At 48.4% G+C, this 115,343-nt stretch carries 97 protein-coding genes, 2 tRNA genes and 1 other annotated feature (2 of these 100 cut by a window edge); of the genes, 18 read left to right on the top strand and 81 right to left on the bottom strand.

Annotated features, from left to right (window positions below; genetic code table 11):
• From AC0LWN_RS19420 to AC0LWN_RS19255, 34 genes are all read right to left on the bottom strand, one after another.
• Window positions 1-691 carry the 5' portion of an acyltransferase family protein gene (locus AC0LWN_RS19420; RefSeq protein ID WP_474668162.1) on the bottom strand. Its footprint begins 353 nt before the window's first position, so only the first 691 of its 1,044 coding nucleotides appear in the window; its start codon is at window positions 689-691; its stop codon lies beyond the left edge, outside the window.
• Window positions 663-1,778 (bottom strand): hypothetical protein, encoded by a 1,116-nt coding sequence (locus AC0LWN_RS19415; protein ID WP_474668160.1) that lies wholly within the window; start codon window positions 1,776-1,778, stop codon window positions 663-665. Before AC0LWN_RS19415 ends, AC0LWN_RS19420 begins: the two co-directional genes overlap by 29 nt.
• A 408-nt stretch (window positions 1,779-2,186) precedes the next feature.
• A complete protein-coding gene (locus AC0LWN_RS19410; RefSeq protein ID WP_474668158.1) occupies window positions 2,187-4,352 on the bottom strand; it encodes an S-layer homology domain-containing protein in 2,166 nt (721 codons plus the stop codon).
• A 253-nt stretch (window positions 4,353-4,605) separates the two neighbouring features.
• Window positions 4,606-4,773 (bottom strand): hypothetical protein, encoded by a 168-nt coding sequence (locus AC0LWN_RS19405; RefSeq protein WP_474668156.1) that lies wholly within the window; start codon window positions 4,771-4,773, stop codon window positions 4,606-4,608.
• A gap of 145 nt (window positions 4,774-4,918) precedes the next feature.
• A complete protein-coding gene (locus AC0LWN_RS19400) occupies window positions 4,919-5,563 on the bottom strand; it encodes a YdcF family protein (RefSeq protein WP_474668154.1) in 645 nt (214 codons plus the stop codon).
• 208 nt (window positions 5,564-5,771) lie between these two features.
• Complete coding sequence (locus AC0LWN_RS19395; RefSeq protein ID WP_474668152.1) at window positions 5,772-6,998, bottom strand: nucleotide sugar dehydrogenase; 1,227 nt, start codon at window positions 6,996-6,998, stop codon at window positions 5,772-5,774.
• Window positions 6,999-7,010: 12 nt separating this feature from the next.
• The gene (locus AC0LWN_RS19390) at window positions 7,011-8,444 is read right to left on the bottom strand and encodes a polysaccharide biosynthesis protein (RefSeq protein ID WP_474668150.1); all 1,434 of its coding nucleotides are present in this window, start codon (window positions 8,442-8,444) and stop codon (window positions 7,011-7,013) included.
• Between the two features lie 110 nt (window positions 8,445-8,554).
• Window positions 8,555-9,616, bottom strand: a complete 1,062-nt coding sequence (locus AC0LWN_RS19385; RefSeq protein WP_474668148.1) for a glycosyltransferase family 2 protein — start codon at window positions 9,614-9,616, stop codon at window positions 8,555-8,557.
• Between the two features lie 10 nt (window positions 9,617-9,626).
• A complete protein-coding gene (locus AC0LWN_RS19380; RefSeq protein ID WP_474668146.1) occupies window positions 9,627-10,814 on the bottom strand; it encodes a glycosyltransferase family 4 protein in 1,188 nt (395 codons plus the stop codon).
• 14 nt (window positions 10,815-10,828) lie between these two features.
• Window positions 10,829-11,722: a glycosyltransferase gene (locus tag AC0LWN_RS19375; RefSeq protein WP_474668144.1), complete on the bottom strand. Its 894-nt coding sequence runs from the start codon at window positions 11,720-11,722 to the stop codon at window positions 10,829-10,831.
• 29 nt (window positions 11,723-11,751) lie between these two features.
• Window positions 11,752-13,005, bottom strand: a complete 1,254-nt coding sequence (locus AC0LWN_RS19370) for an O-antigen ligase family protein (protein ID WP_474668142.1) — start codon at window positions 13,003-13,005, stop codon at window positions 11,752-11,754.
• Window positions 13,006-13,015: 10 nt separating this feature from the next.
• Complete coding sequence (locus AC0LWN_RS19365; protein WP_474668140.1) at window positions 13,016-14,179, bottom strand: glycosyltransferase family 4 protein; 1,164 nt, start codon at window positions 14,177-14,179, stop codon at window positions 13,016-13,018.
• Window positions 14,180-14,220: 41 nt separating this feature from the next.
• Complete coding sequence (locus tag AC0LWN_RS19360; RefSeq protein WP_474668138.1) at window positions 14,221-15,303, bottom strand: glycosyltransferase family protein; 1,083 nt, start codon at window positions 15,301-15,303, stop codon at window positions 14,221-14,223.
• A complete protein-coding gene (wecB, locus tag AC0LWN_RS19355) occupies window positions 15,304-16,428 on the bottom strand; it encodes a non-hydrolyzing UDP-N-acetylglucosamine 2-epimerase (protein ID WP_474668136.1) in 1,125 nt (374 codons plus the stop codon).
• A gap of 1 nt (window position 16,429) precedes the next feature.
• A complete protein-coding gene (locus tag AC0LWN_RS19350) occupies window positions 16,430-17,545 on the bottom strand; it encodes a polysaccharide biosynthesis C-terminal domain-containing protein (protein WP_474668134.1) in 1,116 nt (371 codons plus the stop codon).
• A gap of 2 nt (window positions 17,546-17,547) precedes the next feature.
• Entirely contained in the window at window positions 17,548-18,567 is a 1,020-nt protein-coding gene (locus tag AC0LWN_RS19345; RefSeq protein WP_474668132.1) for a polysaccharide biosynthesis protein, read from the bottom strand.
• Window positions 18,568-19,788 (bottom strand): glycosyltransferase family 4 protein, encoded by a 1,221-nt coding sequence (locus AC0LWN_RS19340; protein WP_474668130.1) that lies wholly within the window; start codon window positions 19,786-19,788, stop codon window positions 18,568-18,570.
• 51 nt (window positions 19,789-19,839) lie between these two features.
• Window positions 19,840-20,445, bottom strand: coding sequence for a sugar transferase (locus tag AC0LWN_RS19335; RefSeq protein ID WP_474668128.1), 606 nt, complete (start codon window positions 20,443-20,445; stop codon window positions 19,840-19,842).
• A gap of 81 nt (window positions 20,446-20,526) precedes the next feature.
• Window positions 20,527-21,534, bottom strand: coding sequence for a copper amine oxidase N-terminal domain-containing protein (locus AC0LWN_RS19330; RefSeq protein WP_474668126.1), 1,008 nt, complete (start codon window positions 21,532-21,534; stop codon window positions 20,527-20,529).
• Between the two features lie 2 nt (window positions 21,535-21,536).
• Window positions 21,537-22,250, bottom strand: coding sequence for a hypothetical protein (locus AC0LWN_RS19325; RefSeq protein ID WP_474668124.1), 714 nt, complete (start codon window positions 22,248-22,250; stop codon window positions 21,537-21,539).
• 25 nt (window positions 22,251-22,275) lie between these two features.
• Complete coding sequence (locus AC0LWN_RS19320) at window positions 22,276-24,108, bottom strand: polysaccharide biosynthesis protein (protein WP_474668122.1); 1,833 nt, start codon at window positions 24,106-24,108, stop codon at window positions 22,276-22,278.
• Window positions 24,109-24,150: 42 nt separating this feature from the next.
• Entirely contained in the window at window positions 24,151-24,837 is a 687-nt protein-coding gene (locus AC0LWN_RS19315; RefSeq protein ID WP_458966921.1) for a CpsD/CapB family tyrosine-protein kinase, read from the bottom strand.
• Window positions 24,818-25,594, bottom strand: a complete 777-nt coding sequence (locus AC0LWN_RS19310) for a YveK family protein (RefSeq protein WP_474668120.1) — start codon at window positions 25,592-25,594, stop codon at window positions 24,818-24,820. Before AC0LWN_RS19310 ends, AC0LWN_RS19315 begins: the two co-directional genes overlap by 20 nt.
• Before the next feature lie 117 nt (window positions 25,595-25,711).
• Window positions 25,712-27,712 carry an S-layer homology domain-containing protein gene (locus AC0LWN_RS19305; protein WP_474668118.1) on the bottom strand — a complete coding sequence of 667 codons (2,001 nt, stop codon included), beginning with the start codon at window positions 27,710-27,712 and terminating at the stop codon, window positions 25,712-25,714.
• A 132-nt stretch (window positions 27,713-27,844) separates the two neighbouring features.
• A complete protein-coding gene (locus tag AC0LWN_RS19300) occupies window positions 27,845-28,636 on the bottom strand; it encodes a tyrosine-protein phosphatase (RefSeq protein WP_474668116.1) in 792 nt (263 codons plus the stop codon).
• 103 nt (window positions 28,637-28,739) lie between these two features.
• Window positions 28,740-29,327 carry a non-ribosomal peptide synthetase module gene (locus tag AC0LWN_RS19295; protein ID WP_474668114.1) on the bottom strand — a complete coding sequence of 196 codons (588 nt, stop codon included), beginning with the start codon at window positions 29,325-29,327 and terminating at the stop codon, window positions 28,740-28,742.
• 152 nt (window positions 29,328-29,479) lie between these two features.
• Window positions 29,480-30,121 (bottom strand): ribosome biogenesis GTP-binding protein YihA/YsxC, encoded by a 642-nt coding sequence (yihA, locus tag AC0LWN_RS19290; protein WP_474668112.1) that lies wholly within the window; start codon window positions 30,119-30,121, stop codon window positions 29,480-29,482.
• Window positions 30,122-30,133: 12 nt separating this feature from the next.
• Window positions 30,134-32,512 carry an endopeptidase La gene (gene lon, locus AC0LWN_RS19285; protein ID WP_474668110.1) on the bottom strand — a complete coding sequence of 793 codons (2,379 nt, stop codon included), beginning with the start codon at window positions 32,510-32,512 and terminating at the stop codon, window positions 30,134-30,136.
• Between the two features lie 241 nt (window positions 32,513-32,753).
• The gene (lonB, locus tag AC0LWN_RS19280; protein WP_474668108.1) at window positions 32,754-34,463 is read right to left on the bottom strand and encodes an ATP-dependent protease LonB; all 1,710 of its coding nucleotides are present in this window, start codon (window positions 34,461-34,463) and stop codon (window positions 32,754-32,756) included.
• Window positions 34,464-34,698: 235 nt separating this feature from the next.
• Window positions 34,699-35,841, bottom strand: coding sequence for a flavodoxin-dependent (E)-4-hydroxy-3-methylbut-2-enyl-diphosphate synthase (gene ispG, locus AC0LWN_RS19275; RefSeq protein ID WP_474668248.1), 1,143 nt, complete (start codon window positions 35,839-35,841; stop codon window positions 34,699-34,701).
• A 112-nt stretch (window positions 35,842-35,953) separates the two neighbouring features.
• Window positions 35,954-37,210, bottom strand: coding sequence for an ATP-dependent protease ATP-binding subunit ClpX (gene clpX, locus AC0LWN_RS19270; protein ID WP_019908900.1), 1,257 nt, complete (start codon window positions 37,208-37,210; stop codon window positions 35,954-35,956).
• 11 nt (window positions 37,211-37,221) lie between these two features.
• Window positions 37,222-37,812 (bottom strand): ATP-dependent Clp endopeptidase proteolytic subunit ClpP, encoded by a 591-nt coding sequence (gene clpP / locus AC0LWN_RS19265; protein ID WP_019908899.1) that lies wholly within the window; start codon window positions 37,810-37,812, stop codon window positions 37,222-37,224.
• Window positions 37,813-38,096: 284 nt separating this feature from the next.
• Window positions 38,097-39,422, bottom strand: a complete 1,326-nt coding sequence (tig, locus tag AC0LWN_RS19260; RefSeq protein ID WP_474668106.1) for a trigger factor — start codon at window positions 39,420-39,422, stop codon at window positions 38,097-38,099.
• Window positions 39,423-39,518: 96 nt separating this feature from the next.
• Complete coding sequence (locus AC0LWN_RS19255) at window positions 39,519-40,412, bottom strand: hypothetical protein (protein WP_474668104.1); 894 nt, start codon at window positions 40,410-40,412, stop codon at window positions 39,519-39,521.
• A gap of 172 nt (window positions 40,413-40,584) precedes the next feature.
• Between AC0LWN_RS19255 and AC0LWN_RS19250 the strand changes: the two genes are divergently transcribed.
• Window positions 40,585-40,658 (top strand) — tRNA-Arg (locus AC0LWN_RS19250).
• 537 nt (window positions 40,659-41,195) lie between these two features.
• On the opposite strand, the gene AC0LWN_RS19245 is transcribed toward AC0LWN_RS19250, so the two are convergent.
• The 9 genes from AC0LWN_RS19245 to AC0LWN_RS19205 form a co-directional block, all read right to left on the bottom strand.
• On the bottom strand, window positions 41,196-42,383 hold the full coding sequence (locus tag AC0LWN_RS19245; RefSeq protein ID WP_474668102.1) for an anhydro-N-acetylmuramic acid kinase: 1,188 nt from the start codon (window positions 42,381-42,383) through the stop codon (window positions 41,196-41,198).
• A complete protein-coding gene (nagZ, locus tag AC0LWN_RS19240; protein WP_474668100.1) occupies window positions 42,380-44,188 on the bottom strand; it encodes a beta-N-acetylhexosaminidase in 1,809 nt (602 codons plus the stop codon). The genes AC0LWN_RS19245 and nagZ overlap by 4 nt, the downstream gene beginning before the upstream one ends.
• 18 nt (window positions 44,189-44,206) lie before the next feature.
• Complete coding sequence (locus tag AC0LWN_RS19235) at window positions 44,207-45,400, bottom strand: exo-beta-N-acetylmuramidase NamZ family protein (RefSeq protein ID WP_474668098.1); 1,194 nt, start codon at window positions 45,398-45,400, stop codon at window positions 44,207-44,209.
• A complete protein-coding gene (locus AC0LWN_RS19230; protein ID WP_474668096.1) occupies window positions 45,397-46,098 on the bottom strand; it encodes a DUF2189 domain-containing protein in 702 nt (233 codons plus the stop codon). The genes AC0LWN_RS19235 and AC0LWN_RS19230 overlap by 4 nt, the downstream gene beginning before the upstream one ends.
• Window positions 46,099-46,139: 41 nt before the next feature.
• Complete coding sequence (locus AC0LWN_RS19225) at window positions 46,140-47,246, bottom strand: ABC transporter ATP-binding protein (RefSeq protein ID WP_474668094.1); 1,107 nt, start codon at window positions 47,244-47,246, stop codon at window positions 46,140-46,142.
• Between the two features lie 29 nt (window positions 47,247-47,275).
• Window positions 47,276-48,109 (bottom strand): carbohydrate ABC transporter permease, encoded by an 834-nt coding sequence (locus tag AC0LWN_RS19220; protein ID WP_474668092.1) that lies wholly within the window; start codon window positions 48,107-48,109, stop codon window positions 47,276-47,278.
• 22 nt (window positions 48,110-48,131) lie between these two features.
• The gene (locus tag AC0LWN_RS19215; protein ID WP_474668090.1) at window positions 48,132-49,043 is read right to left on the bottom strand and encodes a carbohydrate ABC transporter permease; all 912 of its coding nucleotides are present in this window, start codon (window positions 49,041-49,043) and stop codon (window positions 48,132-48,134) included.
• Between the two features lie 69 nt (window positions 49,044-49,112).
• Window positions 49,113-50,465 carry an ABC transporter substrate-binding protein gene (locus AC0LWN_RS19210; RefSeq protein WP_458966939.1) on the bottom strand — a complete coding sequence of 451 codons (1,353 nt, stop codon included), beginning with the start codon at window positions 50,463-50,465 and terminating at the stop codon, window positions 49,113-49,115.
• Window positions 50,466-50,494: 29 nt separating this feature from the next.
• On the bottom strand, window positions 50,495-51,337 hold the full coding sequence (locus AC0LWN_RS19205) for a MurR/RpiR family transcriptional regulator (RefSeq protein WP_458966940.1): 843 nt from the start codon (window positions 51,335-51,337) through the stop codon (window positions 50,495-50,497).
• A gap of 228 nt (window positions 51,338-51,565) precedes the next feature.
• On the opposite strand from AC0LWN_RS19205, the gene AC0LWN_RS19200 reads away from it, so the two are divergent.
• Both AC0LWN_RS19200 and murQ read left to right on the top strand, forming a co-directional pair.
• Window positions 51,566-52,522 carry an N-acetylglucosamine kinase gene (locus tag AC0LWN_RS19200; protein WP_474668087.1) on the top strand — a complete coding sequence of 319 codons (957 nt, stop codon included), beginning with the start codon at window positions 51,566-51,568 and terminating at the stop codon, window positions 52,520-52,522.
• 57 nt (window positions 52,523-52,579) lie between these two features.
• On the top strand, window positions 52,580-53,476 hold the full coding sequence (gene murQ / locus AC0LWN_RS19195) for an N-acetylmuramic acid 6-phosphate etherase (protein WP_474668085.1): 897 nt from the start codon (window positions 52,580-52,582) through the stop codon (window positions 53,474-53,476).
• A 93-nt stretch (window positions 53,477-53,569) separates the two neighbouring features.
• On the opposite strand, the gene pstA is transcribed toward murQ, so the two are convergent.
• The 5 genes from pstA to AC0LWN_RS19170 all read right to left on the bottom strand — a co-directional run bounded on the left by pstA (window position 53,570) and on the right by AC0LWN_RS19170 (window position 58,469).
• On the bottom strand, window positions 53,570-54,445 hold the full coding sequence (gene pstA, locus AC0LWN_RS19190) for a phosphate ABC transporter permease PstA (protein WP_458966943.1): 876 nt from the start codon (window positions 54,443-54,445) through the stop codon (window positions 53,570-53,572).
• Window positions 54,442-55,389, bottom strand: a complete 948-nt coding sequence (pstC, locus tag AC0LWN_RS19185) for a phosphate ABC transporter permease subunit PstC (protein WP_474668083.1) — start codon at window positions 55,387-55,389, stop codon at window positions 54,442-54,444. Before pstC ends, pstA begins: the two co-directional genes overlap by 4 nt.
• Before the next feature lie 94 nt (window positions 55,390-55,483).
• Window positions 55,484-56,347 (bottom strand): phosphate ABC transporter substrate-binding protein, encoded by an 864-nt coding sequence (locus tag AC0LWN_RS19180; protein ID WP_458966945.1) that lies wholly within the window; start codon window positions 56,345-56,347, stop codon window positions 55,484-55,486.
• Between the two features lie 63 nt (window positions 56,348-56,410).
• On the bottom strand, window positions 56,411-57,829 hold the full coding sequence (locus tag AC0LWN_RS19175; RefSeq protein ID WP_474668080.1) for a stalk domain-containing protein: 1,419 nt from the start codon (window positions 57,827-57,829) through the stop codon (window positions 56,411-56,413).
• A gap of 193 nt (window positions 57,830-58,022) precedes the next feature.
• Window positions 58,023-58,469 (bottom strand): hypothetical protein, encoded by a 447-nt coding sequence (locus tag AC0LWN_RS19170; protein WP_474668078.1) that lies wholly within the window; start codon window positions 58,467-58,469, stop codon window positions 58,023-58,025.
• A 217-nt stretch (window positions 58,470-58,686) separates the two neighbouring features.
• Here AC0LWN_RS19170 and AC0LWN_RS19165 point away from each other — a divergent pair, with 217 nt between their 5' ends.
• From AC0LWN_RS19165 to AC0LWN_RS19135, 7 genes are all read left to right on the top strand, one after another.
• Window positions 58,687-59,418: an ABC transporter ATP-binding protein gene (locus tag AC0LWN_RS19165; protein ID WP_474668076.1), complete on the top strand. Its 732-nt coding sequence runs from the start codon at window positions 58,687-58,689 to the stop codon at window positions 59,416-59,418.
• The gene (locus AC0LWN_RS19160; RefSeq protein WP_474668074.1) at window positions 59,415-60,452 is read left to right on the top strand and encodes an ABC transporter permease; all 1,038 of its coding nucleotides are present in this window, start codon (window positions 59,415-59,417) and stop codon (window positions 60,450-60,452) included. The genes AC0LWN_RS19165 and AC0LWN_RS19160 overlap by 4 nt, the downstream gene beginning before the upstream one ends.
• A gap of 58 nt (window positions 60,453-60,510) precedes the next feature.
• On the top strand, window positions 60,511-61,215 hold the full coding sequence (locus AC0LWN_RS19155; RefSeq protein ID WP_474668072.1) for a TetR/AcrR family transcriptional regulator: 705 nt from the start codon (window positions 60,511-60,513) through the stop codon (window positions 61,213-61,215).
• 118 nt (window positions 61,216-61,333) lie between these two features.
• On the top strand, window positions 61,334-65,347 hold the full coding sequence (locus AC0LWN_RS19150; protein WP_474668070.1) for a cadherin-like beta sandwich domain-containing protein: 4,014 nt from the start codon (window positions 61,334-61,336) through the stop codon (window positions 65,345-65,347).
• A gap of 140 nt (window positions 65,348-65,487) precedes the next feature.
• Window positions 65,488-68,793, top strand: a complete 3,306-nt coding sequence (locus AC0LWN_RS19145) for a DEAD/DEAH box helicase (RefSeq protein ID WP_474668068.1) — start codon at window positions 65,488-65,490, stop codon at window positions 68,791-68,793.
• 106 nt (window positions 68,794-68,899) lie between these two features.
• A complete protein-coding gene (locus AC0LWN_RS19140) occupies window positions 68,900-69,205 on the top strand; it encodes a hypothetical protein (protein ID WP_458966953.1) in 306 nt (101 codons plus the stop codon).
• A 251-nt stretch (window positions 69,206-69,456) separates the two neighbouring features.
• Window positions 69,457-69,675 (top strand) — a binding site (T-box leader).
• 87 nt (window positions 69,676-69,762) lie between these two features.
• The gene (locus AC0LWN_RS19135; RefSeq protein ID WP_474668065.1) at window positions 69,763-71,640 is read left to right on the top strand and encodes an arginine--tRNA ligase; all 1,878 of its coding nucleotides are present in this window, start codon (window positions 69,763-69,765) and stop codon (window positions 71,638-71,640) included.
• Window positions 71,641-72,391: 751 nt separating this feature from the next.
• On the opposite strand, the gene AC0LWN_RS19130 is transcribed toward AC0LWN_RS19135, so the two are convergent.
• Together AC0LWN_RS19130 and AC0LWN_RS19125 are read right to left on the bottom strand one after the other, a co-directional pair.
• Window positions 72,392-72,465: transfer RNA gene (locus AC0LWN_RS19130), tRNA-Arg, on the bottom strand.
• Window positions 72,466-72,687: 222 nt separating this feature from the next.
• Window positions 72,688-73,044, bottom strand: a complete 357-nt coding sequence (locus tag AC0LWN_RS19125; protein ID WP_458966955.1) for a hypothetical protein — start codon at window positions 73,042-73,044, stop codon at window positions 72,688-72,690.
• Window positions 73,045-73,187: 143 nt separating this feature from the next.
• Between AC0LWN_RS19125 and asnB the strand changes: the two genes are divergently transcribed.
• Both asnB and AC0LWN_RS19115 read left to right on the top strand, forming a co-directional pair.
• The gene (asnB, locus tag AC0LWN_RS19120) at window positions 73,188-75,035 is read left to right on the top strand and encodes an asparagine synthase (glutamine-hydrolyzing) (protein WP_474668063.1); all 1,848 of its coding nucleotides are present in this window, start codon (window positions 73,188-73,190) and stop codon (window positions 75,033-75,035) included.
• Between the two features lie 185 nt (window positions 75,036-75,220).
• On the top strand, window positions 75,221-76,048 hold the full coding sequence (locus AC0LWN_RS19115; protein ID WP_474668061.1) for a CPBP family intramembrane glutamic endopeptidase: 828 nt from the start codon (window positions 75,221-75,223) through the stop codon (window positions 76,046-76,048).
• Between the two features lie 246 nt (window positions 76,049-76,294).
• Here AC0LWN_RS19115 and AC0LWN_RS19110 read toward each other — a convergent pair whose 3' ends face one another.
• Window positions 76,295-77,131: an aldo/keto reductase gene (locus AC0LWN_RS19110; RefSeq protein WP_474668059.1), complete on the bottom strand. Its 837-nt coding sequence runs from the start codon at window positions 77,129-77,131 to the stop codon at window positions 76,295-76,297.
• A 135-nt stretch (window positions 77,132-77,266) separates the two neighbouring features.
• On the opposite strand from AC0LWN_RS19110, the gene AC0LWN_RS19105 reads away from it, so the two are divergent.
• Window positions 77,267-77,686 (top strand): hypothetical protein, encoded by a 420-nt coding sequence (locus AC0LWN_RS19105; protein ID WP_474668057.1) that lies wholly within the window; start codon window positions 77,267-77,269, stop codon window positions 77,684-77,686.
• A gap of 41 nt (window positions 77,687-77,727) precedes the next feature.
• Here the strand turns inward: AC0LWN_RS19105 and AC0LWN_RS19100 are convergent, their stop codons facing one another.
• From AC0LWN_RS19100 to AC0LWN_RS19070, 7 genes are all read right to left on the bottom strand, one after another.
• Window positions 77,728-78,183 carry a cupin domain-containing protein gene (locus AC0LWN_RS19100; RefSeq protein ID WP_458966972.1) on the bottom strand — a complete coding sequence of 152 codons (456 nt, stop codon included), beginning with the start codon at window positions 78,181-78,183 and terminating at the stop codon, window positions 77,728-77,730.
• Between the two features lie 105 nt (window positions 78,184-78,288).
• The gene (locus tag AC0LWN_RS19095) at window positions 78,289-79,224 is read right to left on the bottom strand and encodes an SPFH domain-containing protein (RefSeq protein ID WP_458966960.1); all 936 of its coding nucleotides are present in this window, start codon (window positions 79,222-79,224) and stop codon (window positions 78,289-78,291) included.
• The gene (locus AC0LWN_RS19090; protein ID WP_474668055.1) at window positions 79,224-79,658 is read right to left on the bottom strand and encodes an NfeD family protein; all 435 of its coding nucleotides are present in this window, start codon (window positions 79,656-79,658) and stop codon (window positions 79,224-79,226) included. Before AC0LWN_RS19090 ends, AC0LWN_RS19095 begins: the two co-directional genes overlap by 1 nt.
• Before the next feature lie 251 nt (window positions 79,659-79,909).
• Window positions 79,910-81,559 carry a glycosyl hydrolase family 18 protein gene (locus AC0LWN_RS19085; RefSeq protein ID WP_474668053.1) on the bottom strand — a complete coding sequence of 550 codons (1,650 nt, stop codon included), beginning with the start codon at window positions 81,557-81,559 and terminating at the stop codon, window positions 79,910-79,912.
• A gap of 383 nt (window positions 81,560-81,942) precedes the next feature.
• Window positions 81,943-82,584, bottom strand: coding sequence for an XTP/dITP diphosphatase (locus tag AC0LWN_RS19080; protein ID WP_474668051.1), 642 nt, complete (start codon window positions 82,582-82,584; stop codon window positions 81,943-81,945).
• A 1-nt stretch (window position 82,585) separates the two neighbouring features.
• On the bottom strand, window positions 82,586-83,344 hold the full coding sequence (gene rph, locus AC0LWN_RS19075; protein WP_458966964.1) for a ribonuclease PH: 759 nt from the start codon (window positions 83,342-83,344) through the stop codon (window positions 82,586-82,588).
• A gap of 111 nt (window positions 83,345-83,455) precedes the next feature.
• Window positions 83,456-84,583: a GerMN domain-containing protein gene (locus tag AC0LWN_RS19070; RefSeq protein ID WP_474668049.1), complete on the bottom strand. Its 1,128-nt coding sequence runs from the start codon at window positions 84,581-84,583 to the stop codon at window positions 83,456-83,458.
• 187 nt (window positions 84,584-84,770) lie between these two features.
• Between AC0LWN_RS19070 and AC0LWN_RS19065 the strand changes: the two genes are divergently transcribed.
• Window positions 84,771-85,361: a phosphatidylglycerophosphatase A family protein gene (locus AC0LWN_RS19065; RefSeq protein ID WP_474668047.1), complete on the top strand. Its 591-nt coding sequence runs from the start codon at window positions 84,771-84,773 to the stop codon at window positions 85,359-85,361.
• Between the two features lie 485 nt (window positions 85,362-85,846).
• On the top strand, window positions 85,847-86,647 hold the full coding sequence (locus tag AC0LWN_RS19060; RefSeq protein ID WP_474668045.1) for a hypothetical protein: 801 nt from the start codon (window positions 85,847-85,849) through the stop codon (window positions 86,645-86,647).
• A gap of 198 nt (window positions 86,648-86,845) precedes the next feature.
• Here the strand turns inward: AC0LWN_RS19060 and AC0LWN_RS19055 are convergent, their stop codons facing one another.
• From AC0LWN_RS19055 to nifB, 14 genes are all read right to left on the bottom strand, one after another.
• A complete protein-coding gene (locus AC0LWN_RS19055; protein WP_474668043.1) occupies window positions 86,846-87,877 on the bottom strand; it encodes an MBL fold metallo-hydrolase in 1,032 nt (343 codons plus the stop codon).
• 43 nt (window positions 87,878-87,920) lie between these two features.
• The gene (locus AC0LWN_RS19050) at window positions 87,921-88,655 is read right to left on the bottom strand and encodes a class I SAM-dependent methyltransferase (protein WP_474668041.1); all 735 of its coding nucleotides are present in this window, start codon (window positions 88,653-88,655) and stop codon (window positions 87,921-87,923) included.
• 198 nt (window positions 88,656-88,853) lie between these two features.
• The gene (locus AC0LWN_RS19045; RefSeq protein ID WP_474668039.1) at window positions 88,854-90,545 is read right to left on the bottom strand and encodes a glycoside hydrolase family 13 protein; all 1,692 of its coding nucleotides are present in this window, start codon (window positions 90,543-90,545) and stop codon (window positions 88,854-88,856) included.
• Between the two features lie 333 nt (window positions 90,546-90,878).
• Entirely contained in the window at window positions 90,879-91,652 is a 774-nt protein-coding gene (locus AC0LWN_RS19040; protein WP_474668037.1) for a Cof-type HAD-IIB family hydrolase, read from the bottom strand.
• A 175-nt stretch (window positions 91,653-91,827) separates the two neighbouring features.
• Window positions 91,828-92,970, bottom strand: coding sequence for a homocitrate synthase/isopropylmalate synthase family protein (locus tag AC0LWN_RS19035; RefSeq protein ID WP_474668035.1), 1,143 nt, complete (start codon window positions 92,968-92,970; stop codon window positions 91,828-91,830).
• Window positions 92,967-93,719: a HesA/MoeB/ThiF family protein gene (locus AC0LWN_RS19030; RefSeq protein WP_474668033.1), complete on the bottom strand. Its 753-nt coding sequence runs from the start codon at window positions 93,717-93,719 to the stop codon at window positions 92,967-92,969. Before AC0LWN_RS19030 ends, AC0LWN_RS19035 begins: the two co-directional genes overlap by 4 nt.
• 40 nt (window positions 93,720-93,759) lie before the next feature.
• Window positions 93,760-94,326: a DUF269 domain-containing protein gene (locus AC0LWN_RS19025; RefSeq protein ID WP_474668031.1), complete on the bottom strand. Its 567-nt coding sequence runs from the start codon at window positions 94,324-94,326 to the stop codon at window positions 93,760-93,762.
• Complete coding sequence (nifX, locus tag AC0LWN_RS19020) at window positions 94,310-94,720, bottom strand: nitrogen fixation protein NifX (RefSeq protein ID WP_474668029.1); 411 nt, start codon at window positions 94,718-94,720, stop codon at window positions 94,310-94,312. Before nifX ends, AC0LWN_RS19025 begins: the two co-directional genes overlap by 17 nt.
• On the bottom strand, window positions 94,695-96,023 hold the full coding sequence (nifN, locus tag AC0LWN_RS19015) for a nitrogenase iron-molybdenum cofactor biosynthesis protein NifN (RefSeq protein WP_474668027.1): 1,329 nt from the start codon (window positions 96,021-96,023) through the stop codon (window positions 94,695-94,697). The genes nifX and nifN overlap by 26 nt, the downstream gene beginning before the upstream one ends.
• On the bottom strand, window positions 96,013-97,377 hold the full coding sequence (nifE, locus tag AC0LWN_RS19010; protein ID WP_474668025.1) for a nitrogenase iron-molybdenum cofactor biosynthesis protein NifE: 1,365 nt from the start codon (window positions 97,375-97,377) through the stop codon (window positions 96,013-96,015). Before nifE ends, nifN begins: the two co-directional genes overlap by 11 nt.
• Before the next feature lie 34 nt (window positions 97,378-97,411).
• Window positions 97,412-98,971: a nitrogenase molybdenum-iron protein subunit beta gene (gene nifK, locus AC0LWN_RS19005; protein ID WP_474668023.1), complete on the bottom strand. Its 1,560-nt coding sequence runs from the start codon at window positions 98,969-98,971 to the stop codon at window positions 97,412-97,414.
• Window positions 98,968-100,425 (bottom strand): nitrogenase molybdenum-iron protein alpha chain, encoded by a 1,458-nt coding sequence (gene nifD / locus AC0LWN_RS19000; protein WP_474668021.1) that lies wholly within the window; start codon window positions 100,423-100,425, stop codon window positions 98,968-98,970. The genes nifK and nifD overlap by 4 nt, the downstream gene beginning before the upstream one ends.
• A gap of 61 nt (window positions 100,426-100,486) precedes the next feature.
• Complete coding sequence (gene nifH, locus AC0LWN_RS18995; protein WP_458967917.1) at window positions 100,487-101,353, bottom strand: nitrogenase iron protein; 867 nt, start codon at window positions 101,351-101,353, stop codon at window positions 100,487-100,489.
• 6 nt (window positions 101,354-101,359) lie between these two features.
• On the bottom strand, window positions 101,360-102,730 hold the full coding sequence (nifB, locus tag AC0LWN_RS18990; RefSeq protein ID WP_474668019.1) for a nitrogenase cofactor biosynthesis protein NifB: 1,371 nt from the start codon (window positions 102,728-102,730) through the stop codon (window positions 101,360-101,362).
• A gap of 725 nt (window positions 102,731-103,455) precedes the next feature.
• Between nifB and AC0LWN_RS18985 the strand changes: the two genes are divergently transcribed.
• A complete protein-coding gene (locus AC0LWN_RS18985) occupies window positions 103,456-104,283 on the top strand; it encodes a TerC family protein (RefSeq protein WP_474668015.1) in 828 nt (275 codons plus the stop codon).
• A 128-nt stretch (window positions 104,284-104,411) separates the two neighbouring features.
• Here AC0LWN_RS18985 and AC0LWN_RS18980 read toward each other — a convergent pair whose 3' ends face one another.
• The 8 genes from AC0LWN_RS18980 to AC0LWN_RS18945 form a co-directional block, all read right to left on the bottom strand.
• The gene (locus AC0LWN_RS18980; RefSeq protein ID WP_474668013.1) at window positions 104,412-106,766 is read right to left on the bottom strand and encodes an S-layer homology domain-containing protein; all 2,355 of its coding nucleotides are present in this window, start codon (window positions 106,764-106,766) and stop codon (window positions 104,412-104,414) included.
• Window positions 106,767-106,956: 190 nt separating this feature from the next.
• Window positions 106,957-108,303, bottom strand: coding sequence for a sensor histidine kinase (locus AC0LWN_RS18975; RefSeq protein WP_474668011.1), 1,347 nt, complete (start codon window positions 108,301-108,303; stop codon window positions 106,957-106,959).
• The gene (locus AC0LWN_RS18970; RefSeq protein WP_474668009.1) at window positions 108,296-109,012 is read right to left on the bottom strand and encodes a response regulator transcription factor; all 717 of its coding nucleotides are present in this window, start codon (window positions 109,010-109,012) and stop codon (window positions 108,296-108,298) included. Before AC0LWN_RS18970 ends, AC0LWN_RS18975 begins: the two co-directional genes overlap by 8 nt.
• Before the next feature lie 20 nt (window positions 109,013-109,032).
• Complete coding sequence (locus AC0LWN_RS18965; protein ID WP_474668007.1) at window positions 109,033-109,317, bottom strand: FAD/FMN-containing dehydrogenase; 285 nt, start codon at window positions 109,315-109,317, stop codon at window positions 109,033-109,035.
• A 171-nt stretch (window positions 109,318-109,488) separates the two neighbouring features.
• The gene (locus tag AC0LWN_RS18960) at window positions 109,489-110,241 is read right to left on the bottom strand and encodes an ABC transporter permease (RefSeq protein ID WP_458967924.1); all 753 of its coding nucleotides are present in this window, start codon (window positions 110,239-110,241) and stop codon (window positions 109,489-109,491) included.
• Entirely contained in the window at window positions 110,235-111,011 is a 777-nt protein-coding gene (locus AC0LWN_RS18955) for an ABC transporter ATP-binding protein (protein WP_474668005.1), read from the bottom strand. The genes AC0LWN_RS18960 and AC0LWN_RS18955 overlap by 7 nt, the downstream gene beginning before the upstream one ends.
• Window positions 110,992-112,008 carry an ABC transporter substrate-binding protein gene (locus tag AC0LWN_RS18950; RefSeq protein WP_474668003.1) on the bottom strand — a complete coding sequence of 339 codons (1,017 nt, stop codon included), beginning with the start codon at window positions 112,006-112,008 and terminating at the stop codon, window positions 110,992-110,994. Before AC0LWN_RS18950 ends, AC0LWN_RS18955 begins: the two co-directional genes overlap by 20 nt.
• A gap of 297 nt (window positions 112,009-112,305) precedes the next feature.
• A complete protein-coding gene (locus AC0LWN_RS18945; protein ID WP_474668001.1) occupies window positions 112,306-114,024 on the bottom strand; it encodes a cellulase family glycosylhydrolase in 1,719 nt (572 codons plus the stop codon).
• A gap of 298 nt (window positions 114,025-114,322) precedes the next feature.
• On the opposite strand from AC0LWN_RS18945, the gene AC0LWN_RS18940 reads away from it, so the two are divergent.
• Both AC0LWN_RS18940 and AC0LWN_RS18935 read left to right on the top strand, forming a co-directional pair.
• Window positions 114,323-114,847, top strand: a complete 525-nt coding sequence (locus tag AC0LWN_RS18940) for a hypothetical protein (protein WP_474667999.1) — start codon at window positions 114,323-114,325, stop codon at window positions 114,845-114,847.
• 179 nt (window positions 114,848-115,026) lie between these two features.
• Window positions 115,027-115,221: a hypothetical protein gene (locus AC0LWN_RS18935; protein ID WP_458967932.1), complete on the top strand. Its 195-nt coding sequence runs from the start codon at window positions 115,027-115,029 to the stop codon at window positions 115,219-115,221.
• A gap of 90 nt (window positions 115,222-115,311) precedes the next feature.
• Here AC0LWN_RS18935 and AC0LWN_RS18930 read toward each other — a convergent pair whose 3' ends face one another.
• Window positions 115,312-115,343 carry the final stretch of an extracellular solute-binding protein gene (locus AC0LWN_RS18930; RefSeq protein WP_474667997.1) on the bottom strand. 1,561 nt of this gene lie beyond the right edge of the window, so only the last 32 of its 1,593 coding nucleotides appear in the window; its start codon lies off the right edge, out of view; it ends in the stop codon at window positions 115,312-115,314.

Here is a 115,343-nt window from a genome sequence, read left to right as displayed (position 1 = left end):
CACTTAAATATTTTTGGGCCGCTACGAGAGACAGCGCACCTATCAGCAGCATTCCAAAGTACACAATCAAATTCAGCCGCGAAATCTCCGGTTTCTTTTCGATAAAATAACCAACAAGCACCCCAACAAAAAATATAGGTATTCTTATCGTAAAAATCAGCAAATAGGAAAACGGGGTTCCCGAAAGAACCACGCTAAGCAGTAATCCAATGAGGCCCGCAGCAGCAACGGTTATATACTTATTTTTGGCTCCGAAAAATTTCATGAACACAGGTGTAAGCAAATATAGAATGAGCAGCGCCGGGACATACCAATCGAACCTGCTCTCCAGACCAAGCCAAAAGCTAAGTGTAGTCAAATTCAAAATGAGATCCGTAAAGGACATTTTCCCTATTCCCCAGTACAGGAGACAAAAGATAAGCACCACCGGAAGATACGTTGGAAGAATCCGCCGCAGCCGCCGCTTGTAAAAGGTGAGACTATCAATATTTTTCCGGTACGCATAGTACAAGCCTAAACCCGACAGTAACAGAAAGATATCTACACCCCCGTATCCATAAGCTTTCAATGTGCCCAGAACTGGAACAGAGGATAGATTAATCGTCGAGTGATACAATACAACCCACAGCATGGCTAGTCCCATGAGCTCGGTACGATACGTACTAATCAGCTTGTAATTCAGCTTTTTCATGGATACTCTCCTTATGTGCCAGCTTGTCGTAAGAGGATGGGCTTGGAGTTGTCAGCCTGGACAGTTTTTTGTAATTCAGGGAAAAGAGAATGCCGATTGCAGCTTCCGAAAGAATGACTAAGTCCCGATTGGAGATCACTAAAGGAACCGCTACAGTTGCAATTACTATAAGAACCCAGGGCACCGGGTGTTCCAGGTAGCGTTCTATGTATCGGTTAAGCCACAGCAGAATTCGCATTGATACATACGTGCAAGCAAAGACCAGACACCACATGAGCACAATATATAAACTACCGAACCCAAGCCGGTCAAAAGCCAATATAAAGAACAAATGGGTGAAAAGGAATAAAAACGAGTGCTTTCCGAGATATAAAATCAGGTTCGATGAGGAATAGCTTGTTTTCCTTCTGAAGACATAAAAGGTCCCAAATAAGATTACCAAGGACAGCAGCAGATATTTCATCGACATATTGTATTTAATGAAATCCTCTTCATGCACCCCTCCGGACAAAGTAATGGACAAGAACAGCGCAGCCGCCAGAGCGACAATGAGGTTCATGATGTTTTTGCATCTGTAAGCGAATATCCCTGCTGCAAAAGCAAACATCCAAGGGAAATAGGTAAACCCAATCGTTTCTGTAAACAGTATGGATTTCAGTGGAAAGTCCGGCAGCTCACTCCCAATGAAATAATGCACTGCAAAAACTACTAGCGCCAGCAGGAGATACAGGTAGAACGGAGGCTTAACATATTTTTCAAGCAGAAAAACACTGAGAACACCAAGCGTAATAATCTGGGGAACGTCCATTACAGAAAAGGCCTGCACATCCGGTCTCCACATGAGATTATAAGAGAATCCAATGACAGCGAAGAGCACATAAAAGGCTGCAAGCGATCTGAAGCTCTTCCTTTGCACCTGAAAGGTGGTAGTAACTCCCGAGACAGCAAAGAAAAGGACAGGAGCCAGACTGGCAATAATCTGAAACAGACGCTCATTACCGTTAAAATAAATAGGAATATGGGCAATAATCATCAAAATACAGCTAATGCCTTTGATCGCATCTAGTGAATTGTCGTATTCCTTCATTTTCTTCACTTTCCTTTCATTAAGTTTAAAAATTCTCTTAAAGTATAGAGGTTTGCCGCCTACTTTCCATCCCTCAATAGTGTAAGATTCCTAGGGCAACGGCAGGTGCGGGGTCAAAAAAAACGGCGGAACAGAGAGTTTCTCTGTTCCGCCGTTTCGGCGTTCTATTTTGTGCAGATGTGTGCGGTGTTACTCTTTGCTATATTAGTTGAACTATAGATTTTCATATTAGGTCTGGTCGTAACTGCGGGGAATGTTTGGACTTCCGGCCGCTGTTGTCTGCAGATTTCTTGATTTATACCGCTCTTCGCGGTGGAAATCCGCAGACAAAGGCGGTCGCTATCGCTCCTCCAGTTCCAAACTTCCCCTCCGTCACTTCTGCCCTTTTTATATTTTCTTTAGTTTAACTTATATAGGTGCAGGTGTGTAGACTACCGTCTTTTCAATCGTAGTCACCTTACCGAAGCTGTTGGTGACTTTGAATACAAAGGTATTGCTGCCTTCTTTCAGTGTGACCGATTTACTGAAGCTGCCAAAGCTGCCCACCGATTCGTCGTTCAAATAAATCTTAGGATAGCTGTCGTTTGCATCCTTGGCATTACCGCTAAGCGTGATCTGCTTACTGGTTGTAGTTTCCGGGATGTAGTCCAGCGTCAGCTCCGGTCCGCCCACTGTAAAGGTAATCGTCTTCGTAATGACCTCTGAGCTTTTGCCCAAATTATTGGTTGCCTTGAAAGTGAAGACATTCTCGCCTTCCTTAAGGGTTACCGTTTTATTGAAGGAACCGTAGCTGCCCACCAGTTCATCATTCATATAGATTTTCGGATAGCTGTCATTCTTATCGGTAGCTGTTCCGCTTAAGCTTACGGATTTGCTGCTGCTCGTTGCCGGAACTTGGTCCAGTGTCAGCACAGGCCCGCCCACATTGAAGGTTATGGTCTTGGTGATCACTGCCGAGCTTTTACCCAGGTTATTCGTTGCCTTGAAGGTGAACACATTGGCGCCTTCCTTAAGGGTTACCGTTTTATTGAAGGAACCATAGCTGCTTACCAATTCATCATTCATATAGATTTTCGGATAGCTATCATTCTTATCGGTAGCAGTTCCGCTTAGGGTCACGCTCTTGCTGCTGCTCGTTTCCGGGATCAGATCCAGCGTCAGCACCGGGCCGCCCACACTGAAGTTAATCGTTTTGGTGATCACGGCCGAGGTTTTACCCAGGCTGTTCGTTGCCTTGAAGGTGAATACATTATCGCCTTCCTTAAGGATTACTGTTTTATTGAAGGAACCAAAGCTGCTCACCAATTCATCATTCATATAGATTTTCGGGTAGCTGTCGTTTTTGTCGGTAGCTTTCCCGCTAAGCGTTACGGTCTTGCTGCTGCTCGTGTCGGGAATCGGATCCAGCGTCAGCACAGGCCCGCCCAAGCTGACCATAATCTGCTTCTCTACTACCGCCTTCTTATCATATTTATTGACTGCAGTTACCACAATTTTGTTCAGGCCTTCCTTCAAGGTCAGTTCTTCGCTGAACTCCCCATTGTAAGAAATATAGGCCGACTCGTCATTGATCGTAACTTCAGGATTGTTATCGCCGCTGTCCGTAACCTTCCCGGTGATCTTAACCGTAAGCTGATTCGCCGTTTCCGGAGCCTGCACCGTCAGCTTGGGTCCTGAAGTCTGATAAGTTACCTGCTTCGTGACCGTCTTGGAGCGTCCATTCGGCAGAACGGCCTTGAACACAAATTCGTAAACCTTCTCTCCCCCATCCAGATCATAGGCCTCGGCAAAAGTTCCGTCCGTATTCTCTACTTCTTCATCATTGATATAGACCTTCGCGTCTGCGTTCACTTTGCCCGTAACCTTAACCGTTTTGTCAGATACCTGCTGCGGAACCTGTACGTCCAGCTTCACATCCTGTGTCGCTGTGGTATACGACGATTTCAACACCCGGTACAAAAGGGTAGCGACAGAAGCACGATTAATCGCACTATTCGGTCTGAAGGTGCCATCCGGAAATCCCTGGATCAGCTTCTTGTCCACCGCTACAGCCACTTCATTAGCAAGCTGCGGCGTAACAACCTCATAATCACTGAATTTATAGCCCAGCACACTGTCGGCATCCACATTTTCAGTGTCCAGCCCCATCGCGCGCACCAGCGCTACCGCAACATCTTCACGGGTAGCATTCGCCTGCGGATCAAAAAAAGGTTTCCCCTTCACAGGGAAATACCCCGTAAGATACTCCTTCGCGGTCTCCACATATTTGTAAGCCCAGGAGGAAGGAGTCACATCCGAGAAGGTCTGTGTTCCGTCCGATACCAGGTCCAGTCCAAAAGTAAGTGTAATCAGCTTAGCAAGCTGTTCACGCGTAATCGCCGCTTCCGGCTTAAAGGAGCCGTCTGGATTACCAGTAATAATGCCCTGATTCGCCATGCTCTGAATGGCTTCATTGGCCCAATAGGTTGTCTTAACATCCACAAATACATAAGATGAGGTCTGCTGCACCACTGTAGCCGCGTTAGCAACTCCCCCAAACAGCAAACTCAGCAGCATCAGCCACACTGCCAGCATCTTAAACCCTCTTCCCTGCACTATCAATCGCCCCCAGAAAAATATTAAGCATTCCTCGCCGCCACTCTCGATATTTCCAAGTATAGGAGCACAGCCTGCTAGACTTTCAGGAATAATTATACATCAACTATGTAAAAGGTAATAGTTCCCGGAATAGAATCAACGACACCGAGCACCACCGTTATGATATAAAAACATAGAGAAACCCAAGTCCTCTAAATGACCTGGGTTTCTCTACAATCTGACACGACCATTAGGCATCCGTTTCCGTCTCTCTTTCCGCTTCAGCTCCCTGCTTACCCACCAGCCTCCGCCGCTTCGCTCCCACCTTCACCCACAGCCGATCCTGATCATCCCGATAGAACCAGATATGTATCCACCGCAAAGGTGTCCACACTTCCTTAAAATAATAGTTTGGCAAGGGACTTCTCTCCTACACACAAAAATAGATTTGTCCCTAATTATAGACCGGGATGCCTATTTTGTATGTCGGTTTGTGTAAGTTGGAGGAAAATAATTGAATAGATTAGGAAGAATAAACGATATTGTTTCACATTAGCTTGGCTTCAGCGAAACCAGCGCTTAATTTGATCCAGGGCATCTTTGGCTTCGGGGCCGTTATAACCGAAAAAGTTGCCAATCATTTTAGTATACTCGTTGAACGTTGTTTCCCGGCTGTAGCGGTCACTCCACCAATACTTAGCGTTGTAACCTGAATCTGCACCGATATACGTCAGCTCAATGCCTGATTTCTTATAGACATGATCAAAAAGCAACTTAACCCGCCGCATATGAAATTCAGAAGAAACCACAATAGCAGAAGTAAAGCCGTGCTGCTTCATGATCGGAAGCGTCAGCTCGGCGTTCTGGTAGGTGCTTAGCGCAGCATTTTCGGTCAGGATGGCATCCTTGGGGATGCCAAGAGCAAGGGCAGTTTGGAGCATGTCGCCTGTGGCGCTGGTTGATTCCTTCGCGTTAGAGAGAAGAATATAAGGGGCATAACCTTCCTTATATAACTCTACTCCCTTCTCGACCCTTCCCGCTCCACCGCTAAGGACGATGATTACGTCGGCTTGCCTTGGGGCTTGATTATAGAGGAGAAAGCGTCCTGCACCGAAGAGAATTGAAATTATTAATAGAACAGGCAAGTATAGAAAGAGAACTCTCTTTCTATACTTGCCTGACTTTATTCTGAAATCTCTGATATTCATAAGCCACTTCCTGTATTAAGGATTGAGTCTTCTGCCACCGCCATGCCACATGCTCCATAATACCACTGAAATTTCTAAATATCACAAGGCTGACGCGTTCATTTTAACTTACTACACTCTATTTCACTGCCAAGACTTCATTACACAAATTCATCACAGTTCTGAGAAATTTAGGATTTTCGGTTACTCAATTTGGCAGAAATCCAAACTATAATTTATACGTAGTTTCTAAAGTACATACATTTTTTGTGTCAAGAACAAACTTCCCCTTAATTAAATCCATATTCTCCTTAATATGATCATGAGCAACCATAATTACAAGGATTTCAATTTCATCTAAAAATTCTTCAAATACTAAATATTGATTATCTAAAATTTCCTCAGAAATAAATGGATCAAATACTTTGACACCAAAAGCTAAATGCTCATCCATTCTTTGGAGCAATTGAAGAGTCGGACTTTCTCTAGTATCATCAACATTCTCTTTATAAGTTATTCCGTATATTCCAACCTTAGAAATTTCTTTAATGGACTTTTCTCTCATTATGTCCCTTATACGGCCTAAAACATGACTTGGCATAGAATCATTAATTTTTCGGGCTGTTAAGATAAGATTGGTCAAATCGGGATAATCACCTACTAAAAACCACGGATCGACTGAAATACAATGTCCTCCAACCCCAGGACCAGGCTGAAGAATATTCACGCGAGGGTGCTTATTGGCTATTTTTATTATTTCATATACATCCATGTTATCTGTACGACAAATTTTAGCTAATTCATTTGCAAAAGCAATATTTATATCTCTATATGTATTTTCAACTACTTTTGACATTTCTGCAGATCTGATGTCAGTAATCACAATTTCTGATTTACAAAAAGATGAATATAGTTCTTTTACCTCAAGGCCAATATCAAAATTATCTACTCCAATTGTTCTTGAGTTGTGTTCTAATTCATAGATCATGTTACCAGGAATAATTCTTTCAGGAGCATGAACAAGATGGACATCTTGCCCAATAATAAAATCTCTACCTTCAATTTCAGGGCGGATGTACCTATCAATTGTACCTGGTGATATCGTTGATTCAATGATAATTATAGTTCCTTTTTCACAAACATCTAATACAGCATTCACCGCTGCTAAGACATATTTTGGATCAAGTTTTTTGCTAGTATTTATAAACGGGGTTGGAACTGCAATAATATAAGTTTTTGTTTTTTGATACTCAGTTGTGAATTGAATGTTATTAGCGACGGCATCTTTAAAAAGAGATTCTAAACCATTCTCTTCGAATGTTAGTTTCCCCTCTACTAATGTTTCTATCAAATGCGAGTTATAATCTGTACCTACAACTTTAACACCGCACTTGGCAAAAATTAAAGCTGTAGGTAAACCAATATAGCCTAGTCCGATTATATTTATGGTTGGCATAACATAAATCCCTCAATTCTTTTTCAAATATTTAATTACGTATTCTCCAAAACCTTTGTTAAACATAAAATTTGAAACTATTATTAATAAAAATGATGTTATTACAAGTAGAATTCCTGCAACAACAAAATCAAAATAATTGTGTATTAGAATATTCTGATAGAAGTATAAACCTATTATTAGAAACATAGGAATAATATTTATTAATAATTTATTTAAATATACTCTATAGCTTCTATTCAATATCTCTCTGTTCACAAAAATTGAAAGCTGCAAGACTCTATAGATAAGTGCAATAATAGAACCTATCACTACACCTCTAATCCCCAAATAATTTACTAAAATCAATGAAAATAAAAAATTTATGGAAGCCTCAATAATTGAGGATTTTTTAGTTTCAAGAAACATTCCAGCAACATGAATTGGTAAATAATTTGATGTTCTTAAGGCATTTAGCAACGACATAATATAAAACAACAATGGGAGCCATTTATCGATGTAATTAGCATCTGTTATATTTTTCGTGTAAAGGACTAAAAATGGAGTTATTAACAACAATGCTACGGTCAAAAAAACAAAAGATAAAAGTAAGAAAATATTTTCATATAAATAATAGAGCCGTCTAAAGTACTGCTTATTTTCTGCAAATGCATGCCCTAAACTTCCTGTCACAGCATCAGTCAATGCTTGTGGTAAGAAAAGCAATTGCGAAAAAATAACATTGTTGTAAACTACATAAATACTAACTAGTTTAAGATCGCCGAAAAATGATAACAGTAATACATCAGTACTATTCAAAATTATTGTAGCTATTTGTTGAACCATAACTGCTGATTTCTGAGATATTGCAACGTAATCTGGTACAGTATTGGTATCTAAATTTAAATATTTTCTTTTAACATAGAATCTTATAAAAACCGCTTGTAATATGCTTATCAATGAAAATACTAACTGCACAGTCACTACATTATAATCCAGTGAAATAAGTACAATTTTAGCTATATTAGAAATTACTTGAAAAAAAGTAAACGTATTTGACAGTACATAAGCTCGATTGTCAGCATTCAGTAAAACAACATATTTTCCTTGAATAAAAAACTTTGTCAGAAAAGAAATAGCTGTTATTAAAAATAGCTTTACAATCAACCAATAATCCAGTTCTGAATTTATCGAAAAAGGATATAGAAATGTTACAAATGAAATAACTGCTAAACTATAAACTCCAGCCTTTGCATAATATTTTTTTGTTGCCGTAAGTATTGAATTTATAGAACTTTGATCTTTAACAGCAAATGGTTTAAATAGTGCTTGTGTGGAGGCACTGCCAATACCAGCTTCTAGTAGATTAATATAAATAAAGATCCCGTTAATTGAAGAAATCAAACCATTAATTTCAGAACCAAAATTATCAATATATAATTTAGGAAGAATGATCCCAAAAATCATTGTTATTACTTTTCCAATTACACTAGCACTTATATTTTGAGTTATACGTTTAAACTTTAAATTTATAACTTCCACCTTCTCAATTTTGTAAAATTAATAAAATACCCCTTTTACTTTTTCCTTCTTTTTAGTCTCGGTAAATAACTTAAGCGAATGAACAATATAAAATTAGCGACAAAAAAAGTATTACGTTTTGAAAAAAAACAGTATATTCTTCTTAAAAAATATATATTAGTACTCTCATTATTGATTTTTGGAATCAATGAGTTCTTTCTCATGAGATAGACGTATAAAGTATTATGCTTATAGTTTTTAATTTCATTCTTGAACCAAGCATATCCGTTATATTTCCAATTAGAGAAAATAAAAGTAGTCATATAGTAAGCAAGCCAAGCTAAAATTTTTTCATTTTCATTTTTGCTTTTGTTATTAGGGATTTTCTCATAAATCCTTTCAAATAATTGCAAGTATCTATCCCCAATTTTTTCTGGTATACGGTGCAAAGAAGATTTTTCATGTTGTATGTAATTGTATAAGGGCTCATTGATAAATACTAAATAAGGGTGAGAAAAAAGTAACTGATAAGATACATAAAGATCCTCTGCTTGAGTTTGCCTATCCTGTTCAAAAGAAATACGATTTTCATCTAAAAATTTTTTTCTAATAAGTTTATTAGATACACCATGACCATATAAGCTTAAAAAATCTCCCAACAATTCCGTAGATTTATTTTCTGTTAGTTGAAATTTAGTGCATGCAATTTTCTTCTTTTTTGTTTCGTCTATTACTTCTCCTCCTGGTAATATTCTATGATACCCAAAACAAACAATATCAGCGTTATTTTCCTCTGCACTTTTGAATAACAAATTCAACGATTCACTAGAAATCCAATCATCAGCATCAATAAACAAAATATATTTCCCTATTGCATTTTCTACTCCAATATTTCTGGCAATTCCGGGACCATGATTTTTAGTTTGAATGATTTTTATTCGTTCATCCTTTTTTTGATACTCCTTAGCGATAGTGTATGTGTCATCTGTAGAACCATCAATAACAATGACAATTTCAATTTCCCTTAATCCTTGATTTATAATTGATAATATACATTTATCAAAATATTGCTCAACATTGTATGCTGGAATAATAATACTGATTTTTGGTAATATCATTTTACTCCCCTTATAATGTTATTATTTCCAAGAAATCATTGTAATATTTTTCAATTGTATATCTTTCGCTCATCTCTTTAGCCTTTATGCCCATACTAATTCTTTTATTAGGATTGTTTATCATATTTTCCATTGCGTTTGTTAAGGAGCTTATTAAATTTTTTTCTTTATCAACTAGTATAGCTATTTCCTCATTGACAACTTCTGGAATTCCACCTGAGTTAGTAACAATTAGCGGTAATCCTGAAGACATTGCTTCTAATACAACAAGACCCGCAGGTTCTTCCCAAACTGAAGGAATTACAGCCACATCAGATATTGCATGATATAAAGGCACTTCATCTCTATCAATAAATCCAGTAAATATTATTCTACTTGATTCTTCTTGAATAATTTGCTCTAATTCTCTAACATATTTATCTTTATTATTATTACCATACCAAGCACTTCCGATTATTAACAATTTCACGTTTTCATTTTCTAAATTATGCAATGCTAAACATAATTCTTTAATTCCTTTTGTCTTTGATAATCGACCACTGAATATGAAAACAATATCTTTTTGGGAAATCCCTAATCTTCCCCTTAATTCATCTCTACGTTTATAATATTTTTTTGCGTTAAATATCTCAGTATTTGTACAATTCCGTAAAACTTTCACTTTTTCTATACTTGTTCCTGGGATAGTAAGTACTCTCTGTTGTATATATTCACTAACCGTTATAATTTTGTAGCATTCTTTATACAGATCCTTACATTTTTTCGTATTCTTATTAAGATAATCATTATGTAAATGTAAATAGATTTCACCACTATGGTGTTTTCTCGCAAGTTTTAAATTGGAAATATCATTTTCCAGAAAAACCTTATCATACTTATCTTTTTTTAAAATTTTAACCAGTTTAATTGAGTAATCTATTCTACTTGACAAGTTAACCCTAAAGAGTTTGTATAAAATCGCACTGAAATATTCTAAAAATTTAACAACCTGTTTATTTCTTTTCAGATATAAGAATTTAGTAAATTGATAATTCCTAGATTCGATTTTTGACTTTTCATTGTAAATAGAAATTACAGTAGCATTAAAGTTATGTTGTTGTTCATTTTGACTAAGCAAATATTCTATTAATGTCTCAACAGCTCCTCCCATTGTTACAGGCAGCGGCTGTACCCCTGCAGATATAATTAATATTTTCATTCCATACACACCCACTATATCCAAATGTTTTTTAAATCGGGGTAATTATCAATTATCTTCTTTAACTGTTCATCATTTCTATTTTGTCCTATATTCTCCTTACTTAAGGAGCTACGCTTAGAACTTATTAAGTTTGCATATGTTATTGATTTAGTATTACTTTTGACTGCCATTATACCATTGAGAGTTGCCATAGCTTTTAACCATAAATCATCTGCTGTTGGACAAAGTTCTTCAATTTTACTTTTATTGAATACCTCCTCATTTAAACACTTGGGTGGATACAATATTCCTTCACAGCCAATAGGAACCAAAAAATGGGAAGGTTGGTCGCATCCATCCGCTCCAGATTTCCAATTACTATATGGCTCTATTTTTCCTTCAGTTACTGAAATAAGATGACCTAAATTACAACAGATAGCCTTAGGATACCTTTTATGTGTCTCCAAAAGTATTTCTACAAGATTTTCCGGATAATAAGTATCATCGTCAATTGTGATAATTATAGAATCAGGATAATTTTTCATTGTATAATAGTATTTTTTATGAGATAACAGATCATCACAAAATTTAATTTCTAATCCACGATTCAATTGTTTCAATAAATTTTTAGGCAGGTTATTAATTGATTCAAATTGTGAATTTGCAAGCCATAAGATGATTTTTTCAGGGCGATAAGTCTGTCTGAATATTGTTTCAATAGTAATCCAAACTAAATCAATACGAGCAGGAAATGTAGTTAATGATACAATAACATTTTCTGCAATACGCCTAGACTCTTTATTCTTGTTTACTTTGATGTAAAGCGGATAAAAAATATTGAGGTAAAGTTTAATAAACTTATATAAAATTATATATATCTTTTTACCTTTAGTTTTATACAATAACTTGTATAAAGATGATATCATATTTCCCCCTTAATCAATATTCAATAAAACTATAGAATATTGCTTCGTTCTCTCTTATTGTATTTAATTAAAACAAGAATTATACCGAATAATACCCATATTACTTTACGTTGTTCATTACCTGATGACATTGAGGATAACATAGGAAATGTTAATAATATTGACAATACAATTTTATTCAAGTCATATCCAAGAATCTTAAAATCTCTATATTTATATAATGAAAAAAAACCTGTTAATAAATAAATTATAAAACCAATAGCAAAACAAATTCCTAAATCAGCGAAAATAAATAGAAAAATATTGTGTGGAGGTATAGAGGCAACTGTATAGCTACCTCCTAAGCCTGCACCAAATATAAAATTATTGAGCCCCAAATTAAAAACTTGATGATAGATTGTTTCTCTTACCAAAAAATATGCCTCTGAAGAGTTAACGCTTAAAAAATTTTCAAAGATATTGAATCTACCAATACTAATCCCCAAAGAATTAAATACAATAATCATTATAAATGTAAAAAACATTAACAACCACACATTTACTTTATTGTTTTTGGTATTCACCACCAAAAAAAACAAGTGAGTGGTAATAATTACAACCGTACAAATAATTGAAAGTCTAGAAGAGGTATTAATCAGCACAAAGAATGTTATACATAGTAGAGCTAATGAAGATATTATTGATCTTCTTTTTTCAAAGTTTCTAAATATAAGCAAGGGAAAACCCACAACTAAATATTGAGCTAGATCATTAGGATTCGCGAAAACTACTCCAGGATAATAGTAGCTAAAGTTATTCTTCCGGTAGATAAAATCATTATTATTGAAAAACAAATAATTACCAGTAAATATTTCATATGTAGCAACAATTAAAACAATAATTGTAAAAATTTCAAGTGACTTTAAAAGTAATCTCAGTTCCCTTCCATTTAAAGAAGCTATAAAAGACATTGCCACAAACCCAGTCATTAAGGGAACTACAATAGTTATTCCTACATCACTATACTGTCCCCATATTAATGATAAAAATGCATACAAAATCAGTAAAAGAAAGAATATTATATATCCAATAATCTCTTTATATCTAGCTTTCATTAAGCCCTGTATAAGAAAAGCAAGTAACACAACACTATACACATTACTCATGTTAAGTCCTAATACATTAATATAAGCACCTAAAAAGGTTGCAAAAGAAAATAAAGATATTGTTATCTTTTTAAACTTGGACATTTGTATTTCTTCAAGAAGAATATCATTAGCTAGTATCATTCGAGTTTTTAACATAACTTATCCTCTAATTCCCCTGTAAAATTCTTTTTCTTAATTTTCCAATTTGATTTTTATATTCTCTTTCTTCTAACTCTTGTATATTTTGATTTTCTTTTAAGTATTCTTTAGTATCTATAATCCTCTTCAATATATCCACAGCTTCTACTAAATCATCCACTTTATATAAATTAAGTTTATTTATAACTCTTTCTTTATTAGATTTATAATCTTCCATAATAACTTGACACTTGCAAACTTGTGCGTGAATGGAGCTAAGAGATGTTTCTTTGGGAAATATACAAATATCACTTGCAGAATAATACTTTCTTAATTCATCAAAGCCTTTTGAGCCATCAATAATAATTTTCATTTCACTTTTGTTCTGCAAGCAATCTAATTTCCCATTAAAAATTCCTGATAAATAGATATCATCTTTTGGACCTATGAATAACAAAGCTATTTTTTTAGAAAAAATGTACTCCTCGCCCAACATTTCAATCAAATCCAATAATATATCTGGACGTTTAGAATTATTGAATTTTCCAATATATGAAATCACAATATCATCATCTTTGAAATTATATAATTTTCTTATCTCTGTTCGCTCATTACTATCAAAATACATGTTTGAATCGTTATAGCCATGTAGTAGATAGTCAATTTTCCCACTATTTATGCCTAATTTTCTTAAATATTCATATTCCTCTTCACCTAAAGCGTATATCAAATCGTATTTATTGGTTCGATTGATTATACTTGCAAAAAACAAACTATAAACAAAATAGTATATATGTCTGAGTTTATTCTTTGAGGCTACCCAAGACATGTGACAGTCACGATATATCTTAAAATCAGCTTTTTTGTTCCATAGAAAAAAAATATCTTTAAAGTCACCAATCCCATGCAGAAATACTACATCGGGTTTTAAATCAAAAATCGTTTTTTTGAAATTTTTTAACACAAGTCTAGTAGATAGTTTGATAATGGTATCTAATCTTAATATTTTCACACCTGTATTGATTTCAAACTCTCTATCTCTATCTAAATCCAATTTTTTATGGAAGGGAGACATATCTTTAGAAGTTATCAAAAGCACATCATCTCCACATCCTTTACTTGCAATTAATAATTCATTTATTTGGTAACCAGCTGTTGGATCAAAGTAATCCTCAATATGAATAATCCTCATAATTACACCTGCATCTCAAATTTAATATTATCTCCCAAAACTCAGTCTTGATTTATAAAGTTCTGCAACATGTTATTGAAAACTAAATTATCTTTTTCAACGTCTGCAAGAAAATCATCACAGTTAATAGCAAATATTCTCCAATCTATAGATTGGAAATAATTAAATAGATCATCGCAAGCTTGTGGATCATTAATATTGAATACAAAGCCGAAATTATGATCAGCGATAGTTTTCTGCATATAAGTATTTGGGCAAACAATTATTGGGATTTTTAATTTGGCTGCATAATATAATTTATTGGACAGAGCAAAGTCCAATTGTGGAGAACCCTGCCCATAAAGATTATAAATAATATCAGTGTCCATATAATACTCTAATGTTTTTTCAGGGGGAAACCAATCAATTAATTCAACATTGGTAACATCATTAGCAATGCAAAAATCCCTTAATGCATAAGCATCTTTACCAATAAATCTCAGTAAATATCTACTATCATTTTTAAACTTCAATATATTTTTTTTATTTTGATCATGGAATCTTATTAACCCTATATACGATATAACTATTTTCTTATTGGTTCTCTTTCGTAATTTAAAATTCTCTTGAACTCTCTTGTCTATATTCGTATCATTATGCGCTATAATATACTCATGTTCAGGTAAAAAACTTTCATACCCTTTTGAGGAAATAACTGTATACGCCGATCTATTAATTAGAGCTTTTTCAATTGTAAAAAAAATTAAATTATTCTCAAAAGTATAATCTCTTACATCAAGTATGAATTTATTACAATATCGTTTTTTCAAAAAAGAACTCATCATAATACCAATGCTAGTTTGAAGAAGAATCACTCCATCATATCCGTTTTTTTTAATAATTTTTTTCGCAAATTTCTGAAATTCAAAATATCCTTTTGCTTTTTTTATTTTCCCATTACCTTCATGCATTTCATATCGAAAAGGAATGATTTCATTTGCGTCTATATATTCTTCCACTCCATGTCTGTCCCAGTAGATCACATCATAATCACAGTTTATTTGTTGTGTATACTTATATATATATGGACAAAGATAAATGTTACTTAAAGAAACAAAACATATTTTTTTCTTGTTTTTTATCATTTATTTTCCCCAGACTACCTTATTAACATAATCAGTATAAGACAATATTATCCTCAGCACTTTATCTGATACATTTGGCATAGTATAGTCAACAACATTTCTTAAATTATTTTCGTCTTGATTTTCAAGTATTTCTAAACCTTGTAATATACGTTCCTTTTGTAAACCAACCATCATTACCGCTGCTTCTTCCATTGCTTCTGGTCTCTCGTGGGCTTCCCTAATATTCAGAGCTTTAAATTTTAGAATTGATGATTCTTCACTGATTGTACCACTATCACTTAATACAACTTTAGCATTCATTTGAAGTTTAACATAATCATTAAACCCAAGAGGCTTCATTAGTTTTATATAGGAGTTAAATGCTATTCCTTTAGCTTCTATCATATTACGAGTTCTAGGATGAGTGCTCATAATTATCGGTAAGTTATATTTTTCAGCCACAGCATTCAAACTTTCAACTAAATCAAAGAAATTCGAATTTGAACTTATATTTTCTTCTCTATGTGCCGATACTACAAAATACTCTCCTTCTCTTAGGACTAGTCTAGTAAGAACATCTGAAAATTCAATGTCTGCTTTTCTCGTATTTATCACTTCAAACATAGGGCTTCCAGTTTTGATTATTCTGTCTGCCGGAACCCCCTCCCTTAAGAGGTACTCTCTCGCAATATCACTATAAGTTAGATTTATATCCGAAATATGGTCAACTATTTTCCGATTGGTTTCTTCTGGTACTCTTTGATCAAAGCATCTATTACCGGCTTCCATATGAAAGATAGGAATATGCCTCTTTTTGGCAGCTATAGCACATAAACAGCTATTTGTATCCCCAAGAATAAGTAATGCATGAGGCTGTATTTCCTTCATAATAGGGTCTATTTTTATAAGAATGTTCCCAATTGTTTCTACAGCTCCACCGTTTGCTGCATCAAGGAAGTAATCAGGTTTCTTTAAATTGAACTCTTTGAAAAAAACTTCATTTAACTCATAATCGTAATTTTGCCCCGTGTGTACCAAAACATGATCTATTGCATTTGATTCTTCAAGTTTCCTAATTACAGCTGATAGCCTGATGATTTCAGGTCTTGTACCTACTACTGTCATAACTTTAAGTTTGTTCATCTTACACCTCCAAATAATATGTATCTGGTTTATTAGGGTTAAACAATTCATTTGCCCAGAAAAGAGTGATTACATCAGTACTTCCTGTATTTGTGATGGAGTGGGTATAGCCAGGTGGAATATCTATCACTCTTAAAGCTGATCCATTTACCGGATACTCTATGATTTGGTCGCCTTCAATCTGACGGAATTTCACAACAGCTTCTCCTTCAATAACAAGGAATTTCTCCACCTTTGTATGATGCCAATGGTTACCTCTGGTGATGCCTGGTTTAGTACGAGATATAAATACTTGGCCTGAATATTCAGTTTTAATGAATTCCGCTAACCATCCTCTATTATCGTGCTTCATTTCCAGATCATATCCAAAATCGTCTTCTGGTAAATAGGAGAGATAGGTACTGTAAAGAAAACGTTCAAAATCACTTTTCAAATCCGAAATAACAAGTGTATTCCGGCTCGCTTTAAATGATACTAAGCTGGCTTCCAGGTCCTTAAGCTTAACGTTGAAAGAGCGTGAAATATCATGATAATCACCTGCGGTCGATACTTCAGAAGTATCCATGGCAGCTATGAAGGATTCAACAACATCATCAATATATACTAGCTTAACTTCCGCTTCCGGATTATTTACCTGAATAGGTATTTCTCTGCTAATATTGTAACACCAAGTTGCGACTACAGAATTATAGTTAGGTCTACTCCATTTACCGAAAACGTTCGGCAGTCTATAGATAAATGTTCGAACTCCCTGTCCACTCCCATAATCAACAATAGCTTTCTCGGCTGCACGCTTGCTGTTTCCATATGGATTATCTTGTTCAGCTTGGATAGATGAAGATAGCACTATTGGAGTCTTCTTTTTATTCGAATTCAATATATTGATTAAATGCTGAGTGTAGCCCAAATTTCCAGTCATGAATTCCTCATTATTCTCAGGCCGATTAATTCCAGCGAGATGATAAATGAAATCAGCCTTAAGAGCACGTTCCTCCAATTCTTGGAGTGAATGCTTAGAGTCGATCTTCATAATCTCAATATCATCTCTTCTATTTAAAGATGCTACTAAATTACGACCAATGAATCCGTAAGCACCTGTTACCAAAACAGTTTTCATGATTATAAGCTCCTGCCATTGAGTTCATTTTTAATCAAATCCAGACTTAACAAGAGTTCTTTAATACCTTGAATATCTAATCTTTCTGTATTATGAGAATTATATTCCCATCCCTCAGAAATTTCTTTATCGCCTTCTTCAAAGTATTTATCATAATTTAAATCTCTTGTATCAGCAGAAATCCGATAATAGCTTCCCAAATCAGTTGCTTTAGCCATTTCTTCCCGGGTCAGCAACGTTTCATATAACTTTTCACCATGTCTGGTTCCAATAACTCTTGTGTGACTATCCGATTGAAATAGCTCTTTTAGGGCAATAGCTAAGTCACCTATTGTTGAAGCAGGGGCTTTCTGAACGAAAATATCCCCTTGTACTGCTTTGTTAAAAGCAAATAACACAAGTTCAACAGCATCTTCCAAGGACATTAGATAACGAGTCATATCAGGATCTGTAATAGTAATATCCTCATACTTTTTAATTTGATCTATAAATAATGGAATAACGGAACCTCTTGAGCACATTACATTTCCATAACGCGTTCCACAAATCAAGGTGTCTTCAGGAGATACGGTTCTTGATTTGGCAACCATCACCTTTTCCATCATCGCTTTTGAAATGCCCATAGCATTGATAGGATATACTGCTTTATCTGTCGATAGACATACTACCTTTTTAACTCCAAAAGCAATAGCAGCATTAAGCACATTCTCAGTACCTATAACATTTGTCTTCACAGCTTCCATAGGAAAAAATTCGCATGAAGGAACTTGTTTCAGGGCTGCCGCATGGAACACATAATCCACATTATGCATCGCTGCTGCCACACTGTTATAATCTCTAACATCCCCAATAAAGAATTTGACCTTATCGTTTCGTAATTCCTTACGCATGTCGTCTTGCTTCTTTTCGTCGCGGGAGAAAATTCTGATTTCTTTGATATCCGTATCAAGAAATCTCTTCAATACTGCGTTACCAAAAGAGCCTGTACCACCAGTAATTAAAAGACACTTATTTTCGAACATTTATTCATCACCTTTTAAAAGTTCAAATTGGTTTATCAATTTCTTCATAAATATTGTTTTACTAAAGTGTTCTTCATAATATAATTTCGAATTCTCACTATATTTCCCAAGTACAGTAGGATTTAAATCCAACTCTTTTACAATTTTAGAGAGTCCTTCGAAATCCTCTGCTGCGCAGCATAAACCACACCCAGATTCTTCAATTACACTTCTCGTCTCACCATCTATTGCACCGATTAAAGGTTTTCCGAAAGCCAAATATGATTGAACTTTCCCTGGTAATGTAAAAGAAATTTGATCATTTTTACTTAAAGTAACTAAAAAAGCAGAAGCTTTACGATAAAATTGTGGCATATCTTCAATAGGTTTCTTTCCGTAGAAGATAACGGTATCCTTTAATCCAAGCTCAATTGCTAATTGTTCACATCTTATCCTAGCAGATCCATCTCCAATAATATGCCATTTTATATGTTTTAACTCTTTCAATTCGGCAGCTGCTTTAACAATAGTTTCAACACTTTGCATTTCGCCGATGTTCCCTGCAAAAAGTAAATTCATTTCATTGCTATGCTCTTGTTCTTCATAGCTTGTTTCTTTAGCAGAAAATAAATCTTCAGCATATTGGGGTGAATAGATTATTCGTTCTGTATTTACACCTATTTTTTCTATTAAATACTTCTCAAACGAACGTGATGTTACTGAAATATTATCAGCACTTTTATATATTTTCCTACTAATAGCTAAGAGTATTTTATAAAAAAAAGAAGAATCTCCTACACCAGCAGCTGCAATACTTTCAGGCCATATATCCAAACAATATAGTAAGAGTCTTTTTTTGTGAATATTTTTATAAATTATTGCAGGGATAGCCATTGTAACGGGGGACAACTGGTAAACATAAACAACATCAAAATCTTTCTCTAAAAAAAAAGTTCTTATTGAGGCTGAAATCATATAAGAAATATAATTTAAGGATAGTTTCACAAAGCTCTTACCTCTTGTTAGGATAGAAACTCTTATTACATCAACACCTAATATATTCTCATTTCTTTTTCTAAACCAAGAATAGCCTTTATGTAATTTTCCTTCGGGATAGTTAGGAAGACCTGTAATCACAGTTACAGAATGGCCTTGATTAACCAATGTTTCACATATATCATTTATTCTAAATTGTTCAGGATAATAATATTGACAAAATACTAAAATTTTCATTTCTTCCATATATCCCTCACTTTTTAAAATGCCTCAGTATTAAATTAATTATCTTGAAATTCAGGAATTCATCCCCTTCTGAGATCCCTCAACTATTCCTTTTGCTGCAGTGACTTTAAAAATCGTTTTAACAAAAATCCCAATATCCATATGCAAACATTTATTTTCAGTATAATAACCATCAAATTCAGCTTTTACTATCTGAGGCAACTCATCTCTACCATTAATTTGTGCCCATCCAGTTAAGCCTGGCCTAATATCATTCGCTCCGTACTTATCGCGTTCAGCTATCAGATCATATTGATTCCAAAGCGCAGGACGTGGGCCAATAATACTCATTTCACCTTTAAGTATATTAATAATCTGAGGAAGTTCATCCAGACTTGTCTTCCTAAGAAATTTTCCGACTTTCGTAATAAAGAAATCAGGGTCTTGCAGCAAATGTGTAGGCATATCACTTGGTGTATCTGTACGCATTGTTCTAAATTTGAGTATGTAGAATTCCCGCTTGTTTTTACCTAATCGCTTTTGTCGAAACAAAATTGGTCCCTTGGAGGTAAGTTTAATTAAAAGAGCAATAATCAAGAAAAAAGGCCATAACAGGAGAATTCCGATTAGAGCCAATAAAAAATCAATGATTGGTTTTAGAATTATATATGGCCTCATAAGCTCACCTAATCCTTAAGTACTATTAATGACTCCATTGAATATTGAACATATAATATACAATGGAGTCTTTATGTTTTGTTATTTCCCCATGCCCTCGGCCAACGCCATACCTTTTTTCAACTCAGCCTCAAAGGTTGCTCTATACTGAGCAATAATGTCAGTGCTATATCCATTTTTGTTTAGTTTTTGTTCAGTGTCAGCGATTATACTATTGAAGCTAGCTGTAAATGAAGCTAACTGCTGTTTACCCTTCGCTATGAGACTAGCCTTAGTGGAATCATCTTTGGCGCTAATGTATTCCATCGCAAGCCCCATGAGTGTTGAAGTGCTCTGATCTCTTAAAGCATTCAGCTTAGCTTCGGCATCACTTGTAATTTGTTCGTAAGTAAGTGCACCGCCGCCAGCAGCCCCACCACCCGCTGTCGCTCCACTTGATGGGGCTGGGGTTGAAGTTGCGGAAGGACTAATACCACCAGCAGTACTGGATGAAGTAGGAACTGTAGTTGCTTGAGCTTGATATGTTTTCGATGCTGCGGTAATTGTCTTGGTCTTCTGGTCCCAGGTAATCACATTGCCTACAGATTCAGAAAGAAACCGAAGAGGCACATACACTGATCCACCCAGGATATAGCTGCCTTGATCAGAAGGAACTGCTTTTACAGAACCATTAAACACGTAGCTTGCTTTCACTTTGCTGAGAACAATGTCCTTGGTTGCTGATGATGTCGCATTACTAGCGCTCCCGGCATTCATCAGATACTCTTTAATGGCAACTAGCTCTGAGCTGCTTGGCTCCGTAACTGTAACCTTTACATTCTTAGCATCCCAGCTTACATTCTTCTGTAAAGCGTAGGAAACGAAGCGAAGAGGCACATAGGTAATATTGTTATACATAAACACATGTTGCCCGGCTGGAGGCTGCATACTCACACCGTCAAATACCATCTTAACGTTCATACTCTGTACTTTAATCGAATCTGTGGTTGCTGCTGCAGATGCAGATAATGGTGCGGATGCTGTTAATGGGGCGGCCCCTATTAGCAGCAATAGCAACAATGCCGCGGCTGGAAATTTAACCTTTGCCATCACTATTCACTTCCTTTTTCTTGGGCTTTAAGTTGTTCTTCTTCAGCTAGTATTTGATCACGCGACTTCCCTTGGCTCACACCGTATTTCTTAGCGATCTGTGATAGTTCGTTATATTGCTCCTCAGAAACTTTGCCAAGAATAATGCTGCGCGCTTCCCGCTTTTCTTCGTTTGTTAGTCCACCTTGGGCCAATTCTTGAAGTCTTTTGATATCTGAGACACTTAACTGTTGTGCCACTATCGCTGCAACATTAGCTTTATCTTTTAGTGAAACACTGCCTTGAACATCTTTAGCCTTATCGGGAGAAATGTAGGCTAGTCCATCTACACCTTCTGTAGCTGGAGAACTGGTAGGCTTACTTGTGCTGGCAGTTGCTTGTCCAGCTGTGGTTCCAGGAGCATCTGTGGATTTGGAAGTTGTTGTAGGTTTGGAAGTTTTTGTAGATTTGGCAGTTGCCGTAGGTTCTGTACTCGCTCCAGGCTTGGCAGTTGCTGCCGGCGCTGCAGTCGCATCTCCCGCTGCTATCGCTGGCTCAACAACTTCACCCTGAGCCGCATTACCTGTGGTATCGTCTGCCTCCACATTGAAACCTTCGGCCATTGAATTCATTAACTTATCTACTGCATAGTTAACAGCGAACAATCCGGCAATTCCCAGCACAACTACTACCGACAGCGTCCAGATCAATATTTTTTTCCATCTTTTCTTGAACACTTCAGGTACCTCCATTATGAATTTTTTAGCTAATAGCAGCTTTAGCCACTGGCTGCATCGGCACAATCTGATTGATCACTGCACGAATAGCATCTCCATCTTCGGCTAATACACGTTCCAGTCTCTTGAGCTCCAATTCAAGCTGATTCTGGCTTATGACATCAGGTCTGCCAATGAAAATCCGATCATGCTGAGTCGATCCCAGGTTCTCCTCGGCTGTCAGCAGTTCTTCATAGAGTTTCTCGCCTTCCCGTATTCCGGTGAAAGTGATCTCGATATCCTTGTAAGGTTCATATCCGGATAAAGTAATAAGATCCTCCGCCAAGGTCAGGATCTTCACAGGCTGGCCCATATCGAGCACAAATACTTCTCCTCCATTCGCGAAGGAACCGGACTGAATCACCAGTTGTACCGCCTCAGGAATAGTCATGAAATAACGTACCATCTCAGGATGTGTAACGGTAACAGGTCCACCTGCCGCGATCTGCTGCTTGAAGGCCGGAATAACACTGCCTCGACTGCCTAATACATTACCGAAGCGCACTGCTGAGAACTTGGTAGGACTGGTTGTATTTAAGCTTTGTATATACATTTCTGCAATCCGCTTCGTTGCTCCCATCACACTGGTAGGGTTAACTGCCTTATCAGAGGAAATAAGAACAAAACGTTCGGTGCCGAATTTATCAGCACAGTCAGCTACATTACGGGTACCAAATACATTGTTTTTGATTGCCTCACCAGGATTACGTTCCATCAAGGGAACGTGCTTATGCGCTGCCGCATGAAAGACTACCTGCGGGTTGTGATCCTGGAATACTTCCATCATCCGTGTGCGATCCTGCACATCGGCAATAACCGTTACAATATTCAGATCTGGGAAGCTCTTTCGCAGCTCCATCTCTATCGTATAGATGCTATTTTCTCCATGTCCCAGAATCAATAGTTTACCTGGTGTGAAAGGAGCAATTTGCCGGCATAACTCCGAACCAATCGAACCGCCAGCTCCAGTAATCAATACTGTCTTGTTATGCACATATCCTAGAATACTGTTCAAATCAGCTATAATTGGCTCACGGCCCAGCAGATCTTCTACACTGACATCACGTAGCTTCTTAACGGATATTTTGCCGGCGATTAAGTCATTCAGCGCTGGAATAATTTTCAGCTTAGCTCCAGTTGCCTTAGCCAGGTTAATGATTTCTGAAATTTCTGTTTTCGATACGGAAGGCATAGCAATAATAATCTCGTGTATCTCGCGTTCCTTCACAATCCGAGGAATATCATAGCGGTTGCCTAGGACAGGTACACCCAGAATAGAGAGATGATATTTATCTGCGCTGTCGTCAATGAATCCAACTAAGCGGGTATGAGCGAACGAAGGACCCATCATCTCTTTGGCAATGAGTATGCCACAATCACCAGCTCCTACAATAAGTGTGTGTGTCTCCGTATCCTTATTATTGATTCGGTCACTGCTGACTACTCTCCAGAAAAAGCGTACCCCTCCTACCAGTAACAAGATGGTTTCCATTGCCCGTACTTCTATACTGAAAGGAACCCGCTCTGGTAAAACGATAAAAGCTACAGTGAATGAGAGTACGGCTCCTACCACAATAGCTTTGATTACCGATATGATCTCACCGATACTGGCATATTGCCACATTCGGCGGTATAGCCCAAAATAGATTAAACTGCCTCCAAAGGCAATGGTCGCGATAAGACCAAATAACAGCATCTGAACAACATATTCTTGAGGAATATTATTATAGAACCGGAACATATATGAAGTCACAATGCTGAACCAGATAATCGCAAGGTCAATGAGGAACAACAAGTACACTCTGGTTTTCGCTGTCATTTTCAGTGCCTCCAAAAATAACATTTTTATTACAGAACAATGTCAGTTTCCATAATAGTAGTAATAATATCCTTCACTAGCTTTACGTTTTACATTATTCAGTACAACCCCCAGCATCTTCGCACCTACGCGGTCAAGATTAGCCTTGGCCTTAGCAGCGATATCCCGTTTCACCTTGCCATAACTGACCACCATGATTACTCCATCACTCTTGGAAGCGATAAGCTGCGCATCTGTAACGGCTAACAGTGGAGGGGTATCAAATAGAATAACATCGTACCTTTGGCGCAATTCCTGCAGAACCGAGCTCATACGGTTAGAAGCCATCATTTCCGCAGGATTAGGAGGAATAGGACCAGAGGTCATGATTGTGAGATTATTCACCCCGGACTCTTGAATAACATCCTCCAGAGCAGCCTGCTGTGATAATAGTGAAGATAATCCCAGACGGTTGCTTAGTGAGAAGGTCTTATGAGCTGTCGGCTTACGTAAATCACCGTCTATCAGAAGCACCTTCTTATCTGCCTGGGCATACGCTGCCGCAAGGTTAGCAGTAACTGTAGATTTCCCTTCTTCCGGTCCAGAAGATGTTACCATAATGATCTGAATCTGTTCGTCGACAGAGGAGAAATCAATATTCGTCCGCAAAGCCCGGAAGGCCTCCGATACAGGCGAACGCGGGTTGGTCACGGTAATCAGATGTCGTTGTTTACTTGGCTGCTGTGACATGCTCGAGATCTCCCGCCTTTCTGGTCTGCGTTCGTACTGCTTGTTCATTACTCTTCATTTCTTCTTGTCCGAGTCTTGTAATCATGGCGATTGTCGGCAGACCGAGATATTTCTCGATATCCTCTTCCGTCTTCAGCGTATCATCCAGGTACTCTAATAGGAAGGCAATCCCCAGACCGACCATCAAGGAAACGATGAAAGCAATTGCAAAGTTTAGCATAACATTGGGTTCTACCGGTCCTGGTGCGACAGGCGGATTAAGCTTAGCTTCGTTCAGAATGGATACATTCTGTACATTGAACAGTGAAGGAATCTCTTGCTTAAACACAAGTGAAATGGCATTCACGATTTCTGCGGCTCTTTGGTACGAATTATCTCGAACGACAAGTGTCATCACCTGCGTATTATTTACGGAACTCACATTGACTTTCTTGAGTAGATCTTCCGCACTGATATTGAATTGCGGATAGTTCTTGGCTACGACTTCAAGAATTGCCGGTGTCTTAATAATTTCCTTGTATGTGTTAATCAACTGAATGTTTGTATTGATCTGATTAAGATCGAGCTGCCCTATTGTTGACTGCGTAGGGGTCTGATTGACGATAATCTTTGTAGAAGCTTCATATACCGGTTTCTTAACATATAAGCTGTATACTCCAGCAAGAATACACGCCACGATAACAATGCTTACAATCATCCACATTCTTTTTCTAACAATTTGGAAATAATCGCGAAGATCCAATTCTTGTGCTGACAAGTGAATTTCCCTCCAAGCTGATTCTGTAATATTTTTCGCAAGTTCAGTATATAAGCTAAAAAAGTGCCTCCTCTCACATAGACGAGAGGAGGCTCTCCACTTGCTTATAAAAACTTCTTACTTAAAGTTGATTGTACGATAAATGATTACAGCCGCTTCTGCACGGGTAGCAGTGTTGTTAGGATTGAACTTGCCAGCATTGCCGATTACCAGATTGTGGCTGGCTGCGAAGGCTACTCCGTCTTTCAAGGAAGCTGCAATTTTCGCTGCATCCGAGAATTTGCTCAGTGCCGAAGCATCAGCTGCAGTTGCTGCAGGGTTGATAGATTTCAGAGCACGGGAGATCATTGTAGCCATTTCAGCACGGGTGATCGTTGCGTTAGGATCGAATTGGGAAGCGCTGCGGCCAGTGATGATGCCCTTCTCAGCAGCAACAGCTACATAAGGAGCATACCAGGCAGTGGAGCTTACATCGCTGAAGTTTTCAGTTGCTGAGTTGTTCTCAAGGTTCAGTGCACGAATCAGCATCTTCGCGAATTCAGCACGGGTAACATTGCTCTTCGGAGCGAACTTGCCGGCGCCTACACCTTCAATTGCACCCTTAGCTGCAACAACTTGAATTTGTCTTCCTGCCCAAGCTTGTACACTTGCAATGTCGCTGAAGTTCACTTTATTCTCAAGTACTGCGTAAGAAGAGAACGTGTCGCGAGGTTCAACGATGAAATCACCGTCAAGCACACCGCCTTGGAATTGCAGGGCTCCGTATACAATCTTCGTTACGGAGAGCAGTTCTTTATCCAGAGCAGCAGCATCCTTAAGCGGAAGCTTAATTGTCAGCGGCTGTTTGAAGGTAGAAGTTTTCACACCGCCAACCGTCAAGTCGAAGGAATAGACTTTCGAAGCCAGCTTCAGGCTTGTAAGCGAAGTTACTGTGCTGTCAGCTTCTGTAGTAACAGTCAGTGTAACCGCATCGCTGAATTGAGCTACAGGAATGGTAACTGTCAATCCATTAAAGGTAACTGCAATGTTAGCAATGCCTTTAGCCTTAGCAGCCTCAATGATTGCTTTGGACAGTGGAACTTCTACAGTCTTAGCATTCACAGTACCGAGGTTCAAAGTGAGTGTAAGGCCAGTCTTTCCAGGGTTCGCAGCAAGCAGTGCGTCGAAGGCTTTGAGCACATCGGCATCAACCAGTTTCAATGTTGCTTTGTCGCCCACAACACTTACCAGCCCGGAAACGTCGTACACGCCTGGAGTAGTTGTCGGATTAGTGATTACTCCGCCACCACCAGGATTAGAAGTGCCCGGATTTGGATCAGTGTTAATTAGATAAGCTTTCACGTAAGCCAAAGCAAGGGCATTTGCTGCTGGCTTAGCAGATTTGATCTCTGTATACACATTTTCAAAGGTTTTTACAATGTCATTCGCAGTGATGCCCAGGTTATAAAACGCACTACTAACTTTCAATGCGCCCGTACCATTTCTGTGGTCGAGAACATTGTAGACAGCATTGTAGACAGCATCCTTAACCAGGGTCTTCTGTGCTCCAGGGTTATTAAGAATATTAATCAGATCTGTGCTGGACTTGCTGCTCAGCACTGTCTTAAGCTCAGCTTCCAAACCGTTAGTTGCGAAGAAGAAATCTAAGATGTCGTCGAAGCTAAGGCCTTCAACTTTAGCTTGAGCAGCAATTTTGTTGAGCAAAGCAACGTTAGCAGCATCGGTACGAATATCTTTCAGCACATCAGTTTTGTTCGAATACACATCGTAAACTACGCTGGAAACGCTTTGGAACAGCTTTAAAGAAGTTGCTTTATCAGTTGGATCCAGTTGAATCTTACCCAAAACCGGAGCAAAGATACTTTCAAACTTATCTTGGCCTAGTAGCGCAACTTCATTCTTATAGTTTTCCAAATAAGTTACTTCTGTTGGAGTCAGTTGTGCGTAGATTTTTTGAATCTTCGCCTTAACTTCAGTATGGCTAGTTGCTGCTGCTGCGGTCCCTACGAAACCGAGTTGTTTAGCCAAGCCTTCACTGCTGAAAGGAAAACCTGCAAAGGATGCTGCTGCCATGCTTACTGCTAGTGTTGATACTGCCAATTTCTTCTTCAATGTCACTTTTCATCCACCTCTTTGTATGTAATATAAATCTCTACTACTTCTAGCATAGATAGAGTAGCTGACCCTAAGTCTACACTATTCTGATAAAAAATAACAATAAACCAGTGATATCCATTCTACCACTAATCGCTATCGAGATGAACCTTTACGAGAAAAAAATCCGAACAATCTATGAAGTTTTGTCTGAGATTGAGTAGAATCCGCTCGAATAATCTCTTCATCGTTGATAATTTTCTGCGAATTTTGACGAAAAAGGTCGGAAATTGGTTGTCCCAACTCTTTCGTCAAAACCCCGTAGGCTTCACTCAATCCAAATGGACGACGCTGATTATCGTGTGCGTCGGAGGCGATTACATGAACAGCATTTCTGCGGCACAGCTCCAGTGACAGCTTCTGCAGCTTGCTTCCGAGGGCTCCGGTAACACTCTGGGCGGTCAGCTGCCCTAACGCTCCCAGCTCTATTAATCTTGTTAATTGGGAAGGATCGGCAGCAACCTCAGCGTTGCGCTCCGGATGGGCAATCACGGGAACGAAACCCTGAATGAGGAGCTCGTGACAGGTTGATTCCATGCTGCGCGGCACGCGTGAAGAAGGCATCTCCAGCAAAATGTACCTTGTTCCCGCGAGCGTCAACAAATGGCCTTGCTCCAGATCGTTCAACAAATCCCCATACACACGAATTTCTTGACCGGGAAGCACAAGCAGCGGATTACCGGCCTGCCGGAGTCTGTCATTCAGTTCCTCAACAGCTTGCCCTATACCGGGAGCAGGGTTCATGTATACTCCGTTGGCATGATGGGGCGTGGCAACTACAGTGGATATGCCGTCCATATGGGCGTCCTGCGCCATGGCGAGAGCCGACTCCCAGTCGGCAGCCCCGTCATCAATAGAGGGTAGAATGTGGCTATGGATATCTATCATATGATTTTTATCGGCCCCTTCCTAGCTAACATTTATAGATTTCACAAAAAAAATGCAACCATTTCACTAGGAAATGATTGCCAGACTATAACCATATTATCGCTTACGCTTCCAGTTCGAATAGCTTCCGCGTGGCTGACGCAAGCTGAACGTCCACTTCCAGAATCTCTTCATCGCTTAAAACGGTGTTGCGGCGATCCAGTAAGCTATTAATATGATGGCGCAAACTCTCAATCTCCCGCTCAATAGCATCAGATTTGTAAAGACGCATCATTTCCGCGAGCGAGTGCTTGTGCTGATAGACCAGCTTGCTGCCCACAGGCGTCACTTCCGAGATTCGGCGGATCGATCCGCCCTCATAATAATACACCATAGTGAATGAATTATAAATTCTGTTAACCGTTCCGGTCCCTCTATAAGTAACAAACAGCTTGCGGATTGCGTTATTAAGGTGAGGGTTCACTATTGTGCAGGTCAACGCACACACGTAAATATTGCCTTTGCGCTGAAAAGACAAAAGAACCTCCTCACCCCCGGTTTCCTCAAGGACAACTTCCTGTTCTCCGCCGCCCAGAATTTTCACCCGGTGGCTGATGTAGCAGGTATCGGCCGTAAGCAGAAACTGGTTCATTTGAAATTCCGTCATTTGCAAAGTCGTATTCACATATTCTGTAGCCAATCGCTGAGCCATGACCATCCCTCAATTCTTTGTAACAGCCTTTAGCATGATTATACAATGAAGGGCTGTGGCATTTCTCATGAGCAGGAACAGGATATACGCCGAAAATTCATCTTATACCGGGAGAAAAGGATATGAGCCTCAGAATACATATGTATTCCTCACTATTCTGCAGGGAATTCGCCTTGATCCTCCGTCTCTGCCGGCTGTTCTTCTTCGGACGGAAGGTTATGCCGCTCGATGAGCTCCCATAATTCATCCCGGCCAAGTCCGAGCTCTGAGGAAAATGAAATGAAATGATCCCCCGGCAGCACACCAAGCTCCTGCTTCATTAGCTTGATATGCTTCGGCCAGCGGGTTTTGGGAATCTTGTCTGCCTTTGTCGCCACCACACAGAGCGGGAGATCGTAGTGCTTGAGCCAGTCAAACATCATCTTATCATCGCTGGTAGGCGGGTGACGCAGATCCACGATAAGCAGAACAAGCTTCAATGTGTCGCGTTCTGTCAAATACTTTTCGACCATTTTCCCCCATGCAGCCCGCTGGGTCTTGGATACCTTAGCATAGCCGTAGCCGGGGAAGTCGACAAGATATAAGCTCTCATTGACGCGGTAATAGTTCATATGCTGCGTCTTGCCCGGGGTAGAACTGGTGCGGGCCAGATTCTTGCGGTTAATCATCCGGTTAATCAGGGAGGACTTTCCGACGTTGGAGCGCCCTGCCAGAGCAATCTCCGGCAAGGCGTCAACAGGGTATTGATCAGGGCCTACGGCGCTGATGATAAATTCGGCACTATTAACTTTCATAAGACTTCCTTTCTAGTGTACACTACTCTGCGCTTCAGTACTCGGCGCTTCATTGTTGATCTGATTATGGTGCTCCACAAGCGCATGCTGCAGCACCTGATCCATGTGGGATACCGGCACAAACTCCACATCGCTGCGGACGCTCTCCGGTATATCCTTAAGGTCGCGCTCGTTGTCCTTCGGCAGAAGGATTTTTTTGTACCCGGCACGATGGGCAGCCAGTGACTTCTCCTTAAGCCCGCCAATCGGCAGGACACGGCCGCGCAGCGTAATTTCGCCTGTCATCGCCACATCCTTCGAGACATAACGTTTCGTGAGAGCAGAGATTAGAGCTGTAGCAATCGTAATCCCTGCTGACGGACCGTCCTTCGGTATCGCGCCTTCGGGAATGTGGATGTGAATATCATTTTTCTCATGAAAATCTGGCGCCAGCCCCAGCTCCTCCGCCTTCGAACGGGTGTAGCTGAAGGCAGCCTGTGCCGATTCCTTCATCACATCGCCCAATTGCCCGGTTAAAGTCAGCTTGCCTGTCCCCTGAACCACCGTGACTTCAATCAGCAGCGTATCGCCGCCGACCTCGGTCCAGGCCAGCCCGGTTACGGTGCCAATCTGATCCTCCAGTTCCGCCATACCATAGCGGTATTTGGAGGCGCCTAAATAATCCTTGATCTCCGCAGGAAGAATGCTTACCTGTTCCTTTTCGCCCGACACAATCTGCTTCGCAGCCTTGCGGCACAACGCAGCAATCTGCTGCTCCAGATTCCGTACGCCGGATTCCCGGGTATATTCCCGGACAATCTTCAGCAGGGTATCGTCTTCAATGGACAGTTGAGCCTCCTCCAGACCGTGGTTCTTACGCTGCTTCGGCAGCAGATAACGGCTGGCAATTTGCAGCTTCTCCAGCTCGGTATAGCCGGGGATAAAGAGCATTTCCATCCGGTCAAGGAGCGGACGCGGGATGTTGTGCACGGCATTGGCTGTCGTCACAAACATAACATTGGACAGATCAAACGGCAGTTCAACAAAATGATCACTGAACGTATTGTTTTGCTCAGGGTCCAGTACCTCAAGAAGCGCTGCTGATGGATCACCGCGGAAATCCGCCGCCATCTTATCAATCTCATCCAGCAGGAACACCGGGTTGATGCTTCCTGCGGTCTTCATACCTTGAATGATCCGGCCTGGCATTGCACCGACATAAGTGCGGCGATGGCCGCGAATCTCTGCTTCATCACGCACGCCGCCCAGCGATATGCGGACAAACTTACGGTTCAGTGAGCGGGCGATAGAGCGTGCCAGCGAGGTTTTTCCGACCCCAGGAGGCCCTACCAGACAGAGAATCGGTCCCTTAAGCTTCTTGACCAGCTTCTGCACGGCAAGGTACTCCAGCACGCGCTCCTTCGGCTTCTCCAGTCCGTAATGATCCGCATCGAGCACCTGCTCGGCTTTGAGGATATCCAGATCGTCTTCGGTTGACTCGCTCCAAGGCAGACCCAGCAGCCAATCTACATAGTTGCGGATAACGCCGCCTTCGGCTGAACTTGCCGGCATTTTCTCCAGGCGGTCAATTTCCTTCTCAATTTTCTCCTTCACACGCTCAGGAAGCTGCTTCTCTTCCATAAGTGAGCGGAGTTCATCGGCTTCGCCAGCCCGGCCTTCCTTCTCGCCAAGCTCCTTCTGGATCGCTTTCATCTGCTCGCGCAGATAATACTCCTTCTGAGTCTTCTCCATCTGCTTCTTCACGCGCTGGTTGATCTTGCGCTCCAGCTCCAATACTTCACGCTCATTATTAAGGATATCAAGCAGCTTCTCCAGACGTTTACTGACATCTATGGTCTCCAGAATTTCCTGCTTATCCTTAATCTTCAGTGCCAGATGGCTCGTGATGACGTCGGCAAGCCGTCCCGGCTCCTCAATATCGGATACGGCAGCCAGCGTCTCGGGGGTAACCTTTTTGGACAAGGTGATGTAATGCTCAAACTGGTTAAGCACTGTACGCATCAAGGCATCGCTCTGCTGGTCTGAGTCTTCTTCCTCCGGCAGCACACGCGCCATGACCTCGTAATACTCCTCATTATCCGTATAATTAATAATTTCGGCCCGCTCCACGCCCTCCACCAGCACACGAATTGTGCCGTTTGGAAGCTTCAGCATTTGCCGCACATTCGCGACGGTCCCGACCCGAAAAATATCCTCTTGTCCCGGCTCCTCAATATTCACTTCCGACTGCGAGCAGAGAAGAATCAGGTTATCTTCAACCATAGCTTTTTCCAGCGCCCGGACTGATTTCTCGCGTCCCACATCAAGGTGAAGAACCATACTGGGATACACAAGAAGACCTCTAAGCGGCAATAAAGGAAAACGACGACCTTTGGATTTACTTTGTATCATCGCTTTCGCACCTCCCATGGTTCTCAAGTAGTGTCACATGCATTCATTCTAACAAAAGCGCCATCAAAACACCAACTGGCCCCATGCTGCGGCAAACCGGCATTGACCTGAAAGTGAGCGCCCGAACTCTCCAAACCTTATTATGGGCTTCATACACCGGGAATATGTTCATCAGCCAATAAGAAGAAACGGCTACGCTGTCCACAAAAGGACGGCGTAGCCGTTAAGTGTCAGGCTTAACCTAAGCCTTGGCGTTTTCTCCTGCAGCATCTGCCTTGAGCAGCGAAGAGGAGGACGAGAAGGTCTCTCCGGATACCGCAGGCAGCCGCACATCCGCCGTATCGGTGCCGAACAGGTGCCGGAAGACTTCCTCCACTGTATCCATTGGAATGACCCGCAGGGGCGCCAGATCAGCAAACAGTGACTGCCAGTTTTCTTTTGGAATGAGCACGGTTGTTGCTCCAGCCTGAAAAGCGGCTTCGACCTTGGCAATGACACCGCCCACCGGCTTCACCCGGCCATGAATGCCGATCTCACCGGTGATGGCCACCGTATTATCGACCGGCAGATGCCGGATGGCAGAAACAATAGCCACAGCCATCGCTACCCCGGCGGAAGGCCCGTCAATCGGTGTACCGCCGGGGAAATTCACATGCACATCATAGCGGTCAGGCTCCAGGTTCATGGAGCGCAGAACGGTCAGCACATTCTCCACTGAGCCTTTGGCCATGCTCTTGCGCCGGATCGTCCGCGAACCGCCGCGGGTCTCTTCTTCATCAACTACACCGGTAATGTTAAGCCTGCCCTGGCCGCCTACAGCCGGGGAGGCTGTAACTTCAATCTCCAGCAGTGTCCCCATGCCGGGTCCGTACACGGCAAGTCCGTTGACTACGCCGATTTGCGGCGAGGTCGGAATCTTGCGTTCCGTCCGCAGCGGCAGCTGGCTGCTGCTGGCCACCCACTCGACATCTGCCGCACTTAAAGCGTCCCGCCCTTCAGTTAGCGCCAGTCCGGACGCAAGCTGGATCATGTTAACCGCTTCCCGCCCATTCGTGGCGTATTGCTGGACTACCGTTACCGCCTCAGGGCTTGGCTTCAGCCCAATCTTCTGGATCGCATCCCGCCCGATCACTGCAATCTCATCCGGCAGCAGCGGCCGGAAATAAATTTCCATGCACCGCGAGCGAAGTGCGGGTGATATTTCGTCCGGTGAGCGCGTTGTGGCTCCCACCAGCCGGAAATCGGCCGGCAGGCCATTTTGAAAAATATCATGAATATACGCCGGCGTATTGCTGTCCTCTGAATTGTAATAGGCGCTCTCCAGCAGCACCTTCCGGTCCTCCAGCACCTTGAGCAGTTTATTCATCTGAATCGGGTGAAGCTCCCCGATCTCGTCCAGGAACAGAATGCCTCCGTGCGCTTTGGTTACGGCCCCGGGCTTCGGCTGTGGAACGCCAGCAACTCCCATAGCCCCTGCTCCCTGGTAGATAGGGTCATGAACCGAACCGATCAGCGGATCGGCAATGCCCCGCTCGTCAAAACGTGCAGTGGTGGCGTCGATCTCTGTAAATTTGGCATCGCTTTTGAAGGGAGACAGCGGGTTCTTCTTCGCTTCCTCCATCACCACACGTGCAGCCGCAGTTTTGCCGACACCCGGCGGACCGTAAATAATAACGTGCTGCGGGTTAGCGCTGCACAGCGCCGCTTTCAGGGCGCGCAGCCCGTCCTTTTGCCCAACAATATCTGAAATGCTGGCCGGACGTGTCTTCTCTGAAAGCGGCTTGGTCAGGGAGATCATCCGCATTTTACGCAGCTTGTCCAGCTCTTTGCGCGACTCCCGGTCCACCGCCGTCTTGTTGGTCTTCTGTCCCCGCAGCAGATTCCAAAAATAAACGCCGATGACCAGCGCGAAAAAGAGCTGCACGATCATCAGCAATATACTTAATTCCATAGGTCATCCCTCCTGTTTCGTTCAGTCTACCTGTCCTGTATTTGGCTACTACTAGGTAGTATAGCCTTTTCGGTCATTCGTAAACGCCCGGGGAGCGGATTTATGGAAGAATAACATTTTTCCTCCTCAAAATAAAAAAACGCCCATCACACCACCGCATGAACGCGGGGCAAGATGGGACGTTCTTCGTCGCCTTAATATAAGTTCGCAAATTAAAATAAACTCGCTAATGAGTTCAATTTACATTAACTTCAGAGTTTTGCACTGCCGGAGCCAGTCCTGCATGCTTGCGGCCCGGGATTTCGCCGGTTTCTTCAAAATGGACCACGATCGCGTCGATCTCCTTCTTCAGCTCGGACACCAGATCCGCTTCGGGAACCTTGCGGATCATCTTGCCGTAGCGGAATAGCAAGCCTTCTCCACGGGCGCCCGCGATACCGATGTCAGCTTCGCGTGCTTCGCCGGGGCCGTTGACAGCGCAGCCCAGTACGGATACCTTAATCGGCACCTTAAGCTTGGAGATATACTCTTCCACTTCATTTGCGATGGAGAACAGGTCAATGTCCAGCCGTCCGCAGGTAGGGCAGGAGATCAGCGTAGGGGCATTAGAAATCAGACCGAAGGTCTTAAGCAGCTCACGCGCTACCTTCACCTCTTCGACCGGATCAGCACTGAGAGAGATGCGCACGGTACTGCCGATGCCCATTGAGAGCAGTGCACCGATGCCTGCCGAGCTCTTCACGGTTCCGGCGAACAAGGTTCCTGACTCGGTAATACCCAGATGCAGCGGATATGGAATTACTTCTGCAGCTTTGCGGTAAGCTTCGATAGCCATTGGCACATCAGAGGCCTTAAGCGATACGATAATATCATGGAAATCGAGTTCTTCGAGAATCCCAATATGGAATAGAGCACTCTCTACCATCGCTTCCGGTGTTGGGTAACCGTATTTCTCCAAAAGATGGCTCTCCAAAGAACCGGCGTTTACACCGATACGAATCGGAATCCCTTTTTCCTTACAGGCCTTCACCACAGCTTCCACTTTGTCCCGGCGTCCGATGTTGCCCGGATTGATGCGCACTTTGTCGATGCCGTTCTCGATGGCAAGCAAGGCCAGCTTATAGTTGAAATGAATATCCGCCACAAGAGGGATATGAATTTGCTTCTTGATCTCCTTGATTGCGGCAGCCGCTTCTTCATTGTTGACGGTCACACGGACAAGCTGGCAGCCCGCTTCTTCCAGACGCAGAATCTCAGCAACGGTAGCTTCGACATCAGCGGTTTTGGTCGTACACATGCTTTGAATCGCAACCTCGTTGTTTCCCCCAATAATCACTCCGCCAACATTGACGGGACGGGTCTGGTGTCTCAAAAACATGGTTTTCTCCCCCATAACGATCAAAGCTCCACCCTCCCCGCTCCCGCGGTAAAGCGGGGCAAGCGGAAGAGAGGTGGAGACAGTGAATTGTATTTGTACAAGTAGTAACGGCTTAGGCGCTTTCCTCTTTTTTCTTGTCTTTCTTGAGGCTCAGCTCAGGCAGGGACTTCTCTTGGACAACCTGCTCTGTAATCACGCAATCCTTAATGTCATCGCGCGAAGGAACCTCATACATGACATCCAGCATAATGCTCTCGATAATGGCACGAAGTCCACGGGCACCTGTGTTGCGTTTGATCGCTTCCTTGGCAATAGCTTCAAGGGCCTTAGGTTCAAACTTCAGCGCTACATTGTCCATTTCCAGCAGCTTGATATACTGCTTCGTGAGCGCGTTCTTTGGCTCGGACAGAATGCGCACCAGCGTGCTCTCATCAAGCGGCTCCAAAGTCGAGATCACCGGCAAACGGCCGACAAACTCAGGAATCAGACCGAACTTGAGCAAATCCTCCGGCAATACCATCGAGAGGTATTCGCCAGTTTTGAGCTCCTTTTGACCTTCAACGGCTGCGTTGAAGCCAATGACTTTTTTGCCGATACGGCGTTTGATCATTTGCTCCAGGCCGTCAAAAGCGCCGCCCACGATAAACAAAATGTTCGTAGTATCAATCTGAATAAATTCCTGATGAGGATGCTTGCGTCCGCCCTGTGGTGGTACAGAAGCTACAGTGCCTTCCAGGATCTTCAGCAGCGCTTGCTGTACACCTTCACCGGAAACGTCACGGGTAATGGACGGGTTCTCGGATTTGCGTGCGACTTTATCAATTTCATCAATATAGATGATGCCGCGTTCGGCCTTTTCCACATCATAATCGGCAGCCTGGATCAGCTTCAGCAGGATGTTCTCCACATCCTCGCCGACATAACCCGCTTCTGTAAGGGAAGTCGCATCCGCGATGGCAAAAGGAACGTTGATGATTTTAGCCATAGTCTGCGCCAGCAATGTCTTACCTGAACCTGTTGGACCAAGCAGCAGAATGTTGCTCTTCGTCAGTTCAACATCTTCAATCTTGCTCTGGCTGTTAACACGTTTGTAGTGATTATATACGGCAACGGAGAGCGACTTCTTCGCTTGCTCCTGACCAATGACGTATTGATCGAGGATATCACGGATTTCCTTCGGTTTCGGAATATCCTTCAGATCCAGCTCTTCCTCGTGGCCAAGCTCCTCTTCCACGATTTCTGTGCACAGCTCGATGCATTCATCACATATATAAACGCCCGGTCCAGCTACAAGCTTACGAACCTGCTCTTGGGATTTGCCGCAAAAAGAACATTTCAGCTGCCCTTTTTCATCATTAAATTTAAACATCTAACCACCCCTTAGGATTTGATCGGTGAAGAGAGTACCTGGTCAATAAGCCCGTATTCCTTCGCTTCTTCCGCGCTCATAAAGTTATCACGGTCCGTATCGCGTTCGATTTTGTCAAGGGGCTGACCTGTGCGATCCACATATATTTGATTCAGCTTCTGTCTCGTTTTGAGAATCCAGTCGGTATGAATCCAGATATCGGATGCTTGCCCCTGAACGCCGCCGAGCGGCTGGTGTATCATTACTTCACTATTAGTCAGCGCATATCTCTTGCCTGGAGCCCCAGCCGTAAGCAGCAGCGATCCCATGCTTGCCGCCATGCCTACGCAAATTGTTGACACATCCGGTTTGATGTATTGCATTGTATCATATATACCCATGCCGGCTGTCACAGAACCACCGGGCGAGTTGATGTACAGGTGAATGTCTTTTTCGGGGTCATCTGCTGCCAGGAACAGCAATTGGGCAATAACCAGATTGGCGACATCATCGTCAATCGCATTGCTCAGGAAAATGATGCGGTCCTTGAGCAATCTGGAATAGATATCGTATGACCGTTCTCCCCGACTTGTTGATTCCACAACCATTGGTACCAGACTCATGCCACCAACCTCTTTTCTCTGTACAGATTAGTCTATCCGTTTCAGAAATATTTTAACACGTTCAAGGCGCTATGTCATTTTTTCACTGGTGTATAAAATCGCATTGTTCATGTGCATGCCATTATAGCGCAATTCCTGCCATAAAGCCAATTTTGCAGTTATGTACCAAAATATTCTACCCGCCGATAAAAATAAGGCACGTAACAGAGATTACGTGCCTTATCTATATTTATGGAGGCCGTCCTGCTTGGCCGTTCTAGGTAAAATATCACCCCGGAAGAGTGTTACTCAGCGCTTGCTTCTTCTTTTGCAGCCGGAGCTTCAACCTCAACACTGTTCTCTACGAGGAAGTCAATGGTCTTGCGCAAAGAAATCTCATCGTTCAGGCTGCTCAGGGAACCGTTAGCCGCCAGAATGCTGCGGATCTCTTCTGCGGAACGCTTGAAGGATTCAGCCATAGAAGCAAGTTCCTGATTCACTTCTTCTTCGGAAACTTCAATCTTCTCTTCCTTCGCAATTACTTCAAGCACCAGGTTGTTGCGGACGCGCTTCTCGGCATCGCCTTTCATCTGGCTCTCAAGGTCTTCACGGGTTTGGCCGGAGAAGCTGAGGAACATGTCCATGTTCATGCCTTGCTGACGAAGACGGTTATCGAAGTCGCGAACCATGTTCTGAACTTCACTGTTGATCATTGCTTCAGGAATTTCAACTTCTGCGTTAGCAGCCGCTGCGTCAACTACTGCAGTTTCACGGGCGCCTTTGAGCTCATCCTGCTTACGGGATTCCAACTGTGCCTTCAGGTCAGCCTTGTATTCTTCCAGCGTGTCGAATTCACTTACATCCTTAGCGAATTCATCATCCAGAGCAGGAAGCTCTTTGCGTTTGATTTCATGCAGCTTCACTTTGAATACAGCAGGCTTACCGGCAAGGTTCTCAGCGTGGTAAGTTTCCGGGAAAGTAACTTCAACATCCTTGAAGTCTCCAGTGGACATGCCCACTACCTGATCTTCGAATCCAGGAATAAAGGAGTTGCTTCCAAGCTCCAGGGAATGACGCTCAGCCTTTCCGCCTTCGAATGCCACGCCATCTACATATCCGTCAAAGTCGATTACTGCGATATCACCGTTCACTGCTGCTTCATCTTCAACGACAACAAGCTCAGCATGACGCTCCTGCAGACGTTTCAGTTCAGCATTCAGTTCTTCTTCGGTAACTTCAGCCTTTTGTACTGGTACTTCGAGGCCTTTGTACTGGCCCAGAGTCACTTCAGGCTTAACGGTGATCTTCGCTTTGAAGATGAACGCCTTGCCTTTGGCGAATTGCTCGATGTCCACTTCAGGACGGTCTACAGGGAAGATATCGGTTTGATCAACCGCTTCACTGTACACTTCCGGAAGAAGAATATCAATTGCGTCCTGGTACAGGCTTTCTACACCAAAACGGGATTCAAAAATTGGCCGTGGCACTTTGCCTTTACGGAAGCCAGGCACGTTTGCTTTCTTAACTACTTTATTAAAAGCTTTGTCGAGTGCCGCAGCTACGCGTTCTGCTTCTACTTCGACTTCAAGAACTCCAAGGTTCTTCTCTATTTTTTCCCAGGTTGCTTTCATATTATACTTTTCCCTCCAAAAATAGGTTACATGTTACTTACTTATAATCACGCAATCCACGCACAGAATAACCATTATATTATATACAACATTACTCTATTTATCAAGTAGAGAACTCTTTACAAATCCTTTGAGAGAGCGGTATGCCCCCTCGAATTGAAAGCGCATGCTGCCTGTTATCCCGTACATTGCACGGGTCTCCTCCTCCTGCCGGTTCCCGTTCAGGCTCTCGGACACCATCTGATGCAGCGCACCCGCCCAAATGTCGAGCTGAGCGTCTTCTCCGTCCAGCAGCTTGCGGTATTCGGCGGAGCCGTAGATCGACATGATGAACTGTCCCCAGAGCTCCTGGGCAAAATAGTACAGCGTCGGCTCATGCACCTCTGCCTGCTCAGCCACCCGTTCCAGCACCTGACTTACCTGCGGCGGGAATTCCTCATTGGTCAGCGGCACTGTTTCGATCTCGACGTATGCCGTTTCGGCGCCGCGCGCAAGTCCGATAACCCCCTGCGCCCCACGGCGGCGGAGAGTCTGCAGCGTGCGGAACTGAACCAGCGGATGAACTGCAGCCTGCTGTAACCAGCCTGTGAGCGCTTCGTCGATATGGCTGCCCTCCAGATATGAAAGCTGCTCCAGCGCCAGAATGGTTGACTCGGACAAAGGTTCGTTCATAACCCGCTGCAGCAGCTTGCCCTGATATTCCGAATCCTCTTCGAGCTTGGATTTGGCCAGAATCCGGACCATGTCTTCTTCCTGGAGATCGTGTTCATCGCCTTGACCTTCAGCTTCGGCATCGCCGTTATGGGCAGCATAGGGGAATGCGGACTCCAGCCACTCCAAAAGCGACTGCCATTCCTGATAGTGCCGCTCCTCCTGTCCCTGGCATTGCAGCAAAAAACGCAGCAGCTCCATAGCTTCCCCGTAGCGTTCACTCTCCAGCATTACCGTTAACTGGATCTGGTAGTAATCCAGCGTTTTCGGAAACAGCACGATATTCTCTTTGGCGGGGGAATTCGAATGATTAATGAGGGCACCTCCTTTTCACCGAACCTTAATCAATTGTAGATTATAGCATATCCCCGTGCAGTTTCAAAAAAACAAGTTGAAAAAAACATTCATATATGATAACATAATTTTTGCTTGCTTTTCAGTCTTATCTTATGTCCCGGTAGCTCAGCTGGATAGAGCATGCGCCTTCTAAGCGCACGGTCGGGGGTTCGAATCCCTTCCGGGACGTCATACTACAGCCTTCCTTCGGGAAGGCTGTTTGTGCGTCCGGGGGATGAGAACCCCTCCTCGATTCAGCAATGGCAATTCTGCCGTTATCTCTCGAACCTTCCACGCTTGATTGTATTTTTTACAACAGAATTGATGAATTTAACAGTTCTGAACCCGTTCTATTGCACTTTATACAATGAAAATTCCCAAATCAGCCTCCAAATGTACTGTAACCGATATTTGATTGCACAAAGTACAACAGAACTGAAAAAAGCGTGGAATTCGCCGGAATCAATTGCAGAAAATACAATAGATTGGTGAGGCCTTCAGAATGGTCGAATCCTCGCTCCCCGCCAAAAAGAACAGACTGTCAACCGTGAATAGTCCACGGCTGACAGCCTGCGTTAAGCTAACAATTTATATTCGCCCGGTCGATCAGCGTCCCCGGCGGCGTCCCAGCCACAGCGGGAAGCGGAAAATGAAATTGATCAGCAGCACCACAAAGACAAGCAGGGCTGCATATCTGTATACATAGCGGTATAAAAACGCAAGCGCCTAAGGGAAAGCCAGCTTACCCATAACAGTAGGCCATTTTGCCCCTGTAGCTGAATGGAGATTATTCGCAACTCCGTGCATGAAGTCATTGCCAAGCAGGGCGAAAATAATCGCTTCCTTCGCATCATCGTTATAACCCAGATCGCTGGAAGTAAGGACCTTCTGATCAGGGAGCAGTTCTTGCAGCATACCCAGCAGCGCTGTGTTATGTGCGCCGCCGCCGCTGACAATGACCTCGTCTATTTTACAGAGTGGGAAGACATATTTTTGATATCCTTCTGCTATCGTCCGTGCAGTAAAAGCAGTAGCTGTCGCTACAATGTCTGCATCGCTCAACCCTTGCTCTCGCGCTTTGGCGGCGAATAGCTCGGCGTAGGCTTTGCCAAATACCTCACGGCCTGTAGACTTCGGAGGCTTCAATTCGAAATACGGATGCTTCATCATTTCCTTTACCAATGTCTCGTCAGCCGCTCCCTGCATCGCCCAGGCACCGCCATTATCGTAAGAAAGCCGCCCGCCGCTCAACTGATATACCACTTGATCAATAACCATGTTGCCCGGGCCGGTATCAAAAGCAAATGCATCTTCCGGCTCTGCTGCCGGAGGCAGCGCCGTACAGTTGCCTATTCCCCCGATGTTTTGCAGCAGTCTGCCCTTGCCGGGATGCCGGAACAAAATCAGGTCACCGTAAGGAACCAGAGGCGCACCCTGCCCTCCAACAGCCATGTCTGCCGGACGGAAATCGCCGACAACCCTCCGCCCGGTCCGTTTAGCCAGCACTGACAAATCGCCGATCTGCAGTGTCGAACGGACCAGATAGGGATCTTGGATATCCTGTTTAGGGATATGCCACACTGTCTGTCCGTGGGAGCTGATCAGGTCAATCTCCTTCATGTCCATTCCGGCGCTGCGTACAGCTTCAATAGCCGCTTCGGCAAACTTCTCAGCGAGATAGAAGCTCATGCCGCAGATCAGATCTACAGAAGAATGCTCTACGGTGCACAGCCTTTTCAGGCGTTCCCGCAATTCTGCATCATAGGGAATGCTGTAATAATGCAGCAGCTTGACCCGCGCTGAAAGGCCGCTGCCTTCAATAGAAACAACTGCTGCATCGATACCGTCAAGTGAGGTGCCCGACATCAGTCCGACTACAACGGATTTCTGCTTATTCCAGAGCGGGCCAATCATAAGCTGATGCCACAGCCAGCCGGATATTCCTCCCCAAGTGAAACGGGCAACCGGCCACGGAAGGGGATGACTCCAAGCAGTGCTTTGGCTGTGCTCTCCAGCGCAAGCGGACGGCTCTCATAAGCAGCGGCATAGACCTGAACATCTGGCATAGCCAGCAGATCATATGGATTGCGCAAAGCAACAACCGCGAGCGGCTTCCCAAGGGCAAGCAAAGACTCAACCAGCTTAATCTGTTCAACATGAAATTGGGCATTATACGTACCAACAACGATCTGTTCGATCTCTTTGACCTGAGCTTCCTCCAGCAGTTTTGCCGCGTAAACAGCGATATCTCCCGCCGGAACCACACGGTCAATACTATCCAGTCCGTATTTTCCAAGCATTGCGCCCAGACCGGGTGCGGTTGCATATGATTCATCTACCAGAGTTGCCACTACGGGTGCTGCCGTAATCACCAATGTCTTCCCAGACTGCAGCGGCAGCATAGAAGTGTTATTGCGAACCAGTGTTATACTGGCTTCGCTGATGCGCCGCGCCACCGCCAGGTGCGCCTGGGTTCCGAGCACTGCAAGCTTCTTCTCAAACGAAGCAGACCTTGCCACAGCCGAAGAATCAGCACCAGCTCCACCATCTGTACCTGCATCTGTGTCACCAGCAACGTTAACAACTGTTCCAACATCAGCTCCACCCGAACCACCAACATCAGTACCCGTCCCGCCCGAAGCTTCGGCTCCTGCGGCAATTACTCCCCGTTTCACCTTCAGGGCCAACAGCCGCCGGACGGATTCGTCAATACGCCCTTCATTAAGACGGCCCTCGGCCACTGCTGTCCTGATGGCCTCAATTGCATCGCGCTGACGGTCAGCACGATGGCTGATCAGAACGATATCCGCTCCGGCTTCAATAGCCATCACAGAGGCAGGGGCCGTTCCGTAATGTTCAGCAATTGCGTTCATCTCCATGCAGTCGGTCATGATAATCCCTTGAAAACCCAGCTCTTCCCGCAGCAACCCAGTCAATACAGACTTCGACAAAGTAACCGGCAGCTTCTCCTGTTCCAGTGCCGGGAAGTAAATATGCGCCGACATCATGGCGTCCACCCCCTCGGCAATAGCCCTGCGGAACGGAGGCAGTTCTACACGGTCCATTCGTTCCCGGTCATGCCGTATAGTCGGCAAATCAAGATGGGAATCCATGTCAGTATCGCCGTGACCCGGGAAATGCTTGGCTGTGGCCGCAATACCCGCAGCCTGGAATCCGCGGATCATGGCCGCACCATATTCGGCCGCCTGCTCCGGCGACTCTCCGAAGGAACGGACCCCAATAACCGGATTCCGCGCATTATTATTGACGTCCAGCACAGGAGCATAGTTCAAATTAATACCCAGGGCCGTCAACTCCCGTCCACTGACCCACGCTGCCTGATAAGCACCGTCCTCCGATCCTGCTGCCGTGATCGCCATTCCTCCGGGCATAAGTGCTATGCCTTCGGTAATCCGGGCAACCATGCCGCCCTCCTGGTCAATCGAAATCCAGAGCGGAGCCTTGCCGGCTTCTGCTGCCGCCTGCTGAAGATCAGCAGTCAGCCTGGCAACCTGCTCCGGCGACTCCACATTTCGGGCAAAATAAATCACCCCGCCAATCCCGCTGTCCGCCACAAGCTTAAGGACTTCACCCGATGCTGCAGTTCCTTCAAAACCGCACATCAGCATCTGTCCAATCTTGTCGTTCAGACTCATAGCGGCGACCGCCGCATCAAGACCCGCTTCCTGCCGTGCCACTTCACGCCAAACGATTGCCATCACCGTACCTCCCTGAATTCAGTTGATCCCATCAGAATTAATTGGATATAAAAGATAAGGCTGACGCATAGTCAGCCAGTTCGCGCTGTCACGGCGCCATTCTTCAACGATTTCATGCAATCCTTCCACCGTGCTAATGGACCTGCGGACCTTCTCTCCGCCAGTCAGCAAATCAATAAAATATCTCGTACCGCCTTCCGGGGGAGCCAGCCATTGAAAATGCTCCGGGTACAGCGCACATGCCTCATGCAGCAGCGTAAGTCCCGTTCGCACCGCCTCATACTTTTGAGGGTCGGTCACGAACAACCGCACACCGCCGCATAATTCCCCTTGGTGCTTCGAGAAGGTCGGCGTAGCATACATGGGATAGAAATACACGCCCGGCAGGAGGTGCGCCTGCATAGCTTCAGCAAACCTAGCCCCATCCAGCCATGGTGCTCCAATCCACTCGAAGGGAAGGGTCGTCCCGCGTCCTTCAGACAGGTTGGTGCCTTCAAAGAAACACGTCCCGCCATATACTCTTACCGTATCGAGAGTCGGAACGTTCGGAGAGGGCAGCATCCAGGGCAGACCGGTATCCGTATATTCCATTTCACGGCTCCAGCCCGCGAGCGGAATCACATCCAGGTCGCAGTGAAGCCCCTTCCTGTCATTAGCCATCAAGGCGAATTCGCCTATGGTCATTCCTGTACGGACAGGCATCGACCAGGCACCGACCATAGATTCATACCCTTCCTGTAAAAAACCACCTTCGCAGCCGATACCGCCGAGCGGGGCCGGACGATCCAGTACGAGCAGACTTTTTCCATTCTCTGCGCAAGCCTCCATCACATACAGCAGAGTCGATACATACGTATAAAACCGTATCCCCAAATCCTGGACGTCAAATACAAGGGTGTCCAAGGCATCCAGCATGTCAGGAATTGGTTTCTTATGCTCCCCGTACAGACTATAGACGGGAATTCCGAGTACAGCATCCTGTTCATCACCGAACCTTACTCCAGCCTGATGCTGCCCGTAAATGCCGTGTTCACAGGCAAAAAGAGCAGTAAGCCTGCTGGAAGCCAGTTTACTGCATATCTCCACCGTAGAACGGAAATCTGCCGTGATGCCTGTCGGATTCGTAACCAGTCCGATCCGCCGCCCATCCAGCATAGGATGGGACAACCCGGCGGCAATCCGGTCCACTCCACTGCTTACAGCCCGCTTCACAGGAGCCTGCCTTCTGCAAATGCCCTGCTGGTCTCCGGTACGCCTTCAGCTTCGGTATCCTCGTCCGGATGAAGCACGTTATAGGTCGCCTTATGCAGATAAACCGCAAGCATTCCATTGAACAGTGCAGCAAAGCCTACAATCGTAACAGTGAGCATTACACCCACAACCAGCGCCTGAAAGAAAGCTCCGATAGTATAAGCCGGGTAGCGGAGGAACAGCTTGACGCTCTCACCCATAGCCTTGAAGATACCCCGCTTATTCTGAAGTACCAGTTGCAGTGTGTAGAATTGGGAGACAAAAGCCATAGCGACAAAATACGTCTGAAAAATGACAATCGTCCAGTTCACGGCTCCGTCACGGCTTCCGTAGAACCACCAGGTAGATCCCAGAATGATCATCAGCAACGCGCAGAAGAGGCCAAAGACCACCGCTGGCCCAAAGCCCTTGCGGGCACCCGATAGCATTTCACGTACCGACAGTTTCTTCCCTTCTGTTCTCCGGTGGTACGCATAAAACACACCATAAAACAAAGGCATGTAAAGAAGCGGAATAAGGATAAACGCCAGCGCCATTGGCGTAAAGATCACTATAGGGACCAGTATGGCTGAGCTGGCCAGACTAAGCAGTGCAACAGGTACAATCTCCCGAAATGACTCCACTCCCGTACTAACCAGCACCTGATTCAGTTTCCGCATGACCTGCCTCCCCTTTCTATGATTAAGCTGCAGAAATTAAATTACCAGATAATTCTTTCTTCCGTTCCGGGATCGAAATAACGGGCTTTGCTTAAGTCGAAGATAAACTGTTTATCGAGACTGCTGTACGCCTTGGTCTCAGGATGAACCTTAGCGGTAACTGTCCGGTTCCCAATTTTAAAATAAACAAGGTTCTCGGAGCCCAGGTGCTCAACCACCTTAATATGTGCCCGCATCTGATGTTCCGTGGAAACGCCCGGTGCGAAGTCTTCGCCATAAATATGCTCCGGGCGGATGCCGAGGATAATTTCGCGGCCATCGTAGCCCTGCAGACCAGCGGCTGCTTCCTCTGACAGAACAAATTCCGCACCGTCAATAATGACACGCCCCCGTTCGAACCGGGCGTCGATAAAATTCATTGCCGGGGAGCCGATAAATCCGGCCACGAACATATTTTTGGGATTGGCATACAGCTCTGTTGGCGAAGCCACCTGCTGAATTACCCCTTTATTCATGACCACAATCCGTTCGCCGAGCGTCATCGCCTCCACCTGATCATGGGTAACGTACACAATCGTGGCGCCGAGACGCTTATGCAGCTCACCCAACTCAACACGCATCTGAATTCGCAGCTTGGCGTCCAAATTGGACAGCGGCTCGTCGAACAGGAACACCTGCGGATCACGCACAATTGCCCGGCCCACAGCCACACGCTGCCGCTGTCCGCCGGACAGCTCGCGCGGCTTGCGCTCCAGCATATCCTCAAGTCCGAGAATCGCCGCGGCCTCCTGCACCTTTTTCTCAATATAATCCTTCGGCTTCTTCAGATTCTTCAGGCCAAAGGACAGGTTCTCGCGGATCGTCATATGCGGGTACAGGGCATAATCCTGAAATACCATCGCAATATCCCGGTCTTTGGGATGAAGATTGTTGACAATGCGGTCGCCGATTACAATATCACCGCTGGTCTGCCGCTCCAGCCCTGCGATCATCCGCAGCGAAGTCGTTTTGCCGCACCCTGAAGGTCCTACGAACACAACAAATTCTTTATCATTAATCACAAAATCGGAACCAGCCACCGCAGTAACGGTCATCTTGTTCTGATCGTCAAATTGTTTGCGCACATTGCGGAATTCAACCCGTGCCATTGCTCTTCCCCTCCATAAAATTATTGATGTCAGCCCTTGACGGCTCCGATAGTAATGCCTTGCAGGAAGTAGCGCTGCAGGGAGAAGAACAGAATCAGCATCGGCAAAGCGCCCACTGTGGCCCCTGCCATAATTGCCCCGAAATCCGTGGATTCCGAGAAAACAAAGGAGGCAAGCCCCACTTGTATGGTCCGCATTTCCGTCGAGTTCGTAATCAGAAAAGGCCAGAAAAATTCGTTCCAGGAAGCTACAAAAGTAAAGATTGCGAGTACCGCAAGCCCCGGCTTCGCGAGCGGAAGGATCACCTTCCAGAAGATGCCGAACTCGCTGCAGGCATCAATCCGCGCCGCGTGAATCAGCGAGGTAGGAAGAGAGGACATGTATTGTTTCATTAGAAAGATGTTGCCGACCGTAATTGCCGTAGGCAAAATGATGGCGGTATAGCTGTCACCAAGATTAAAGACATTGACAATCAAAATATAGAGCGGAATCAGCGTGACCTGTGCCGGGATCATCATCGTGCTGAGAAGCACCCAGAAAATCGCGTTGCTTCCAGGAAATTTCAATTTAGCAAAAGCATAGCCCGCAAGTGAGGCAAAAAACACATTGGTAACCGTCAGCACCGATGAAATGAATAAAGAGTTGAACAGCCAGCGCCAGGCCGCTGTTTTGGCGAAAAACCGTTCATAGGGCGCTAACGAGAACGCCTCCGGAAGCATGCTGGGACGGAAACTGGCGGTTGCCGCAGAGTCCTGCACGGAGCCGATTATCATCCAGTAAAGAGGAATAATTGTGACAATGCTCCACACGACCAGACAAGCCGCGGCCGCCCACAGAAAGATAGTCTTGGATCTGGTTTTCATAAATAGTGTCGCTCCTCCCGTCCTAATACTCGATGTCACTCGAGAAGTATTTAAATTGAATGACAGAGACCAGGATAATCAGAAACGCCAGCACGAACGACTGCGCTGAAGCCAGACCAAATTCATAAAACTGGAACGCTGTCTGGTAGATCAGATAAGCAATAGTTGTTGTCGCGAAGTTCGGCCCGCCCTGGGTCATCATATATACCGAGATAAATACCTGGAAGGAAGTAATTACTCCCGTAACGAGCAGATATAGAGTGGTCGGTTTCAGCAAAGGCCAGGTGATGCGTGTAAATTGGGTCCAGCCGCTGGCATGATCAATATCAGCCGCTTCATATAGTGATTTTGGAACCCCGCCCATAGAGGCCAGGTACAAAATAATTCCCGCTCCGTGCGAGCCAAGCCAGTTCATGAGAATCAGCGAGAACAACGCGGTTTTGGACTGGCCCAGCCAGATCACCGGATCTAAACCGAACCATTCAAGGAATCTGTTGAGCAGCCCTACATCGGTTGGATCAAAAATGGCCAGCCAGACGATGGAAATGGTAACGCCGGAGGCAACCGCAGGGAGATACAGAGTGGCTTTGAAGAAGGTTTGCCATTTGGTCTTCATCTGGTAGATCAGATAAGACAGCACAAAGGTGATGATGATATTGACCGGTACCGTACAGACTGTAAAAATAACGGTATTGCGCATGGATTTCCAAAAGGTTGCATCCTGAAACAGCCGTTCATAGTTGTCGAAGCCAACCCAGGTGGAATCCATAATGTTGTACTGCTGGAAGCTCATGATTAAAGCAGATATGACCGGATATAGTGTAAACACCAGAAACAGCAGGACCGGTGCCAGGATAAACAGGTATGCCCAGCCATATTCACGCCATAACCTGCCGGCGGAACCGCGCACCCGCTTTGGTGCGATTGTTGTCATCCCTTTTCTCCCCCTCTCTTAAGAGAAGGCACCCTTTCAGCAATCCGAAGGGTGCCCCCCTTAAAAGATTTATTTGTTCAGCATTTGTGTTCCCTTAGCGAGGAATTCGGCAGCGATATCTTCCGGTGATTTCTCCCCGGAGTACAGGGCTTGAATGTTCGGAGTCACGATCTGCTCCTTGAACTGCTTCATCTGCGCGGCAACAGCCGTGTCCAGCTTCAGAGTTACAGGCGATGCCATGTTCTTGGCCATATTCTCGGAAGCCTTGATCGTTTCTTCTGTACCCAACGCTTTACCTGCATACTGCTCCGCTTGAGATTTGCGCACAAACGGAAGCACAAGCTCATTGGAGGAATTTCCCGCTTTGGCGCCGCTCAGGTAATCCATTACGAGGAAAGTATTTTTGGCATGCTGCTCGCCTTTGTCGTTCTTTTGTTTAAAAGCAATGTAGCCTTCCGCACCCATAGTTGTTTTAGCCGGCGCATTATCATTATGTGGAACCGGGAGCAGCACAAAGTCAATCTTCTCGCCTTTGATCGTACCGGCGTCAATATCCTTGTTGCGGTTCTGAATCATTACATCGTAGTAGGGAATGGCCTTCGAAATGATAGCAGCTTGTCCGGCATAGAACATATCAGAACGTTTTGCCGGAGCGATGGCTGCGGTCTCCTTGGGAATATATCCTTTATCCAGCAAGCCTTTGATGAAGTTTAGTGTTCCCAGAATACGGTCATCGTTCCACTGGAAGGTACCGGATTCGTCCAGAACATCCGGCATATTATTGTTGCGGGACAGCATCTCAATGAAATCAAGCGAGGTTCCGTCTGTTACCAGGGGGTATTGAGTGGAGCCATCTTCGAGTGTCTTGGTCAGCTTCGCTGCCGCTGCTTCAAATTCGGACCAGGTCCAGCCATTCTGCTGAATTGCGGCCCAATCAATGCCTGCTTCTTCAAGAATACGCTTGTTGCCGCCCCAGGCCCATTGGAATTGATAGAGCGGCAGACCATATTGTTTACCGCCAATTTGCGCAAGCTCAAGTGTTCCCGGAAGGTAGTCATTCTTGATCTCATCGGTCATATACGGGTCCAAATCCAGAGCTAGTCCAGTATTGACATAGGTTCCGTCTACGCTATGGAAATACAGATCCGGCGGGCTGCCGGCATTCAAGGCTACGTCAAATTTCTTCGGACCTTCCGCCCAGGAGAGCACTTCCGTCTTCACTGTGATGTTGGGATGTTCTTTTTGAAAATCGGCTACCAGTCCCTTAAGCTCATCTTCATAGGTTCCATGAACCGGATAAGTCCAGACTGTAATGGTATCCTTAGCATCAGGACTGTTCGCCGCCTCTTTGCCTCCGGAGCTGCCACATGCGCTTATCAGCATCATAACCAGAACCATACACAGCACTAAACTCTTCTTCATTATTCCTTGTCCCCCTTTTGTTCTTCCGGCTACAGCCGCTTGATATGTTGTCTGCTTCTCTCCAGATAAGTAACGGACTCTTCATAGTTCCGGCTTGCGACGGCAAGATATAAGATGTCAATCAAATTAAGCTGCGTAATCCGGGAAGCCATCGCTCCGCTGCGGATTTCATTTTCGGTGGCGGAGGTACATAATGGAATGTCTGCGCTCCGGCTTAAGGTTGAACTGCCATATTTGGTGATGCTGACCACTGTCCCGCCATTTTCTTTGACAATGGAAGCGGCCCGGATCACTTCCTTGGTCTCCCCGGAGTATGAAATACAAACGGCCACATCTTCTTCTGTAACCGTGATTGCACTCGTTAGTTGTACATGGGGGTCGGCGAAGGAGAAGCTTGTCTTATTGATCCGCAAAAATTTCTGCTGCGCATCCATCGCAATCAGATTGGAAGCACCCACTCCGAAAAAATAGATTTTCTTCGCCCGGTCAATTGCCTCAACAGCCCGTTCCACCATGTCTTCATCCAGGATCGTAAGCGTGTCCCGGATGGATTGAATGTTATTATTGGACACATTCTGGATGATCGCCGAGACGGTGTCATTAGGCCGGATTTCCTGATAACCAATGATGGCCGGGTCTCTTCCCTGCAGATCGCCTGCCACTCTGATCTTCAAGTCCTGATAGCCTTTAAATCCAATGGTCTTGCACAACCGGACAATTGCCGCTTGGCTGGACCCGCTCTTCGCAGCTAAATCCGCAATAGAGAGATGGATCATTTCATCCGGGTTCTGCAGGATGTATGCAGCAATCTTGTGTTCAGAGGGATTTAATGCTTCGTGCATTTCCCTCAATCGAATTAAGCCGCCATTCACTGAATCCAAGCACCTCCCTTATGTAATAACTGAATTTAAATCCATACCTGCAAGTTGATGTTAACTTTTATAACTCATTCAGTTTGATATTCTCCCAATCGCTTGGAATGAACTTATTATATGAGCTGTGAAATATAATTTCAAGAACTTTTTTATTCGTGAAATTTTATTTTACTTTATACGCTGATTCTCATATAATTAGAAAAAAATCAAAGTGGTGAGTGAGCGATGAAAGTGTACTTAGGCCTTGATGGGGGCGGCACGAAGACCGATGCGGCCGCTTTGAATGAGGCGGGAGATTTGCTTGCACGCTATATTGGCGGGCCTTCCAATCCTCATAGCGTCTCTTTTGGTGCAGCGCTTACAGAAGTCATGTCAGCTATTCATGGTTTGCTGGAGCGTCTGGAGCCGGAAATCATCAATATCGCATCAATATGCCTCGCCGTGTCAGGTTTTTCGACGATAGATGAACAAACTCTTCTTAAGAAGGCAGTTGAGCAGCATTTGATGAAATGCGGACTATCGTTCCCGGTCTTCATCCAATCGGAAGGACAAATTTCTTTGATGGCTGCACTCGGAAGCCATTACGGGATGCTGGTCATCTCAGGTACAGGCTCGATTTGCTACGGCTACAGCCCGGATGGTTCCTGCACCCGAACAGGGGGATGGGGGCATATTCTCGGGGATGAAGGCAGCGGGTACCAGATAGGACTCCTTACACTTAAGGCGGTTATGCGCAGCTACGACGGTGTTCAGCCTCCTACCGCAATGACCGATATGATTATGAAGCAGCACGGGCTTTCGGTGATCAGCGATTTGAAGGGGTATATTTATAACCCTTCCCATACCAAAGCGGAGATCGCTGAATTTTCAAAGATTTGCATTGCGGCCGCAGAGGCTGGAGATGAGGCCGCACTCACCATTCTCACAGGGGAAGCGGAAGCCCTGAGCAATACGGCAAACGCTCTGCTTCGCCGGAGCCCTGAGCTGGCTGGTCTCCCGGTAGTACTCTCCGGCTCGGTGTTCCGGTATTCCCCCGTCTTTCGCCGGATCTTCTGCGATAGTCTGCAGAAATCCTGCGGCAGAGTAGACTTTGTTGACGGTTCTCTCGGGGCTCCGCCATCCACCGGAGCGGCGTGGCTGGCCCGCCAGTTGCTTCGTGAATCTGTTATGAGAGCAGACTAACCGTTCTAATGATTTCCCGGTACAGACAAGAATAGACAGGCAGGAGGACGAAACCTCATGAACTATATTTTAGCAAATCTGGTTACAGAGCAGCCCAACGAAAATACAAGTGAAATTGATAACCTCAGTTCTGCTGAAATCATGCAGCTAATCAACAATGAAGACCGGCTGGTCGCTGAGTGTATTCAAGGACTTATCCCGCAGATTGCCGAAACGGCGGATTATATTGTACATGCCTTCCAGAATGGTGGCAGGCTGTTCTATGTGGGCGCCGGAACCAGTGGAAGAATCGGCATTCTGGATGCTTCGGAATGTCCGCCCACTTTCGGAACCGATCCCGCAATGGTACAGGGACTTATTGCCGGCGGTTTCCAGGCGGTGAAAGATCCCGTCGAAGGCGCGGAGGACAGCGTGGAATTGGGGGCAAGGGACATCGAAGAGAGCGGCATCAGCGATAAAGATGTGGTGATCGGGATTGCCGCCAGCGGGCGCACCCCTTATGTTCTGGGGGCAATGAAGCGGGCTGAAGAGCTGGGAGCCGTCGTCATCGGACTGTGCAACAACACAGGCACACCGATGGCAGGGCTTGGCAGACTGACCCTAGAGGCCGTAGTGGGACCAGAGGTTGTCATGGGCTCCACCCGGATGAAATCCGGCACGGCGCAGAAAATGATCCTGAACATGCTGACAACGACCGCCATGATTAGGATTGGAAAAGTGTACCACAATCTGATGGTCGATCTGAACCCCTCCAATGAGAAGCTGGTCCACAGAGCGAAGCGGATCATCAAGCTCGCGACCCATGCTTCCGAGGAGCAGATCGAGGCCGCTTTTATCGACGCGGAAGGCCATGTGAAGACCGCCATTATAATGATCCTAAGCAACGTAGATGCCGACGAGGCACGCCGGAGACTTGTGAACGCCGATGGATTTGTACGCGGAGCATTGCAATAGAATACCGGCAAAAAGAAACAGCCTTCCTCGTGATGATCAGGAAGGCTGTTTCTTTGTCCGGGAGATGAAAACCCGGGATATTCCCTTCATCGTTCAGCGTCCCCGGCGGCGTCCCAGCCACAGCGGGAAGCGGAAGATGAAATTGATCAGCAGCACCACAAAGACAAGCACGGCTGCAGATCTGTCGGCGATCTGCCGTGCATCTTCGACGATAGCCTCGGATTGCACGTACCAGAGATGCACAGCCAGCGTCTCGCCCGGCGAGAACAGGTTGAAGTCCCACATCTCTCCGGAGGTGCTGAGGCCTGCGGTCAGGATAATAACCGCCGACTCCCCGAAGGCGCGTCCGGCCACGAGGCAGACGCCTGTTACGATAGCCGGCATGGCTACCGGCAGCACGACCTTGCGGATGACATGGAATTTGGTCATGCCAAGCGCATAGCCGGCTTCGCGGATATCACCGGGAACGGCGCGGATGGCTTCCTCTGTGACCCGGGCCAGCATCGGCAGGTTGAGCAGTGCCAGGCTGACACCCCCGCCAAGAATCGTCAGGCCGATATCGAAATATTCAGCGAAGATCGCAAGACCCAGCAGCCCGAACACAATGGAAGGGACTGAGGACAGCGACTCCACACAGATGCGCAGCGTAGCGGTAAAACGGTTATCCGGCGCATATTCTGCCATATAGATGCCCGCCCCAATCCCGATAGGAATGGAGATCACCAGCGAGATGAACAGAATATAGAAGGAGTTGAAGAGCACCGGACCAATTCCGCCTCCGGCATCAATTTCTTCCGGCTGCTTGATCAGAAAGTCCGGTCTGAGTGAAGGCAGGCCTTTGCTCAGAATGGAATAGAGCAGCCAGAAAATCAGCAGCATGACGAGTGCGCCGAGTGTATAAAAGGCAAAGGTGGCTATTTTATTATTGCGCTGCGAGCGAGCACTTTGGCGTGTACGTGTGAAATTCATGCCGCATCTCTCCTTTTCCGGCCCAGCACACGGATGATCAGAATCAGCACAAACGAGATAAGCAGCAGCAGGAAGGCCATCATATGCAGCGCATAGTTCCAGGTGGAATCAAATTCCACGTTGGAGATTTGCATGACGATGTTACTGGTCAGCACCGAAGACGGAGTGAACAGCGTTTTTGCGAGCTGCGGGGTGTTACCGATAACCATAACAACAGCCATCGTCTCACCGATTGCACGGGTCATACCGAGAATAACCGCAGAGATGATCCCTCTGCTGGCTGCAGGCAGTACAACACGCATAATTACCTGCAGACGGGTGGAGCCAAGCGCATAAGCGGCATCGCGGTATTTACGCGGAACAGCAACGATGGCATCATCGCTGATCCGGCAAATGGTCGGCAGCACCATCAGCGCCAGCACGAGGGCTGCAGCAAGCAGTCCGTCTCCCAGACCCTCACCGCTTACTCTGCGCAGAAACGGCAGCAGTACGGTCAAGCCGAGGTAGCCATATACTATGGAAGGAATACCAACCAGCAAATCGAGCACCGGCCGGATAAAGCTCTTCATCCATTTCGGAGCGATCTCCGCACAAAGCACGGCCATTCCTACCGAAATAGGCACAGCAATGATCAGCGTCAAAGCTGTCAGTGATAATGTATTTACAATAAAGGCAGCAGCTCCAAAGGCATCCTCTTCCGGCGACCAGTTGAACGAGAAAAAGAAGTCCAGCGGCGAGATGTTCGCGAACAGAAGCAGCGCCGTTTTGCCGATGAATACAATAACAAGTCCAAGCACTACACAAAGCGCCAGGATACTAAATAGAAAATAATAACGGGATATTACGTTACTGAACAGATGCCTTCTGTGGCGTTTGGCGCTTACGCCGCCCTCCGCGAGGCTCTTTTGTGCACTTGATGCCAGGTTGTGGACCGGTACCCCCATACTTTCCCTCCTAATAAGCGGCCACCCCCGTTGAAATACGGAGCTGGCCGCTGTTGCCGTTCAATATACATTCAATCTGACTTAAGATTTGGGGTTAGCCCTTCATTGCTGCGATTGGGATAAATTTAAGCTTTTTCAGGGAACCTTGTTGGAACTTTTTGCTTTGTACATAATCAATGAATGCTTTGGTTGCGCCAGTAGGCTGACCTTTGGTCATGTAGTAGCCGTAAGCCCAAATCTTATAGGAACCGTTGATTACATTCTCAGTGCTAGCTTCAACGCCGTTGAATTTCACGGCTTTGATGTCGCCGCCAGTTACATAGACAAGGTCGATGTAGCCGATGGAGTTAGGTGTAGTAGCAACGGCAGTCTTCATGTCACCGCTGGAACCAGCTTCTTTGTAGTTCTTTTCTTTCTTAACGATATCTCCGCCAGCCAGAGCCTTAGCCTGATAGTTAACGCGGGTACCGGAACCGAAAGCACGGGTGATTACGATAATATCGGCATCCGAACCGCCAACTTCTTTCCAGTTCGTGATTTTACCGGAGAAAATGCCTTTCAATTGATCGGTAGTCAGGTTGTCTACACCTACGTTTTTGTTAACAATAGTAGCAAAAGGAATAACTGCTACTTTGTTGGCTACTTGTCCGTCAAAGGCTTTGAAGCCCGGAACGTCAATGCTGGCATCCCAGTCGCAAGCGCCGATATCGGCAATACCCTTCTTCACGGCTTGCGGTCCAGTTACGGAGCCTTTACCGGAAGCGGCGATTTTCACTTTAGGGTGAAGTTTCTGGAATTCCTTAGCGGCTTGAAGCGTCAACGGAAGCAGCGCCGTAGAGCCGTTAACTGTGATTTTACCTTTGAGTGAATCGGCTGCTGCCGCAATTCCTGCAAAAGATGCGGTAACTGCGATAACTGCAGTCAACGCTGTAACTGTGAATTTTTTGAAAAGCTTCATGAATAATTTCTCCTCTCGGCGGTTTCGCCGTTATATTATGTGGATGATGCCTTGTCGCCTTGCTTATTTAGAGAGCTGTACGGCTTTGCCGCCCTGAATCAAGAGCACTTTGCCGTCACTGACAATAGCCAGCTTGCTGCCGTCATGCGATGCGGATACTTCCGATACATCTTCAGTGGTATGGAACAGTTGGGTTTTATCCCCGTTAGCATTAATCGAATAGATCGTTGTGCTTCCATCTGCTGCCGCACCGGATACGATCAGGCCAGCGGTTGTACCTTCAGCCCATAAAGCTTCAACATCGAGATTGATGTTGGAGATTTTGCCGTCAGCCCCAATGGATTTCAGGGTGTTGGCTGCATTGCCATCAGGATCTGCGCTCAAGTAAACCACGTTGCCATTTGCAAGAATTTCAGGATAAAGCTTGTTGTCCAGTTCTGTAGTCAGAGCTACAGGCTTCGCATCCTTAGTGGCGAGATCCAGCTTGTACAATTGTTCTCCGGCTTTGCTGTAGTCTACGGAAAGTGAATCTTCAGTGCTGTCTGCATCATTCTTGGCTACGCCGGTTACGTTAACGATGTACACGGCATTTTTACCATCAGGAGAAATGCGCAGCTCCGATTTATTTTCCACCTTGTCTTCAAGCACGGTTTTTACTGCACCCGTCTCTACGGAAGCTTGAGCGATTTTTTCCTGCTTGTCGCCTTGGATGAAATAAATCGTTTTGCCGTCTTCAGACCAGACCAGGTCCGTCTTCACGCTGGTATCCGTACCCAGAGAGGAAATCGCTCCACTGGCAAGGTTAATCAGCTTCAGCTGGCCTGTCTCATCTGAGAATGCGCCCCACTTCTGGTCAGCGGAAACGGCGAAATCAAGTGCGCTTTCGTTCGAAGAGAATACTTCATAGTCGCCCGGATATTCGCTGAATTTGATGAGCTGGGCAGTATCGGAATCGCTTTTGTTCGCGATCACATTTCCGTTAGCGTTCCAGTGCAGGGTGTCAAACAGGCCTTCCGGACGGGCAAAGCTCATAATAGTTTGATCATCTGCCTGCAATTCGCCGCCAAGCGCAAGAACCAGCTTAGTCAGCTCTACATAGACTTTGCCATTATGACTTACAGGAGCAACAGTAAATTGCTGTGCTGCACCATCAACTTGATAGCTTTTTGCACCCGTTTTAATTTGTACATTATGTAGCCCTTTGCTGTCATTCAGCTCAAAACCGTTACTGCTCAGAATCAATTTGGCGCCAAGCTCTCCGGCCACCTGGCTTAACGAATACAGCTTGTAACCGCCGCTGTTAATTGTGCTGAGAGTAACTGAAGTTCCGTTCACAGTCCAAGTAGTGCTGCCTTCCTTGACCGCTACGGTCTTGACTGCGGCAGCGCTAGCGCTCGTGCTTGTTGCCAAAATACTTCCTGCGCCCCCTGTTACCAGAAGTGCTGAAGCCAAAGCCGCGCTGAACCATTTACTATTTCTCAATTAGATTCACCCTTTTCCTATAGGTAACTGCTAATGTTATTTTCATCTACGAATGTCAAATCTGTTCGAGAGGAATGTTATGGAAATATTAACTATGTAAAAAGAAGCGGCTTATCATCCATTACCAGGACAATGAGCCGCTTCTGCACACTGATACAAATTTAATTGTCGTTCAACAAACTGGGTTTAATTGTTAATTTACAATCCAAGTAACGATAATCTCGGCGCCGCCGGGTTTCGAGGCTGAATTGCTGCCAATAATGGAATAAGAATAGGCGCCCGCGACTTTGCCGTTAATGATGATATTATTCCGGTCTACAATCTGGGTTCCGCGCTGCAGCTTCTTGTAGTCTACATACTTCTGATAGGTAGTTCCAAGTTCAGCCATGCTCTCCTCAGTCTCGTAGACCAGCATGGAGGATTTCTTTCCACCCACAAGCTCGCCTTCTGTAAAGGTAATGCCAGCACCCGCCGGAATCGGCAAATCCCCGGGAAGATATTGCGATTTGTCCACGCTCTCCTGGGCTAATGTGCGGAAATGTCCCGCTCCCGCTTCACCGCCGGAGCCGCTGCATGCGCTTAGCCCCGCCGCAGTCAAGAGCATGAGCAGGGGAAGAGCAAGCTTCTTCTCAGCCATCATCGAAACCTCCTCCAGATTAAGGTGAAATCATCCAAGCTGCATTCATACCCATAGTTACCCATAATTTCCACCAGAGAAAACCTGATTAATTAAAATTTGAAAAGCAATTTCTGCACAAGCTTATTCAAAAAAAGAAATTTACATTTACCACAGATTCATCTACAATAATGAGTGAGTACTCACTCATGTTCATATTCGTGGAATGGAGGAGATTAATATGAATCAGGGAAATGATGTTATCACTGTAAACCATGTCGGCAGAGCTTTTGGCAATAAAGAGGTGCTGAAGGATATTTCACTCCAGGTTGAGCAAGCGGAAACTTTCGGCATTCTCGGCCCTTCCGGTTCCGGCAAAACCACACTGGTGAAGCTGCTGATCGGTATCGACGAGGTGTCCTCAGGCGAGGTGCATGTGCTTGGTGTCAAAATGCCCCGTTTAGCGCTGCTGAACCAAATCGGCTACATGGCGCAATCTGATGCTCTGTATACGGAGCTGAGCGCAAAAGAAAATCTGGAGTTCTTCGCTGCCCTCTACGGATTAAAAGGCGGGAACCGCACCCGCCGAATTGCCGATGTGATGGAAATCGTTAACCTGCAGGAGCATTTGCATAAACGGGTGGATCAATATTCCGGGGGGATGAAACGCCGTTTGTCGCTGGCCATCGCCCTGCTGCATGAGCCGCCGCTGCTGATTCTTGATGAGCCTACAGTCGGCATTGATCCGGTGCTGCGCCAGTCCATCTGGAAAGAACTGAGGGCACTTAACGGGAAAGGCACAACCATCGTGCTCACTACCCACGTCATGGATGAAGCCGAAAAATGCGACCGGCTGGCTATGATCCGTGATGGGCAACTTCTGGCAGTTGACACTCCGGCAGGACTGCTGGCTAATACAGGCTCAGCTACAGTTGAGGAAGCTTTTCTATATTATGGAGGTATCCGGCGATGAGAGTACGTGCGATCACCCTGCGAATCCTGCAGCAATTCATTCATGATAAAAGAACGATGGCGCTGATGTTCATCGCCCCCCTGCTGGTGCTTAGCCTGATGAGCCTGGTCTTTAACGGCAATGCATATGAGCCGAAGATCGGCCTGTCCGCCGAAGCCGCTCCGTTCAGAGGTGCGCTTGAAGCGCAGAACGCTACTGTTACAGAGTATGCATCGGTGGAGCAAGGCAATGCCGCGCTGACAGATGGCAAGCTTGATGCCTTCATTTCTATTGAAGACAAAACCCCTAAAGTGCTGCTGGAAGGCAGCAACCCTACCGCTAACCGTGCAGTGATGCTGGCCCTGCAGGAAGCGCTGCAGAGTCTGAAGCCCTCAGTTGGCGGGCAAGAAACCCTTCAGCCGCAGATCAGCTATTTATACGGCGCTGAAGACATGAAGACCATCGACCGCTTCGGTCCGATTATGATCGGCGTATTTGTCTTTTTCTTCGTCTTCCTTATCGCCGGTGTCTCTTTTCTGCGGGAGCGGACGACCGGAACACTGGAGCGCCTGCTCTCCACTCCGCTTAAGCGCTGGGAAATTGTCATCGGCTATGTCTGCGGCTTCGGGATATTCACCGTGTTCCAGGCGCTATTAATCTCCTGGTTCTCCATCCAGGTGCTTGGCATTATGATGGCCGGAAGCTTCGGCTATGTGCTGCTCTTAACGCTGCTGCTGTCGATGTCGGCGCTGACGCTGGGCACGCTGCTCTCGGCTTTTGCCGCCAATGAGCTGCAAATGATCCAATTCATTCCGCTGGTCATAGTGCCGCAGATCTTCCTGAGCGGATTGTTCCCGCTGGATACTCTTCCCCTGTGGCTGCAGCGGATTGGGCTCGCAACGCCGATCTATTATGGCTCGGAAGCGCTGATGAATATCATGATCCGCGGCAAAGGCTGGAGCTCCATCGCGCTGGATATCTATGCCCTGATCGGCTTCTCCCTGCTGTTCATGGTGCTCAATGTGCTGGCCCTGCGCAAGCACCGCAAAATGTAAACTTCCGACTTCCTGTGATAGAATACAGTGAATGCAAAGATTTGGGAGGATTTATGTGATGGAGAATAACAATACAGCGGACCCTCAGGATGAAGAGCAATGGATCAAAGATCTGCTGGCCATCAGCCAAGAGGAGAAAATAACGCCCAAGCAGCTCGCCATTGTGCAAGCGGCGATTGAAGTCTTTTCCGAGAAGGGATATTCCGCTGCGGCCACCAGTGAGATCGCCCAGAAGGCCGGAGTTGCTGAGGGAACGATATTCCGGTACTACAAGACGAAAAAAGATCTGCTGCTGTCGATTGTCGGACCGATGATGACCAAAATGATCGCTCCCTTCGTGCTGCGCAATTTCAGCGGCGTGCTGGATGCTCCGTTTGACAGCTATGAGGCCTTTTTACGCGCTTTAATGATTAACCGCCTGGAGTTTGCCCGCAAGCACATCAAAATCCTCAGAATTCTCATGCAGGAAATCCCGTTTCAGCCAGCGCTGCGCGAGCAATTCCTTGAGAATGTGGGGGGGCAGATTATGGAGCGTATGGTCGGCATTATCGGACATTTCAAGGAAAAGGGCGAGATCACTGATGCGCCTACGCCCGCTATCATACGCTTTACCATTTCGTCAGTGATAGGCTATCTAATGGCACGGTTCCTGTTCCAGCCGGAGAAGGATTGGAATGACGAGGAAGAAATCGAGCTGCTGCTCTCCTTCATGCTTCACGGAATCGGCGGGCCGGCCTTGCAGCGGAAGGTTGAGCAGGACTGAGGACGGCGTGGAACTCACAGAAAATTTTGTTAAAAACCAATTCTATCGAATATCCCCTATGATATAATGATAAAAATCACAGCAATATTTTATCATTTATACATATGGAGGGTTTTTGATGCGATTATTCAGACTTGTGGCGGTATGTCTTGCCGCTTCACTGCTTTTCATGGTCCAACCCTGGATTGCCAAGGCATATGTTTCCAATTCAGACGCTGCGCTCAGCTTAATTTTCCAAGGGGCAGGTAACCTTTCGCCTGCGTTCAGCCCGGAGATTACGGATTATCAGGTAACGATGCGCAGCTCTGAGCCCGGTTATTACACTGCCGCTGCTTCTGCAAACGTTGATGCGGCAATGGAGTATTCGATAAATGGCAGTTCATGGAGCCCCTTGGCCTATTGGACATCGACCGGCTATCTCCCAACCAATCGCGGAGATAATACATTTCGAATCAAAGTCACTTCAACCGATGGAACAACAAGCAGAATATACACGATTCATATCAATTATCCACACACGAATGATTCAGATCTGCGCGGCTTAAGCTTAAGCACGGGCAATTTGAGTCCTGCCTTTCAATCCTCCACATTAAACTACACAGTAAATGTTCCCTTTACGAGCAGCAGCGTGAGTGTAAACGCCATATTGGATGACCCTGCCGCTACTGTGAAAATTGCCGGACAAGCTGCCCAAAGCGGTGTTTCATCTCCTCTTCTCCCGCTGAGTGTTGGAAGCAATTCAATTGAGGTCGAGACCCGGTCGCAGGACTCCACCACCACCAAAACCTATTCGCTTACGGTCAACCGGGCTGCCCCTTCCACCAATGCGAATCTAAGCGCTTTGTCGGTTTCCGGGAACAGCCTGACCCCGGCTTTTCAATCCGGCGTGACTGATTATAGCTTGCAGGACGTTGGTTTTACTGATGATACGATTAGTGTAACTCCTGTGTTGTCTGACTCTACAGCAACCGTTGCTGTACGTGTTAACGGAGGAGCTTATACTCCTGTGGTCAGCGGCGCTTTGAGCATTCCGCTGGCGCTCCAGGCGGGAGACAATACGATTGATGTCAAAGTAACCGCCCAGGATGGGCTCACTGTAAAAACATATCAAATCACTGTACACCGCCAGAGCAGCAATACCAACCTCTCGAATCTGGATGTCGCTCCGGGTGCTCTGAATGAGGTGTTTACCGGCAGCCTGCTGACTTATACGATGAATGATGCAAGCTATGATACGGATACTCTAACAGTAACTTTAGCGTTGTCGGACCCCTCCGCTTCGGCACAGATCAAAGCTAATAACGGCAGCTATACAGCGGTGACTCCCGGACAGGGTGTAGAAGTACCACTCCTGGTGGGCAGAAACACAATCACTATTAAAGTACTGGCCGAGGACAAAAGCTACTCCAAACTGTACACAATTACTATGAGAAGAGTACAGGATAGTACACTCTCCCCAGCCTCTAGTACATTTGACAAGTATACTTCCAATACCACAGCAGGCCATTACCGGGATGTCACAGCAGAGCTGAGTCTGAACGGCAACCTGCTGACCGGTCTTATGCTGGGCACCAAAACTCTGGACAATACCGCTTACACGGTTTCCGGGAGCACCTTAACCATCACAAAGGAATATTTATCCACCCTTGCGGTAGGTGAATATGAATTCGAGCTGGTGACGGATGCGGGAAGCCATCCTAGATTCAGTGTAGCCGTAAAGGATACAACGCCTACGGTGCTGGTGGTTAAGGCCGCCGGGGATGCGGCGGCCACCCTTGCGTGGACACCGGTCAGCGGCGCTACCGGGTACACGGTGTATGCCAGTACGGTTCCGGGGACGTACGGAACCGCACTGGCAACCTTGGGCGCGGGTGCCGACAGCTATTCGGCAGCCGGCCTGACCAACGGGACGACGTACTATTTCGTCGTCAAGGCCGTTAATGCTGGAGGCGTCAGTGCAGCGTCCAATGAAGTCAGCGCCACGCCGCAGATGCCTGCGCCGGGCAGCGCGCCCGTGATCCAATCGGTCACGGCAGGGGACGGTCAGGTGCATCTGGTCTGGGATATAGTCGGCGGAGCGACCGGATATGATATTTACCAGAGCACGGCATCCAGCGATTACAAAACAGCGGCTTCCAGTGTTACCGGAACGGTATACAGCTATGACGCCACAGGCTTGACGAACGGAACAACGTATTATTTCGTCGTCAAGGCCGTTAACGCTGGAGGCAACAGCGCAGCTTCCAATGAAGTCAGCGCCACACCACAGGTGTCTGCGCCAGGTGCGCCGTTCGTGCAGTCTGCTGCACCGGGAGATAGACAGGTTAGCTTGGGCTGGAAGCCGGTTGCTGGCGCCTCGGCATACACCATCTACCAGAGCACGGTGCCAGGTAATTACGATAAAGCCGCCGGAACGGTCACCGGCTCAGTCTACAGCTACGATTCTGCAGGACTGGTCAACGGAACCACCTATTATTTCGTCGTTAAGGCCATTAACGCCGGAGGCGACAGCGCAGCTTCCAATGAAGCCAGCGCCACGCCAAGAACCGTACCGTCTGCCCCATCTGCTGTCAGCGCTACGCCGGGAGACGGTCAAGTGACGATAACTTTCACAGCTCCTGCGGATAACGGCGGAAGTGCTGTCACCTCTTATGAGGTTATAGCTTCCCCCGGCAATATCGTCACAGCCGGCCCCTCAAGCCCGATTACAATAACAGGATTGGTGAACGGAACAGCCTATACCTTCAACGTACGAGCCATTAACGGAGCAGGTCGTGGTCCGGTATCCGGGCTGCCCAATCCGGTGACGCCGCAAGCTCCAAGTAACGGAAATGGAGGCCCGGCGACACCAGCAGCACCGTCAGCGGAGACGCCTGCGAAAGAGGTTACCGTGTTTGTCAATGGCAAAGCCGCCGAAGCAGGCAGCGCGTCTACCCGCCTGTTGAATAACCTAAAGCGCATCACCCTGACGCTCGATCAGAGCAGACTTAACGGAATACTGGCTGCGCAGGCACCAGGAGCCGTGGTTTCTATTAATTTTAACAGTATGTCGGACATTCAGACCGTAGAGCTAAACGGCCAACTGCTTCAGGATTTGCAGCAGAATCAAGCGACTCTCTCGATTCAAACTGACAAGGCGACCTACAGCATTCCTGTTCAGCAGATCAGTTGGACTGCGATAGCCAATCAGCTTGGAGAGAGTGCTGCTGCAGCAGATGTGACCCTGCAGATTGTAATTGCCGCCCCGGATGGGGACCGATTAAGCATAGCCCAGGCTGCAGCATCAAAAGGGAAGTTCTCCTTCCTCGCCGCACCACTCGATTTCTCAGTAAATATCATTCGTGGTAATGCAGCAAATGAATTGTCCAGCTTCAGCGCTTATGTGAAGCGGACGATTGCCCTCCCTGCCGGAACCGTTCCGGGCAGTGCTACCGGTGTGGTGATTGACGCGGATGGAACTGTGCGTCATGTTCCTACCGCATTTGTGATGAACGGCGGCGTCTATACTGCGATCATCAGCAGCCTAACAAACAGTACGTATGCCGTAGTCTCACATCCGCTCCAATTCAAGGATGTTGCCGGACATTGGGCAAAAGACGCTGTGAATGACTTGGGCGCAAGAATGATTATTGGCGGCAGCGAAGACGGTCTCTACCTGCCCGATCAGGAGATTACCCGCAGCGAATTTGCAGCGATTCTCGTCCGTGGGCTTGGCCTTAAGCCTGTAACTGGAGCCTCTCCATTCACGGATGTGAGTAGCACTGATTGGTACAACGGAGCGGTTCACACCGCTTACACGTACCATCTGATCAGCGGGTTCGAGGACGGTACCTTCCGGCCAAGTGGAATCATCACTCGTGAGGAGGCCATGAAGATGATCGCAGAGGCGATGACACTTACCGGACTGTCAGCGAAGATCACGGACGGAAGTGCAGGAGTGCTGCCTAGTTCTTTTGCCGATGCGGGCGAGTCTTCAGCATGGGCAGTGGACAGCATCGCCGCCAGCCTGCAGGCAGGCATCGTCTCTGGCCGCAGTAGTACAATGCTTGCACCGAAGGCACATATTACGAGAGCTGAGGCAGCCGTCATGCTTCGCAGATTACTACAGAATTCCGGGCTGATCGGGCAATAAGCACCGGACTACGTACCGGCCATTTCCCAAGCTGCATGGGGAATGGCTTTTTCTTTTTCATAACCCCTGGTTTGAATGGTTCTGGTATTATGGGTACTATAGAATTTGGATGCAAGGACATGCCTTAAGGAAGTGATCACATGACGAGATACTATGTGCCGGAACGGGTAATCCAACTGCTGTGCGGAAGGGAAGCTTTGGACCTGGGCCTCTCTTATTCGAAGTCAGGAAAGGTTGACCTGACCTATACAGAAAATAACGATGGCCTGGAATATTCGAAATACCGGGCTGTCGTCTATGGGCTTGAGAGCTACGATGTAACACTTACGATAGATAGCGACGGCGATGTTAATGGGGAATGTTCTTGCCCCGCTTACTCCCACGGCGGACCTTTTTGCAAACATATCGCTGCGGCTCTGGTGCATATTCTTTATCTCGAAGAGGACAGAGCACTCGAAATATCCAGCGCTCCGCCGGCTTCGCGCAATTCGAACGCCGCTTCACTTGAGAAACGTGGAGTATCTGGTGATCGTCAGCTTGTGAGCAGCATGCTGGGAATGTTCGAGAACATCCGCCAGCGCCCAAGCGGTGCGGGAACCTATTCGGATAACAGAATGCCTCTACAGGTAGAATTTATCTGCAAACCGTTTACCTATAACTTCAGCAGCCAAATGCTCGGGATAGAAATCAAAGTCGGCCCCAAACGCACCTATGTCGTCCAGAAAATAAGAGCGTTCCTGCAGTCCGTTCACCGCGGCGAGCCTTTTGAATTTTCCAGGCAATTCAGCTACGACCCGGCCCTGCACAGCTTCAAAAAAGAAGATAATACCGTGCTGCTGAAGCTGATTGAGATTCTGCTCAATGAACAGCTCTATCGCAGCAATATCAGCCACTACTTGCCTCATGCTGGAAACATGGGCGGGGAGCGGCTGCTGCCGGTTCCGCCTTTTTTCTGGGACAACCTCTTCCCTGCGCTCACCGAGACCTCTTCCGTTCATCTGCAGCATGGCGAGATCAGCACTGAAGGGCTTCAACTCATCCCGGATCTCCCTCCACTGAGCTTTCAGTTCGATCAGGCCAAAGGGGATGGCTACTATCTGGATATTCAGGGACTGGCGAAGATTACAGTGCTGGAGGAATATGGGCTGATCCTGTCCGAAGGCAAGCTGCTGAAGCTGCCGGTCCAGGAGTGCAAGCGTCTCACCGAGCTGAAGAAGATGCTGGCCGAGTCCAGAAAAAGCGGGATTGCCATTGCCCCGGAGCAAATGGAGCCTTTTATGGAGAAAGTTATGCCCGGGCTGAAAAAGCTGGGACAGGTGCATATTGCCGAAGCGATTGCTGACCGAATCGTACAGGCTCAGCTTCAGGCCAGATTGTATCTGGACCGGGTAAGGGACAGGCTGCTGGCCGGGCTGGAATTCCAGTATGGCGATATCGTGATCAACCCGCTGGAGGAGAAGTCCGGCGAACGCGGCCATGAAGTGATCCTGATGCGGGACAGTGAAGCCGAGCGGCGGATTCTGGAGCTGATGGCGCATGATTCTTTTGCCAGAACGGAAAGCGGCTATATTATGAGTGACGAGGAAGGGGAATATGATTTCCTGTACCATACGATTCCGCTGCTGGAGCCGCTGCTGAAGGTCTACGCCACCACGGCCGTTAAGGAAAGATTATTCACCGGCACATCATCGCCCAAAGTGAGCCTGACCTGGAACGAAAAGACCGACTGGCTCGAATTTAAGTTCAGCATGGCGGGCATTGCGGAGTCGGATATTGTGCACGTGCTGAAGTCACTGCAGGAAAAACGCAAATACTACCGTCTGCCGGACGGGGCGCTGCTGCCGCTGGAAAGTGCAGAGCTTCAAGAGATTATAGCCCTTATGAATGAGCTTGGTGCAGGCATAGGCGAGGTGAAAAGCGCGGAATTCTCACTGCCCTTAGTCCATGGTCTGCACCTAAATGCTGACACAGGCAGGGGAGAGACCGATGCCGTCAAGCTCGGCCGTTCGTTCCGCCGTCTGCTGGCCAATATGCGGAATCCCGAAAATCTGGACTTTCCTGTGCCGGAAGAGCTGGCTCCTGTGCTGCGGGATTACCAGCAATATGGCTTCCAGTGGCTGAAGACGCTGGCCCGCTACCGCTTCGGCGGTATTTTGGCGGATGATATGGGTCTCGGGAAAACCTTGCAGAGCATCGCTTTTCTGCTCTCCGAGCTTGAAGATATCCGGCGGAGCGGCCTGCCCGCGCTGGTTGTCGCCCCGGCCTCTCTGCTCTACAACTGGCACAATGAGCTGAAGCGCTTCGCCCCGCAGATCAAAGCAGCCATCGCTGACGGAAGCTTAACCGTCCGGACCCGGACACTGCGGAATGCGGCAGCAAACGATGTAATTATTACCTCTTATCCGCTGCTGCGCAGAGATGTGGCGCTATACGTCAAGCACTCGTTCCACACCCTCATTCTCGACGAAGCGCAGGTGATCAAGAATCATGCCACCCAGACCGCTCAAGCGGCAAAAGCGCTGCAAGCACGCTACCGCTTCGCACTTACCGGCACACCGGTGGAGAATGCGCTGGAGGATTTGTGGTCCATTTACGGCGTAGTGTTCCCCGGGCTGTTCCCAGGCAAAAAAGCCTTCCACGACCTGCCCCGGGAGACCATCGCAAAGCGGGTACGGCCGTTTCTGCTCCGCCGCCTCAAAAGCGATGTACTCAAGGAGCTGCCGGATAAAATCGAGTCGCTGCAGGCCTCGGAGCTGCTGCCGGAACAAAAAAAGCTGTATGTCGCCTATCTGGCCAGGCTGCGGAAGGAAGCGCTCAAGCATCTCGACAGCGACATGTTCGGCAATGGAAGGCTAAAGGTGCTCGCCGGGCTTATCCGCCTGCGTCAGCTTTGCTGCCATCCTGCGCTTTTTGTTGATGGATATAAGGGGAGCTCCGGCAAATTTGAGCAGTTGCTGGAGATCATTGAGGAGTGCCGCAGCTCCGGCAAACGAATGCTTGTCTTTTCACAATTTACCGAAATGCTCCACCTGATCAGCCGCGAACTGGGCCTCCAGGGGGTTCCGCATTTCTATCTGGACGGCCAGACGCCTGCCTCCCAGCGGGTCGAGCTCTGCAGCCGTTTCAATGACAGAGAACGCGATCTTTTCCTGATCTCGCTCAAAGCCGGCGGCACGGGCCTCAATCTGACCGGAGCGGACACCGTGATTCTCTATGACCTATGGTGGAATCCTGCTGTCGAACAGCAAGCGGCTGACCGTGCCCACCGGATTGGGCAGAAGAAGGTAGTCCAAGTGATTCGTCTGGTTGCACAGGGAACGGTAGAAGACAAGATGTACGAGCTGCAGCAGAAGAAAAAGAACCTGATTGATGAAGTCACCCAGTCAGGACAGGATGCCTTGAACACCTTAACAGAGCAGGATATCCGGGAGATTCTGATGCTCTGATTCTTTGCCTGTTAAAAATGGAAGGGGCTATTCTCTGTGTAGCATTTCTACCAAATGTGCATAAAATGAAGGATGAACAGATTGTTTTACGGAAGAAGGGAGTTCCATGCCCCCTCCTGGCAAAGGAAAGAAAAACGGCGTAAAGAAACAACCGGCAAACTCAAAAACACAAGTCCCGAAGGGACTGGAGTTCACGGTAGCTGCGCTCCTCTTGTCCGGCAAGCTGCGGGTAGACTCCGTCCAGATGTTCACAAACGCCACCCTTGTCATCGGCCTTACGGGAAAATATACAACATTAAATGATTTAAGTAACAACAATGTTGATAAGCTGGTCAGCTTTCTCGATGATAACAGCAGTCTGACCTTGAATGAGATTATGAGCGCCTTGAAGAAAAAGGCTGACAAATCTTAAAGCTGAGGAATCCATAAAAGGGAGGGCATTTTTCGTATGGACAGCTTTGACGGAGAGGAATTTACCGGGGGGATTATGCTTGTGGTAGTGATTGCCCTGCTTATTTTTGGCTCGACAGAGATTAAAAATCTTTCCACTGCACCAACTGGGGATTGATCCATACTCCCCGGTCTTTGTGTATAGTTGACCATCCATTAACAACATCGCTATTGCTTTCTTCCAATAATTCGCTATACTAATAAAAAATCAATTTACAATCAATGAACGGGAAAGTAGTGATCTTGATCTAGTCCCAGCGAGCCGGGAGAGTGGAAACCGGTACAGACCTTATCATGAAGCGCACCCGGGAGATGGACTTCTGAACTTGCAGTAGGAAGCCCCGGCTGAAGGCCGTTAACCTGTGAGGTGGCTGAACCGCTGTGTTCGGCAACGAGAGTGGTACCGCGAGCGCTTATGCCCTCGTCTCTTTTGGAGACGTGGGCTTTTTTGTGTTTGCAGGACCGGTGTATTTTTTCCGTTAGGCTAGTCAGTCTGCAATCTTGAAGGAGAGGGATTCTTTGTTAAGTCAACTCATTAAAAATCATTTGGAACAAAGTGTGCATAACGTATTCAGCAGTCTTGACGCTGCCGGCGCAGCTCAAGTAACTATCTCGCTGGAGCAGCCCGCTAATGCCGATTTCGGTGATTATTCAAGCAACATTGCCATGCAATTGGCCAAAATCCTGCGCAAAGCGCCTATGGCTATCGCAGAGCTGATCACAGACGAGCTTCAGCAAATGGGTACAGCTGGAGGAATGCTGCAGCGGATCGAGATTGCCCCTCCGGGGTTCATTAATATGTACATCAACTGGCAGGCCTGGGCGGGCCATTCCTTTGAGCTTCCAGCGGCCGGCGGGGACAAGGTCATTATCGAGCATACCAGCGTAAACCCAAATAAAGCCATGCATATCGGACATCTGAGAAACTCCTGTATCGGGGATGCACTGGTCAGGATTTTGCGGAAAACAGGATTTAACGTGGAAGTTCATAACTATGTGGACGATCTGGGCAATCAACTGGCGGATACGGTGGTGGGTCTGCTTCATGTGCCGCTCTCGGGAGAGCATGTCCGGTTCGGGGATTACTGCTGGGATATATACGCCGCCATCAACAAGGAATATGTGCAGCAGCCGGAGACGGTCCACAAACGCACCGAGATTCTTCACGCGCTGGAGGAAGGCCACGGCAACACAGCCTGGCTGGGCAGCCTTGTCGCTGAACGGATTGTGAGAGAGCATGTAGAGGAAATGAGAAGCTTCGGCATCGGCTATGACCTGCTGGTCTGGGAGAGCAATATTCTGAAAGAAGGCTTCTGGTCTTCCGCTTTTGCGCTGCTGGAGCAGACACCCGTCTTTGTTCAGGAGGCAGAGGGCAAGCTCGCAGGCTGCTGGATTCTGAAGCAATCGGCCGCAGAAGGAGCGGAGATGGATTCGGAGAAACATCAGAAGGATAAGGTGCTGGTGCGTTCGAACGGGATTTTGACCTATACCGCCAAGGACATTGCTTATCATCTCTGGAAATTCGGCCTGCTGGATAAGGATTTCACCTACAATGAATTTAATGAGGGGTTGTGGACCACCGGCTTGGCGGGAACGCAGATGCCTTTTGGAAAAGCGGACATGGTCATCAATGTCATCGACTACAGACAGGAATACCCGCAGGCGATGGTGAAGCAGGCTTTGGAGGTGCTTGGGTACACTGCGCAGGCAGAGAAGCTGCATCATGTAAGCTACGGCGTGGTTTCGCTGAGTCCAGCTTCCGCCGCTGAGCTTGGAATTGATACCTCGGACGGCAAAAGCTCATACGCCATGTCCGGCCGCCAGGGCATCGGCGTCAAAGTGACGGATCTGGTCCAGCTTATGGAGAACACTATCGAAGCCACCCGCCCGGACAAAAGCGGACTCTCCAGCCGGCTCATCGCCACCGCCGCGATCCGGTATTATCTCCTGCGCTTCAATCTGGGCACGGAGATCGTGTTTGATTTCAAGCAGGCCACAGAAATTTCCGGCAATACCGGAGTCTATCTGTTGTACACTTATGCCCGTGCGGGCAGTGTGCTTAGTAAAGCAGAGAGTAGAGCAGCATCCCCTGTGGAGGGAACGGAATTGCTTCCCCCATTTCCAATGGAGCTGGACAAAGCAGAGCATGCCCTGCTGCGGCATCTTAGCGCCTGGCAGGACACTTTGTATTCAGCGAGCATCGAGTTGACGCCTAATACTATCTGCAATTACGCGCACACGCTGGCTTCGCTGTTCAACAACTTTTATTCGGCCTGCCCGATTCTCAAGGGGGAGAACGATGCCATACGTTTCCGCCTCTGGCTCACCCTCTGCTTCCAAGCTACCTTAGGCGAGGTTCTCGATGTGCTCGGACTGCCGAAGCCGGAGCGGATGTAGGTAAGCATCGTTGATCTGTATCAACGGACCCGGCCATAACCACAGGGTGATCGCTTACGAAATGAACTAAAACAGGAAAACCGTAAGGCAGGCTGGTTCGATCTGAAATAACAGCAGAAATGCCGTTGTTGGAGCAAGATTGGGTGGTTCATTATGAAATAACGGCATAAACTCCGTTGTTGGAGCAAGATTGGGTGGTTCATTATGAAATAACGGCATAAATACCGTTGTTGGAGCGGATTGGACGGTTCGCTCAGAAATAACGGCATAAATGCTGTTGTTGGAGCGAGGAGGGGCTATCAGCCTGCTCCAAGGATGGGTATTAACACTCAGAGACTGGACTATAACTTACTACTTCAGCTCACTCTGGGCCCCGCTCCTTAAGTGGATTTTCTCCCACTAATTTCGGACAAACCACCTATCTGCAGATGCTAGATGGAATTCCTCCAACTAATTATCCTATATTTCAGCTCGAAGGGTAGTTTCGAGATAAATAACTATACTTTTTCCACATAAACCATAGATATTAGGCAATATGGCTGAATTAAGTGACTTTTTTCCAACTGTAGCATCCCCCAAACGCACAAGGCAGCCTTCCCGAAGGAAGGCTGCCTTGTGACGTCCCGGAAGGGATACAGCCCGTCCGGGCTGATTGCGAAGCGGTGCTAACGAAGCCTATGCTCCAACGAACCAAGGGCTTCTCTTCCCCCGGACGCACAAACAGCCTTCCCGAAGGAAGGCTGCCTTGTGACGTCCCGGAAGGGATTCGAACCCCCGACCGTGCGCTTAGAAGGCGCATGCTCTATCCAGCTGAGCTACCGGGACAAATGTGAAAATGGAAAGCTTTTATTACATATGTATTAACGCAACGTTATTTATTATAACTTATTCAGCAAATTTTTCAAGGGTTCGCTCAAAAAAATGGAATCTTTATCACATATTCCGGCAGCACTAACCCCGGAGCGGAATCACAAAAGGATTCCGCCCCTTTCCCTAATCCGCCGCCAAGGCAGATTTAGCAGCATCACTGCCGCTCATTCCCAAGTCTCAAGACGGCTTGTGAAAATGTGCCTCCAGCTGTTTTTTCAAATCACCAAAAATAAGCAGCTCACGCTGGAACTTGGAACGTTCATCCTCAGGGCTCATGATAGGGCTGCCGGTGAATGCACTGACTGTTACATCCTGAAAGGCATCATGCAAATTGTTATCAAACCAATCGGTTGCCGTATCCGCATCATTCGTCAGAATGCGCACAATTTCATAACCTTCCTCGCGCTGGTCCTCCACAATGTACACCAAAAGTGCGGAATCGCCCACAGCCCCCGGCAATACGCCAACTTCTGCACAAGGCGCACCGTCATATTCGGTCATTCTGCGGATTTTGGCATCTTTAATGTAATACACGGATTATCATCCCTCCTGGCTAATTTCCTTCTGCCTTAGTGTTCGGATAAGGACATACATTTTATCCCTTCCTTCGGCATATATCTGTATTACTTGGCAAAAAAGAAAGGACAACAATCGCACAAAAGAGAGGATGAACCATAATGTGCGGAATAACCGGATTTATCCAGTGGCGCGGCGACCTCACACAGCACTCGCAACTGCTTGTAAAAATGACTGAAACCTTGGAGAACCGCGGGCCTGATGCAGCTGGAACCTGGATCTCCGGACCCTGTGCCTTCGGACACCGCAGACTTAGCGTTATCGACCCCGAGAACGGTGCCCAGCCGATGATCGCCCGCCATGACGATAAGGTCTACGCGATTGTGTACAACGGCGAACTATATAATGCTCCTGAGCTCAAAAGAGAACTCAAGCAGCGGGGGCATCATTTTCTCACAGAATGCGATACCGAGGTTCTGCTCCACGCCTATATCGAATGGGGACCGGACTGCACGGTGAAGCTGAACGGGATATTTGCCTTTGCCGTCTGGGACAGCTTGCGCGATCAGGTATTTCTGGCACGCGACCGTCTCGGGGTGAAGCCGCTGTTCTACAGCCAGGTGGACGATGTGTTCGTCTTTGGCTCTGAGCCCAAAGCATTGCTGCAGCACCCCAAAGTGAAGCCGACTGTAGGACCGGAGGGCCTGGCTGAAATTTTCATCATCGGTCCGGCCCGTACACCGGGACATGGGGTATACAAAGATATATTCGAGCTTCGTCCCGGTCATGCCATGATTTACAGCAGAAATGGAATCCGCAAGTACGCTTATTGGGAACTGGAAAGCTACACACATACTGACAATGTAGACGAAACGGCAGCCAGAGTGCGTGAATTGCTTCAGGATACGCTGGAGCGCCAGCTGGTTTCTGACGTTCCGGTCTGCTCGCTGCTCTCCGGGGGGCTCGATTCCAGTGCGCTGACCGCGCTCGCTGTAAATTATTACAACCGGACCGGCCAAGGCCGGGTAGACACCTATTCCGTCGATTATGTCGATAACGACAAGCATTTCAAAAGCCATTCCTTTCAGCCGGGTGCAGACGGTCCTTGGATTAAGCGGATGGTCGATGAACTGAACACCAACCACCATTATGTGAACTTTGATACTCCCGAGCTGGTAGCCGCGCTGGACAACGCCCTCTATTCCCGCGATTTGCCGGGGATGACCGATGTGGATTCGTCGCTGTATTTATTTTGCCGGGAGATTAAAAAGAACGCGACTGTCGCCATTTCCGGCGAAGCCGCTGATGAGATTTTTGGCGGATACCCGTGGTTCCACCGCGAGGAGATGCTGTCCTCCGGTACATTCCCCTGGTCGGTAGCCCCGGGCATGCGCGCGGGCCTGCTGTCCCCGGAAATCCGTGAATGGATTCGTCCGCTGGAATATTTGGGCGACAAGTACAGCGACGCAGTGGCTGAAGTTCCGAGGCTTGACGGTGAGAGCGGCAAACAGGCACAAATGCGCGTGATGTCTTATCTCAACATTACCCGCTTCATGCCCACTCTGCTGGACCGCAAGGACCGGATGAGCATGGGCGTAGGCCTGGAAGTCCGCGTACCTTATTGCGATCACCGTCTGGTGCAGTACGTCTTCAACATTCCCTGGGAAATCAAGACGGTCGGCAACCGTGAAAAAGGCATTCTCCGCAAAGCGCTGGAAGGCATCCTGCCGGATGATGTGCTCTACCGCAAAAAAAGCCCTTATCCCAAAACGCACAACCCTGCTTATTTGAATGCGGTCCGGTCGCAAATGCTGAGCATTCTGGATGATTCCACTTCTCCGATTCTGCCTTTGATAGACGCCGCCAAAATCCGTGAAATCGCCGCATCCCCGGAATCCTCCAGCAACCTGCCGTGGTTCGGCCAACTGATGTCCGGCCCGCAGCTATTTGCTTATCTGGCCCAGGTCAATCTCTGGCTGCGGAAATATAATGTTTCTATCCTGAAATAACGATGTCCGAACAGAGGACATTGTTATGGAAGCCTCGAATTTGGCAAAGCCAAATTGAGGGCCTTCTATGAAATGTCATCGTCTGAAGTGCCGCGAAAGAGCGGCATGGCTGTCTATTGTATAAAGGGAGAAAAACCTCTACAACTAAAGATGAAGATTATCTTGGCTAAAGGGGTTATTTCCAGATGAAATCCTCTGTTAAACCTGATCCTCTGCTTAAAAGAAAACTGACCGTCTTTATTCTGACGACCTTCGGCTTCACCTGGCTCTGCTGGCTGCCGCTGCTGCTCAATAAGCAGTTTGCCGCCGGCGTGCCGGTGCTGCCCGGACAATTCTATCTCGGCTCCTTCGGGCCGCTGTTAGGCACAATAGTGAGCCTTAGACTGCCGGGAGAAGGCGGCTTTGCCGTCTGGTGCCGGACCGCCTTTTCCTTTTCTTTTCCTGCAAAATGGCTGGTGCTGGCTGCAGGACTGCCACTAGCCTATGGAGCAGTCGCCGTTGTGGCGCATACCCTGATCACCGGCAGTGCGCCAGACCCGCACAGGTTCGGACTGACCTCTGACCTGCCGCCGCAGTTCAACATCTGGATGACCTCTCTGGTGTGGATGCTTACCTTCGGGATCGGGGAGGAGAGCGGCTGGCGCGGCTATCTGCTCCCGAAGCTGCACAAACGTTACTCCCTGTTCACCTCTGCCCTGCTGGTAGCCGTCATCTGGATGGCTTGGCATCTGCCGGCCTTCTGGTTCAATGAGAGCTACCTTGGAATGGGCTTCGGTGTGCTCGGCTGGGCGATCAGCCTCACCTACGGCTCGGTGGTGCTCGCCTGGATCTGTGCCGGAAGCCGCTGGAGCATCATTCCCGTGATCCTCTGGCACGGCATATTCGATCTGCTGACCGCCAGCGACCAGGCCGCAGAGGTAATGGCCATGGTCTGCAGCATGCTGGTCATTATCCACGGCATCCTTCTCATGCGGATATTGGGCAGACGGCGCAGCCTGCCTCCTCCGCAGTAAAATAGGGGAGGATCTAAGCAATAGACCCCTGCCATTCTGCAGATCGGCTCATTCAGCAGCAGCTTCGCAGCTAAATGCGGGGGTTTTTTAGGGCAGCCCGGCTGCTGCCGGTGCATCACCTCTTTCCCGCGTTAGGCGGCCATGCGGCATTTCTGCTGCAGATGATCTCAAACCAAAGAGCAAGTCCCGCGAAGGAGACTTGCTCTTTGGGCAATACAATATTTTATTGGCACCATTCACTCCGGTTTAGAAGTTGAAGTTATCCGGGTCCGGGCCGAAGCGGTGGTTCCGGTTCAGCGCCTCGATGGCCTTAATGTCCTCATCGCTGAGAGTGAAATCGAAGAAACCGGCATTCTCGGCAATACGCTTGGCATGCACGGACTTCGGAATCGTAATGACGCCTTGCTGCAGATCCCAGCGCAGCACGATTTGCGCTGCGGTTTTGCCGTATTTGCCAGCCAGCTCCTGCAGCAGCGGCAGATCCAGATTGCCTTGCATCAGCGGACTCCAGGCCTCCACCTGAATGTCATGCGCTTTTGCATATTTCAGCAGTTCACGCTGGGTAAGCAGCGGGTGGAATTCCACCTGATCAACAGAAGGCACCACTCCGGTATCCTCAATAATCTCCTCCAGATGATGTGGCTGGAAATTGCTCACGCCAATGGATCTGACCAGCCCCTCTTGTTGCAGATGCACAAGCGCCTTCCAGGAATCACGGTACTTTCCGGCCACCGGCCAGTGAATCAGGTACAGATCCACAACATCCAGGCCAAGCTTTTTACGGCTGACCTCAAAAGCCTTCAGCGCCGACTCATAGCCCTGATCGCCATTCCAGAGCTTTGTCGTGATGAACAATTCATCCCGGGGCACACCGCATTCACGGATGGCTTGTCCGACACCTTCCTCGTTCTTATATCCGGCAGCCGTATCAATACTGCGGTAGCCCGTCTCCACTGCCGACTTCACCGCATTGATGACTTCCTCGCCGTTCTTAGCCTGCCACACTCCCAGCCCCAGCCAGGGCATCGTTACTCCATCATTTAGCGTAGGTCCTCCAGAAAATGGTCCGTTTGCTTCCGTCATTATTAACCCTCCAAACGTAGTGGTATCGTGCGGACACGGCTTCGCCACCCTTTACTCAGGATGGTATTGGTCTCAGCTTCAAGTACAAGGATGATTTAGCTATTTCCAAAATCAGTATAGCGGTTCATGCCCGGGATGCCAAAAACATCAGTGCAAACGCGGCAACATATGGCTCTTGAAGTGGCCGTCCCAAGCAAATACGGCTGGCACAGCTTCAACAACGGCATTTCTGCCGTTATTACCAAGCAAATCCGCCCGCATGGCTCCAACAACGGCATTTCTGCCGTTGTTACCGAGCAAACCCACCCGCGTGGCTTCAACAACGGCATTTCTGCCGTTGTTACCAAGCAAACCCAACCACACAGCTCCAACAACGGCATTTCTGCCGTTGTTACCGAGCAAACCCACACACACTGCTTCAACAACGGCATTTCTGCCGTTATTTCTGTGCATAATGGCCCCTGTGTTGATGCTCCCAAAGTTAATTTACTTCCTCCCCTCTATAACCCCGACTCACATGAAAAAAATCATATTTCTCTATTCATAAAAAAATAGAGTGCGGCTGCCTACACAGTCCACACTCCATTACATTCACTTTACTTCTCAATCAGCTTGAAATCGTCGAAATGGAATTCCGGCGATACGATGCAGGAGACCAGCGTTGGCTCCTCGCCAAGCGGCCGGGCTGCCTGCCATACACCTGGCGGAATTACAACCTGCGGCTGCTGTCCCGCAGCGATATCAAGGCCAAGAATCACCTCGGTCACATTCTCCGGCTTGTCGCCGTTGCCGCCAAGGCTCAGGACAATCGGGCTGCCGGAATGCCATAACCAGATCTCGGAGGACAGCACCGTGTGCCAATCCGAGGTTTCATCCGCATGAAGCAAAAAATAAATCGAAGAGGCCGAGGCTCTTGGCCCGGAGTAGCTCTCACCCAGATTTTCCTGGGGAATTTCAAAAGGAGCGTTCCAAAGTCTTTTGTACCAACCGCCTTCAACGTGAGGCTGCAGCCCCAGCGCTTCTACCAGCGGTGAAATTTCTTTTTGCGTCATCATGTTCTCTCCTAAGAGTTTTGCATAGCAAAACTGGCATCGTAAGCATGCGCTTCGTTTTGCTTTTACTTTAACGGAATGTGGCGCAATTGTAAAATATCCCGCTTACTTGCTCTCCTTGCTCGCTTTGAACACCTCGGCCATTGCACCGAGCGTACCGAGCGTTTCAACGGCGCTGGTTGGCAGGAATACCTTGTTCGCAGCCCCCTTGGAAATTTCGGTCAGCGCGTCGAAGGATTGATACGCCAGCACCCGCTCATCTAGCCCTGCGCTGCTGATCAGCGCAATCCGCGCTTTCTCGGCTTCGGCTACCGCCTGGATCGCTTTGGCCTGGCCCTGCGCTTCCAGCTCCTGTGCCTGCCGCAAGCCTTCCGCCTGACGGATACGCGCTTCCTTGTCGCCCTCCGCCTTCAGGATCTTGCTCTGCTTGTCACCTTCGGCGCGCAGGATCATATCCTGCTTCGCGGCTTCCGCCTCCAGCACAATCGCGCGTTTGCTGCGCTCAGCCTTCATCTGCTTATCCATCGCTTCCTGGATATCAAGCGGCGGCTTGATATCAATAACCTCTACGCGCTCAATCCGCACGCCCCATTTCTCGGTCGCCTCATCCAGCGCCAGGCGGATGTCCGAAGAAATCTTTTCCCGGCCGGACAAGGTTTCATCCAGCTCAAGCTTACCGATAATCTGCCGCATCGTCGCTGTGGAAATGTTGCGCACCCCGTACACATAGTCGGAAATTCCGTAGGTCGCTTCTTCCGGGCCCACCACCTGATAGAAAATAATCGTATCAATCTGCACCTGCACATTATCCTTCGTAATCACCGTTTGCGGCGGCACATTGGCCTGCTGAATCCGCAAATCGTGATACGTGCGCACATGATCAATGATCGGAATCAGAATATTCAGACCTGGTGTGAGCAGGCGGTGAAACTTACCGAGACGCTCAACAACGCCTACCCGCTGCTGTGGTACGATTTTGATGGTCAGCGCTACAAATACGACAACAACAAAAATAATAATCCCTATAATAGCCAATTCCATCAGTACATATCCCCCCATCGGACTACTTCAATAATTGTGGAGCTTCTGCCAACCACTTTGACTACTTCATCCTTGCCCAGCGGCTCTATTGATGTTGCGCTCCAGATGTCGCCGCCTACCTTAACCTGACCATAACGCCCCGGCTCAATTGGCTGTACGACCAGGCCCTGCCTGCCTACAATATCTGTCCCTGCATCCTTAAACCCGCGCGAGCTGCGGAATCTCGCCACCAGCGGCTTCGAGAATACCGTCAGTCCCAGCGCCACCAATGAACCTGCAACGACCTGAAGCAATATCGCATCCGGCAGCAAAAGCGAAACAAGACATGCCGCCAAAGCGCCAATACTTAACCAAAGCAGATAAAACGTAAGCGTCATCATTTCAGCGACAAACAGGACACCGGCTGCAATTAACCAAAACACCCAGATCATCATCGGCGAACCCACCACCTTCCGCTATATACTACTATAACGAAATTAACGGCGTGACGTTGCATAAGTTTTTGGGGACCCGGACACAGGGGTGCATAGCCATTATATTTCAGCGGATGGCAGCTTATGAGCGGCAGCCGTTTACAGAAGATAAAAAAGCTTGCAGAGTGAAGGCCTCGCCTTCTCTGCAAGCTTTTTTGCTCTCTGCCTTCCAAGTTAACTTGGAATCCAATCACGCTGCCTTTTGATGAGTACTAGTTCAATTGCCAGAGCGCCGGTGTTAACACCGGCTCCCAGCCCACCAGCGAGGTATGAGCCTGCCAACAGGTGTACACTTTGCCGTCATAGCTCACTTTGTCGCCCACTTTGTAGGCAACTCCTGCTGTCCAGGCGGTTATTCCGGGAGTCGCGGTCGGTGTCGCAGTTGGGGCGACTGTGGCAGTAGGCGTTGCCGTTGTGCTCGGTGTTGCTGTTGGTGTAGCGCTTGGCGTTGCCGATGGCTTCACCGTGGCCGTAGGCGTTGGCGTTACCGTCGGCGTCGGCGTTGGCACCACTCCGCTGCCCAGATCGGCACTCAGCTTGTTTTGCAGCGTTTTATTGCGGTCGCCGCTTGTCTCCCAGAACATCGCCCCTGCCAGACCTTTGGTTTTGATGTAGCTGGTTTTGTAGCCGAAGGATTCTACGTCATCATAGCTGATGTAGGTTTGCGTAGAGGGATTATAGAGATAGGGAACCTTGGAGGTGTTGTTCCAATAGCGGGTATATCCATTTTTATTGATATAGTTGGCTTCAAGATCATAGAAATCATAGTTTCCCTTTTCCCATGTGCCTGTGGATGAAATGCCAGCCGATACCTGATACTGCCCGTTCCCGGTACTCGGTGCGCCGCCCCAGCCACGTCCGTAGAACGGCATCCCCATCACCAGCTTATTCGCCGGGACTCCGCTCGCCAGATAGGCTGTGACGGCCTTGTCGATGTTGTAATTCGCCGGATCGGTCAGACCTGACGAGGCTGCGGCAGCATCATAGTAGAGCGGAGCGTTGTGTCCGGTAGTCGTGTTCCAACTGCCATTGAAGTCATAGGTCATGATGTTGATCCAATCGACCACCGCGGCGATGCCGCTAAGATTATTGTTCTGGATAAAAGCCGGACCTGCACCGGAGGCGATGGTAAGCAGGTAGGTTTTACCGTCGGCGGTGCCTGCGGCGTTCAGCTTTTCGCGGATTTTCTGAAGCAGCAGCACGTAATTCTGTTTATCCTCCGCGCGGTAACTGTTGCCGGCAAGTCCTCCGCTGACCGGATATTCCCAGTCCAGATCAACGCCATCCATTTGGTATTTACGGATGAAATCCACAGCAGAGTTCGCGAATACTTCACGGGTCGCTGCCGTCGCGGCAACATCCGAGAAGCGGTTCGACCAGGTCCAGCCACCGACCGATATCACCGTCTTGAGGTTCGGATTCTTTTCTTTCAGTTTCCAAAGCTGCTTCAGGTTGCCTTTGATGGGATCATCCCATTTATCATCGCCGAAGCTTTTCTGGGCATCAATCCATGGATCACCCAGTACAATTGTGCCGTTCGGGACGCTGATCGTCTGGCCTTGTTCATTTTGACAGCTCCATGTAACCGGATTCGGGCCGGTGGGATCAGGATTCCCGTGAACCCCGTTCCAGCATATATCGGCAAAAGCATAGTTGATCACATTCATTTTACTGGGATCAATATCCGTTACGTTGTAAGCCCGTCCGTAGGCAGCCCACGAAGTATAATAACCGACGAGCTTATAGCCTGCAGCTGCACTCACGGTTTTGACGCTTGTACCCAAGGTTGAAAAGAAGGCTATAACCAGAGCAACTGCCATGCCAAGCACAAAGGTTTTGCGAAATCTTCTTTTATTGAACATTAATCCTATACCTCCTCAGGTTCGCTGGAAAATCCTGCTTCACTGGCAAAAATCCAGTGCTCACCTCCCGGTTCGGATTTACCTTCATCCTGTGTCTCTAGTAAATTCATGACATCAAGATGATAGATTAAGTACACAAAAAAAAGCGCACGAATACTTTGTCCGGTACGATAAGGTGGAGTGCATGGAACTGGAGGATTCATAACTTAGGAAGGATGAAGGCAATTCTTATTCTCATACAAAGCACTTAATTATGCTAGGGGGAAATTTCCATAGTTAGGGGGTAATATCATCTAATTTCCAGTTATTTGGATTTAAAAAGACCCACCCGCAATTTTGCGGACAGGTCCCTCTTCATTACTAAAAACACTCCAACAAGGCTGTTATTTCCCCTGCTCCTGTTCAGCAGCCAGCTTCCCGGTCAGAAGACGCAGCGCCATGCCCCGGTGGCTGATGGCCTGCTTCTCTTCCAGCGTCAGCTCGGCCATTGTTTTTCTGTACTCCGGCAAGTAAAACAACGGATCATAGCCGAAACCTCCGCCGCCCGTCTGCTCTGAGGTAATCCAGCCTTCCACTGTGCCTTCGGCAGTCAGCTCTTTGCCTGTTGCCGGATCATACAGGGATAAAGCACACACGAAGCGGGCCATACTGAGCAGCGGCTGGTCAGTATCCTCGCCCTGCTTCAGCTTCTCCAGCTCACTCAGCAGCTTCAGGTTGTTCTCCTTGTCGTTTGCCTCTTCACCCGCATAACGGGCCGAATAGACGCCCGGTCTTCCGTCCAGGGCATCCACGCAGAGGCCGGAATCATCCGCCAGGACGGGCAGTCCGAGGGCATCCCCGACTGCCTTGGATTTTTTCAGAGCATTCGCGGCAAAAGTATCGCCATCCTCCACCACTTCCGGCAGCTCAGGATAATCGAACATGCTCTTCACCTCCAGCCCAAGCGGTGCAAAAGCATGCTGGAACTCGCGCACCTTGCCCTTGTTCTTCGTCGCCACAATCAAAATTCCGCCGCCGGATTTCATGCTACACCTCTCGGCCCGGCTGGCCGGAAGCAATTTTGAGCGCTATTTCGCCCAGCACCTCTTTTTGCACGGCGATCAGCTCGTAAATCCCCATCTCGCCCAGGCCTAGCAACTGGTCCAGCTCCTGCCGGGAGAACGGACGTTCTTCGCCGGTGCCCTGCAATTCAACAAAAGCCCCGCCGCCCGTCATTACCACATTCATATCAACCATTGCTTTGGAATCCTCTTCATAGTTCAGATCAAGCAGCGCCTGATCGCCGACAATACCGACGCTGACCGCAGCCAGATAATCTGTAATCGGGAATACGCTCAGCTTATGCTGTTGCGCAATTTTATTGATGGCAAAGGCCATAGCTACAAAAGCGCCCGTAATCGAAGCCGTCCGCGTTCCGCCATCCGCCTGAATGACATCGCAGTCCAGAGTGATACTGCGTTCGCCGAGCGCGTGCAAGTTCACTACGGAACGAAGCGCCCGGCCGATCAGCCGCTGGATTTCCATCGTCCGTCCGGTCAGCTTGCCGCGTGCCGCTTCACGCTGATTACGCGTCTGTGTCGCGCGCGGGAGCATGGAATATTCGGCGGTCACCCAGCCTTTACCCTGTCCTTTCAGGAACGGTGGAACCTTCTCATCTACGGTTGCCGTACAAATGACCTTCGTGTCCCCCATTTCAATAAGGACAGAGCCCTCAGCATATTTATTGGTTTGGGTAGTTATCATCAGCGGCCGAAGCTGGTCCTGATTGCGCCCGTTTGATCTCATCTTTTCTGCCTCCTGCGTCTCTAGCTATATGTTTGGTTGCCGTATGTCCATAGCAAGCTTTATTCTACCAAAGAGCAGGCACAAAAGCATCTTTTAGCCTTTACAGACATTTTACAAAGGCAGGACGTTCACATATTCCGGTGCCGATACCGGCTGGCCGTAGTCCACGTTGTCTGTGCCGGTAACCTTCTTTTGTCCGTTGAGGCGAATTTGCACCATAGCATCCTCCGAATTCTGCGCAACAGTCAGCACAACAGATTCCAGCATCTCAGCCGGGACATCTTTACCGTCCGCAAACATATCATCCTTCAGCGAAACGGTGACCACTCCATTCTGCCCGGCTTCCACGGAATCCAGCACTGTATCCTGCGTCATCACCATTTCCAGACCATTGTCCGAGTCGGGTCCGGCAATCAGCTCATTCAGCGCCGCCTTTAGCGTATCTTGCCCTGCGGGTACAAAACGGGTCACCGGCACATAATACTGATGAGTGCCATCAGGCGCTGCTGCGGAAAAATAAACCGTCACCGCGCTCGAATTCATCAGCAGCGGTCCGTGCTTCGGCAGATTGATACCAATGGTGCGGGACAGCGGACGGTCGAGCGGAGTTCCCTTCAGCGGCATTTCGGTAAGCTTTTTACCGTCAACCCAGAGCTGCACCCCTTGAATTCCATCCTGTCCGGTCAGCGTCCAGGTGATCGCTTCGAGAATTTTACGTTCATCTGCGGCCTCATAATCATTAAACTTCGAGTTAAACTCGACTACAGCCAGTTTGGCTTTGTCTACGGTGACATTTTTCACTTCCGTTCCGGCTGGCAGCACACCCTTGAAGCCCTCCGGCAATGCTGAGGCATAAGCTCCTTTGCTGACCAGTGCGGTAAGCGAGTCCTTCAGCATTGCGGCAGCATCCCCTTTGGGAAGACTCACGGATACCGGAGCGAGCAGGCCGTGCCCATCCTCCAGGAAGACGGTTGTCCGTTCTCCAGCCGCCGCAGGAGCCGCTTCATCTGTACTGACACCTGTCGTAGTACCGTCGCTGTCTAACGTTGCGGGTGCGAACACTCCCGCATCCGGTGTGCCTTCATTGCTGACCTGCAGCATTTGCGCTTCAACCTGGGCGGGCGGCGGATCAATTGCTGCCGATTCCGACGAGTCAAACAGACTGCAGCCCGATAACGTTAATGGAACCGTGAGCAGGCAAGCCGCGGACAGGCGGCGAATTTGTTTCCTATGCTTCATAATTGATTACCCCTTTCAACGCTTAAGTTCAGTTGTACTGCTATGTATACGAGCCCTCTGTCCAAAAAATAACAACAGCTTATCCTAAATTGCCCGGGTTACGGACAATTGGACAATTGCCGCACAACTGGGTACAATTTTTCTATGCAAATCAACTACTAATGACTCACTAACGGGGTGACTGATCATGGCTCATTCAAAAATACCTTACAGCCTTAACAGTAAAAAGGTTGCAGAAGCAACACGGTTCTGGCTGGACAAGCGCGGAGTAACCCTGGAGGAAATCGCTGAGCTTGTGCTGCTATTGCAAAGCAAATATTATCCGGGTCTGACCCTGGAGGAATGTGTGCATAACGTGGAAATGGTACTGAGCAAACGCGAGGTGCAGAACGCCGTACTGACCGGCATCCAATTGGATGTGCTGGCGGAAGAGGGAAAACTCCTTTCTCCCCTGCAGGATATGATTGAAAATGATGAGGGATTGTACGGCGTTGACGAGATTCTGGCCTTTTCGATTGTGAACGTATACGGCAGCATCGGCTTCACCAACTATGGTTATGTGGATAAGCTGAAGCCCGGTGTGCTGGAGCGGCTGAACGATAAAACAACCGGCCAAATCCACACCTATTTGGACGACATTGTTGGTGCAGTTGCCGCAGCCGCCAGCAGCCGCATCGCCCACCGGAAGCAGGCCGAACGCGAGCAGGAGCTCGGGCAGCCGCATGCGCCGGAAGATCATGAGGAAGGTAAACGGGGAGCGGCGGAGCATAAGGATTAAGCCGGGCAGGCTCGCCAGCGGGCCGGAATACTTTTGAAGTTCCGGTCCAGAGTGCTTTTGGAACTGACCGGGTTAGGCTTTGCTTGACTCGGGATACTCTTTTCCCGTCAGAACTGAGGGCGGCGGGGCTTTTGGAGCAGACCGAGTCAGGTTCTGCCTGATCGGGATACGCTTTTACCGCCTGGCCGGAGAGCCAAGTGGAATTTCTCCAACTAAATCGGCTGAATTCTAGCTAAAAATGTATTTAGTTGGAATTACTTCACTTATTTCAGGCAAATTCATTATATATCCGGCAAATAGAGCTAATTAGTTTTACTTTTTCCAACTACGGAGTTTTTGGGAGGTAGCGTGCTGCTATTAGTGGGAGATTTTCCACTTGAGTCCACGGCTCTGCTTGGGCAACAGCCCAAGGAGGGCTTCACCGCAGAAGCAGATGGAGCCAGAATCATTACATAATCACGGCAATAAGGAAGGTGAACAAGACAATGACATTTTCGTTCGTAATCAATCCTGTTGCGGTACAAGAGTTCGACAGTGAGGATGAGCTGATCGAACGGTGCAAGGAATGGAATCTGCTGTCCAGTACAGCAACCAGGGTTAAGACCTATCTGTACAAAGGACATGGCCATTCGCTGCCTTGTGAAATTGTAGGATACGTGGATAATCTGACGGTTGTCATACAATTCGAGAATAAGCAGCAGCATTGCATTCATCCCGCCTACTTAAAAGAAATGCAGACAGCAAGCTTTGGCTCAAAAACAGGCGCATTGACGGAAGCTGCGAAGACGGACGACTCCGTAGAGACGGCGGAAGAAACCGGGGTAGAGGTGAGTAGTACAGAGGCAAGCAGCGCAGAAATACCTGCAGGTGAAGGAGTGCCCGTCGTGACGCTAGATCAAGAGTCAGCTACAGCGGGGGCAACGGAATCTGGGGAAGTCGCAGAACCGGAAGCTCCCAAGAAGCCGGAAAAATCCAAAAAGAAACCCGCCATCATCCTGCCCGAAGACAAGCTGGAAATGACAGCCATCGTAAAAGAGTTTACAACGGTTCCCAATCATTTCTCCGATAACGATGACGAAGTCATTATTTATGAAGGAGTTACTATAGCAGGCCACGAGCTTGCGATTGAGGAAGTCTGGTCCAGCCACAGTGCAACGCTGAAAAAGCTGGAGCTGGCCGTTGGCGATAAGCTTTCCTTTGAAGCAAAAATCGTCGCCAAGAAACTCACCCAGCATCCGGTAAAATATAAAATCAACAACCCGTCTAAAATGAAAAAAATAGAATAGGCTCCAGCAAGTAGAAACGGCTTTGCCGTCCTCTGAAAGAGGCGGCATTCGTTTCAGCGAGAAATATAAGGATGATTGATGGTGTGAAACATATAAATCCTAATATTTTTAAAAAGGCCAGGCCGCATATGAATGGAATCAAAACCAATCCATACGTTGCCTGGCCTCTTTTATGTTCATCTGCTATTCGTTAGAAGCTTACTCGACTGCCGCGAACAGCGTCATCCCGCCGGGCTCCGGCTGGATAACGACCGCCCGCTTCCGGCGCACCAGCTCAGCGAGATGCGCCATCGCTTCGCTCATGGCGAAGCGCATCTGGTGCGCGCTGGACACGCGGCTGCGGAACAGCGCTTCGCATACCGCGAAGCCGCTGAGCGGGCCGCCCGCCAGCAGAGCGGCTGCCGTATCCAGCCGCTCCTCATGATGGCGGAGCAGGCTGTCCGCCCGCTCCGCAAACCCCGTGAACGGTTCCCGGTGGCCCGGGAACCCACGGCTCACCCCGAGGCTGCGCAGTTCGCGCAGCCCCTCCATAAAGGTCTGCAGCGGCTGCGGATCGCCGCCCGGCTGCAGGCTGACATTGGGCGATATTAGCGGCAGCACGGCATCGCCGCACAGAATTTGCCCGCTGTCCCTGTGGTAAAAAGACACGTGCCCCGGCGCATGCCCGCCGGTGACCAGCGGCTGCCACGCGCGGTTGCCCATGATGAACGGCTCCGCCGTATTCATATAGGTCACCTCCGGCTGCGGCGTAACCTGGGGCAGGAAGCGCTCCAGATGCTCCCTGATTCCCTGCACCCAATCCTCCGGCATGCCATTCTGGGTGAAATACAGCGGCAGCGTCTCGTTCAAGACGGCCTCCGCTCCCCAGGTCCGCTGCGCCTCGGCGTGGGCGCGTTCCGACATCCATACCTTGCCGCCGCTGCGGGCCTGCAGCCAGCCGGCAAGACCATAGTGGTCAGGATGATGATGGGTAACCACAATATCCCGGATGCTGCCCCATGAATAGCCCAGATCTTGCAGCACATTCTCCCAAGCCCGCTCCGCCTCCGGCGTATGCGGGCCAGGGTCGATAACCGTAAGCTGCCTGTTCCCGTCAGGCAGAATATAGCTGTTCACCCGGCGCAGCGGCGGGTCCATCGGAACAGGGAACTGGATAATGCCGCCCTCCCATGAGGTCAGCTCCGTAATATCGTCTCCGCCATTTGCTGCCGTCAGGTCTTTTTCCCTCACGATGCCTTCCTCTCCTCCCCTGAATCCTCTTCCCGATACCAGCCTAGGGGCGCACGCCCGTAAAAATCATCCGCGCCGAGCTTTCCGCTTCATATTCATCTTCCTCATAGCTGCCGTGTACAGCCTCAAGCTGCAAACCAGCGGCTTCAATCATCTCGCGGAATTTCTCCATCGGATACAGCTTGACCCGCTCGTGGTACTTCCGTGGCGTCCCGTCAGCCTTGGAGGTGAGGATAATGTCTTTTTTTACATAGCCGTCCTCAATGCGCCGGGACTCGTCGATCAGATTATTGCCATCCTCACGGACAGAGTGCGGCACCAAATTGCGGATGACATGAGCCGGATTCAGAAAATCAATAATGAACTTGCCGCCGGGCACAAGCATCCGGTGAATTTCCTTCAGCACCTTAAGCTGCTCCTCATCCTCCTCGAAATACCCAAAGGAAGTGAACAGATTAACCACAGCGGCAAAACCGCCCTCAAGCGGCAGCTTGCGCATATCCGAACGTATCCAGGTGACGGCTTCGGCCCCGGCCTGTGCCCGCGCTTCACGCAGCAGCGCTTCGGACAGATCCACTCCTGTAACCTCGTAGCCCGCTTCCGCAAGCGCCAGAGAATGACGGCCCATGCCGCAGCACAGATCCAGCACCTTGGCCCCTTGCGGCAGCCCCAGCCAGCCAATCATCCGCTCCACCTCGCGCCGCGCCCCGCCGAAATCCCTGTGGCGATATACGATTAAATAATCCTCACCAAAGCTGTCCTCATACCATTCACCCATGTTCCTTCTCCTCCCCGCAGCAGCCCCTGCACAATTCTCTCTATGTATGCTAATACGCGTATTCAAACCTGTTATCTCCCGATCTCTGGGCTATCCCCTGCTTTTCCAATGTAACGCAATTGTACCGTCTTTTGCCCGTAAACTCAAAAAAGAGTCGCCATTCCGCCACACTTTCCGCGGCAATGGCAACTCTATGTCTTACAGCAATTTTTCCAGATACACTCTCGCTTCATAAGGCCGAAGCTTCAGCTTCCTTAAGCTCTCCCCTGTACCCGGCGTGTAATTGGAGATCAGCAGCTCCAGCTTCTCCGCTTCAAAATCCTCCGGCAGCTCGAACACCGGCTCACGCTCATAGAAATTCAAAATAACCAGCAGGCGCTGATCCTCCAGCGTGCGGGTGTAGGCATAAATTTCCGGGTGCTCCGCCAGTAGCAGGTCATATTCACCGTAGACAATGACCTGATGTTTTTTTCTAAGCCGGATCAGCTGCCTGTAGTAATGGTAGATCGAGTCAGGGTCCTTGACCGCGCTGGCCGCATTAATCTCCCGGGAATTGGAGTTCACCCGAATCCACGGCACACCTGTCGTAAAGCCACCGTTCTCCCCATCGTCCCATTGCATCGGCGCGCGGGCGTTGTCCCGGCTTTTTGTGTGGATGGCAGCCATGATGTCGGCTTCGGGAACGCCGTTTGTGCGTTTTTCCTCATAATAATTGAGCGTCTCGACATCCCGGTAATCGTCAATCGACTCAAAGCCCGCGTTCGTCATACCGAGTTCCTCGCCCTGATAGATATATGGCGTGCCTTCCAGCATATGAATGAAGGTTGCCAGCATTTTCGCCGAAGGGATACGGTAGTACAGATCATTGCCGAACCGCGATACCGAGCGCGGCTGGTCATGGTTGCACAAATAGTTGGCGTTCCAGCCTCTGTTATGCAGAACCCTCTGCCAATTGCCGATGATTTTTTTTAGCTCCAGGAGATTCCAGGGTACCGTGTCCCATTTTCCGCCGCCAGGAGCCGCGCAATCGAGATTCATATGCTCAAACTGAAAGGTCATATTCAGCTCCCGGCGTCCGTCGCCAACATAATCCAGCGCCTGCTCCGGCCCGAGGCCTGATGTTTCCCCCACCGTCATAATATCGTAGTAATAAAGCACCTGATCGTGCAGATTCTGCAGCAGCGTGTGAACATGCTCCAGATTGGAGAACATATCATAGGCTCTCACCGTTGCCGTCCCGTCAGGGTTAAGGGCATCTGGATAACCTTCCGTCTTCACAATATGGGCAATTGCGTCAAAACGAAAGCCGTCGATCCCCTTTTTCAGCCACCACTGCACCATTTCGTGCAGCTTGTCGATCACGGCGGGATTCTCCCAGTTGAGATCCGGCTGGAATTTGGAATACAGGTGCAGATAATATTCATCCGTAGCAGAATCAAGCTCCCAGACCGACCCGCTGAAATAAGATTCCCAATTGTTCGGCGGACCACCGTTTTTGCCTTTTCTCCAGATATAATAATCCCGTTTCGGGTTATCCTTCGAGCTTCTGGATTCAATAAACCAGGGATGCTCGTGCGAGGTGTGGTTGAGCACCAGATCCATCATCAGCTTCATCCCGCGCGAATGCAGCTCCTGCAGCAGCCGGTCAAAATCCTCCAGCGTTCCGAATTCCTGGTTAATGTCGCAATAATCACTAATATCATAGCCATTGTCATGGCCCGGCGATTTATAAATCGGACAGATCCAGATGACATCCACTCCCAGATCCTGCAAATAATCGAGCTTAGACATCACTCCACGCAAATCTCCGATTCCGTCACCATTACTGTCCATGAAGCTGATCGGATAAATCTGGTACACAACGCTTTCCTTCCACCACTTAGGGTTCACTTAGGCTCCCTCCGCTTCTGCGATTCCTGCTTTATCTATCTTGTCCACACTCGCAGAAGAGAATCACAAATCTACGGTAAAACCTATGGCAATGTTGCTCGTGAGCTTCTGATTGCACTTTGTACAGCAGATTCCATCCAAAAGTGTCCAAAAAATAATTCTATTGCATTTCATACAGCAGAATTCAGCTCTGCTCCCGATCATTCAGCCTTTCTGTCCACCTCTGCTGTACAAAGTACAATAGAACAGGCATCCCAAGCAAAAAAGGACGAATCTACTGCAGAAAGTGCACTAGATTCGTCCCTTGGCTAAATAACATTTTAAATTGCCGTCCTACAGCAGCCCCACCATCCGCAAGCCCTCAAGAATTCCATTCTCACTGACATGCTTGGTGACATAACGGGCGACAGCCTTCACCTCATCCTCCGCATTGCCCATCGCGATACCATGCCCTACAAGGCTCAGCATCTCCAGATCATTCAGACCATCGCCGAAGGCATAGATTTCTTCCATCCGGGCACCAAGGCGTTTGATCATTTGCTCAATACCGGCAGCCTTGGAGCCATTGCCCGGCAGCACATCCATACACAGCGGATTCCAGCGGATAAAGTTGAACTCCGGGAACCTCTCTTCATACACAATCTGACTCTCCTGCGGACAAAATAACATCGCCTGATAAATGTCATTCTGCAAATAATATCCGGCATCATACATCGGAAACGCCATCTTTAGCGAACCGATGCTCGTCTTGATGTACTCATGCTCTGCAACATTTACGCTCATGCCTACAGCATCCACATAAGCCACCGGATGATCCTGTTTCTCGGCGAACAAGGTCATTTTCTGCAGAGAAGCCCTATCCAGAGGATTGCGGTAAATCACTTCTCCCTCAAAAATAACATACTGTCCGTTAAGCGACACATAAGAATGAATGTCCAGCTCATCACGCAAATCCTCGAACATGTACGGAGCTCTTCCGGTGGCAATAGCCACATTGTGGCCCCGTCTCTTGAGCTCGGCAATAGCTTCCTTGGTGGTTGCGGGAACCCGCTTTTCCTCATCATAAATCGTTCCGTCAATATCAAAAAAGATCGTTTTCTTAGTCATCGTTTCCCATTCTCCCCGCACTCGCTGCTTTTCTATCTTGTTAAAATTGTAGTGGCTTGCTGCGCGCGATGCAAGAAATCTTTGCAGAAAAAAAGCAAGCCGTGACTGTCCTTCTTATAAGAAAGACAGCCACGGCTTGCCTATCATCAACGCTTCAGCCCCTGACATCTCAACCCTAAACCACATTCCGGCCCCGCTGCCGCTCCTCCATCAGCCACTGCACCAGCAAATATTCCGGCACTGTGCCTTTGCAGGACTCCGCGTATTCACGCACCCGCTCCAGCAGACGCTCTGCAGTATCCGCGCTGACCGCAAGACCCCATTGACCCAGCGCATGGATTACGCCGCCAGTACCGGAATGCTTGCCCAGCACGAAGCGGTGGCTGCGGCCCACCTCCGCAGGGTCGAAGGTCTGATACGTGGCTCTCTCCTTCATCAGCCCGTCCACGTGAATGCCTGACTCATGCGTGAACGCCAGGTGTCCCACTACCGGCTTGGCATCGCCGACGCTGCGGCCGGAAGCGGCAATAACCTTATCCGCCAAGCCTTTGAGCAGATCAAGTCTCACATGGCTCTCGCCGCCGTACAGATGCCGCCAGGCCATGACGACTTCCTCCATCGCTGCGTTCCCGGTGCGTTCACCGATTCCCGCCACTGTAGTGCTGGCCCAAACCGCACCGGCAGCAATCCCACTGAGCGTATTGGCGCAGGCCAGACCAAAATCGTTATGGCAATGCACCTCCAGCTCCACATCCGCAGGGACCGCACCGAGCAGTGTGCTTACGCGCTCTGCGATCTGGCCCGGATGGTGGGCCGATACTGTATCCGCATAGCGGAATCTGCGAATGCCTTCGTTGTACAGCATATTCACCAGCCGGACCAGAAAACCTATATCGGCTCTGGACGAATCCTCCATCCCCACTGACACCGTCATGCCCAGGCGCAGTCCATATTCGGCAGCACCGAGCAGCTTCTTCAGTCCCTCGGCAGGTGTGAGTCTAAGCTTGCCCTGCAACTGAATCTCCGAGACGGGAATGGACACATGGCTCCAGTTCACCCCCGTAGCCCGCGCCTTGTCGATATCCCCCGCCACTGAGCGGTTCCAGGTCATCAGCTTCATCGGGAGGTTCAGCCCGGCAATCGCCGTTATATCCTCCTGCTCCCGCTTGCCCATAGCAGGAATTCCCACCTCTGCCTGCTCTACTCCGCACTCCGACAACAGCCTTGCGATTTCCAGCTTTTCCGCCCTCTTGAAGGATACTCCCGCCGCCTGTTCACCATCCCGCAGTGTCGTGTCGCAAAGCTTGAGACGTTTCACAGCTTACCTCCTTCTCCGCAGCAAGCGCAATTCGGATTACGGGCAATATGGACGCTGTAACAGGCGAAGTCGAGTGAGCTGAAGCGATGCATTACGCCCGCATAAGTTGTCCCTACCCCTGTAATCCATTTTACGGCCTCCAGTGCAGCCAGACAACCTGCGATCCCGGAGGTAGCTCCCAGAACCGGAAATCCAAACGGCTCCCACTGCGGCTGCACATCCGGGTACAGACATTCAAGACAGGGCGTAACGCTAGGAATGACTGTGGTAAGCGAGATTTCAAATCCATACATAGCAGCTTCCACCATAGGCGTCCCGGTATCTACACACAGGCGGTTCAGAGCATATCTTTCCGGGAAATCGTACCTGGCGTCAATTACTATATCAGCATCCCTCACCCAGGGCTTGGCAAGATCATATTCAATTCTGGCATTATAGCCTTCGATTTCGACAAAAGGGTTCAGCCGCTTCAAATGGGCAATCGCCGTACTCATCCGTTCCATCCCCAGATGGTCACTGTCCATTAGGATTTGCCGGTTGAGGTCGGGCGGAACAATAATCCCTTCATGGGCCAAAATCAGCTTGCCGACGCCCGCCGCAGCCAGATACAGCGCAGCCGTTCCTCCAAGTCCGCCGATTCCGGCCACCATGACCGTCGCTTCCTTCAGCGCCTTCTGCCCGTCTTCTCCCAGCAGCTTAAGCTGCCGGGCATACCGCTCCAGCTCCAAACCTCCGGCAAGCTGCTCCATTCGCGATTCCCCCTGTAACTGATGATGAACTTGCGGCCCGCTAGCCTTCCAGACTCAGCAGACCGTGGAATGCCGTCATTTCATTATATTTTTGCAGAAAAGCAAGGCCTTCCTCCACACATTCCACTCCATAGCGGACAGCCTTCTCCTCAGAGGTGAACGGGAAAGGGAAGCCGGCCCGCAGACTTTTCAGCACCAGAATGACACGCCCGCTGTAGAGCAGCCCCCGGCCAAAGCCCTCCATATTAATCTCGGCAGTGCTTTGGACCATGATTCCGCTTTTCTCCTCCATGACTCCTGCAATCGCCTGAAATATAACGGGAACCTGCTGGCGCACCTTAGGGGACACCGCACAGTTGAAATCCGATTGATTCTTGTCCCCGGAGGAAGCCAGGAACAGCTTCACGATTTTCTCCTGCGGGGACAGTGCAGCATGCCGGCCAAAAAAATCGCCAGTGTCCAAAAGATGGCATAAACGGCGGACAAAAGCATCCGCCGTATCCTTATCCAGCTCCTTGCCGGCCTTGCGGCGGCGGGTTCTCACCACCGCACTAGCCTCTACAGCTTCAGCTTGAAGCGCTGCAGTCTCATTAGCCATCGGTTCCATCCGCTTCCTCCCCTTCCCCTTTGCCTTCCTCTTCCGCCCGCAGCACCTTAGCCAGCCACATCGGCGGCTTGCCCTGCAGCATTTCAACCAGACGTTTCACCTGTTCATCTATGGGGCTGCCAAATGGAACCTTGACAGGCATAATCTTGCGCCGTGTTACCTTGGCAGCGGCTGAAGCCCCAATCTGCATAATAAAGATCAGTGTGCAGTCACTCACCGCTTCCAGGCGGCTGTCAATTTTCCCGGCCTCATCCTGGTTCAGATGAGCAGGCAGCTTGCGCAGCTCGACCAGCTCGCCGCCATTTTTGTTCACATTATAAACCGCAAACATTGAGCTTTGCCCGAAGTGGGCATTTACGCAGCTGCCGTCATCTGTGGCGAATGCTACTTTCACGGTGTTTAGCCTCCCTCTGCATCAGCAAATTCCCTGCTTTATTGCTCCACTCCATAGCCCCCCTGTAGCCTACCGAGACAGACATATACGCTCCCAGCTCACTCCAGACCGGAAACCCTGCCGCCATAAATGCCGCGTCAATCCGCTGTGCTCCGGCAATGCCGTGGGAATTGCTGATCCACAGCTCAGCGCCTTTGCCGAGCACCTCGGCATCATCCAGATCGCCGACCCATACTTCGCGCTCCATCCCGGCAATCAGCGGCGTTTCATAGGAGGCGATTAGCGCCTTCTGCTCCACTCCCAGCTCTTCAAGCCAGCCGGAGACAGAATATAGATGATCCGGCTCAAGCGCAGCCACTACAGACATGCCGGCAAATTGGAAATGGGCATCCAGCATGCCGTCAAGCAGATTCTCGCGCTGCCAGCAGTAACGAAGCGGTACCGGCTCGCCGCTGATCTGATGCAGGAAATGCAGCAGCTCGTCGGAAGCCTTAAGCCCCATCACGCTCTCAAAAACCTTATAGGGCGTGCCAAGCGCATTATGCAGCCGTCTCGCCGGACGCTCCATGCTGCCGCCGATGGCAATCGTTAGTCCCGACTGCAGACTCTGCAGCATGGAATCCAGCGGCACGCCGCCCCGGGTCAGCGGAGAGAAGCCGGTCAGCAAATGCCCTGACAAGGAGGTCGAAATATCCGGCAGTGCAATGACCTCGAACCCGAAGCTTGAAATGATCTCCTTCAGCTCCATTACATCCGCCGGTGTCAGAAAAGATCCGGGGAGCAGCGTAATCTGCCTGGTATTCACACTTCTCGAACCCCGGTGCCCCACCTGCTGGATCATTTCATCAATGATAGCCTCCACCGCAATGCTGAAGCCCGATTCCAGCGAACCGCGAAAGTCCGGCAGCACTACGGAAAAAGCAAGCCCTCCCCGCATATTCCGCTCCCGCTTATACGACTTGAGCATGGTCTGATAATCCACCCCGGCCACATCGGTCAGCTCTGTTCCGATAATCCCGATAATATCGGGGCGGTGCTTGCTCAGCACCAGATTCAGCGCCTCCTCCAGATTGCGGTTAGCATCAAAGATGACGTCCATTTCCTGCAGCGCGGAGGTCTGTACGGCGATGGGCTCACGGAAATGCCGGGTCAGCAGTGCCTTGGGAAAAGCAGAGCACCCCTGCGCCCCATGCATCAGCGGCATGGCACGGTAGCAGCCCTGCAGTGCCAGCACGGCGCCGAGCGACTGGCCGATCTTGATCGGGTTGACGGAAGCCGGTTTTTTCCTTCTGTTAACGGTCATATGGCGGAGCCTCCTTATCCCACGGAGCAGGGCTTGCAGCCAGCTTCCAGATCGGATTGGCAAGCGAATAGGTCAGCTCCTTAGCCAGCCGCAGCAGTCCTTCATAACCGGCATAAGCCTTGTGCCGCTCCTGATTGATATCGATGAACGGAACCTGCTCCTTCATCGCCACATACATATTGCGCCCGCCGGCGATCATAATATCCGCTTTGCGCTCCCGCACCGTCTTGAGAATCCGGCCCGCGCCGCCCTCGGGAATATATTCGGTATCGTCGCTCACCCGGTCAGCGATCCGCCGCACATCATCCTCCGTGCTCTTGTTCGTGCCGACGCCTACTACTTGAACGCCCAGCTCCTTCAGCGCGGAAATGACCGACCAGCTTTTGACGCCGCCGGTATAAAGAACCGCCTTCTTCCCCTTCAGCAGCTTGCGGTATGGGCGCAGCTCCTGGCTCAGCCGGGCTTCTTCACGTTCTGTCAGGCGGTCTACCCGGCGCTCCATCTCCCGGTCATTCATCAGATAAGCCATTTGCCGCAGCGAATAGGTCGTCTCCTTGGCGCCATAGAACGAGCCTTCAAAATACGGAATGCCGTAGCGGGACTCCATTTCCCTGGCGAGCCCCAGCAATGCGCGGCTGCAGACCACCATGTTCACCTTGGCGCGGTGTGCCCAGGTGATCTCCTTATACCTCGCATCACCTGTAATGCGCGAGGTCACCGAAATGCCCGCACTTCTCATCAGCTTCTCGATATCCCACATTTCGCCAGCGATATTGTATTCGCCTATAAGATTTACCCCCGGAGGCAGCTCGGACTCCGGCTCCCCTGTCCCAATGACATACTGCATCAGCGCATCACCAGCGAGGCGGTTGCCAAGATTCTTGCTGCCGACAAACCCCGGGCTGTTAACCGGGATGACCGGAATTCCCAGCCGCTCCGCCGCTTCCTTGCATACCACATCCATATCCTCGCCAATCAGCGCGGTTACACAGGTTGAATATACAAATATTGCCGGAGGCGCAAAGCGCCCGGCAATATATTCAATGCTCTCCTTCAGCTTTTTCTCTCCGCCAAAAATAATATCGGAATCGTTAAGATCCGTAGCAAAGCCATATTGAGACAGGGAGGGGCCGCTTGACAAGGCTCCTCTGCTCTCCCAGCTGTTCCCGGCGCAAGCAATCGGACCATGAACAAGATGCGCAGCGTCCATAATCGGCAGCAGTGTGATTTGAGCTCCGTCGAAGGAGCAGCCTCCGGCCGCTTCACCCGGTTTGGGCCGTGGACAGGGCTTTACTTTCGGGGCCAAGCTCCCGCAAGCCTCAGAATCAAATTCGTTTTTTCGAACAGGGTCCATCGGCGCTTCATCTCCTTTTCTCCCGCGAGTGCCCTTACCGTACCAGGTCGTAGTTGAACTCAGAGTTGTTGCGGTCAAGCTCATCCAGCACGGTATTGACAAACAAGCTCAGCAAGTTCAGGGCTCCTTGATACCCGAGAATCGGATAACGGTGCATATGATGACGATCGAAGATTGGGAACCCCACACGGATCAGCGGCACATCCGCATCTTTGGCGGCGAATTTCAGATGTGAGCTGCCGATCGCCAGATCCACCGGATCATTCAGCAGCAGGGAACGCATATGCCACAGGTCGTTTCCGATATAAAGCTTTGCTTCCGAGCCATACGGACTGGCTGCCAGAAGCGCTTCTGCTTCCTCCTTGAACTTCACCTCGTTAAAATCAACATCACCATTTGAGCATATAATGTGTACCGGCTCCATTCCGAGCTCCAGGCAAAGGCCGATCAGGCCGATCAGCAGGTCAGGGTCACCTACAAGCGCAACACGTTTGCCGTGAAGATACGGGTGGCTGTCCGTCAAGGCGTCTATCACGCGGCCGCGTTCCTCAATAAGTGAGGCCGGAATCGGCAGTCCCGTCAGTTCACTGATCGCTTCCAGCAGCTTATCCGTGCCGGCGATCCCCAGCGGCGTAGACATTGCAGTGATGTGCTGCTTCCAGGTTCCGCTGATATAGTCCTGAGTCTTCTTGAGCGTGTATTTCTGGAGTGACAGTGTACCAAGCGCACTCAACGCCAGCGGAACATCTGCAAGCTTCGTGCCTCCGTAATAATATTCATATTCACCATTGGCCGGAGAATCATAGTTCCCGCTGTGATCGCCAAGAATGGTGTACTGCGTATCAAATGCACCCAGTATCTTGCGGATTTCAGCAAAATTCCCGGTGTACGGCTCGAATCCGAGCATTACATTCAGCTTCTCGCCAGCTCCTTCCCCGCTTCCCGGCGCCGCCTGGATACCGGAGCGTTCATACAGGTAGCTGAGGATGCCTTTAAGCATGGAATCATAACCGGTAATATGCGAACCTACAAAGCTTGGCGTATTGCAGAAGGCAACCGGGAAGTCTTCGGTAATAACACCTTTCTGCCGGGCGTTGCCGATGAAGGCCGAAAGGTCGTCACCGATAACTTCAGCCATACAGGTCGTGCAGATAGCCACCATTTCCGGCTTGTAGAGCGCAACGCTGTTCTCCAAGCCGTCGATCAGGTTGCTCATGCCGCCGAATACCGCTGCATCTTCAGTCATTGAGGAGGAGACAGCCGGAGTAGGCTCTTTGAAATGCCGGCTTAAATGGCTGCGGAAGTAGGAGTTGCAGCCCTGTGAGCCGTGGACGAACGGCAAAGTCTTCTCGAATCCGAGAGCTGCCATAACCGACCCAAGCGGCTGGCAGGCTTTATGCGGATTGATCACCACCGCTTTACGGTCAAAGTTCTTCTCCATATATTCAGCGGATTTGGAATAAGCAAGAGCCTCCGCCGTCTGCTGCTCACTGCAAGGCGCTTCGAACTGTTTTTTATTTTCACGCTGCTGTAAGAAACGTTCTTCCGAGAACAAGGAATTATAATCCGGGATGTTCAATCTGTCCTTACTCATATGCTCGCCCCCTCTGCTTGAACCTTCACCTTCTTCTTCATCAGATTCCATACCGGATTATTCACAGTCATATCCATATCCTTGGCAAAAACCTTGAAGCCGTCAAAGCCATGATACGGACCGCTGTAATCCCATGAATGCATCTGGCGGAACGGAACACCCATCTTGTGGTACACATATTTTTCCTTGACCCCCGAGCCTACCAGATCAACATTCAATTTCTGTGCCAGCTCCTCCAGCTCATACGCGGTCGGGTCATCCATAATGATTGTGCCTTCCTTCATCATCGGAAAGGTCTTTTCATAGTCGTCCTTATGGGCAAATTCATAGCCGGAGGCTACGATATCCATGCCCAGATCCTCATAAGCGCCGATGGTATGGCGGGAACGCAGGCCGCCGATCATCAAGAGAACCTTTTTATTTTCCAGGCGGGGTCTATATTTATTGATAATGGCATCCATTTCCGGTTTATGCCTCTCAATCATCTTCTCACAGTTCTCCTGAATCGTTTCATCGAACCGGGCTGCGATGGCCCGCAGGCTCTCATAGGTCTTGGACGGCCCAAAGAAGTTGTACTCCATCCACGGAATATCATAGGCCTTCTCCATATGATCAACCATGTAGTTCATCGAGCGGTGGCAGTGAATAAGATTCAGCTTCGCCTTATGAGCGATTTCCAGCTCGTTCAGGGTGCCGTCGCCGGACCACTGGGCAATGACGCGAAGCCCCATCTCCTCCAGCAGAATGCGGGAAGCCCAGGCGTCGCCGCCGATATTATAGTCGCCGATAATATTGACATCGTAGGGACCGGTTTCAGCCAGTTCAGCTTTGCCGAGTACAAAATCGCGAATAGCGTCATTGGCAATATGGTGGCCCAGCGACTGGCTGACCCCGCGGAACCCTTCGCAGCGTACCGGAACAATCGGCATCTCCAGCTCTTTGGCCATTTTCTTGGATACAGCTTCAATATCATCGCCGATCAGACCGACCGGACATTCGGATTGTACGGAAATCCCTTTGGCAAGCGGGAACATCTCCGTGATTTCGCGCATAATGACTTCTAGCTTCTTATCACCGCCAAATACGATATCCGTTTCCTGAAAATCACTTGTAATCTGCATAGCCGTAAAATTGTCGATCCCAAGCGTCCCGTTCGCATAGTTGCGGCGTGTGCCCCAGCTATATTGTCCGCAGCCGATAGGGCCGTGGCTGATATGGACCATATCCTTGATCGGGCCCCACACCACCCCTTTAGAGCCTGCATAAGAGCATCCGCGCGGTGTCATTACACCGGGACGGGATTTAATATTGGACTTCAGGGCACAGGTTCCGCAGGATTGAGAATCTTCAGTATTGATCTGAAAATGCTTTTCACGGTCCTTCTTTGCCTTTTTGGGGTAGGCTTCCAGAACTTCTTCTACTATTTTCTTATTCTCTTCAATATTCAGTCCCATTGGTTGACCCTCCTTTTCGTGGTACAAGCCGCTTTAGCTTCCTGCGTGGCCCTTCGTTCCACTATTGGCCGGAAGCTTCCAGCTTCTTGAGCGCAGCTTCCTCGTCTTCGATAATACCGAATTCCATCAGCAGCTCTTCCAGCTCTTCCATCGAGATCGGAGTAGGGATTGTCAGCATCTTATTGTTGAGAATTTTTTCGGCCAGGATTTCATATTCCTTAGCCTGCTTGTGCTGCGGATTATATTGAGCCACGGTCATTCGGCGCAGCTCGGCATGCTGAACGACATTGTCGCGCGGCACAAAGTGAATCATTTGCGTATTCAGACGGCGGGCAAGCTCGGTAATCAGCTCATCTTCACGGTCAGTGTTGCGGCTGTTGCAGATCAGTCCGCCCAGTCTCACCCCGCCGCTGGTTGCATATTTCAGAATCCCGCGTGCGATGTTGTTAGCGGCGTACATAGCCATCATCTCACCCGAACATACAATATAGATCTCTTGCGCCTTGTTCTCGCGGATCGGCATTGCGAAACCGCCGCATACAACGTCTCCAAGCACGTCATACGATACGAAATCGAGATCCGAATAAGCGCCTTCCTGCTCCAAAAAGTTAATGGCCGTGATGATTCCGCGTCCCGCGCAGCCAACGCCCGGCTCAGGTCCGCCGCATTCCACGTTGATGATGTCGCCAAAGCCGGTTTGCAATACATCATCCAGCTCCAGATCCTCAACGGAACCAAGCTCTGCGGCCAAATGAAGCACAGTCTGCTGGGCTTTGGTATTCAGGATCAGGCGCGTAGAGTCTGCCTTAGGGTCACAGCCGACAATCATAATCCGCTGACCGAATTTGGTAGCCAACTGAGCTAGAGTGTTCTGGGAGGTTGTGGATTTGCCGATACCGCCTTTACCGTAAAAAGCTATTTGTCTCATAATTCATCATCCCTTCGAAATGTTTGTATTTTCAAAATAAGAGCTGTATTTCACACTTTCGAGAATAGCTTCCTGTATCCCGCCTTTGCGGACGAGAGGCAACACTCCGGCTTTGTTCAGGCTGGCACGTGGGCCATCGCCAATACCGGAGCATAGAAGAATGCGGCAATCACTTAAAATAGATATGATTTCTTGCAGCGTAGCGGCTTTGTCGCCGTTGCAGTCAGCTTTACCATGGCAGTAAGCCTGTATCTTGCGGACACCAAGCAGCTTCACATCCGCTCCGTCAGTATCGTAAACAAGGAATTCCGTGGCATGCCCAAAATGCTGATTAACCTTATCGCCGCCTCTAGTGGCTACTGCGACTCTGATCTTTGGAGCATCTTGCCGCAATTGCCTTGCTTTCTTCGCTTGAACCCGCTCGCGGATCTTTGCGTCCAGTTCGCCCTGGAACAACGCTCTGGCTTCTTTGTTGACTACCGGATCAGCTTCCATCGCTTCAAGCGGGAAATCCTGATTACGGTCCTGGCCCAGCAGCCCGATGGCATCTGCCCGGCATTGCCGGCAGTGGCGCATCACCTTCATGCCGTCACGGCCGAGAAGCTCCTGCAGGTTGTGCAGCTCCTTCGGACGGGGCGCCTTGCGGCCATCCTGCTCATACTGGCTGCCGGGTGCGATAATAAGCGGTGTTACATTATGCAGTGTTGCCCCGAGCTCTTTTACTCTTTTGGACACTGCGGGAAGATGCCCGTCGTTGACCCCTGGAATCATAATGGAATTGACCTTGACCAGAATCCCCAGCTTCGCCAGCCTTTCAAGGCCCAGCAGTTGGCGGCTGATCAGCAGCTCTGCCGCCTCTCTTCCTTCATACCGCACACCCTCGTCGAATACCCAAGGATAAATCTCTTGAGCGACATCAGGATCAATGGCATTGATCGTGATGGTCACATGGCGAATGCCAAGCTCCACAATCTCATCCACATGCCGGTAAAGCGTCAATCCGTTGGTGCTGAGGCAAAGGGTGACATCAGGCACATGCTTTTTTACCCGGGCAAAAGTGTCGAACGTCACCTCCGGATTGGCCAGCGGATCGCCGGGACCGGCTACTCCAACCACCGAGAGCTGCATTAACTGGGCGGCTACACCTTTTACCTTGCGCTCCGCCTGCTCCGGGTTAAGCACCTCACTGACTACACCAGGCCTGCTCTCATTCACGCAGTCAAACTTGCGGTTGCAGTAATTGCACTGGATGTTGCAGGCGGGAGCTACCGGGATGTGCATCCTGGCATAGAAGCGATGGGCTTCCTCGCTGTAGCACGGATGGCGGCTGATCTCCTCCTCAGCTTCACTTGAAATACACGGCGACGGCTGCATCATTTCCCACCTCCTGAAAGTTTTGTGAGCCTCAGCTTCACTGAAATCACTTCGAACAAAACTGACTTCGGAAGCATAAGCTAAAAGTTTTGCTGAGCTTCGCTTCTTCGAATCAACTTCGTAGCAAAACTCGCTTCGTAAGCATCTGCTTAAGTTTTACGAGCATTCGCTCACCCTCTAATAGACTTTCTCTTCGCGGCGCAAGTAATTTTATGTAATGTTTTCTTACACAAAATCACTTGACCGCTTTAATTAGTTACATCATATTTTCATTCCTATACACCGTCAATCGAGTTTAGGCTTAAAAAACCCTATATTTCCTTATGTTTTCAGTTTCGACATATCATATGTTATATTATCTAACCTTTATGTATCATGGTTCCGTTTCCATTTCAGGCGTTTTTCATTGATATTTATTCTCACGGGCATTGACAACGACTCTTAAGTCATATATGATACTTTTAAGTAACAACTCAAATGATGAAATTTAATATATCCCGTAAAGGGGAGTAGCTGTTAGATAAAATCGTCAATACGAGAACGTGAGGATGTTCTCCGGTTTTATCGGCAATGAACCATTGTTAGCGAGACCTTTACCAATCAGGTTAGTCCTTTATTCCGAAGGCTGATCTGTTTGGTAAAGGTCTTTTTTATATATATTTGATAAAAATAATGGTAATGTAGGTATTTTTTAACGATATTTACATCCAAATGAGGAGGAAGCAGCAATGGATTGGGGATTATTATTAGAATACGGATGGGTTTTGCTCGTTCTCGTAGCACTGGAAGGGTTGCTCGCCGCAGATAACGCACTGGTATTGGCAATCATGGTTAAACATCTTCCTGATGAGGACCGTAAGAAAGCATTGTTCTATGGTTTGGCAGGGGCGTTTGTGTTCCGCTTTGGTTCGCTGTTCATCATCTCGTATCTGGTGGACATCTGGCAGGTACAAGCTATTGGCGCCATCTATCTGTTGTTCATCGCCGGTAACCATATCTTCCGAAAAGTATTGTTCAAGAAACCGGAAGCTGAAGCGGCTGTCGAAGGTGCTTCTGAAGATGGGGCAGGAAAGAAAAAATCCAGTTTCTGGTTCACCGTGCTGAAGGTTGAGGTGGCCGACATCGCTTTCGCCGTCGACTCTATTCTTGCAGCGGTTGCGCTGGCCGTTGCGCTGCCGCCAAGCGGAATGGGTAACATCGGGGGCCTTGATGGCGGACAATTCCTAGTTATTTTCGCTGGTGGATTCATCGGACTTGTCATTATGCGGTTTGCGGCCTCCTTCTTCGTCAAGCTGCTGCACTCCCGTCCGGGCCTTGAAGTGGCAGCGTTCTTCATCGTAGGCTGGGTAGGTGTCAAGCTGGCGGTCATCACTCTGGCTCACCCTTCGCTGGGTGTGCTGTCCGAGGATTTCGCCCATAGCACCTGGTGGAAAGCCACCTTCTATATTGTGCTGGTAATCATCGCAGCTGTAGGCTGGTTCATGAGCAGCCAGAAAACTGAAGAGAACGAAGGCCATCTCCCTGTTCGTGAAGCAGATAAACAACTGGGGAAATAACCCGCAGCTACTTATAGCCATATTTGAAAAAAAGCCTGCTCTCCCGCCTGAAGGCAGGGAGCAGGCTTTGCTTTTGTCTTTGGCAGTGCTGTGCTTATGGCGCACTGCCATTGTTGCAGTAGAGGTTTTTACTGACCAATGGCCTGGTCAGTTTTGTCCTGCAATTCCACCAGCTTCATGATTACAGTGGCAACATCAGCTTTGGTTACCTTTTGCTGCGGATTAAATTTACCGCTGTCTCCCTGCAGCAGCCCCAGCTTCACGACCAGTGCCACTGCGCCTTTATCTTTTATGGCGGCGCTGTCGCTGAAGCTGCTCACGGCAGTGTCATTTTGCAGGAACGCAGAGAACTTATTGTATTTCAAAAAGGAGGCCAGCAGCACAGCGAGCTGCTCGCGGCTGAGTGTATTGTCCGGCTGCAACACAGAATCCTTGCCGATCCAGCCGTGGCTTACAGCATAGCTGACAGCCGCATAATATTTGCTGTCCGTACTTACACCGGCCATCGCCTTCCGCTCCGTTCCAGTCGAATAACCGGAATAGTACGGATTGGATGCTTTGGCAATAAAGGCAAACCAATCTCCAACCGTTATTTCCTGATCCGGCTTGAGCTTTCCGTCAGCGTCAGGAACAAGCACACCATACTTGACGAGTTCAGTTAACTGCTTCTCCGCAGGGTGGCCTTTCAGATCAGCCACCACAGGGACAGTCGCAGACTGGGCAGAGTATGGAAACACCCGGACCCATTTGCCTGTCATGGCATCCAGCACCTCATACTGATCCTTATCGTTAACCGGCGACGGATTATAGACCAGCTTCACTTTGGGTTCTACGTACAGAGTATTGCTATACCCGCCGATGCGGTTATATTGCAGCTTCAGGGTATATTTGTCCTTGTAGCTCTTCAGCGCGTCGCTCTTGGATATGGCAGGAGTTGGCTGATCCTTCAGCGTTTCGACTCCCGCGTTAACCAGGGCTGAATAGTTCTGGAGTCTGCCGTAAGTATCCATAACCAAAGTTATGGCTCCGTCGCTTATTGGAATGCCCTTGTAATAGCGTACGAATTCATAGCGGAACCCCTTTCCGTCTGGAAGAACACTCCATGCTTCATCATGACCGGCCAGTTTTAACTCGCTGCTTGCCTGATCATATAGACGGTTGATCAGGCGGGCAGCCTGCTGTTTGGCTTCCGCCTGAGTCAGCTTCTTGCCGCCGGCAGGAGCAGGCTGCGGCTTAGCATCGGTACTGCCCATAAATTGCTCAGACTGAAAAACATAGATTTGACCGGTTGCCGCATCAATCTCAGCATAGGATCTGGAAGGAATTTCAGCCATACCCCCTTTGCGTTCCGCCTCCCAGGACAGCCTCCATACCTTTTGTTTCGTGTTCGGATAGCTATCTCCCAGCATTTGGGTTGTTAGCTTACGTTCTGCCGGAATGAAGGCTACCTGCTGTACAAGCTTTGCAGCTTCCGCTGCAGTAAGCGACTTGCCTGTGCTGATTGGTTGAAATCGCTCTTTAGTCTGCGGTACAGCCTCATCCCTTGTAGAGAGAGAAGCAGCTTCCGTCCCATCATAATCTATACTTTTCCCGCTCTGGGCATCAATTGGATACAGATCCTGCTCCTCGGGACGCCAGCCCAGAATCCACCGCTCCACCTGGTTGTCTTGGTAAACCGGAATGTAGTACAGGCCCACAGACAAGCCGTCCGTAAATTTCTTCTGCGCCGATTCCAAAGAAACAGCAGGCTTAGCGGACGGATAGACAAGTCCTGAAGACGGTTTGTTGAATTGAATGACATTTCCATTGCCGTCGATAGTGATCGAGAGGAAATCCGATGTAGGCAGACCATTCTTCAGAATCTTGAAGGAGAAGCTGTATTGAACCGTTCCGAACAGCGCTCCACTGGCCAGATTCAGTGCATCATCGTCCTTAAGCTGAATATCATCTTTACCCAGGGATGGCGCAGCGGCGGCAATAAAGGGCCGGGCACGCTCCAGCGCTTCAGCACGTGTGATTTTGGGCGGATAATACGCGGTTTCTTGCGTTAAAGGGAACGAGAGGTAGGTATTGACCAGGTCCCCGCTAACCGCATCAACCATGCTGGAAAAACCGTAGCTGGTGTTGCCAACCTCATATCCCCAGTTGATGTTCCAGATCATTTGATTGGTGCTCGGAGGATAAGAGTTGTCTCCACCCAGCTGGACTCTCGATACGATTGCATCCTTCAGCACAGGAAACAGCTCTCTTAGTTTTGCAATCGCCTGCTCCTGCGTAATTTTGGCTTTGGAAGCGTCCGGTGTTGCTGCGGCTTGTCCGGGAGCCTCCTTAACCGCTGTCGCTGCAGCGGAAGTACCGCTTGAATCCGCTGCGGCTAATCCGCCAGGCAGAAGCAGCGCGAGCGCGACTGTAGTGGTAAGCAAAGCTTTGGTGGTCTGATGTACGAGATGAGTACTGTTTTTGGGGCTATTATTGCGATCCAACAAATTCATCCTCCTCAATTTCTTCCATATATTCTCTCTAAGTATAGAGATATATGCTTATTTTTTCCATATTTTATTTACGGCAGGAAACTACAGATTACGCAAAATGCGCAAAAAAAAGCCTCATCTGTCAAATAGAAAGTGAGGCCTTTGTAGTCCCCATGCTGAAGGACTCTTCAGCAAAGGATATTCATTTAGGAAGATGAACGCAGAATTCCGAGCCTGCGCCCAGGGTGCTCGAGACGGTTACCCGTCCTCCGTGCGCTTCGACAATCGCTTTTACAATCGTAAGACCAATTCCGGCTCCCCCGGTCTTGCGGTTGCGCGACTTCTCTCCACGGTAAAAGCGTTCAAATATATATGGCAGCTCATCGGCGGCGATTCCAGCGCCCGTATCGGCAATCATCACCTTGACTTCGGAAGACTCCTCAGAGAGGGTTACTTCTATCCGGCCTTCCTTAGTATATTTAAGCGCATTATTCAGCAGGTTGACAAATACCTGTACCAGCCGTTCATAATCACCGTTAATAAAGATTTGCTTCTCATCCTTCAAGGTCAAGACAACCTTGTCCAGCTCCGGTCTGCCGGCAATCGAATGAACCGAATCACGGAGCACGTCATTCAGAAGCAGCCGTTCATGCCGCAGTTGAATCATCGGGTTCTCTGCCGCATTAAGCTTTTCCAGATCATTAATAAGCTGCACCAACCGGATGATTTGAGCGTGGCAGATCTGCAATCTCTCCGGTGTAGGTTCCCATATCCCATCCTGAAAAGCTTCAATATAACTCTGGACGGTGGTCACAGGCGTGCGTAATTCATGAGCCACATCTGCCGTGAGATTTTTTCTTAGCTTCTCCTGCTGCTGCAACGTATCCGCAAGATAATTAAGCGCCTGACCTACCTCTTCAATTTCTGTCTGTCTGTTAATCTGAAGCGGGACCCGCTCCGTCAAATTGCCTTCCCGCATCTTCACGGCGATTCTCTTGATCTGGACGAGCGGAAGGCTCAAGCCTTTAGCCATAAATCTGCTGTACAGATAGGCACCCGCAAGCACCAGCAGCAGCGCACCCCAGGACAGCCTGTTGAACATCTGGAGAAAATCCCGGTTCTGTGCCTGCTCAGCTTCACCACTTCCCCGCATTTCAAGTGTGCCGATGTTCGCTCCATCCTTCACAATCTCATAGCGGCTGGCAGCCGCATCCTGATTTGCCGTTGACATCCTCATACCCATGCCCATATTTCCTGTATCCCAGACCAGCTTCCCTTCCGCATTATAGAGCCGTATGGAATAATTCCGCAGCATAGCCTGATGGGATATATTCATCAATGTATCCATTCCCCAAGAATGTGCAGGATCATAGGCTTGTTCAAGATCCGCGAGCAGGAATCCGGCTTCGGCTTTCTGCTGGTTTTTAACATACCTCCCGAAGGAGAAGCTCATCACCAGGTTGACCAAAAACAGGATGATCAGCAAAGAGCTGAGTGCGACACCGAGATGGGACAGCAGCAGTTTTTTCCGCAGTCCGCCTTTATTCATCCCGATTCACCAGAAATTTATAGCCGATTCCGAACACTGTACCAATAAACTGGGGATGCCGTGGATCATCGCCGATTTTTTGCCGCAAATTCTTGATGTGCACATCTATCGTCCGCTCAAAACCGTCGAAGTCATCCCCCTGGATAAGATTCACCAGCTCGTAACGGCTGAAGGCCCGTTTGGGATTCCTGGACAGGCACTCCAGCAGCTTGAATTCAAGTGGTGTCAGCGCAAGCATCTCTCCCTCCAGCTTAACCTCGTGCCGCTCAGAATCCATCCATAGCCTCCCGTTCCCAAAGCTTAAGCCATTTTCTGGCCCTTGGTTCTGAGAATGCTGCGCCCTCCTGAGCAGACTGATGACCCGGGCCAGCAGCTCCCTTGGACTGAAGGGCTTGGTAATGTAATCGTCCGCACCGATCAGCAGGCCATTCACCATATCGTCTTCACTGCTTTTGGCCGTAAGCATAAGGATGGGTGTATTCGAGCTTCTGCGAATAATTCTGCAGATCTCTTCGCCGGAAATGTCCGGCAGCATAAGATCAAGCACCACCAGATCAGGCTTCAGCTTATCAAAAAGCTGCAATGCGCCGGTTCCAGTCTCAGCTTCATGTACGATATAATTGTTCTTCTCCAGATACGCCCTGATCACCTGAAGAATATCCGCCTCGTCGTCCACGAGCAAAATGGTTGGAGCCTCCACCACGATCATCCCTTCGTTTTATAGCGCGATTAGAAATTCATCATGCTGACGCGACCCGATGCATTGCCCATCATGCCGGATCTGCCAGATGTATTGCCCATCATGCCGCCCATGCCTGTTCCTTGATTCTCACGGCAATTGTTCACCATCTCTTTGATGTTATCGTCCGACAAGTTCGGATGCATCTGTCTTGCAAAAGGCAGCATTTTCTCAAACCAGCTCTGTCCATTGTCAGTTCCCGATGCATATACGCTTGTACCGATACTCATAACCACAACCAATGCCGTAATTCCTAACCAGATCTTCTTCTTCATTGTGCTCTCCTCCTTCTTTATGTACACAGATTAACTTAAAGTTGTGAAGAACCTGTTTGCTTTCACAGGAAATTCAAATTTTTTTTATTTTGTCAAAAAGACGGCCCGTTCATGAGCCGCCTTAGCATACGTTTCGCTATATTCTATCGCAGCAGCATACAAGCTCTCACTCTACCGCCGCCATTTCATAAATTTGTAATCCAGAACATCGACGAGCAGGAACAGCACAAACCCGACAAGGCTGAACAGCATAATGCCCGCATACATCTCCGGGTAGTCCAGGCGCAGCCAGGCATCCATAATGAAGAAGCCCATACCATGCTCTGTTCCATAAATCTCGGTGAAAAACAATACAGATATCGCAGTTCCAAGGGAAATCCGGATCGTGCTGAGAATGACCGACAATGCGCCGGGCAGGGTCACATTCCAGAACTTCTGCGCGGTGCTTGCACCGATGCTGGTCAGCACATCATAGGTGCTTTCGGGGATGGCCTTGATGCCGTCACGCACAGAGATAATAACCTGAAACAGCAGAATCAGCATAATCATCAGCACCTTGGAGGTTTCGCCAAGCCCAAAGAACAGCATGACCACCGGCAGCAGCGCAATCTTTGGAATCGGATAGGTCAAGTAAACCACCGGATCCAGCAGCCGGTTCCACAGCGGCGAGCGGCCCATTAAGAGGCCAATCAGCAGACCGATCAGCAGTGCCAGCAGCACCCCTTCAAAAATCCGCAGCAGACTGTAGCCGACATTCAGCGCCACATCCTTTGCCCCTAGATGGAACATCGCATTATAGACCGAGCCGGGGCTGGGAAGAATCGGATGATTCATCAGAAGATAAACAACATACCATACCGCATTCATGCACAAAAAGACAAACAACAGCCGCAGCAAGTGAGGAAGACGTCTTTTTTTCACCATTTCGTAAGCATTACCTTTCTGACTCGCTTGCTCTGCTCAAAGTAATCATCGCTGTCCCGCTTATCCTCATGTTTCATCGCAAAGACAGCAGTGTTATCGAGGATTTCCGGCGTATCCTGCTTGCTTGACGGCATGACGATGATCTTCTGTCCCAGCAAAATCGCTTCCTCCACATCATGGGTCACAAACAGCGTTGTAGCCGGATTAGCCAGCCAATTATCCAGAAAAATCTGCTGCAGCGCTTCGCGCGTAATGGCATCCAGTGCGGAGAACGGCTCGTCCAGCAGCAAAATCGTCGGCTGAATGGCAAACGCCCGGGCAATCGCCACCCGCTGCTGCTGTCCCCCGCTCAGCGAGAGGGGGTATCGGCCGGACAGCTCGGAAATTCCCATCGACTTCAGCCAATGGGTAATTTCCGCTTCCTGCGTTTCCTTGTGTCCTCCCGCAGGACGGGTGATCTTCATCGCAATCTGAATGTTGTCATGGACAGTTTTCCAGGGCAGTAGCCCATAATTTTGCGGGACCAGCCCAATCAGCGTTTCTTTGTCATGCACGGATTTCCCGTTGAACAGCAGCTCGCCCTCATAACCCGGCAGCAGTCCCGCCACCGCACGCAGCAGCGTGGATTTGCCGCTGCCGGAAGGCCCGATGATCGTATAGATGCCATGCTCCGGCAAGGTCAAATTGACTTGCCCCAGGGCCAGTTGTCCACTTTTATATTCCACTTGAAGCTCTTTGATGCGGAGTCCGCTATTCTTTAAACTGGACATCGGAGATCACATCTTCAGGCGCTATATTTTTGGTCAGCAGGCCTGTCTCCCGCGCCCAGGCAAACGCCGCTTCCACTTCCTTCACATCCACCTGATTAGCCGGCTGGTATTCCGGCACTTTAATCTGGTCCTTCAAGGTATCCGGGTAGCCGACCTCCTTGATAATCAGATCAATATACTCCGATTGGTCATGCGATTTCATGTAGGCTACGGCTTCATCATAGGCCGCATACATATCCCGGATGGCTTGTCCCTTGGCATCAATCGCGCTTTGCGGGAAGGCCAGCACAAACGGATTCACATTAGCGGTCTTAGTGGAGCTTAGCACGCGCAGACCCGCCGCTTTCCCCATAGTGACATAAGGCTCCGGCAAAATAGCCGCATCGGCTTTTTGGTTCTTCAGCAGCTCCAGGCGGGTTGGAATTTGCGGCACTTCGGTCACCGTAATATCTTTTTCCGTCAAGCCTGCCTGCTTCAGCATCGTCGCCACTGTATATTGTGTTGAAGTATTCTTGGACAGAATCACTGTCTTGCCCTTGAGGTCCTTCACGTCCTTAATCGCATCATTGCCGGTGAGCAGATCAAATTCACCGGTAGTGGTGCTGGCGATCTTTACATCAAGCCCCGCTTCATTATAGATCGAAATCGCCACCAGGTCGGCGCTAAGCCCATCCACTTTACCAGCCTGGAAAGCCACGTCACGGTCCTTGGCGCTCTTGAAGGTCTGAATCTCCAGATTCACGTTATGCTTTTTATCAAAGCCCTGCTCATGGGCAATAATGAATGGAATCGCATCAATTGATGGTAAAAGACCCAGCGATAATGTGGCCGTCTCTGCCGGCGTACCGCTTGCAGCCGGCGCCTCTCCAGCCGCGCTCCCCTTATTATCCGCTCCTGCATTATTCGTATTTGATGTGCCGCAGCCCACCGCCACTACACTGATCGCAGCGACCAGCATCAACAGCATCGTAAGGTGTTTCCAGTTTGTTCTCTTCATGTTTCTCCGGTAGCCTCCATCTTCTTTGTTCTGATTACTCATCGGCCTCCGGGGCAGCAGAAAGAAAAATCGGCTCATGCGAATTAATTCACATAAGGGAACGCAATTATGTATATTTCCTGCTTCCCGAAAGGCTCTAAGTAATGCAATTTTACACCCATTGTTCTATTTTGTATATTTTTAAATTGAAATAAGTAGCCGGCCTTAGCAGGGAAAAGGACCGCCGGACAGCAAAAAGCCTTCATCTCCCCCGCGTCCATCGCAGGTTAAAAGAAGGCTTCGTCTTATTTTCTCATCCTATAGTGCAGTACCTGTAACTGTGGTTCCGTTCTTCGTAATCTTATAGTTCACCACATCGCCGTTCCAGAAATGGAACTTCAGAATCACATCTCCGTTATTCACTTCATTGAAGAAGGCCGGCAGCAGACTGATCTCATTGGTGGTGTAGGAAGGCGTGAACGTATAGGCGAATTCCTTGTACGACGTCCAGTTTTGCGGACCGGCATTGCCGCCGGAGGCATATGTGGCCTCCATCGTAGCCAAGGTAGTTCCGTTAAAGGCTGTAGGAATTTTAAATGAGCTGGTCGTTCCCTGGGCATTGCTCAGTTTTGGCGTGTTCGAGAGGACAACATTAAAGCTCCAGTCTGCCCCTTTGTTGAACCGTGCGGTTAATACCGCATTTACCCCAAGCTTGCCGGAGGAGGACAGGCTGGTGAGTCTGGCTGCTTTGAAGGTCAATTGGTCACCGTTCAAAGTATAATCCGTTCCCTGTGCCAACTGCTGGCTGCCGTACAGGATCGAGGACAACGTATTGCCGTTCAGGTTAAGCTTCACCGTCACATCTTTGGCAGCAGCACCCTTTCTCAAATTAATGAGATCGCTTTCAGCAGTGGACGAACGGCCGGACCAACTGGCTTTCATCATATTATAGAGCTGGGGATCGGACCATTGATAGGTTGTACGGCCAAAATGCTGGCCATTATCCCACAGCATCGGTGTAATTTGCTTAGATTTCAGATAATAAGCCAAATATTCGAAGAACTTCAGTTTCTCGCCCTGCTCGATAACGCCGGTATTTTTGTCAAAGCCGAGCAGACCGTATTCGCCGACAATGACTGGAATTCCTTTGGCTGTAAAGGTATTGTACACATTGGTAAAAGTAGTGTTGATGTCATTCTGTGTATCGGTGTCGAACTTCGTATAACCCGCAATGTTAACGCTGAATGGCCAGAAGCCATAGTAATGCACGGTAGCAATCAGGTTTGCGTCATTCAGCTTGGTAATCGTGCTGTAAAGCGCATTCATTCGGGTCTGGGTTGGAGAAGCTTCGAGTGTCGAGAGCACCAGCGGACGTGTTGCATTATTCCCGCCTGATTTTCTGACAATGTTGTAGAAAGACACGTTCAGCTCGTCCAGCATCTGGATCGCCTTGTTCTCATCCGTAGTTCCGCCATCGGTAAAACGCGGCTCATTGACACTTTCGAACATCAGCTTACTCGAATACCCTTTGAACTTGTTCGCAACCTGTGTCCAAATCGCGTTATAGCGGGCCAGCACCTGGTCATGCTGCTGCTCCATCTTGCTGATCCACAGCCAGGAATCATGGTGGAGATTGATCATCACATACAGGTTCTCGCCAATCGCCCAGTCCACAACCTGCTGAACACGGGACAGATAGGCCGGATCAACAGTATAGCCTGGAGCCGCTCCGGTGTGAACATCCCAGGTCACGGGAATACGGATGCTTTTGTAACCTTGAGCCGCAATCTTCTTGATTAATTCCTGAGTAACTGCAGGGTTGCCCCATGACGTTTCATCGGCTCCCGTAGCATCAAGCGTATTGCCAAGATTCCAGCCCGGCTGCATGGCATCGACATAGGATTGCAGACCTGTAGCGGCGGCAGCCTGTGCTTGCGGTGCCTCTTCAGAGGATGCAGCAGAGACTGCAGGTGTAACTAAAGCAAGCAGTAAAACAGCGATGAATGCAAGTGACAGGAACGATTTCTGTTTTGGCATAAAAAAGTAATTCCTCCTTTTAGGTGTAAGGCTCCTTTTTAGAACAGATGCTGTGTTGTCCAGTGTGCACGTCATTCAGAAGGAAGGATGACTACTGCACAAAATCACCTCCGCACTTTTTTTGCAACCGCTTACGAAAATCAATATAGCATCTTTAGCGAATGGTAAATATCCCAATAATTAGTGCAAAAATCCATTCAAAATTATAGATTTTGACATTTCATCAATTCCACAAGCCTGCTAGTCCCGAATTATGATATAATTAGCGAATCTTACACAGGTGAGGGGACCGGGGGTAATGAGTGATCAGATTCTTCAGCAGATTCTTGGGGAACTAAAAAGTATGCGCTCCGATTTGAGCGAAGTGAAGGTTGACTTGAGCGGAGTGAAGGTCGACTTAAGCGAAGTAAGGGCTGACGTAAGCGGAGTGAAGTCCGAATTAAGCGAAGTGAAGACTGACTTAAGCGGGGTCAAAGCTGGTTTATCTGAAGTAAGAGCTGACTTAGGCGGGGTCAAAGCCGGTTTGTCTGAAGTAAGGACTGACCTAGGCGGGGTCAAAGCTGGCTTAGCCGAAGTAAGAGCTGACCTGGACGAAGTTAAAAATGACCTAACTGAAGTAAAAGCCGACATTATCAGCATTAAAGAAGACACCAAGCTCATCCCGCTGATCCAGCAGGCGGTGTCGGAAGTGAATGCCGAAGTGATCGCTAACCGGGACACCTTGCATAATATAGAAGAAACTCTAAGAAGTCATGACGTTACACTTGATATCTTATCAAGACGTTCCATAGATCAGGAAGCGGCTTTGAAACGAATTAAATAGATGTCCTCGACACAGAGACACACTTCTCTCCATTGAACACAAACCCTAATAAATATATAATTTCCGCAAGAAAATTTGTCTTTTTCCCGTGGACACATCTTCCAATTTCTTTTTTTTGTGTTATAATGAAAGCGTAACCAAAAAGAAATAAAAACTTTTGATTGCATCGTCCAAGGAGGATGAATGAAATGCTGGCAGGACTTAAGGAGCTTAAAAATTGGGTATCCGGAATGTGGCAGCCATGGATGACTTCGGAAGAAGAAGACTACTGGAAAATCGAATATTCTGTGGAGCGTCATTTGCATACACCGCCAACTCCTAACCCGCTTACCTACCAGGAAGAAGCACGCATCAAGAGTGTGAAATATCATTAACTAGATCTATTGCAGATACAAATTTACTCACAATCAACTTTTGACATAAGACCGCAAGAAGCCGGAAGCCATTCCGGTTTTTGCGGTCTTTTATTTTGGAGCAACGAGCTTGTACCAGTCAT

Source organism: Paenibacillus sp. sgz302115 (genome assembly GCF_056120445.1).
Note: the sequence above shows the minus strand (reverse complement) of the source record. Positions and strands in the feature narration are given on the sequence as shown.

Excerpts from the sequence above, each read along its gene's own strand:
- AC0LWN_RS19415 (WP_474668160.1), bottom strand. The coding sequence starts at position 1,778 with ATGAAGGAATACGACAATTCACTAGATGCGATCAAAGGCATTAGCTGT.
- AC0LWN_RS19410 (WP_474668158.1), bottom strand. The coding sequence starts at position 4,352 with ATGCTGGCAGTGTGGCTGATGCTGCTGAGTTTGCTGTTTGGGGGAGTT.
- AC0LWN_RS19400 (WP_474668154.1), bottom strand. The coding sequence starts at position 5,563 with ATGAATATCAGAGATTTCAGAATAAAGTCAGGCAAGTATAGAAAGAGA.
- AC0LWN_RS19395 (WP_474668152.1), bottom strand. The coding sequence starts at position 6,998 with ATGCCAACCATAAATATAATCGGACTAGGCTATATTGGTTTACCTACA.
- AC0LWN_RS19390 (WP_474668150.1), bottom strand. The coding sequence starts at position 8,444 with ATGATTTTTGGGATCATTCTTCCTAAATTATATATTGATAATTTTGGT.
- AC0LWN_RS19385 (WP_474668148.1), bottom strand. The coding sequence starts at position 9,616 with ATGATATTACCAAAAATCAGTATTATTATTCCAGCATACAATGTTGAG.
- AC0LWN_RS19380 (WP_474668146.1), bottom strand. The coding sequence starts at position 10,814 with ATGAAAATATTAATTATATCTGCAGGGGTACAGCCGCTGCCTGTAACA.
- AC0LWN_RS19375 (WP_474668144.1), bottom strand. The coding sequence starts at position 11,722 with ATGATATCATCTTTATACAAGTTATTGTATAAAACTAAAGGTAAAAAG.
- AC0LWN_RS19370 (WP_474668142.1), bottom strand. The coding sequence starts at position 13,005 with ATGTTAAAAACTCGAATGATACTAGCTAATGATATTCTTCTTGAAGAA.
- AC0LWN_RS19365 (WP_474668140.1), bottom strand. The coding sequence starts at position 14,179 with ATGAGGATTATTCATATTGAGGATTACTTTGATCCAACAGCTGGTTAC.
- AC0LWN_RS19360 (WP_474668138.1), bottom strand. The coding sequence starts at position 15,303 with ATGATAAAAAACAAGAAAAAAATATGTTTTGTTTCTTTAAGTAACATT.
- wecB (WP_474668136.1), bottom strand. The coding sequence starts at position 16,428 with ATGAACAAACTTAAAGTTATGACAGTAGTAGGTACAAGACCTGAAATC.
- AC0LWN_RS19350 (WP_474668134.1), bottom strand. The coding sequence starts at position 17,545 with ATGAAAACTGTTTTGGTAACAGGTGCTTACGGATTCATTGGTCGTAAT.
- AC0LWN_RS19345 (WP_474668132.1), bottom strand. The coding sequence starts at position 18,567 with ATGTTCGAAAATAAGTGTCTTTTAATTACTGGTGGTACAGGCTCTTTT.
- AC0LWN_RS19340 (WP_474668130.1), bottom strand. The coding sequence starts at position 19,788 with ATGGAAGAAATGAAAATTTTAGTATTTTGTCAATATTATTATCCTGAA.
- AC0LWN_RS19335 (WP_474668128.1), bottom strand. The coding sequence starts at position 20,445 with ATGAGGCCATATATAATTCTAAAACCAATCATTGATTTTTTATTGGCT.
- AC0LWN_RS19330 (WP_474668126.1), bottom strand. The coding sequence starts at position 21,534 with ATGGCAAAGGTTAAATTTCCAGCCGCGGCATTGTTGCTATTGCTGCTA.
- AC0LWN_RS19320 (WP_474668122.1), bottom strand. The coding sequence starts at position 24,108 with ATGACAGCGAAAACCAGAGTGTACTTGTTGTTCCTCATTGACCTTGCG.
- AC0LWN_RS19315 (WP_458966921.1), bottom strand. The coding sequence starts at position 24,837 with ATGTCACAGCAGCCAAGTAAACAACGACATCTGATTACCGTGACCAAC.
- AC0LWN_RS19300 (WP_474668116.1), bottom strand. The coding sequence starts at position 28,636 with ATGATAGATATCCATAGCCACATTCTACCCTCTATTGATGACGGGGCT.
- AC0LWN_RS19295 (WP_474668114.1), bottom strand. The coding sequence starts at position 29,327 with ATGGCTCAGCGATTGGCTACAGAATATGTGAATACGACTTTGCAAATG.
- yihA (WP_474668112.1), bottom strand. The coding sequence starts at position 30,121 with ATGAAAGTTAATAGTGCCGAATTTATCATCAGCGCCGTAGGCCCTGAT.
- lon (WP_474668110.1), bottom strand. The coding sequence starts at position 32,512 with ATGATACAAAGTAAATCCAAAGGTCGTCGTTTTCCTTTATTGCCGCTT.
- lonB (WP_474668108.1), bottom strand. The coding sequence starts at position 34,463 with ATGGAATTAAGTATATTGCTGATGATCGTGCAGCTCTTTTTCGCGCTG.
- ispG (WP_474668248.1), bottom strand. The coding sequence starts at position 35,841 with ATGTTTTTGAGACACCAGACCCGTCCCGTCAATGTTGGCGGAGTGATT.
- clpX (WP_019908900.1), bottom strand. The coding sequence starts at position 37,210 with ATGTTTAAATTTAATGATGAAAAAGGGCAGCTGAAATGTTCTTTTTGC.
- clpP (WP_019908899.1), bottom strand. The coding sequence starts at position 37,812 with ATGAGTCTGGTACCAATGGTTGTGGAATCAACAAGTCGGGGAGAACGG.
- tig (WP_474668106.1), bottom strand. The coding sequence starts at position 39,422 with ATGAAAGCAACCTGGGAAAAAATAGAGAAGAACCTTGGAGTTCTTGAA.
- AC0LWN_RS19245 (WP_474668102.1), bottom strand. The coding sequence starts at position 42,383 with ATGATTGGCCCGCTCTGGAATAAGCAGAAATCCGTTGTAGTCGGACTG.
- nagZ (WP_474668100.1), bottom strand. The coding sequence starts at position 44,188 with ATGGCAATCGTTTGGCGTGAAGTGGCACGGCAGGAAGCGGGTCTTGAT.
- AC0LWN_RS19230 (WP_474668096.1), bottom strand. The coding sequence starts at position 46,098 with ATGCGGAAACTGAATCAGGTGCTGGTTAGTACGGGAGTGGAGTCATTT.
- AC0LWN_RS19225 (WP_474668094.1), bottom strand. The coding sequence starts at position 47,246 with ATGGCACGGGTTGAATTCCGCAATGTGCGCAAACAATTTGACGATCAG.
- AC0LWN_RS19220 (WP_474668092.1), bottom strand. The coding sequence starts at position 48,109 with ATGAAAACCAGATCCAAGACTATCTTTCTGTGGGCGGCCGCGGCTTGT.
- AC0LWN_RS19215 (WP_474668090.1), bottom strand. The coding sequence starts at position 49,043 with ATGACAACAATCGCACCAAAGCGGGTGCGCGGTTCCGCCGGCAGGTTA.
- AC0LWN_RS19210 (WP_458966939.1), bottom strand. The coding sequence starts at position 50,465 with ATGAAGAAGAGTTTAGTGCTGTGTATGGTTCTGGTTATGATGCTGATA.
- AC0LWN_RS19200 (WP_474668087.1), top strand. The coding sequence starts at position 51,566 with ATGAAAGTGTACTTAGGCCTTGATGGGGGCGGCACGAAGACCGATGCG.
- murQ (WP_474668085.1), top strand. The coding sequence starts at position 52,580 with ATGAACTATATTTTAGCAAATCTGGTTACAGAGCAGCCCAACGAAAAT.
- pstA (WP_458966943.1), bottom strand. The coding sequence starts at position 54,445 with ATGAATTTCACACGTACACGCCAAAGTGCTCGCTCGCAGCGCAATAAT.
- pstC (WP_474668083.1), bottom strand. The coding sequence starts at position 55,389 with ATGGGGGTACCGGTCCACAACCTGGCATCAAGTGCACAAAAGAGCCTC.
- AC0LWN_RS19180 (WP_458966945.1), bottom strand. The coding sequence starts at position 56,347 with ATGAAGCTTTTCAAAAAATTCACAGTTACAGCGTTGACTGCAGTTATC.
- AC0LWN_RS19170 (WP_474668078.1), bottom strand. The coding sequence starts at position 58,469 with ATGATGGCTGAGAAGAAGCTTGCTCTTCCCCTGCTCATGCTCTTGACT.
- AC0LWN_RS19165 (WP_474668076.1), top strand. The coding sequence starts at position 58,687 with ATGAATCAGGGAAATGATGTTATCACTGTAAACCATGTCGGCAGAGCT.
- AC0LWN_RS19160 (WP_474668074.1), top strand. The coding sequence starts at position 59,415 with ATGAGAGTACGTGCGATCACCCTGCGAATCCTGCAGCAATTCATTCAT.
- AC0LWN_RS19155 (WP_474668072.1), top strand. The coding sequence starts at position 60,511 with ATGGAGAATAACAATACAGCGGACCCTCAGGATGAAGAGCAATGGATC.
- AC0LWN_RS19150 (WP_474668070.1), top strand. The coding sequence starts at position 61,334 with ATGCGATTATTCAGACTTGTGGCGGTATGTCTTGCCGCTTCACTGCTT.
- AC0LWN_RS19145 (WP_474668068.1), top strand. The coding sequence starts at position 65,488 with ATGACGAGATACTATGTGCCGGAACGGGTAATCCAACTGCTGTGCGGA.
- AC0LWN_RS19140 (WP_458966953.1), top strand. The coding sequence starts at position 68,900 with ATGCCCCCTCCTGGCAAAGGAAAGAAAAACGGCGTAAAGAAACAACCG.
- asnB (WP_474668063.1), top strand. The coding sequence starts at position 73,188 with ATGTGCGGAATAACCGGATTTATCCAGTGGCGCGGCGACCTCACACAG.
- AC0LWN_RS19115 (WP_474668061.1), top strand. The coding sequence starts at position 75,221 with ATGAAATCCTCTGTTAAACCTGATCCTCTGCTTAAAAGAAAACTGACC.
- AC0LWN_RS19110 (WP_474668059.1), bottom strand. The coding sequence starts at position 77,131 with ATGACGGAAGCAAACGGACCATTTTCTGGAGGACCTACGCTAAATGAT.
- AC0LWN_RS19105 (WP_474668057.1), top strand. The coding sequence starts at position 77,267 with ATGCCAAAAACATCAGTGCAAACGCGGCAACATATGGCTCTTGAAGTG.
- AC0LWN_RS19100 (WP_458966972.1), bottom strand. The coding sequence starts at position 78,183 with ATGACGCAAAAAGAAATTTCACCGCTGGTAGAAGCGCTGGGGCTGCAG.
- AC0LWN_RS19095 (WP_458966960.1), bottom strand. The coding sequence starts at position 79,224 with ATGGAATTGGCTATTATAGGGATTATTATTTTTGTTGTTGTCGTATTT.
- AC0LWN_RS19090 (WP_474668055.1), bottom strand. The coding sequence starts at position 79,658 with ATGATGATCTGGGTGTTTTGGTTAATTGCAGCCGGTGTCCTGTTTGTC.
- AC0LWN_RS19085 (WP_474668053.1), bottom strand. The coding sequence starts at position 81,559 with ATGTTCAATAAAAGAAGATTTCGCAAAACCTTTGTGCTTGGCATGGCA.
- AC0LWN_RS19080 (WP_474668051.1), bottom strand. The coding sequence starts at position 82,584 with ATGAAATCCGGCGGCGGAATTTTGATTGTGGCGACGAAGAACAAGGGC.
- rph (WP_458966964.1), bottom strand. The coding sequence starts at position 83,344 with ATGAGATCAAACGGGCGCAATCAGGACCAGCTTCGGCCGCTGATGATA.
- AC0LWN_RS19070 (WP_474668049.1), bottom strand. The coding sequence starts at position 84,583 with ATGAAGCATAGGAAACAAATTCGCCGCCTGTCCGCGGCTTGCCTGCTC.
- AC0LWN_RS19065 (WP_474668047.1), top strand. The coding sequence starts at position 84,771 with ATGGCTCATTCAAAAATACCTTACAGCCTTAACAGTAAAAAGGTTGCA.
- AC0LWN_RS19060 (WP_474668045.1), top strand. The coding sequence starts at position 85,847 with ATGACATTTTCGTTCGTAATCAATCCTGTTGCGGTACAAGAGTTCGAC.
- AC0LWN_RS19050 (WP_474668041.1), bottom strand. The coding sequence starts at position 88,655 with ATGGGTGAATGGTATGAGGACAGCTTTGGTGAGGATTATTTAATCGTA.
- AC0LWN_RS19040 (WP_474668037.1), bottom strand. The coding sequence starts at position 91,652 with ATGACTAAGAAAACGATCTTTTTTGATATTGACGGAACGATTTATGAT.
- AC0LWN_RS19030 (WP_474668033.1), bottom strand. The coding sequence starts at position 93,719 with ATGGAGCAGCTTGCCGGAGGTTTGGAGCTGGAGCGGTATGCCCGGCAG.
- AC0LWN_RS19025 (WP_474668031.1), bottom strand. The coding sequence starts at position 94,326 with ATGGAACCGATGGCTAATGAGACTGCAGCGCTTCAAGCTGAAGCTGTA.
- nifN (WP_474668027.1), bottom strand. The coding sequence starts at position 96,023 with ATGACCGTTAACAGAAGGAAAAAACCGGCTTCCGTCAACCCGATCAAG.
- nifE (WP_474668025.1), bottom strand. The coding sequence starts at position 97,377 with ATGGACCCTGTTCGAAAAAACGAATTTGATTCTGAGGCTTGCGGGAGC.
- nifK (WP_474668023.1), bottom strand. The coding sequence starts at position 98,971 with ATGAGTAAGGACAGATTGAACATCCCGGATTATAATTCCTTGTTCTCG.
- nifD (WP_474668021.1), bottom strand. The coding sequence starts at position 100,425 with ATGGGACTGAATATTGAAGAGAATAAGAAAATAGTAGAAGAAGTTCTG.
- nifH (WP_458967917.1), bottom strand. The coding sequence starts at position 101,353 with ATGAGACAAATAGCTTTTTACGGTAAAGGCGGTATCGGCAAATCCACA.
- nifB (WP_474668019.1), bottom strand. The coding sequence starts at position 102,730 with ATGATGCAGCCGTCGCCGTGTATTTCAAGTGAAGCTGAGGAGGAGATC.
- AC0LWN_RS18985 (WP_474668015.1), top strand. The coding sequence starts at position 103,456 with ATGGATTGGGGATTATTATTAGAATACGGATGGGTTTTGCTCGTTCTC.
- AC0LWN_RS18975 (WP_474668011.1), bottom strand. The coding sequence starts at position 108,303 with ATGAATAAAGGCGGACTGCGGAAAAAACTGCTGCTGTCCCATCTCGGT.
- AC0LWN_RS18970 (WP_474668009.1), bottom strand. The coding sequence starts at position 109,012 with ATGATCGTGGTGGAGGCTCCAACCATTTTGCTCGTGGACGACGAGGCG.
- AC0LWN_RS18965 (WP_474668007.1), bottom strand. The coding sequence starts at position 109,317 with ATGAAGAAGAAGATCTGGTTAGGAATTACGGCATTGGTTGTGGTTATG.
- AC0LWN_RS18960 (WP_458967924.1), bottom strand. The coding sequence starts at position 110,241 with ATGGTGAAAAAAAGACGTCTTCCTCACTTGCTGCGGCTGTTGTTTGTC.
- AC0LWN_RS18955 (WP_474668005.1), bottom strand. The coding sequence starts at position 111,011 with ATGTCCAGTTTAAAGAATAGCGGACTCCGCATCAAAGAGCTTCAAGTG.
- AC0LWN_RS18950 (WP_474668003.1), bottom strand. The coding sequence starts at position 112,008 with ATGAAGAGAACAAACTGGAAACACCTTACGATGCTGTTGATGCTGGTC.
- AC0LWN_RS18945 (WP_474668001.1), bottom strand. The coding sequence starts at position 114,024 with ATGCCAAAACAGAAATCGTTCCTGTCACTTGCATTCATCGCTGTTTTA.
- AC0LWN_RS18940 (WP_474667999.1), top strand. The coding sequence starts at position 114,323 with ATGAGTGATCAGATTCTTCAGCAGATTCTTGGGGAACTAAAAAGTATG.
- AC0LWN_RS18935 (WP_458967932.1), top strand. The coding sequence starts at position 115,027 with ATGAATGAAATGCTGGCAGGACTTAAGGAGCTTAAAAATTGGGTATCC.